This window comes from Lelliottia wanjuensis (assembly GCF_030238365.1).
Taxonomy (GTDB): Bacteria; Pseudomonadota; Gammaproteobacteria; order Enterobacterales; family Enterobacteriaceae; genus Enterobacter; species Enterobacter wanjuensis.
This window is the reverse complement of record NZ_JASSOT010000062.1, coordinates 1-115,343: the sequence shown is the minus strand read 5'-3', so window position 1 is coordinate 115,343 and position 115,343 is coordinate 1. Positions and strand designations below refer to the sequence as shown.

The following is a 115,343-nucleotide window of genomic DNA, read 5'->3' as shown; positions in this document are numbered from 1 at the left end:
AAAACGTACTGGATGCGAGCGTTGTTGTGGTCTCCAGCGCGATCTCTGCCGATAACCCGGAAATTGTTGCCGCGCACGAAGCGCGTATCCCGGTGATCCGCCGCGCGGAGATGCTGGCCGAGCTGATGCGTTTTCGTCACGGTATCGCCGTAGCGGGTACGCACGGCAAAACGACGACCACGGCGATGGTCTCGAGCATTTATGCCGAAGCGGGTCTGGATCCGACCTTCGTCAACGGTGGCCTGGTAAAAGCGGCGGGCGTGCATGCCCGTCTCGGCCATAGCCGTTACCTGATAGCGGAAGCCGATGAGAGCGACGCGTCGTTCCTGCATCTGCAGCCGATGGTGGCGATTGTCACCAACATCGAAGCCGACCACATGGATACCTACCAGGGCGACTTCGAAAATTTAAAGCAGACGTTTATTAATTTCCTGCACAATTTGCCGTTTTATGGTCGTGCGGTGATGTGTGTGGACGATCCGGTGATTCGCGAACTGCTGCCGCGCGTGGGTCGTCAGATTACCACTTACGGTTTCAGCGAAGATGCTGACGTGCGTGTGGAAGACTATACCCAACTGGGTGCGCAGGGGCATTTCACCCTGGTCCGTCAGGATAAAGCCCCGCTGCGTGTGACGCTGAACGCGCCGGGCCGCCACAATGCGCTCAACGCGGCGGCTGCGGTGGCGGTTGCCACTGAAGAAGGCATTGAAGACGACGATATTTTACGCGCGCTGGAAGGTTTCCAGGGCACCGGGCGTCGTTTCGACTTCCTCGGTGAATTCCCGCTCGAGCCAGTCAACGGCAAAGCGGGCACCGCGATGCTGGTGGATGATTACGGTCACCACCCAACTGAAGTGGATGCGACCATCAAAGCGGCACGTGCGGGCTGGCCGGATAAAAATCTGGTGATGGTCTTCCAGCCACACCGCTACACGCGTACCCGCGACCTGTATGACGACTTCGCCAGCGTGCTGTCGCAGGTGGATACGCTGCTGATGCTGGATGTTTATTCAGCGGGTGAAACTCCGATTCCGGGCGCAGACAGTCGATCTTTGTGTCGGACTATCCGTGGACGCGGTAAGGTAGACCCGATTCTGGTCTCCGATCCAGCGCAAGCTGCTGAAATTCTGGCACCTGTCCTGACCGGTAACGATTTGATCCTGATTCAGGGCGCGGGAAATATCGGCAAAATCGCCCGTAACTTAGCGCAAATCAAACTGAAGCCGCAAACCTCAGAGGATGAACGCAATGGCTGATAAGATTGCGGTCCTCTTCGGTGGAACCTCTGCTGAGCGCGATGTTTCCCTGAACTCCGGTGCCGCCGTGCTGGCGGGTCTGCGCGAAGGTGGTGTCGACGCCTACCCGGTGGATCCAAAAGAGACGGACGTCACGCGTCTGAAAGAGATGGGCTTCGATAAAGTCTTTATCGCGCTGCACGGGCGCGGCGGCGAAGATGGCACCCTGCAAGGGCTGTTGGATTTGATCGGTTTGCCTTACACCGGCAGCGGTGTGATGGCCTCCGCGATTTCAATGGACAAACTGCGCAGCAAATTGTTGTGGCAGGGGGCGGGTTTACCCGTTGCGCCGTGGGTTGCGCTGACCCGCCGTGAGTTCGAAATGGGCCTCGACGAGAGCGTCAATGCACGCATTGCAGAGCTGGGTTTACCCGTTATTGTAAAACCGAGCCGTGAAGGTTCAAGTGTTGGTATGTCCAAAGTTGAACAAGCTGGTGATTTAACATCGGCGTTAGCTTTGGCTTTTCAACACGATGAAGAAGTTCTGATTGAAAAATGGCTCAGCGGTCCGGAATTTACCGTGGCGATGCTCGGTGAAGAAATTTTGCCGTCAATTCGCATCCAACCCGCTGGAACCTTCTATGATTATGAAGCGAAGTATCTCTCTGATGAGACGCAATATTTCTGTCCAAGTGGTCTGGAAGCAGAACGTGAATCAGATTTACAGGACCTGGTGCTCAAAGCCTGGACTGTTTTAGGTTGTCGTGGTTGGGGACGTATCGACGTGATGCAGGACAGCGACGGTGAATTTTATCTGCTGGAAGCCAATACCTCTCCGGGTATGACCAGCCACAGCCTGGTGCCGATGGCGGCGCGTCAGGCGGGCATGAGCTTCTCGCAGCTAGTCGTCCGTATTCTGGACCAGGCGAACTGATATGTCTCAGGCTGCACTGAACACGCGCAACCGCGAAGAAGAAGAGGAATATTCTTCTTCGGGTCGGAGTAATGGAACGCGTCTTGCAGGGATTTTGTTCCTGCTGGGTGTGCTGTGTACCGTGTTTATCAGCGGCTGGATGGTGTTGGGCTGGATGGAAGATGCGCAACGGTTGCCGCTGTCAAAACTGGTGGTCACCGGCGAGCGTCACTACACGCGTAACGATGATATTCGCCAGTCGATCCTGGCGCTGGGATCGCCTGGAACCTTCATGACCCAGGACGTCAACATTATCCAGAGCCAGATTGAACGTCTGCCGTGGATAAAACAGGCGAGCGTCAGAAAGCAATGGCCTGATGAATTGAAGATTCATCTGGTTGAATATGTGCCCATTGCGCGTTGGAATGATCAGCATATGGTCGACGTAGACGGAAATTCGTTCAGCGTCCCGGCCGATCGTGTCAGCAAGCAAAGTTTACCGATGTTGTCTGGCCCGGAAGGCAGCGAAAACGAAGTGCTACAAGGTTTTCGCGAAATGGGTCAGGTGCTGGCTAAGGACAGATTTGCGTTAAAAGACGCGGCAATGACAGCGCGCCGTTCATGGCAGCTGACGTTAACGAATGGGATTAAGCTCAATCTCGGCCGCGGCGACACGATGAAGCGTTTGGCGCGTTTTGTAGAACTGTACCCCGTTTTACAGCAGCAGGCGCAGACCGACGGCAAACGGATAAGCTACGTTGATTTGCGCTATGACTCAGGCGCAGCAGTCGGTTGGGTACCGGCTCCGGTTGAGGAACCTAATCAGCAACAGAATCAGGCACAGGTACAGGCAGAACAACAATGATCAAGGCGACGGACAGAAAACTGGTAGTTGGACTGGAGATTGGCACCGCTAAGGTTGCCGCTTTAGTAGGGGAAGTTCTGCCCGACGGTATGGTCAATATCATTGGCGTGGGCAGTTGCCCGTCCCGTGGTATGGATAAAGGTGGGGTAAACGACCTCGAGTCGGTGGTGAAATGCGTACAGCGCGCCATCGATCAGGCAGAATTAATGGCAGATTGCCAGATTTCCTCCGTCTATCTGGCCCTCTCTGGTAAGCACATTAGCTGCCAGAACGAAATCGGGATGGTGCCGATTTCCGAAGAGGAAGTGACGCAGGAAGACGTTGAAAACGTTGTGCACACGGCTAAATCCGTGCGCGTGCGCGATGAACATCGTGTACTGCACGTGATCCCGCAGGAATATGCGATCGACTATCAAGAGGGTATCAAAAACCCGGTCGGCCTTTCCGGCGTGCGTATGCAGGCAAAAGTGCACCTGATCACATGTCACAACGATATGGCGAAAAACATCGTTAAAGCCGTTGAACGTTGTGGCCTGAAAGTTGACCAACTTATTTTTGCAGGACTGGCAGCAAGCTACTCGGTGCTGACCGAAGACGAACGTGAACTGGGCGTCTGTGTGGTTGATATCGGTGGTGGTACAATGGACATGGCCGTGTATACGGGCGGTGCATTGCGTCACACCAAAGTGATCCCATACGCCGGGAATGTGGTGACCAGCGATATCGCTTATGCCTTTGGTACGCCTCCGAGCGATGCAGAGGCCATTAAAGTGCGCCATGGTTGTGCATTAGGCTCCATCGTCGGCAAAGACGAGAGCGTTGAAGTGCCAAGCGTGGGCGGTCGTCCGCCGCGCAGTCTGCAGCGCCAGACGTTGGCCGAGGTGATTGAGCCGCGTTACACCGAGCTGCTTAACCTGGTCAACGAAGAGATTTTACAGTTACAGGAACAGCTTCGTCAGCAGGGTGTGAAACACCATCTTGCGGCGGGGATTGTCTTAACCGGTGGTGCAGCGCAAATTGAAGGTCTCGCTGCCTGTGCCCAGCGCGTGTTCCATACGCAAGTGCGTATTGGTGCGCCGCTGAATATTACCGGTTTAACGGATTACGCTCAGGAGCCGTATTATTCAACGGCCGTGGGCCTGCTGCATTACGGGAAAGAGTCCCACTTGAGTGGTGAAGCAGAAGTCGAAAAACGTACGTCGGTCGGTTCCTGGGTCAAACGACTCAATTCCTGGCTGAGAAAAGAATTTTAATTTTTAAAGAGACCGGAGAGAATTAGCGGTCTCAGGCGACAGGCACATACGCGGAATCATTCACTATGCCCAGGCAGGCAGAATGATGAAGTGTAAAAACGGAGAGAAACCATGTTTGAACCAATGGAATTAACCAACGACGCGGTGATTAAAGTCATCGGCGTCGGTGGCGGCGGCGGTAACGCTGTCGAGCATATGGTGCGTGAGCGCATCGAAGGTGTTGAGTTCTTCGCTGTTAACACCGACGCTCAGGCCCTGCGAAAGACGGCGGTAGGCCAGACCATTCAGATCGGTGGTGGTATCACCAAAGGTCTGGGCGCTGGGGCTAACCCGGAAGTCGGTCGCAATGCGGCTGAAGAAGACCGTGAAGCATTGCGTGCTGCACTCGATGGCGCCGATATGGTGTTTATCGCAGCGGGCATGGGCGGCGGTACCGGTACAGGTGCTGCGCCAGTCGTGGCTGAAGTGGCAAAAGATTTAGGTATTCTGACCGTTGCTGTCGTGACTAAGCCTTTCAACTTTGAAGGCAAGAAGCGTATGGCATTCGCGGAGCAGGGTATCACTGAGCTGTCCAAACACGTGGACTCTCTGATTACTATCCCGAATGACAAACTGCTGAAAGTGCTGGGTCGCGGTATCTCCCTGCTGGACGCGTTTGGCGCAGCGAACGACGTGTTGAAAGGCGCGGTTCAGGGTATCGCTGAGCTGATTACTCGTCCGGGTCTGATGAACGTCGACTTCGCGGACGTCCGCACCGTGATGTCCGAAATGGGCTATGCGATGATGGGCTCTGGCGTGGCGAGCGGTGAAGACCGTGCAGAAGAAGCCGCTGAAATGGCGATCTCTTCTCCACTGCTGGAAGACATCGATCTGTCTGGCGCACGCGGCGTGCTGGTCAACATTACCGCTGGCTTCGATCTGCGTCTGGACGAATTTGAAACAGTAGGTAACACCATTCGCGCATTCGCTTCTGATAATGCTACTGTGGTGATCGGTACTTCCCTTGATCCGGAAATGAACGATGAACTGCGTGTGACTGTTGTGGCGACCGGTATCGGCATGGACAAACGTCCTGAGATCACCCTGGTCACCAACAAACAGACTCAGCAGCCGGTGATGGATCGCTACCAGCAGCACGGCATGGCGCCGCTGACGCAGGAGCAAAAACCGGCCGCGAAAGTGGTTAACGACAATACGCCGCAAACTGCGAAAGAACCAGATTATCTGGATATCCCAGCGTTCCTGCGTAAGCAAGCTGACTAAGAATTGGCTGGAATTTGGGGATTTTCGCTCTTTGTGCTAAACTGGCCCACCGTTAGTGATATACACTCTCGGTTGGATAAGTAATTTGGCGAGATTATACGATGATCAAACAAAGGACTCTTAAACGTATCGTTCAGGCGACTGGCGTCGGTTTACATACCGGCAAAAAAGTCACACTGACGTTACGCCCTGCGCCGGCCAATACCGGGGTCATCTATCGTCGCACCGACTTGAATCCACCGGTAGATTTTCCGGCCGATGCCAAATCTGTGCGTGATACTATGCTCTGTACTTGCCTGGTGAATGAGCATGACGTGCGGATTTCTACCGTAGAGCACCTGAACGCCGCCCTGGCGGGTCTGGGTATCGACAACATTGTGATTGAAGTCGATGCGCCAGAAATCCCAATCATGGACGGTAGTGCTGCTCCGTTCGTTTATCTCCTGCTTGATGCGGGTATTGATGAACTGAACTGCGCGAAGAAATTTGTACGCATTAAAGAGACAGTTCGCGTTCAAGACGGCGACAAGTGGGCTGAATTCAAGCCGTTTAATGGTTTCTCGTTGGACTTTACCATCGACTTTAACCATCCGGCGATTGATGGCAGCAACCAGCGCTATGCGATGAACTTCTCTGCTGATGCGTTTATGCGTCAGATTAGCCGTGCACGTACTTTCGGTTTCATGCGTGATATCGAATATCTGCAGTCCCGTGGCCTGTGCCTGGGCGGCAGCTTCGATTGTGCCATCGTTGTTGACGATTATCGCGTACTGAACGAAGACGGCCTGCGTTTTGAAGATGAATTCGTTCGTCACAAAATGCTGGATGCAATCGGCGACCTGTTCATGTGTGGTCACAACATCATTGGTGCATTTACCGCGTTTAAATCCGGTCATGCACTGAACAACAAATTGTTGCAGGCAGTCCTGGCAAAACAGGAAGCCTGGGAATTTGTGACCTTCCAGGACGAAGCAGAGCTTCCACTGGCGTTCAAAGCACCGAGCACGGTTCTGGCGTAACGGTTCATTCCGTATCGTAAAATCGACTGGTTGACCTGGTACTCTCTCCGGCCAGGAAGACCAGTCGTTTTTGTTTTTGCACTTCTGAATTTCTTCCCCGCATGATAATTGCCCGCTAAGCACAGAATGTGCGCGCGTTCGCTGCATTCTTGACCGTTTTTACCCGTGGCAATCTGTCATTCCTGCTGCTGAATTATCGCTTTAGTGATAATATCTGTGCGCTAAATAGTATCTGAACGCATGCCTGTACGGGCCTGCATACGATGGTGGATTAGGTGAGCGGAATTCTAACGCGCTGGCGACAATTTGGCAGACGTTACTTCTGGCCGCATCTCTTATTAGGGATGGTTGCGGCGAGCTTCGGCTTGCCTGTACTCAGCCATAGCGCAGAAGCGGCAACGCCCGCGAACACCACCACGGCCAAGCACGATCTTTCCACGCGGGTTAATTTCACGAACCTCGCGCTGCTGGAAGCCAGTCGCCGTCCTAACTTTACCGTCGATTACTGGCATCAGCATGCTATCCGCACTGTTATCCGTCACCTCTCTTTCGCCATGGCTCCACAGGCTGTGCCTGTCGTGGAAGAGTCGCTCCCGGTTCAGGCGCAACATCTCGCTCTGCTGGATACGCTCAATGCCCTGCTGACGCAGGAGAGCAAACCGCCGGTCATCGTTCGTCAGATGACGAATATCGCTTTCATTCCACACGCCGCCTTCTCGGTTTCTGCATGGATAAGCCAGGTGCAGGGTATCCGCGCCGGGCCACAACGCCTCAGCTAAATTAACTGTTTTTCGATACCTTAATTTATCTGCCCATGATGGGGCGTGTGAGAATTTATTATGCTAATCAAGTTATTAACCAAAGTTTTCGGTAGTCGTAACGATCGTACCCTGCGCCGCATGCGCAAAGCGGTCACCGTCATCAACGGTATGGAACCGGAGATGGAAAAACTCTCCGATGACGAACTGAAAGCGAAAACCGGTGAATTCCGTGAGCGTCTGGCAAAAGGTGCAACTCTGGAAAGCCTGATCCCGGAAGCCTTCGCCGTGGTTCGCGAAGCGAGTAAACGCGTATTCGGGATGCGTCACTTCGACGTTCAGCTGCTCGGCGGTATGGTTCTGAACGAACGCTGCATCGCAGAAATGCGTACGGGTGAAGGTAAAACCCTGACCGCAACGCTGCCTGCGTACCTCAACGCACTGACCGGTAAAGGCGTTCACGTCGTCACCGTCAACGACTATCTGGCGCAGCGTGACGCCGAAAACAACCGTCCACTGTTCGAATTCCTCGGTATGTCCGTGGGTATCAACATGTCTGGCCTGCCTGCTCCGGCCAAGCGCGAAGCTTACGGCGCGGACATCACCTACGGCACCAACAACGAATACGGTTTTGACTATCTGCGCGACAACATGGCGTTTAGCCCGGAAGAGCGCGTACAGCGCAAACTGCACTACGCGCTGGTGGATGAGGTCGACTCAATCCTCATCGATGAAGCTCGTACCCCGCTTATCATCTCTGGCCCGGCTGAAGACAGCTCCGAGATGTACCGCAAAGTCGACAAAATCATTCCGCACCTGATCCGTCAGGAAAAAGAAGACTCCGATACCTTCCAGGGAGAAGGTCACTTCTCCGTGGACGAAAAAGCGCGTCAGGTTAACCTGACCGAACGCGGTCTGGTGCAGATCGAAGAGCTGCTGGTTGAGCAGGGCATCATGGAAGAGGGCGAGTCACTCTACTCCCCAACCAACATCATGCTGATGCACCACGTAACCGCAGCGCTGCGCGCTCACGTGCTGTTCACCCGCGATGTGGATTACATCGTGAAAGACGGCGAAGTTATCATCGTTGATGAACACACCGGCCGTACCATGCAGGGCCGCCGCTGGTCCGATGGTCTGCACCAGGCTGTGGAAGCCAAAGAAGGCGTGGATATCCAGAACGAAAACCAGACGCTGGCTTCTATCACCTTCCAGAACTACTTCCGTCTGTATGAAAAACTGGCGGGCATGACCGGTACAGCGGATACCGAAGCGTTCGAATTCAGCTCTATCTACAAACTGGATACCGTCGTCGTTCCGACTAACCGTCCAATGATCCGTAAAGACATGCCGGATCTGGTGTACATGACCGAAGCGGAAAAAATCCAGGCAATCATCGAAGATATCCGCGAGCGTACCGCTGCAGGTCAGCCGGTGCTGGTGGGTACAATTTCCATCGAGAAATCCGAAGTGGTTTCTCACGAGCTGGATAAAGCGGGCATCAAGCACAACGTGCTGAACGCCAAATTCCACGCCAAAGAAGCGGATATCGTTGCTCAGGCCGGTTATCCGGCGGCAGTGACCATCGCCACCAACATGGCGGGTCGTGGTACCGATATTATGCTGGGTGGTAGCTGGCAGGCCGAAATCGCCGAGCTGGAAAACCCAACTCCAGAACAAATTGCGCAGATCAAAGCCGACTGGCAGGTACGTCACGACGCGGTTCTGGCGTCTGGCGGTCTGCACATTATCGGTACCGAGCGTCACGAATCTCGTCGTATCGATAACCAGCTTCGTGGTCGTGCGGGTCGTCAGGGTGATGCCGGTTCTTCCCGCTTCTACCTGTCGATGGAAGATGCCCTGATGCGTATCTTCGCCTCTGACCGCGTGTCCGGCATGATGCGCAAACTGGGGATGAAACCAGGCGAAGCGATTGAGCACCCATGGGTGACCAAAGCGATTGCCAACGCCCAGCGTAAAGTGGAAAGCCGCAACTTCGATATCCGTAAGCAACTGCTTGAATATGATGACGTAGCTAACGATCAGCGTCGCGCGATCTACTCCCAGCGTAACGAACTGCTGGACGTGTCCGACGTGAGCGAAACCATCAACAGCATTCGCGAAGATGTGTTCAAAGTGACCATCGATGCGCACATTCCGCCGCAGTCTCTGGAAGAGATGTGGGATGTTGAAGGCCTGCAGGAACGCCTGAAAAACGACTTCGATCTCGAACTGCCGATCAAAGAGTGGCTGGACAAAGAGCCAGAGCTGCACGAAGAGACGCTGCGCGAACGTATTCTGGAAACTGCGGTTGCTGTTTACAAGCAGAAGGAAGAAGTGGTTGGCGTTGAGATGATGCGTCACTTCGAGAAAGGCGTCATGCTGCAGACTCTGGACTCCCTGTGGAAAGAGCACCTGGCAGCGATGGACTACCTGCGTCAGGGTATCCACCTGCGTGGCTATGCGCAGAAAGATCCTAAGCAGGAATACAAACGTGAATCCTTCGCGATGTTCGCGTCTATGCTGGAGTCACTGAAATACGAAGTGATCAGTACCCTGAGCAAAGTTCAGGTGCGTATGCCGGAAGAAGTGGAAGCGATGGAGCAGCAGCGTCGTGAAGAAGCTGAGCGTCTGGCGCAGATGCAACAGCTGAGCCATCAGACCGATGAAGACGAAGCCGCCGCGGCGATCGCAGCCCAGACGGGCGATCGCAAAGTGGGTCGTAACGATCCGTGCCCATGCGGTTCCGGTAAAAAATACAAAGCGTGTCACGGCCGTCTGAGCTAAACACGTATCACCAATCGAAAAGGCGCAGATTTCTGCGCCTTTTTTATGGAAGTCACAATATGAAAGTACTGCAAATCGCTGTCGGGATTATTCGTAACCCGCAAAATCAAATCTTTATTACTCAGCGCGCCGCGGATGCCCACATGGCCAATAAGTGGGAATTTCCTGGCGGTAAAATCGAATCAGGAGAAACGCCGGAACAGGCGCTGGTACGAGAGCTGCAGGAAGAGGTGGGAATTACTGCGCTGGAACCGAGACTGTTCGATAAGCTCGAATATCAATTCCCGGACAGGCACATCACGCTGTGGTTCTGGATGGTTGAACGCTGGGAAGGTGAGCCGTGGGGCAAAGAAGGGCAGCCTGGAAATTGGGTTGAGCTGGAGGCGCTGGACGCCGATAAATTCCCGCCTGCCAATGAACCGGTGATTACAAAATTGACTCAGGAACTGAAGGCCTGCTAAGCACGTTGCCAGCAGGCACAACGGATATCGCGTTACTGTTGCTCTTCGCTCCAGTCATCGCTATCGGACAGATCGCCCGCGCTCGGGATGCGTTTCTCTTCTGCCGCCCACTCTCCCAGATCGATCAGCTGGCAGCGTTTGCAGCAAAACGGGCGAAACGGGCTGATCTCTCCCCAGACAACGGCTTTGCCGCAGGTCGGGCAGTTTACGGTAATAATTTCAGACATCAATACTCCTCAGCAGCAAGCCAGTTCAAAATCGAGACGTTCTGGCACGGTGCCATTCTCACTATCCAGCGGCATAAAGCGAATCGCGAAACGGCTTTTATGCCCGGAAATCTGCGGATAGAGCTGATCGCTGAGCGACAGGTTCAGGCGCAGCAGATCGGCATCGTCGCCATTATCCTGGTAGAAACCGTTAAGGCTGGTTTGCTTACGAAACGGTGATGAGTGGCGCACGAGATCGAGGATCAGCGTCAGCGCCTGGTTCATCGGCTCCAGGCTTTCCATCCAGTTGTTCACCTGCGCATCACGCTGTTCTTGCTGCATGTGCAGCCACATGTGCAGCGTCGGCAGGTCAAAGCTGCAGCAGCCGCCCGGAATACTCAGACGTTGGCGTACCAGGGCAATCAGGCGATCTTCACGCAGAAACTGCCCCACGCGAGGTGCGGCCATCAGAACTGTGCTGCTTTGTTTCAACTGCAGACGCAGGGAGTCAATCCGGCTCTGATCGACGCCCGGGACTTCCGCCCATCCCTGCAATTTACGCTGCTGACGCTCAAGCTCTTTCAATAACTCGGTGCGGACATCACCGCGCTCAATGACATCCAGCAGATCGCCGACGTTGCGAAAAAAATGCAGTGCGGTAGCGTGATCGGCGATAGGACGGTGATGCGACATCTGCTGAACGAGAAATTCGATGCGCAACCAGGTGCGCATTTTTTCATTGAGCGGGTGCTCAAAAAGGATGTGCGTATTCATTATGGTTTTTCCTGTGCTACGGCCTGCGCGGCGTAGGTCAGATATTGGGCGTGCAGGCGGGCGACATCCGAGGCAATGCGGTCGGGTGCGCCATCATTATCAATAACATCATCTGCGACGGCAAGGCGCGCTTCACGCGTTGCCTGCGCAGCAAGAATCTGTTCAGCGTGCTCGCGGGAGACATTATCGCGCAGCATCGTTCGCTGAAGCTGTGTTTCAGGCGACACATCAATCACCAGAATACGATCCGCCTTATGCTGAAGCTGATTTTCAACGAGCAAGGGAACAACCCAGAGAACATAAGGCGATGTGGACCCGGCGATCTGGCGCTGAGTTTCCTGGTGAATCATGGGGTGCAGGAGGGCGTTGAGCCAGGCTTTTTCCGCCGGCTGTGAAAATATACGCTCGCGCAGCAGACGCCTGTTCAGCGTGCCATCGGCGTTGATCACGCTCTGTCCGAAATGCGCGGCGATAGCATGAAGACCGGGTGTATGAGGCTCTACCACCTGACGGGCAATAATATCCGCATCAATAATCGCGATACCTAAGCGAGAAAAAGCGTCAGCCACGGTGCTTTTGCCACTGCCGATACCGCCCGTTAACGCAACGATGTACCCCATTAAACCAAATCCTGGGAATTATTCATTTTTAAAATCAGCTGGTTAGAAAGTAAACTTACACTAGCGAATGGTTAACTCTGTTTACCCGCTTTTGACCAGGTAAATTTATAGGATTGTAGCGTAAAAAAAGAGAAAATCGCAGTCTTGCGGAGCAGGTATTAGTGCGTATGATAGCGTCACTGGAGTTGTGCTTTTAATATATTTGCCTCTAACCCCAGGAATCCGCACATGCGTATCGAAGAAGATCTGAAGTTAGGTTTCAAAGACGTTCTTATCCGCCCTAAACGCTCTACGCTGAAAAGCCGCTCAGACGTTGAACTCGAACGTCAATTCACCTTTAAACACTCCGGTCAGACCTGGTCTGGCGTGCCTGTGATCGCTGCCAATATGGATACCGTGGGTACCTTTGCGATGGCAACGGCGCTGGCGAAATTCGATATTCTGACTGCCGTGCACAAACACTACAGTATCGAAGAGTGGAGCGCATTTGCCGCTTCTGCATCCGATGATGTAAAGAAACACATCATGGTATCGACCGGTACATCCGATGCGGATTTCGAAAAAACCAAACAAATCCTGGTCGCGAACCCTGAGTTCAATTTTGTCTGCATCGACGTGGCGAACGGCTATTCCGAACACTTCGTGCAGTTCGTCAGCAAAGCGCGTGCGGCCTGGCCGACCAAAACCATCATCGCGGGTAACGTTGTGACCGGCGAGATGTGTGAAGAGCTGATTCTGTCCGGCGCGGATATCGTCAAAGTCGGTATCGGCCCAGGTTCAGTTTGCACCACGCGTGTGAAAACGGGTGTCGGTTATCCGCAGCTTTCCGCCGTGATCGAGTGTGCCGATGCGGCGCACGGTCTGGGCGGTCAGATCATCAGCGACGGTGGCTGCACCATGCCGGGCGATGTGGCGAAAGCCTTTGGTGGCGGCGCAGATTTCGTGATGCTGGGCGGTATGCTGGCCGGTCACGAAGAGAGCGGCGGCACGGTGGTTGAAGAAAACGGCGAGAAATTCATGCTGTTCTACGGCATGAGCTCTGAATCCGCTATGAATCGCCATGTTGGCGGCGTGGCGCAGTATCGCGCAGCCGAGGGCAAAACCGTGAAACTGGCGCTGCGCGGCCCGGTTGAGAACACCGCTCGCGATGTTCTGGGTGGCCTGCGTTCTGCATGCACCTACGTCGGCGCATCGCGCCTGAAAGAGCTGACTAAACGTACGACGTTTATCCGCGTTCAGGAACAGGAAAACCGCGTTTTCAATAGCCTGTAATCGCTCTCCCGCTGGCGCACCCGTGCGCCAGCGTTATCCCGCACTCATCGCATCCCCCAAATGGAAAATCGGCAGATACATCGCCACCACCAGCGTTCCGATAATCACACCTGTCACAATTAACAGCAGCGGCTCTAACAGCGACGCCAGATTATCCGCGTGCTGAAATGTCTGCTCATTATGATGACGCGCCAGATTCGCGAGCATCGTGTCCAGCGCACCGGAAACCTCCCCTGTTCGGACCAGTTGAATACACAATGGCGTGAAGATCCTCGCCTCACTCAGAGATGACCAGATGGGGGCACCTTGCACTACGCGCTCCCTGATATCCCGCAGCACCTCTTTCCAGAACAGGCCCTCGACGGATTCCTGTGCACTCTCTAGTCCTTGTAAAAAGGCGATACCCGCCTGCTGCGTCAGGGAGAGGACGGTGTAGATTTGACTCAATTTCTGCCCGCGGACAAGCGCCCCCATGACTGGCAAACTCAATACCCTGCGCTGGCTAAAGCGCTGCCATCCCGCATGTTGCCGCACGCTGCGTAGTGCGATGAATGGAAAGAGCATGACGAAAACCAGCCCAATAATGTGCTGACGAATAAAATCCGCAAACTCCATCACCCAGCGCGTCAGCAGCGGAAGAGGCGTATTAAAGGTTTTATAGATACCCGCAAATTCCGGTAATACGAGTGTGACCATCGTCAGCACCACGACAGCGGCCAGGGTCAGGATGATCGCCGGGTAACGCAGGGCTTTTTTCACCTTCGCACTCAGTTGCTGCTGAGATTTTTGCTGCTGCGCCAGCTGGCGGCAGCACTCTTCCAGTTTTCCGGTCAGCTCTCCGGTTTTCATCATTGAGACATACAGCGGAGAAAAAACCTCTGGCCATTTTTTCAGGGCATCGGAGAACGCGCAGCCTGCGCTGAGATCTTCCGCAAGACTCGACAGTAGCGCCTGCCATTGCTTGACAGGATGTTGCTCGGCCAGCATTTGCAGGCTGTAAGCGAGCGTGAGCCCTGCCTGAAGCAGGGCGGCAAGCTGGCGGAAAAGCTCATAGCAGTGCTGCGGCTGCCATTTCGGGAGCATCAGACTGCGCGAGAGTGCCAGCGGACAGAGTGCTTTACCGGACAACAGACTCAAGGCCGCCTCCCGATCGACTGCCCAAAGGGTGCCCTGCTGGAGCTCTCCCTCTAACGTCAAAGCCCGCCAGCGCCAGAGATGGTTAGCAGCCATCCGGTAGCCCCAGCACGCGAACGATCTCCTCCATGGTGGTATGACCTTGCTCAACGGTCAGGCAGCCGTGTTCAAAGAGCGTGGTCATCCCGGTGCGCCGTGCAGTGTGGTCAATTTGTTCAATCGACGCGCCGCTGGCAATGGCCTGGCGGATGTCGCTGTTCACCGAGAGCACTTCAAACAGGGCGACGCGGCCATAAAAGCCGTGATAACAGCGATCGCATCCTGCCGGCTGCCAGTGAGGAAGCTCACGCGGCCAGACAGTCTCTGGAAGCGTTATCCTTTGGTCAGTCTCTTTTCGGCAGTGCGGGCACAGGCGGCGGACCAACCTCTGGGCAATCACCAGCGTCAGGGCTGAGGAGACCATCCAGCGGGCTACGCCCATCTGCTGTAAGCGGATCAGCGTTTCGGTGGTGGAGTTGGTATGCAACGTTGAGAGCACCAGATGCCCGGTCTGCGCAGCGTTGATGGCGATCTCAGCCGTTTCACCATCGCGGATCTCGCCCACCATGATGATGTCCGGATCCTGGCGCAAAAGTGCCCGAAGCACGCTTTGAAAGGACAGACCGGCGCGCGGGTTGATCTGCGTCTGATTCAGCCCGGCAAGGGGGATTTCAATCGGATCTTCGACGCTGCAAATATTCACGTCCTGATCGTTACGGGCCTGCAGCGCGCTATAGAGCGTGACGGTTTTCCCGCTGCCGGTCGGGCCGGTCACCAGTAAAAGCCCCTGCGGCTGATGAAGCGCATCGGCAAACAGTGCGCGCTGGGCCTCCGTCATGCCTAAGGCATCCAGTTCCAGCGCCTGTTGCACCTGGTGCAGTAAGCGCAGAACGATTTTTTCGCCTCCTCGGCAGGGGAGCGTTGCGATACGAAACGAGACGGAGTTGCCCGCCAGTTCAACGGTAAACTGCCCGTCCTGCGGCAAACGGCGCTCGGCGATATCCAGCTCCCCCAATACCTTCAGGCGGGCGATCAGCGTGGTCGCCACCGCAGCCGTTAAGGGCGGCTGCGGGTACAGCACGCCGTCGATACGCAAACGGATTTGCCAGGTCTCACCCGCGGGTTCGACGTGGATATCTGAGGCGCGCTGGCTGAGGGCCTGCAAAAGCGTCCGGTTGAGAATATCGACCGCTGAACTCGTTACCAGAGTGGTGACCGGTAAAGAGGATTGGGATGACGCCTGCTGATGCTTCTCCATCCGCTCTTTCGACCAGCACTCAATATCAATCCGCTTTTGCGTGGCGAAGCGCAGGGCTTCCATCATCTGTGATGCCGGTGTGTCCACCACGGCAATGTTGATCGTCTCATCGTTGCTGCCTAATAGCAGCGCATGATGGCGCTGGCAAAGCAGAGTCAGTTGCTCTGTATTCATGGTCAGCACCTCTATTTGTTATCGAAGCGGAAAACGTCTTCGCACGCCTGTTTTAACGCGCTGTCATTAGCGATAGTGCAGTCGCGCGTCCAGCCGGTGATGCCGTCCCCGTCGCTCCAGACCGGTGCCAGCACCACTTCCAGACCGTTCAGGCTCTCCTGGCCTGTCAGTGCCACCACACCTTTGGCAACGCTCATCGCAGAGACATAGCGCGTGGTCGTTGGAGAGCGAATGCCGTTGGTTCCACCGTCGCAGGTATCGACACCGCCGTGCTCAAGTGCGCAAAGTTCAATGGCCGTGCGATAGGGGACAAAGGTTTGCAGCATATCCGTCAGCGCGGCTTTGCGCAGATAGTTCTGGTACGCAGGCACGCCGATGGCGCTGAGAATCGCGATAATGCCAATGACGACCATTAGCTCTATGAGGGTAAATCCTTGTTGTCTGTTCATGTCAGCTCCTTGAGTTTCGTGACGCCACTGTGGCAGCGCGAAGAGATAAACACGAGGAGCGAAAAAAGGATCGTGAAGGGTGGTTCAGAGGATTTTAAAGCGGTTGCATTGCTGCATTAACACTTTGCGAGGCGCGTCGTAAACGCGTGCGAAGTTCCTCCTCTCCCGTAGAAGAGGAGGAATAAACCTGTATTATTTGAAGCGCATAGAGAGGTCGAGGGCCTGGACGTGTTTGGTGAGTGCGCCAACGGAGATGAAATCCACGCCAGTTTCAGCGAACTCGCGCAGGGTTTCATGGGTGACGTTACCGGAGACTTCCAGCTGCGCCTGACCGTTGGTGCGTTTAACCGCTTCGCGCATCTGCTCTGTTTCGAAGTTATCGAGCATGATGATATCGGCCCCGGCTTTGAGCGCGGCATCGAGCTCGTCGAGGTTTTCGACTTCCACTTCGACAGGCACATCCGGATGCAGCCAGAAGGCTTTTTCCACCGCCTGACGTACGGAGCCGGAGGCGATAATGTGATTCTCTTTGATCAGGAAGGCGTCGGATAACCCCAGACGGTGGTTGGCGCCGCCGCCGCACAGCACCGCGTATTTCAGGGCGGTGCGCAGGCCTGGCAGTGTTTTACGGGTATCCAGCAGCTGGGTTTTGGTGCCTTCCAGCAGGTTAACATAGCGACGAACGGCACTCGCCACGCCGGACAAGGTCTGGACGAAGTTCAGGGCGGTGCGCTCACCCGTTAACAGTACGCGGGACGGGCCATGAAGTTCAAAAAGAGGCTGACTGGCGCTGATGCTGTCGCCATCCTGAACGTGCCAGGTTATCTGTACGTCATCGCCGGCGAGCTGGGTAAAGACCTCTTCGACCCAGCGTTTTCCGCAGAACACGCCGTCTTCGCGGGTGATGATCACCGCGTGCGAGCGCGTCTCTTTAGGCAATAATTGTGCGGTAATATCGTTGTCCGCATTGACCTCGCCGCCCAGATCTTCACGCAGTGCGTGGGCGACGCTCGCCGGGATATCGAGGTTAATACGTTCCAGAAGCGCTTCACGTCGGTGGTCGGGGTTGTAACGGCGAGTCGGCATGATAAAACTCCAAATTGGTAACGAATCATAAGATTGAAACATGCTACTCTGAACCGAGAATCTGCACCATATATAAGGAGAGCCAGCATGCAGTTACAAGACGGATGGCTGGTGGATGCGCGGCACGTACCGTCGCCGCACCATGATTGCCGCCCGGAGGATGAAACGCCCTCACTGCTGGTGGTCCACAATATTAGCCTGCCACCGGGTGAATTTGGCGGTCCGTGGATCGACGCATTATTCACCGGAACAATCGATCCCAACGCCCATCCCTTTTTTGCGGAAATTGCGCACCTGCGCGTTTCTGCCCATTGTCTGATTCGCCGCGACGGTGAGATCGTCCAGTATGTTCCTTTCGATAAACGCGCGTGGCACGCCGGTGTCTCGGTATATCAGGGGCGTGAACGCTGTAACGATTTTTCGATTGGTATTGAGCTGGAAGGCACAGATACTACGCCGTACACCGACGCGCAGTACCAGGCGCTGGTGGCGGTGACGCGTGAGTTGACCGCGGTGTACCCAAAAATTGCTGACAACATCACCGGGCATAGCGATATTGCGCCAGTGAGAAAAACCGATCCAGGCCCGGCGTTTGACTGGTCCCGGTTTCGCGCCATGCTAACCGCTTCGTCAGATAAGGAGATGACATGACGTTGTTTACCATGCTGCTGGTGATGATCGCTGAACGGTTGTTTAAACTGGGCGAGCACTGGCATTTGGATCACCGGATGGAAGTGGTCTTCCGTCGGATTAAACATTTCTCGATGCTGCGCACTCTCCTGATGACCGCCGTGGTGATGGGCGTGGTGTTCCTGCTGCTGCGTGCGCTGCATGGCCTGTTTTTCAACGTGCCGCTGCTGGTGGTGTGGATCCTGCTGGGGGTGCTGTGCATCGGTGCGGGAAAGGTACGGTTGCACTACCATGCCTATCTGAAAGCCGCATCCCGCGACGATAGCCACGCGCGCGGCGCGATGGCGAGCGAGCTGACGCTGATCCACGGCGTTCCGCCGGACTGCAACGAGCGCGATTATCTGCGCGAGCTGCAAAACGCGCTGCTGTGGATTAACTTCCGCTATTACCTCGCGCCGCTATTCTGGTTTGTGGTGGGCGGCCCACTGGGGCCGGTGTTCCTGATGGGCTACGCTTTCTTACGCGCCTGGCAGACCTGGCTGGCGCGCTATCTGACGCCGCACGAACGTCTGCTGTCAGGCATCGACGCGATTTTACACGTGCTGGACTGGCTGCCGGTGCGCCTGGTTGGCGTGGTGTATGCCCTGATTGGTCACGGCGAGAAGGCGCTACCGGCGTGGTTTGCTTCCCTGGCGGATAGGCACACTTCGCAGTATCAGGTGCTGACGCGTCTGGCGCAGTTCTCACTGGCACGCGAGCCGCATACGGACAAAGTCGAAACCCCGAAAGCGGCGGTGTCGATGGCGAAGAAAACCTCTTTTGTGATTGTAGTTCTGGTAGCGTTGCTGACGATTTACGGCACGCTGGTGTAAGCCAGCGCACCGCATTCCTCAATATGTATCTGCAGGCGGGATGCCAAAATCGGGCATCCCGTTTTCTTTCCAGCGCACGACTTTCAGGCGGGTGTGACGGTTCGGATCGTACAGCGGGTCGCCCTCGATTTCGGTGTAATTGCGCGCGTGATACACCAGCACATCTTCCCCGTCCGGCGTCTGCGTAAAGCTGTTATGCCCCGGCCCATACTGACGATTTTCATAGCTGGTGGTAAACACTGGGCGCGGTGATTTATGCCAGTTGGCCGCGACGCGCGGATCGGCGCTTTTATCAATCCACAGCAGCCCCATACAGTAGTTCTCATCCGTCGCGCTGGCGGAGTAGCTGATAAACAGCCTGTCGCCGTGCTCCAGCACTGCCGGGCCTTCGTTGACCCAGAACCCGCGGCACTCCCAGTCATACTCCGGTTTGCTGAGCATCACTGGCTCGCCTTTAAGCGTCCACGGGTTTTCCATTTCACACAGATAGAGATTCGAGTTGCCTGAGATATCCGGCGCTTTTTGCGCCCACAGATACCAGCGCTTACCCTGATGAACGAAAGTGGTGGCATCGAGCGCAAAAGTATCGAACGGCGTGACGATTTGCCCTTTCTCGACCCATTTCCCGCTTAGCGGATCGCTGTCGGCACACTCCAGGGCGAACATCCGGTGCTGGAACATATTCAGCCCATCGAGCGCTTGAGTGTGCGCGGCGGCAAAGTAAATGATCCATTTGCCGTCGATGTGATGCAGTTCCGGTGCCCAGATCAGTTCGCTCATCGGGCCGGCCTCGGGTTTTCGCCAGACCACCACCTCTTCGGCGCTGCGCAACCCCTCCAGCGAATCGGCGCGGCGGATCGCCAGCCTGTCGTACTCGGGCACTGAGGCGATGAAGTAATACAGCCCTTCGTGATGCAGAATAAACGGGTCGGCACGTTGTTCGATAAAGGGATTGGGCCAGTCACGCATTGGGCTTTCCTTATTTGGTTTCAGCGGCTTTGAGTTCCTGATAGTCATTCAGCTCGCGATAGTTCATGCGGCGTTTCTCCAGGTCTTCCTGAATCTGTTTCATCAGGTCACGGTCTACTTTCAGCAGACGCACCACACCTGCGGTAATCAAATAGCCAACGCCCGGTATGATGGTAAACAGCAGGACGATGCCGTTGATGGCGTCGGCGCTTTGCGCCTTAGCACCCGCGTCGTAGCCGTACCAGGAGAGCAGGAATCCGACCATCGCCCCGGCGATCGCCAGCCCCAGTTTGAGGAAGAAAATGTTGCCGGAGAAGCTGATCCCGGTGATGCGCTTCCCGGTTTTCCACTCGCCGTAGTCGTCCACGTCGGCCATCAGGGACCAGTGCAGCGGGGACGGGATCTGATGCAGGACGTTGAGCAGGAAGTAGAGCACCACGATGGTGGTGGTGGCTTTCGGGTCGAAGAAGTAGAACGCGCTGGAGAAAATGGCCAGCGCGATGTTGGTCCAGAAGAACACTTTCAGCTTGCACCAGCGGTCGGTCAGGGTTTTAGCGAGAATGCTGCCGAGCATCATGCCCACCACGCCGAGGCTGATAAACAGGGTGGCGAAATGGGTGCTTTGCCCCATCACCCAGGTGACGTAGTACATAGTCGCCGCCATGCGGATAAAGCCAGGGCAGACGTTGCACAGGGTCAGCAGCAGGATGCGCACCCACTGATCGTTCTTCCACACGTCTTTCAGATCGTTTTTCAGTTCATCATTGGTTTGTACCGCCGGGCGAATACGTTCCCGTACGGTTGAGAAACTAAACAGGAACATGCAGGTGCCAATCAGCGCCAGCACGGTCATCGCCATCTGGTAGCCTTTGGCTTTGTCGTCGCCACCAAAAAACTCCACCATCGGCAGCAGCGTTAACGAGAGCAGCAGCGTCGCAATCCCGACCATCACAAAGCGATACGACTGACAGGCCACACGCTCTTTTGGATCGTTGGTGATCACACCACCCAGCGAGCAGTAAGGGATGTTGATGGCGGTATAGGTGAGTGACAGCAGGAAGTAGGTGACAAACGCATAGATAACTTTGCTGTTGTAAGTCCACTCCGGCGTGGTGAACATCAGAATACTGAACAGAGCATAGGGGAACGCAATCCACAGCAACCATGGACGAAATCGGCCATATTTACTGCGGGTACGGTCAGCGATCGCGCCCATGATCGGGTCGGTGATGGCGTCAATCACGCGAACTGAGAGTAACAACACCCCGACCAGCGCGGGGGCCAGGCCGAAGATATCCGTATAAAAATAGTTAACAAACAACATAATGGCGCCAAAGATGATGTTGCATCCCGCGTCGCCCATGCCATAGCCGATCTTTTCTTTTACAGACAGTTTATTGTTATCCATCGACAGCTCTCCGAGTTTCGGTATGGAGAGAATTATTCGCTGGCGAAGGAATATATGCGTTGCAGGATAAGGGCGGTGATATGGATGAAATGGCTGTGGGTGAGAATTTGTGAGGCAGGTAACACGCTCTGTGCCGCAGTCGGGCACAGAGCGAGACGGGATTAATGCGCTTTTACGGTTTTGGCATTTTTCTGTTTGAACAGATAGCCCACGCCGAGAATCAAAATCCACACGGGGATCAGATAGACGGAGATCGCCATACCCGGTGTGATCAGCATGATGACCAGCACCGCTGCCATAAAGATCAGGCATACCCAGTTGCCCAGCGGATAGAACAGGGCAGGGAAGCGGGTTTTCACACCTTGCTTCTGCTTGGCGCGACGGAACTTAATGTGCGCCAGGCTGATCATCGCCCAGTTAATCACCAGTGCGGATACCACCAGCGCCATCAGCAGACCAAATGCCGATTCCGGTGCCAGGTAGTTGATCAGTACGCACAGGGCAGTCACCACGGCGGAGACCATAATGGAGTTCACCGGCACGCCGCGTTTATCGACGTTCAGCAGCGCTTTTGGCGCGTTGCCCTGCTGAGCCAGACCGAACAGCATACGGCTGTTGCAGTAGACGCAGCTGTTATAGACAGACAGCGCCGCCGTCAGTACCACGATGTTGAGCGCGTTAGCCACGAAGGTATCGCCCAGCTCATGGAAGATCAGCACGAACGGGCTGGTGTCAGCGGTGACGCGTGTCCACGGCAGCAGGGAGAGCAGGACCGCCAGCGAACCCACATAGAAGATCAGAATACGGTAGATAACCTGGTTGGTGGCTTTCGGGATGCTCTGCTCAGGGTTATCGGCTTCTGCGGCGGTAATCCCGACCAGCTCCAGCCCACCGAACGAGAACATAATGATCGCCATCATCATTACCAGACCGGTCATGCCGTGAGGCAGGAACCCGCCTTGCTCCCACAGGTTGCGCACGGTCGCCTGCGGGCCGCCGTTGCCGCTGAACAGCAGCCAGCCGCCGAAGATGATCATCGCCACAACCGCGATCACTTTGATAATCGCAAACCAGAACTCCATCTCACCGAACACTTTGACGTTGGTGAGGTTGATGGCGTTGATGATCACGAAGAAGGCCGCGGCCGATGCCCAGGTTGGGATCTCCGGATACCAGAACTGAATGTACTTACCGACGGCGGTCAGTTCCGCCATGGCAACCAGAACGTACAGTACCCAGTAGTTCCAGCCTGAGGCGAAACCGGCAAAGCTGCCCCAGTATTTATAGGCAAAGTGGCTGAAGGAGCCCGCTACTGGCTCTTCAACCACCATTTCGCCGAGCTGGCGCATAATAAGGAAGGCAATAAAGCCCGCGATGGCGTAACCCAGAATAATCCCCGGACCTGCCGACTGAATGACGGATGCGCTGCCCAGAAACAGGCCGGTACCGATAGCGCCACCCAACGCGATGAGCTGTATATGGCGGTTTTTAAGGCCGCGCTTTAGCTGATCGCCATGCTGTTGAGCTTCCATTTGAAACCTCGTGTGTGGTTGTTATGTTCACGCTCGGGCGTGTGTAATTATGAAAGTCCATTTTCTGTATTTTTTTCTTTACGGTGAAGTTGACCGAAAAAAGCGGGGGTGACTTCCGTTGACGCCAGAATAGTGGTAAGCGGACCCGAATGCACCTGCTTTATGAAGGGATGTCGATCGCTTGAATAAAAAGAAAGCATTTGTAAATACGTCCGCTTCACTCCCGTAACCCATCTATAGAATAAAAATGCTCCATAAGTGGGCGAATTTTCATTATTTACCTTGTTGAATCGCTTCAGATTGCAAATCCCCTCGTTTCAATAAGGTTAAAACACCCTCTTTAGTGGTAACCAGTTCATTTGTGCAAAGTTACATTTCTGAAACGTTATTTCTGTAAGGTTGTTAAAATGTGCAGGGTTTACTGATTTCAATCAAAACCAATATGGACAGAAGGTGAATACTTTGTTACTTTAGCGATACGAACATGAAATTGGTAAGACCAATTGACTCCGGGCAAAAAGGCGTAAGACAGGGAATATGGCCTACAGCAAAATTCGCCAACCAAAACTATCGGATGTGATAGAGCAGCAGCTGGAGTTTTTAATCCTCGAAGGGACTCTGCGCCCCGGTGAAAAACTCCCGCCTGAACGCGAACTGGCTAAACAGTTCGACGTTTCCCGTCCCTCTCTGCGTGAGGCGATTCAACGTCTCGAAGCGAAGGGCTTGCTGCTTCGTCGTCAGGGCGGCGGAACTTTTGTGCAAAACAGCCTGTGGCAGAGCTTCAGCGATCCGCTGGTAGAGCTTCTTTCTGACCACCCAGAATCCCAGTTTGACCTGCTTGAAACCCGTCACGCGCTTGAAGGTATCGCGGCTTATTACGCGGCCCTGCGCAGCAATGATGAAGATCGTGAACGTATTCGCGAGCTTCATCAGGCCATTGAACGGGCCCAGCAGTCAGGCGATCTCGACGCTGAGTCCGATGCCGTCGTCCAGTATCAAATTGCCGTCACCGAAGCGGCGCACAATGTGGTGCTGCTCCATCTGCTACGCTGCATGGAGCCGATGCTGGCCCAGAATGTTCGACAAAATTTTGAATTGTTGTACGCCCGCCGGGAAATGCTCCCGTTGGTCAGCAACCATCGCACCCGAGTTTTCGAGGCGATAATGGCCGGGGAACCGGAGCAGGCGCGTGAAGCGTCTCACCGTCACCTGGCTTTCATTGAGGAAATCTTGCTGGACCGCAGCCGTGAACAGAGTCGTCGAGAACGTTCACTGCGCCGCATACAGCAACGAAAGGATTAAGCGCCTGGCATTTTTAGAGCGCGGCAACTAAACGCAGAACCTGTCTTATTGTGTTCTTTGTTGAGAGCACAATGGGACAGGTTCCAGACAAATCAACGTATTAGATAGATAAGGAATACCCCCATGTCAGAACGTCTCCAAAATGACGTGGATCCGATCGAAACTCGCGACTGGCTACAGGCGATCGAATCGGTCATCCGTGAAGAAGGTGTTGAGCGCGCTCAGTATCTGATTGATCAGCTGCTTTCAGAAGCCCGTAAAGGTGGCGTGAAAGTAGCCTCAGGTGCAGGGGCTAGCAACTACGTAAACACGATTGCCGTCGAAGACGAACCGGAATACCCGGGCAATCTGGATCTGGAACGTCGTATCCGTTCTGCAATTCGCTGGAACGCGATCATGACCGTTCTGCGCGCATCCAAGAAAGACCTGGAGCTGGGCGGCCACATGGCTTCCTTCCAGTCTTCTGCGACCGTATACGAAGTGTGCTTCAACCACTTCTTCCGCGCACGCACCGAGAAAGACGGCGGCGACCTGGTGTACTTCCAGGGCCACATCTCTCCGGGCGTATACGCACGTGCGTTCCTGGAAGGTCGTCTGACTGAAGAGCAGATGAACAACTTCCGTCAGGAAGTTCACGGTAAAGGTCTCTCCTCTTACCCGCACCCTAAACTGATGCCTGAATTCTGGCAGTTCCCGACCGTATCTATGGGTCTGGGTCCAATCGGTGCTATTTACCAGGCTAAATTCCTGAAATATCTGGAACACCGTGGCCTGAAAGATACCTCCCAGCAGACCGTTTACGCCTTCCTCGGTGACGGCGAGATGGATGAGCCAGAATCTAAAGGTGCGATCACCATCGCCACCCGTGAGAAACTGGACAACCTGTGCTTCATCATCAACTGTAACCTGCAGCGTCTGGATGGTCCGGTAACCGGCAACGGCAAGATCATCAACGAACTGGAAGGCATCTTCAGCGGTGCTGGCTGGAACGTGGTTAAAGTGATGTGGGGCGGTCGTTGGGATGAGCTGCTGCGTAAAGACACCAGCGGTAAACTGATCCAGCTGATGAACGAAACCGTTGACGGCGACTATCAGACCTTCAAATCCAAAAACGGTGCTTACGTTCGTGAACACTTCTTCGGTAAATACCCTGAAACCGCAGCGCTGGTTGCAGACTGGTCTGACGATCAGATCTGGGCTCTGAACCGTGGCGGCCACGATCCGAAGAAAGTCTACGCAGCACTGAAAAACGCACAAGACACCAAAGGCAAAGCAACAGTTATCCTGGCACATACCATCAAAGGTTATGGCATGGGTGACACCGCCGAAGGTAAAAACATTGCTCACCAGGTGAAGAAAATGAACATGGACGGCGTGCGTTATATCCGCGACCGTTTCAACGTTCCTGTCACCGACGAGCAGGTTGAAAACCTCTCTTACATCACCTTCCCGGAAGGCTCTGAAGAACACACGTACCTGCACGCACAGCGTCAGAAACTGAACGGCTACCTGCCGTCCCGTCAGGTGAACTTCACTGAGAAACTGGAACTGCCGGTTCTGGAAGACTTCTCCCAGCTGCTGGAAGAGCAGAACAAAGAGATCTCTACCACTATCGCTTTCGTTCGTGCCCTGAACGTGATGCTGAAAAACAAGTCGATCAAAGATCGTCTGGTTCCAATCATCGCCGATGAAGCGCGTACCTTCGGTATGGAAGGTCTGTTCCGTCAGATCGGTATTTACAGCCCGAACGGCCAGCAGTACACCCCGCAGGACCGTGAGCAGGTTGCTTACTACAAAGAAGACGAGAAAGGCCAGATTCTGCAGGAAGGGATCAACGAGCTGGGCGCAGGCGCATCCTGGCTGGCTGCTGCGACCTCTTACAGCACCAACAACCTGCCGATGATTCCGTTCTACATCTACTACTCGATGTTCGGTTTCCAGCGTATCGGTGACCTGTGCTGGCAGGCTGGCGACCAACAGGCTCGCGGCTTCCTGGTCGGTGGTACTTCCGGTCGTACAACCCTGAACGGTGAAGGTCTGCAGCACGAAGATGGTCACAGCCACATTCAGTCTCTGACTATCCCGAACTGTATCTCTTATGACCCGTCTTACGCGTACGAAGTGGCAGTCATCATGCATGACGGTCTGGTACGTATGTACGGTGAAGCGCAAGAGAACGTTTACTACTACATCACCACTCTGAACGAAAACTACCACATGCCGGCTATGCCAGCAGGTGCCGAGGAAGGTATCCGTAAAGGTATCTACAAACTCGAAACCATCGCGGGTAGCAAAGGTAAAGTTCAGCTGCTGGGCTCCGGTTCTATCCTGCGTCACGTTCGTGAAGCAGCGCAGATCCTGGCGAACGACTACGGCGTTGGCTCCGACGTGTACAGCGTGACCTCCTTCACGGAACTGGCGCGTGATGGCCAGGATTGTGAGCGCTGGAACATGCTGCACCCGATGGAAACTCCACGCGTACCGTACATCGCTCAGGTGATGAACGACGCACCGGCAGTGGCATCGACTGACTATATGAAACTGTTCGCCGAGCAGGTTCGTACTTACGTACCGGCTGATGATTACCGCGTACTGGGTACCGACGGCTTCGGTCGCTCTGACAGCCGCGAAAACCTGCGTCACCACTTCGAAGTTGACTCTTCTTATGTGGTCGTAGCAGCGCTGGGCGAACTGGCTAAACGTGGCGAAATCGATAAGAAAGTGGTTGCGGAAGCAATTACCAAATTCAACATCGATGCAGATAAAGTTAACCCGCGTCTGGCGTAAGAGGTAAAAGAATAATGGCTATCGAAATCAATGTACCGGACATCGGGGCTGATGAAGTTGAAATCACCGAGATCCTGGTCAAAGTAGGCGACAAAGTTGAAGCTGAACAGTCGCTGATCACCGTAGAAGGCGACAAAGCCTCTATGGAAGTCCCGTCTCCTCAGGCTGGCATCGTTAAAGAGATCAAAGTCTCTGTTGGCGACAAAACCGAGACTGGCAAACTGATCATGATTTTCGATTCCGCCGACGGTGCAGCAGCTGCTGCACCTGCGCAGGAAGAGAAGAAAGAAGCAGCGGCTCCGGCAGCTGCACCAGCAGCTGCGGCTGCAAAAGACGTCAACGTGCCAGACATCGGCGGTGACGAAGTCGAAGTGACTGAGATCATGGTGAAAGTGGGCGACACCGTTGCCGCTGAACAATCCCTGATCACCGTAGAAGGCGACAAAGCCTCTATGGAAGTCCCGGCTCCGTTCGCGGGCGTCGTTAAAGAGATCAAAATCAACACCGGCGACAAAGTGTCTACCGGCTCCCTGATTATGGTCTTCGAAGTGGCGGGTGCTGCACCTGCTGCGGCTCCAGCACAGGCAGCTGCTCCGGCGGCCGCGGCTGCACCAGCAGCCTCTGGCGCGAAAGACGTTAACGTTCCGGATATCGGCGGTGACGAAGTTGAAGTGACTGAAGTGATGGTGAAAGTGGGCGACAAAGTTGCCGCTGAGCAGTCACTGATCACCGTAGAAGGCGACAAAGCCTCTATGGAAGTCCCGGCTCCGTTCGCAGGTACCGTGAAAGATATTAAAATCAGCACCGGTGACAAAGTGTCCACCGGCTCTCTGATCATGGTCTTCGAAGTGGAAGGCGCTGCGCCTGCCGCGGCTCCGGCTGCTGCTCCAGCACCTGCTGCTGCCGCTCCGGCCCCTGCTGCAAAAGCAGCGGCACCGGCTGCGAAAGCCGAAGGCAAATCTGAGTTTGCTGAGAACGACGCGTACGTTCACGCCACCCCACTGATTCGTCGCCTGGCGCGCGAATTCGGTGTGAATCTGGCGAAAGTGAAAGGGACAGGCCGTAAGGGTCGTATCCTGCGCGAAGACGTTCAGACTTACGTGAAAGAAGCGGTGAAACGCGCTGAAGCGGCACCAACTGCTGCTACCGGCGGCGGTATCCCGGGCATGCTGCCATGGCCGAAAGTGGACTTCAGCAAGTTTGGTGAAATCGAAGAAGTGGAACTGGGCCGTATCCAGAAAATCTCTGGTGCCAACCTGAGCCGTAACTGGGTGATGATCCCGCACGTTACGCACTTCGACAAAACCGATATCACCGATCTGGAAGCGTTCCGTAAACAGCAGAACGCCGAAGCTGAGAAACGTAAACTGGACGTGAAATTCACCCCAGTGGTCTTCATCATGAAAGCGGTTGCGGCAGCCCTTGAGCAGATGCCACGTTTCAACAGCTCTCTGTCTGAAGATGCACAGCGTCTGACGCTGAAGAAATACATCAACATTGGTGTTGCGGTTGATACGCCAAATGGTCTGGTTGTTCCGGTCTTCAAAGACGTGAACAAGAAGAGCATCACTGAGCTGTCCCGTGAACTGACGGTAATTTCCAAGAAAGCGCGTGATGGTAAGCTGACAGCCGGCGAAATGCAGGGCGGTTGCTTCACTATCTCCAGCATCGGCGGCCTGGGTACCACCCACTTCGCGCCGATTGTTAACGCGCCGGAAGTGGCGATCCTCGGTGTGTCCAAGTCCGCGATGGAACCGGTGTGGAATGGTAAAGAGTTTGTGCCGCGTCTGATGATGCCAATCTCTCTCTCCTTCGACCACCGCGTGATCGACGGTGCTGATGGTGCTCGCTTCATTACCATCATCAACAACACCCTGAGCGATATTCGCCGCCTGGTGATGTAATCGCAAAAGCCGGCCAGTCGGCCGGCTTTTTGTCTTGTAATCTCATGATAATTGTGAGGTTATGGGTAAAGACAAGAATTCATGAGCCGTTTGTTGTTTCAAAATTGTTAACAATTTTGTAAAATACGGGCGGATAGAACGTCCCGGTGGATGAAGGGCGACAAGTACCTGGACCGCCGGAAATCAATAAGAGGTCATGATGAGTACTGAAATCAAAACTCAGGTCGTGGTACTTGGGGCAGGCCCGGCAGGTTACTCTGCTGCCTTCCGTTGCGCTGATTTAGGTCTGGAAACCGTTATCGTAGAACGTTACAACACCCTCGGTGGTGTTTGTCTGAACGTCGGCTGTATCCCTTCTAAAGCACTGCTGCACGTAGCAAAAGTTATCGAAGAAGCCAAAGCACTGGCTGACCACGGTATCGTCTTCGGCGAGCCGAAAACCGATATCGACAAGATTCGTACCTGGAAAGAGAAAGTGATCACTCAGCTGACCGGCGGTCTGGCTGGCATGGCTAAAGGCCGTAAAGTGAAAGTGGTCAACGGTCTGGGTAAATTCACCGGGGCTAACACCCTGGAAGTGGAAGGTGAAAACGGTAAAACCGTGATCAACTTCGACAACGCGATTATCGCGGCGGGCTCCCGTCCGATCGAACTGCCATTCATTCCGCATGAAGATCCACGCGTGTGGGATTCCACCGACGCTCTGGAACTGAAAACCGTTCCAAAACGCCTGCTGGTTATGGGTGGCGGTATCATCGGTCTGGAAATGGGTACCGTTTACCATGCGCTGGGTTCAGAGATTGACGTGGTTGAAATGTTCGACCAGGTTATCCCGGCTGCCGATAAAGACATCGTGAAAGTCTTCACCAAACGCATCAGCAAGAAATTCAACCTGATGCTGGAAACCAAAGTGACTGCCGTTGAAGCGAAAGAAGACGGTATTTACGTTTCCATGGAAGGCAAAAAAGCCCCTGCTGAAGCGCAGCGTTACGACGCGGTGCTGGTCGCTATCGGTCGTGTACCGAACGGCAAAAACCTGGATGCAGGCGCGGCGGGCGTTGAAGTGGACGACCGTGGCTTTATCCGTGTCGACAAACAGCTGCGCACCAACGTGCCGCACATCTTTGCCATCGGCGATATCGTCGGTCAGCCAATGCTGGCACACAAAGGTGTTCACGAAGGCCACGTTGCCGCTGAAGTTATCGCGGGCATGAAGCACTACTTCGACCCGAAAGTGATCCCATCGATCGCTTACACCGAGCCAGAAGTTGCCTGGGTAGGTCTGACCGAGAAAGAAGCGAAAGAGAAAGGCATCAGCTACGAAACCGCCACCTTCCCGTGGGCTGCTTCTGGCCGTGCGATCGCTTCCGACTGCGCCGATGGCGTGACCAAACTGATCTTCGACAAAGAGACTCACCGTGTGATCGGTGGCGCGATTGTCGGCACCAACGGCGGCGAGCTGCTGGGTGAGATCGGTCTGGCTATCGAAATGGGCTGTGACGCTGAAGACATCGCGCTGACCATCCACGCACACCCGACTCTGCACGAGTCCGTGGGCCTGGCGGCAGAAGTGTTTGAAGGTAGCATCACCGACCTGCCGAACGCGAAAGCCAAGAAGAAGTAATCTTCTGAATATGAAAAAGCCGCTCAACTGAGCGGCTTTTTTTATTATGGAGTGACGGGCTGCCACGCTTTATCCGGCTGATAAGCCTTTATCTCCTGCGCCTTCTTCTGCGACTCGCTGCCGAGATCCGTCTGATACACCTTGTCTTCACCGTTCACCATAAAACTCATGACGCCGGTCTGACCATAGCTGACGGGCCAGGCGATCATTGCAAAGCCACTCTCGTTATCCGGCAGGATCCGGAACTGGTAGCCGTGATACCCGGTCCCCGGCACCGGTGGGCTGAACGCCGGACCGAGCGGGCTTGGCGCTTCACCGGGAGCGGCTGGCCAGTACAGGCCGTCTTTTTTCCCTTCTGAGCTAATCACCTTTTTCGCGTATTGATGATTGAGCAAGAAATAGCTTTGCTGCGCATCGACATAGGCATGAAGGGCTTCAATGGCGGCGAGTTCGTTGCGGCCAATCTCGCGCGTCAGGATCTCCTCGGCGGCCTTTTTCATATCAAACTGCCAGCCAGCCTCGCGCTTCACGACGGGGATCGGAAGTTGCCAGTCGCTATCGCCCACGTTCAAATGCGCGATATCGCCATTGATGACCGTGTGATGGCTGACCTGCCAGTCACGCAGAAAACGATCAACTGCGTCAGGGTCGACGCCCTCCGGCGGCAAAAAATCACGCCAGTCATCGCCGAGCAGGTTTTTCATCTCGCCTTCGTTTTGTGTGCTGATGGCCTTCGCCAGGGCGCTGGTTGCTTCGTCCGGTGTAGCGAACTCCTGCTGCGCGAGGGCAAAAGTGGAGACCATAAGCAGCATCATTCCACTGAGTAATTTCTTTTTCATTTTGATGCCCTTAGCGGTGGCGGAATTCACGGTGTTCAGTGCGGCCCGCTGGCATTTGCCGCGGCTGCTGACGGTTCTGGTGTTGCGCGGTGAACTGACGGCTCTGCGCGCCGCGCTGCTGCTGCGCCTGCCAGTTGCCTGACCGGCTATCGTTGCCGCTTAAGGCATTGGCCCGCGGTTGCGTATTTCGCTGGCGAACGGGTTGCGTAGTCGGTCGCTCCTGCCGCTGGGACAGATTCTGATGGTTATCGCGCTGGGCTCTGTTATTCGCGCGCTGCGTGGTCTGTGGCTTGTTGGTGTCGTACCCGCGATAGTTATTGCGCTCGGAAATCTGCTTCAGCTGATTGTTGGCCGCCTGACGCTGAGCGTCTTTCGTTGCCGGACGCTGGGTTTGCGAAAGGTTTTTCCCGGTGGATTGCTGAACCTGAGCCAGTGCCGCCTGGCGCTGACTGTCGCGGTTAACCGGTTTTTGCTGCGTGGCACTCAGGCCCGTCGCGCTGTTCGTCGAGTGGAAACGGTTATTGAGCTGATTATTCGGATACGGAACCCCCTCACGATAGGCAGGATTATGCTGCCAGGTGCGGTTGTTATCCGTCAGGCGCTGCCCGCTGATTTTATTGAAGTTATCCACGTTGATGTTGATGTTGTTATCGCCGTTGCGGTTATAGCCGCCGTTGTGGTGGTCATAATCATCGTGGTCATGGTGGTGATCGTCGTCGTCCCAGTCGATATTACTGAATATCGCGTAGGTGGTGGCGACTCCGAGGCTAAAGCCGAGGCCTTTTACCAGGCTGTCGGTAAACTGCTCGCCCGGGGAAGGGGGAAGGTAGACCGGTGGATAGCTGGTGCTTGGCCAGGTGCCATAGACTGTGTTGGGGTTATAGGTCGGGACGTAAACCACCTGCGGATCGGCAGATTCGATTTTGATAACCGTCGGGCTGGTTGTGGTGGCCGTGGTGGTGGTCGCGGTTGAGCCGGATGTCGTGCTGGCAGCCGGTTCCGCTTTCTTCACACTGGTGACCGTCTGCTGCGGCGTGGACTGCAGCGCGCCTGTCTGCTGAGCCAGTTGACGCAGACGCTGAACGGAATCCATCACATCCTTAGGCTGCGCCAGAAACGCATCGCCGAGACTCTGTATCCACGGCGGGTTTTCACCCATCAGTGACATCAGCTGAGGAAAGGCGACCAGGGATTTGACGCTCGGGTCCCACGGCTGATTGCTCACCGCCTGAATGGCTGCGTCGCCCTGCATTTTAGGATTGTCTTTCGACCACTGCGCGGCCTGAATCACGTTTGCCGGATAGGTGGAGGCCATCAGGATTTGCGAGAGCAGCGCGTCGGGATAGAGCGCGATAGGGGCTGTCCACTGATCGATCTGCGCGGCGGTATAGGTTGGGGTAACAACCGGTGCAGGCGGTGGGGGGACGGGCTGAGGCACCGCCGCGACCGGTGGTGTTGAGACCGTCTCTGGAGCCCGGCTCTTCACAAACATCACGCCGGATGCGGCTAACAGCCCGGCACTGCACAGCAGGACCAGAAGGTGTGGCTTAAAGGGCAACTTCATAGTGTGACTCCAGCGTAAGCAGTGTCGATGGGCGTTCTTGTTGCCGCGAGTATATTCACCCGTGCTGTGCCGTTTTGATTAATGTTGGGAAACGGCGGAAGTGTCCTGATAAAGAGTGTGAGCATTTATTACACAAATTATATCCGATGGGGAAAAAGGCGTGGGAAATTCAAAAGGCCGCTCTTGCGAGCGGCCAGCAGCTAGTTGCCGAGATTGACGACCAACAGCACCGTGATGTCGGAAATATTCCAGCCACCATGCAGCGCCGTCAGCAGTAAACCGGTCACAACGATCAGCGCATAGATATATCGCATCTCCATTGCGTGCGTTCCTTTGCAGGGCTACGCGGGTTCCTTCTTCACCGGAAAAGGCAGAACCAGGCAAGTTGGAATTGCCGCGTAGGTTATGGAACTGCTTCCGGGCCCGGTGACTGGTTGCTACACCAGCGAAGCAGGCCGGAATGGAGATTAGCGTATGAAGTATCGAGGAAGAAGCGCGGAGATAATGTTTCTTTGATTTTCATTTGAAAGCTGAAGGCGCTACGCAAAAAGAAAAACAGGACTTGCACAGCACCAAATGAAAGAGCAAAATTCAAAACGTTGGGATTGCCGCAAAACCTGCCAGCCCGGTGTGCTACCACCGCAAGGCACCAACTAAACCGCTGAAAGGCGGTTTTTTTGTGCCCGAAAAATCCCTCTCTTTGCGCGCTATACCATCCTTAACGATTCAGCAAACTATTTAATGTTGCTTTTTTGTAAACGGATTAACACTGTGCAGAAATCCTGCTATGCTGCCCGACGCGGTATCGGGCATTTACCCTACAAACTGCTGTCTCACAGGAGCGTGAAGAGAACGCCGACCGCATATGACAATGAGAGCGAGGAGAACCGTCGTGCTAGAAGAATACCGTAAGCACGTAGCAGAACGTGCCGCCGAGGGAATTGTACCGAAACCCTTAGATGCAACCCAGATGGCCGGCCTCGTCGAGCTGCTGAAGAACCCGCCTGCGGGCGAAGAAGAATTCCTGTTAGATCTGTTGATCAACCGCGTTCCGCCTGGCGTCGATGAAGCCGCGTATGTAAAAGCCGGATTCCTTGCTGCCGTTGCCAAAGGCGAAGCCACCTCCCCACTGGTCACTCCTGAAAAAGCCATTGAACTGCTCGGCACCATGCAGGGCGGCTACAACATTCATCCGTTAATTGATGCACTGGATAGCGACGCGCTGGCACCGATTGCCGCCAAAGCGCTGTCTCAGACGCTGCTGATGTTTGATAACTTCTACGATGTGGAAGAGAAAGCCAAAGCCGGCAACCGTCACGCAAAACAGGTGATGCAATCCTGGGCTGATGCCGAATGGTTCCTGAACCGTCCACAGCTTGCCGAAAAAATTACCGTCACCGTCTTCAAAGTGACCGGTGAAACCAACACCGATGACCTGTCGCCGGCTCCGGATGCCTGGTCTCGCCCGGATATCCCACTGCACGCTCTGGCGATGCTGAAAAACGCCCGCGAAGGCATCCATCCGGATCAGCCGGGCAGCGTTGGCCCGATCAAACAGATCGAAGAGTTAAATAAGAAAGGCTTCCCGCTGGCCTACGTCGGTGACGTAGTCGGGACCGGCTCTTCGCGTAAATCCGCGACCAACTCGGTGCTGTGGTTCATGGGCGATGATATCCCTCATGTGCCGAACAAGCGCGGCGGCGGCCTGTGTCTTGGCGGTAAAATCGCACCGATCTTCTTCAACACTATGGAAGATGCGGGCGCACTGCCGATCGAAGTGGACGTCAACAACCTGAACATGGGTGACGTGATTGACGTTTATCCGTTCAAAGGCGAAGTCCGCAACCACGAAACCAATGAACTGCTGGCAAGCTTCGAGCTGAAAACCGACGTGCTGATCGACGAAGTGCGCGCCGGTGGCCGTATCCCGCTGATCATCGGTCGCGGCCTGACCACCAAAGCGCGTGAAGCGCTCGGTCTGCCGCACAGCGATGTGTTCCGTCAGGCGAAAGACGTGGCCGAGAGCAATCGCGGCTTCTCCCTGGCACAGAAAATGGTCGGTCGTGCATGCGGCGTGACCGGCGTTCGTCCGGGCGCGTACTGCGAGCCAAAAATGACCTCCGTCGGTTCTCAGGACACCACCGGTCCAATGACCCGTGATGAGCTGAAAGACCTGGCGTGTCTGGGCTTCTCGTCTGACCTGGTGATGCAGTCCTTCTGCCACACGGCGGCCTATCCGAAGCCGGTTGACGTGACCACACACCACACTCTGCCAGACTTCATCATGAACCGTGGCGGCGTCTCCCTGCGTCCGGGCGATGGTGTGATCCACTCCTGGCTGAACCGTATGCTGCTGCCGGATACCGTCGGTACCGGTGGTGACTCCCATACCCGTTTCCCGATCGGCATCTCCTTCCCGGCCGGTTCTGGTCTGGTGGCGTTTGCTGCCGCGACGGGCGTGATGCCGCTGGACATGCCGGAATCCGTTCTGGTGCGCTTCAAAGGCAAAATGCAGCCGGGCATCACTCTGCGCGATCTGGTACATGCGATCCCGCTGTACGCGATCAAACAGGGTCTGCTGACCGTTGAGAAGAAAGGCAAGAAGAACATCTTCTCTGGCCGCATTCTGGAGATCGAAGGTCTGCCGGATCTGAAAGTGGAGCAGGCGTTTGAGCTGACCGATGCGTCCGCCGAGCGTTCTGCGGCAGGCTGCACCATCAAGCTGAACCAGGAGCCGATCGTTGAGTATCTCACCTCTAACATCGTGCTGCTGAAGTGGATGATTGCCGAAGGTTACGGCGATCGTCGTACGCTGGAGCGTCGCGTGCAGGGCATGGAAAAATGGCTGGCCGATCCGCAGCTGCTCGAAGCCGATGCTGACGCAGAATACGCGGCGGTGATCGACATCGATCTGGCGGACATCAAAGAGCCAATCCTGTGTGCACCAAACGATCCTGACGATGCGCGTCTGCTGTCTGATGTGCAGGGCGATAAGATCGACGAAGTGTTCATCGGCTCTTGCATGACCAACATCGGTCACTTCCGTGCGGCCGGTAAGCTGCTGGATACCCATAAAGGCCAGCTGCCAACCCGTCTGTGGGTCGCTCCGCCAACGCGTATGGATGCGGCACAGCTGACGGAAGAAGGCTACTACAGCGTGTTTGGTAAGAGCGGTGCGCGCATCGAAATCCCTGGCTGTTCCCTGTGTATGGGTAACCAGGCGCGCGTGGCTGACGGTGCGACCGTGGTCTCCACCTCAACCCGTAACTTCCCGAACCGTTTAGGAACCGGCGCGAACGTCTACCTGGCCTCTGCGGAGCTGGCGGCGGTTGCGGCGCTGATCGGCAAACTCCCAACGCCGGAAGAGTACCAGACCTATGTTGCTCAGGTTGATAAGACGGCGGTGGATACCTATCGCTATCTGAACTTCGATAAGCTCTCTCAGTACACCGAGAAAGCGGACGGCGTGATCTTCCAGACCGCGGTATAAGTGTCTTCTCCCTCTCCCGTGGGAGAGGGCCGGGGTGAGGACACCAGACCGCACAGCCCCCAAAACCTCGCGTTATTCAACGCGGGGTTTTTTATTTTCCACTCCTGACACCCGTCCCGCTTTTTATCTCCTCTCTATCTGCGATAATTACGCCATGGCTCTGCAGAGGAAAACACCATGGATTACGAATTTCTGCGCGATATCACCGGAGTGGTGAAAGTGCGCATGTCGATGGGCCACGAAGTGGTCGGGCACTGGTTTAACGAAGAAGTGAAAGAAAATCTCGCCCTGCTCGATGAAGTCGAAGACGCTGCGCAGACCGTCAAAGGCAGCGAGCGCTCCTGGCAGCGCGTCGGACACGAGTACACCCTCTGGATGGACGGCGAAGAGGTGATGGTTCGCGCCAATCAGCTCGAGTTTTCCGGCGATGAGATGGAAGAGGGGATGAGCTACTACGACGAAGAGAGCCTGTCGCTGTGCGGCGTAGAGGACTTTTTACAGGTGGTGGCGGCGTACCGAGATTTTATGAAACAGAAGTAAACCAGCGGAGCATCCTTGCTCCCCGCGCGTTTTACACGGCCGGAATATTGCGGCCGTAGTAGATTTCGCGCATCTCTTTCCAGAGCAGGTCGGTGATCGTCTTCCGCTCTTCTTCGCTTAAATCTTCAGGCTTCGTGTGGAACATGTAGTGCTGGAGGTCGAACTCCTTCAGTAACATCTTGGTGTGGAAGATGTTTTCCTGGTACACGTTCACGTCCATCATGTCGTACAGCGCCTTCATATCCTCGGACATAAAGTTCTGAATCGAATTGATCTCATGGTCGATAAAATGTTTCATGCCGTTGATATCACGGGTGAAACCACGCACGCGATAATCGACGGTGACAATATCGGATTCCAGTTGGTGGATAAGATAATTCAGCGCGTTGAGCGGAGAAATCACGCCGCAGGTGGAGACTTCAATATCGGCGCGGAAAGTACACAGCCCGCCTTCCGGGTGACTCTCGGGGTAGGTGTGCACGCAGATGTGGCTCTTATCGAGATGGGCGACCACCGCTTCGGGCAGCGGGCCGGGGTGTTCAGTCGGGTCGATAAGCTTGGGATCAATCGGCTCTTCGCTCACGAGGATCGTGACGCTCGCGCCCTGCGGTTCATAGTCCTGACGCGCAATGTTCAGGATATTGGCCCCGATGATGGAGCAGGTTTCTGACAGGATCTCGGTCAGTCGGTTGGCGTTGTAGAGTTCATCGATATAGGCGATATAACCATCGCGCTCCTCCGCTGTTTTCACGTAGCAGATATCGTAAATACAAAAACTCAGGCTTTTGGTCAGGTTGTTAAAGCCATGCAGTTTCAGCTTTTTCAATTTAGTTCACCCCCTTAGAGGACAGCGCGTCTTGCAGATATTGTGGCAAGGCAAAAGCGGCCGTGTGCACTGCCGGATTGTAGTAGCGGCAGATGAGGTTTGCCTGATGGAAGCGCGCCTGGATAATCTCGGTGGAGAGATGGCGCAGCGCCTCGTTGTCCGTCGCCCAGGCGAAGGTCATGATACCGCCGTAATAGGTCGGGATCGCCGCCTGGTAGAAGCTCACGTCACCAAAATAGCTGCTGAGCTTGCGGTGGCTGTCGAGGGCTTCGTCCTGCTGAAGGAAGCAGACGCCGTTCTGCGCCACGAAGATCCCGCCAGGGTTCAGGCAGCGCTTGCAGCCTTCGTAGAAGGACGAGGTGAAGAGCGTCGCGCCCGGCCCAATGGGATCGGTGCAGTCGGAGATGATCACGTCGAAGGTCTGGCTGGTCTGATTCACGAAGTTGACGCCGTCGTCGATCACCAGCGTAAAGCGCGGATCGTCGTAGCTGCCCGCATTGTGGTTCGGCAGATACTGGCGGCAGAAGGAGACGACACCGGCGTCGATCTCGACCATGGTGATGGTTTCGACGGTTTTATGGCGGGAGACTTCGCGCAGCATCGCGCCGTCGCCGCCGCCGATAATCAGCACGTGTTTCGCGTGCCCGTGCGCCAGCAGCGGCACGTGGGTCATCATTTCGTGATAGATAAACTCATCGCGCTCGGTGGTTTGCACCACGCCGTCCAGCGCCATGACGCGCCCGAACGCGGCGTTTTCGAAAATGATCAGATCCTGATGATCGGTTTTCTCATGATAAAGCACGTTATCAACGGCAAAGTACTGACCAAACTGGTCATGCAGCGTTTCGTGCCATAGGGTTTTCTCGGTCACAGGCTGATACCTCCTTTGTTAACATCCATTACACCCACGCAAAATGGGCGCAACATCATAGCCAACAATGACCGCGCATGCACGGTCATCATTGCAACAAAGGGGCGTCGGGAAGGTTACTTCACGTAGGCGAGCAGGCTCAGCGAATCGCGGGCCAGCGCTTTGCATTTTTTCGCGACAGGAATGCCAATGCCGCTTAAATCGCGGTAGCTGTCTTCACCGAGCGCCTTCATGTCAAAGCTATCGTAGTTGCTGAGATCCCATTGGTTCTGCTGGGCAAAAAAGACCAGTGCGCGACGAATCTGCCCGTTGGGTAAATTCTGGTATCCACAATCGTTTTTCAGGAAAACAAAAACTGCCGTTAAATCGGCCATATCTTCCGCTTCGTTTTCACTCAGCGCATAACTGTTCGCACTCATCGCCACCAGGCTTGTGAACAAAATTGTCCTGAAAAACGTCTTCATTGCTTCTACCACTGCGTCACGGAAATTAAACGTTAGCATACTTGATACCAGCGCGACGACCTTTATTATTGCGGCTTTACTTGACCTTCCGCTTAGGGGAGGGTTTAAGCTCAAAATATCGCCTGCACGGAAAAAAGGAATGAACATGCAACGTCGTGATTTTTTGAAATATTCAGCCGTCATCGGGGCTGCCAGCGCGTTACCTTTGTGGAGCCGCGCGGTATTTGCGGCCGACAGACCGGCGCTCCCGATCCCTAATTTACTGACGGCGGACGCCCGCAGCCGCATTCAGCTTGTCGTACAGTCCGGAAAATCGGCCTTTGGCGCGCATCAGGCGACGACATGGGGATATAACGGCAATTTGCTCGGTCCTGCGCTGCAGCTCTCTCGCGGCAAACAGGTGACGGTGAATATTCACAATACCCTCGCCCAGGAGACGACGCTGCACTGGCACGGCCTGGAAGTTCCCGGTGAAGTGGACGGCGGCCCGCAGGGCGTCATCAAAGCGGGCGGCGAGCGCACGGTGACCTTTACACCGGATCAGCACGCGGCAACCTGTTGGTTCCACCCGCATCAGCACGGTAAAACCGGGCATCAGGTGGCGATGGGGCTGGCGGGTCTGGTGCTGATTGAAGACGACGAGAGCCGAATGCTGCGCTTGCCGAAACAGTGGGGCATTGACGATGTGCCGGTGATCGTGCAGGACAAGAAATTTACCGCTGACGGGCAGATTGACTATCAGCTGGATGTGATGAGCGCGGCGGTCGGCTGGTTTGGCGACACGCTCCTGACCAACGGGGCGATCTACCCGCAGCATTCGGCGCCGAGAGGCTGGCTGCGTCTGCGCCTGCTCAACGGCTGTAACGCGCGATCTCTCAATTTTGCCGCCAGCGACCAGCGCCCGCTGTACGTGGTGGCCAGCGACGGCGGGCTATTGGCTGAGCCGGTAAAAGTCAGTGAGCTGCCGATGCTGATGGGCGAGCGTTTTGAAGTGCTGGTGGATATCAGCGACGGTAAGCCGTTTGACATCGTCACGCTCCCGGTGAGCCAGATGGGGATGGCGGTTGCGCCGTTCGATAAGCCGCACCCGGTGCTGCGCATCCAGCCGCTGGTGGTCACCGCCTCGGGCACGCTGCCGGACACCCTCGTTGCCGTGCCTGCGCTGCCGTCCCTCGACGGGCTCACCCAGCGTAAACTGCAGCTGTCGATGGACCCGATGCTCGACATGATGGGCATGCAGGCGCTGATGAATAAATATGGCGCTCAGGCGATGGCCGGGATGCACCACGGGCAGTCGATGGGTCATATGAACATGGATCACGGTAAGATGGGCAACATGGGCCATATGAATCACGGTGGCGGAAAAGGTTTTGATTTCCACAACGCCAACCGCATCAACGGGCAGGCCTTCGATATGAACACCCCGATGTTTGCGGCGCAAAAAGGGCAGTACGAGCGCTGGGTGATTTCCGGTGAGGGTGACATGATGCTGCACCCGTTCCACATTCACGGTACACAGTTCCGCATTTTGTCCGAGAACGGCCAGGCGCCTGCGGCGCATCGTACGGGCTGGAAAGATACGGTGCGGGTGGAAGGGGGCGTCAGCGAAGTGCTGGTGAAATTCGAGCATGACGCGCCGAAGGAGTTTGCCTATATGGCGCACTGTCATCTGCTGGAACATGAAGATACGGGGATGATGCTCGGGTTTACGGTGTAAAAAAAGCCGGGTGGCGGCTGCGCCTTACCCGGCCTACGGTTCTACAAACGGCAACCTCGGGTTGCCGTTTTGCTGTTACTTCACATCATCCGGCAACGCATACGCGACAATATAATCGCCCATCTTGGTGCCAAACGATCCGTGACCGCCCGCTGAGATGACAACGTACTGCTTGCCATTCACTTCGTAGGTCATCGGTGTGGCCTGTCCGCCTGCAGGCAGACGGCCTTGCCACAGTTTCTCACCGTTGGTCATGTTGTACGCGCGCAGGTAGTTATCTGCGGTTGCGGCGATGAACAGGACGTTACCGGCGGTAGAGATTGGGCCACCGAGCATCGGCATCCCCATATTGAACGGCACCGGAACCGGCATCGGGAACGGCATGCTGTCCTGCGGTGTGCCAATACGTTTTTTCCACACGACCTGATTGGTTTTCAGATCCAGCGCGGAAATATATCCCCACGCAGGCTGTTTACACGGCAGACCAAACGGCGACAGGAACGGGTTCAGCGTCACGCCAAACGGCACGCCATACTGCGGCTGAATACCGGCTTCGGTACCGCTGCCTTTCGCGTCTTTCGGCTGCTCCATCGGGTTGCCCGGACCGCGTGGGATCAGCTTCGAGACAAACGGCAGCGCCATCGGGTTAGCAATCGCCACCTGACGGTTTGGATCGACGGAAATACCGCCCCACTCGAACATCCCCAGGTTACCCGGGAAGACCAGCGTGCCCTGCTCAGACGGCGGGGTGAAGATGCCTTCATAGCGCAGCTGATGGAACATTACGCGGCACACCAGCTGGTCGAACATCGTGGCGCCCCACATGTCCGCGCCTGTCAGATCTTTCTTCGGACGGAAGCTCAGGTCAGAGAATGGCTGCGTTTTAGAAACATAGTCGCCTTTCGCCGCACCCTGTGGGACCGGTTTTTCCGGAGCCGGAACCACCAGTTTGCCGTTAGTACGATCCAGCACGAAGATGTTGCCGGTTTTTGCCGGAGCGTAAATCACCGGAACCGTTTTACCGTCGACGGTAATGTCGGCCAGCGTCGGCTGGGACGGCATATCCATATCCCACAGATCGTGGTGAACGGTTTGATAGCTCCAGGCCAGTTTCCCGGTCGTGGCGTTCAGCGCCACAATCGCGCTGGCGTAACGCTCCTGCTCTGGCGTGCGGTTTCCGCCCCAGATATCTGGCGTGGTCACGCCCATCGGCAGATAGACCAGATCCAGCTTCGCGTCATACGCGGCCGGTGCCCAGGAGTTCGGGGAGTTAAAGGTAAAGGTGTGTTCATCCGACGGGATCGCGTTTGGATCTTTCGCGCCCGGATCGAAGGCCCACAGCAGTTTCCCGGTATTCACGTCGAAACCACGAATCACGCCAGAGGTTTCACGGGTAGAGAAGTTATCCGTGACCGACCCGGCAATAACGATGGTTTTATCGGTAATGATCGGCGGAGACGTCGGCTCATACAGGCCCGGCGTGGTATCCGGCATATTGGTCTGCAGGTTGAGGATACCTTTGTTGGCAAAGGTTTCGCACAGCTTGCCGGTTTCGGCGTTGATCGCAAACAGACGGCCATCGTTCACCGGCAGAATGATACGGCGAGGGCAGTCAGCCACCACTTCCGGGGAGGCCGTTTCCGCGCGCGCTTCGTGGTAAGAGACACCGCGACAGGTCACGTGCTGGAACGAGGTATTGGTGTTCAGCTGCGGATCAAAGTGCCACTTCTCCTTGCCCGTCGCTGCATCCAGCGCGAACAGACGCTGGTGAGCGGTACACAGGTAGAGCATGTCGCCCACTTTGATCGGCGTGACTTCGTTGGTCAGTTCACCCGGATCGTTCGGCTGCTTCAGATCGCCGGTGCGGAAGGTCCAGGCCTCTTTCAGGTTTTTCACGTTGTCGGCGTTGATCTGCTTCAGCGGCGAGTAACGTTGTCCTTCCTGATTGCGGCCATACGCCGGCCAGTCACCGTCCGCCACCTGAGAGATTGCGGCGGCAGGGGTGGAATCGGCGCTCAGGGTGCCTTTCACTTCCTGCGGATCGTTAAATCCGGCCCAGGTCAGAATGCCAGCAGTAATCAGCAGGACAACGACCAGCCCACCGACGGCACCGTTAGAAGGCACCACCAGGCGACGCCAGACGAACGGCAGAATCAGCCAGACACCAAAGAAGACGAGGATGTCGCTACGGGGCGTGAGCGCCCAGAAGTCGAAGCCGACCTCCCAGACACCCCAGACCATCGTCGCGAGCAGTAATGCTGCGTAAAGCCACAGCGCGGAACGTTTACGACGTAACAGCAGGATAGTCACGCCAACCATGACCAGGCCCGCAATTGGGTAGTACCAGGAGCCGCCTAACGCGACCAGCCATACGCCACCGGCTAACAGATACAGCGCGCAGAAAGCGGCAAATGCGGCTGTTAACGTTACCAGTAGACGCGGCTGTGGAGATTTTGTTTCAGCCATAGAAAAGTACTCTGTAGTTTGTTAATTATTTGATAGCAATTAATTATAGGTATTAACAAGTGTGATCGGAATCACAAAATGAGCTTTTTGTAACTCATGCGCCAGGCCAATCCATTTGCTGGTATACTGCTGAACTTGTGAATCATTGCCGGACGTATCAGCATCCGCAGTGATAGATTGGTTTTAAATCATACGGTTAGTAATATGAAACATACTGTTGAAGTGATGATCCCGGAAGCGGAGATCAAAGCGCGTATCGCCGAACTGGGTCGTCAAATCACCGAACGTTATCAGGACAGCGGCAGCGATATGGTGCTGGTGGGTCTGCTGCGTGGCTCATTCATGTTCATGGCAGACCTGTGCCGTGAAGTTCAGGTGTCCCATGAAGTGGATTTCATGACCGCCTCCAGCTACGGCAGCGGGATGTCGACCACCCGTGATGTGAAAATCCTGAAAGACCTGGACGAAGACATTCGCGGCAAGGACGTGTTAATCGTAGAAGACATTATCGATTCCGGTAACACCCTTTCTAAAGTGCGCGAGATCCTGAGCCTACGCGGACCAAAATCTCTGGCGATTTGTACTCTTCTGGATAAACCGACGCGTCGCGAAGTGGACGTTCCGGTTGAATTTGTCGGTTTCTCAATCCCGGATGAGTTCGTGGTGGGTTACGGCATTGATTATGCACAGCGCTATCGCCATCTGCCGTATGTTGGAAAAGTGGTTCTGCTGGACGAGTAGTCTTATGTTTTGCCCGGTGGCGCTGCGCTTACCGGGCCTACAAAAGCGTGAGCGGTGAATCGTAGGCCGGGTAAGGCGAAGCCGCCACCCGGCTTTTTTGCAGCTTATTTGTGGTTAACGTGCTTGAGTTTGAGGTTGGCAATCCCGGAACGATAGCGCTGCTCCAGGGTTTCGCGGTTGGTGGCCGTCACTTCCAGGTTACGCAGCAACCCGTCGTGAATTCCGTACGCCCAGCCGTGAACCGACACTTTCTGCCCGCGCTTCCACGCCGACTGCATGATGGTCGAATGGCCCAGGTTATAAACCTGCTCCATCACGTTCAGCTCGCAAAGGGTATCGAGGCGGCGCTCCTGCGGCATTTCGCCCAGCAGTGAGCTATGTTTGAACCAGATATCGCGAATGTGCAGCAGCCAGTTATCGATCAACCCCAGTTCCGGGTTCTCGACCGCCGCCTGCACGCCACCGCAGCCGTAGTGGCCGCAAATAATAATGTGCTCCACTTCCAGCACGTCCACCGCGTACTGCACGACGGAAAGGCAATTGAGATCGGTGTGAATGACCAGGTTTGCAACGTTACGGTGAACGAACAGCTCACCCGAATCAAGACCTGTCAGGCGTTCCGCCGGGACGCGGCTGTCAGAGCAGCCAATCCACAAAAAGCGTGGGTTCTGCGCTTTAGCCAGCTTCTCAAAAAATCCCGGGTCCTCTTCTATCAGCATTTTTGACCATAGTGCATTGTTGCTGATGAGTGTATCTATGTCATTCATAGAGGTTAACGACCTGTAACCGAGTAATAGCGTTGCGCTAATATAGGGTAACTCGACTTTTATTGAAACCACACAACGTGTGTCAGAACTATAGGTAAGTTTAATTCATGACAATCGCACTTGAGCTCAAGCAGCTTAAAAAAGTCTATTCCGGCGGCGTTCAGGCGCTGCGTGGAATCGATCTGCAGGTCGAAGCGGGGGATTTCTACGCGCTGCTGGGGCCGAATGGCGCAGGGAAATCCACCACCATCGGCATCATCAGTTCACTGGTGAACAAAACGTCCGGCAGCGTCGCGGTGTTTGGTTATGACCTCGAAAAAGACGTGGTGAACGCCAAGCGTCAGCTGGGGCTGGTGCCGCAGGAATTTAACTTCAACCCGTTTGAAACCGTGCAGCAGATTGTGGTTAACCAGGCGGGTTACTACGGCGTGGAGCGTCAGGATGCCATTGCGCGCAGCGAAAAGTACCTCAAACAGCTCGATCTGTGGGAAAAACGTGGCGAACGTGCGCGGATGCTTTCCGGCGGGATGAAGCGTCGTCTGATGATCGCCCGTGCCCTGATGCACGAGCCAAAGCTGCTGATCCTCGATGAGCCGACGGCGGGCGTCGATATCGAACTGCGCCGCTCGATGTGGGGCTTCCTGAAGGATCTCAACGACAAAGGCACGACCATTATTCTGACCACCCACTATCTGGAAGAGGCGGAAATGCTGTGCCGCAATATCGGTATCATTCAGCGCGGCGAGCTGGTGGAAAACACCTCGATGAAAAACCTGCTCTCCAAGCTGAAATCCGAAACCTTTATTCTCGACCTGGCGGCGAAAAGCCCGCTGCCGAAGCTGGAGGGCTATCAGTATCGTCTGGTGGATACCTCAACGCTGGAAGTCGAAGTGCTGCGCGAGCAGGGCATTAACAGCGTCTTTGCGCAGCTGAGCGCGCAGGGCATTCAGGTATTGAGTATGCGTAACAAAGCCAACCGACTGGAAGAACTGTTTGTCTCGCTGGTCCATGATAAACAAGGAGAGCAGGCATGATGCATCTTTACTGGGTGGCGCTAAAAAGTATCTGGGCCAAAGAGATCAACCGTTTTATGCGCATCTGGGTGCAAACCCTGGTGCCGCCGGTGATCACCATGACGCTCTATTTCATCATCTTCGGGAATCTGATTGGCTCCCGCATTGGTGAAATGCATGGCTTTACCTACATGCAGTTTATCGTGCCGGGCCTGATCATGATGGCAGTGATCACCAACGCCTACGCCAACGTGGCGTCGTCGTTCTTCAGCGCTAAATTCCAGCGCAACATCGAAGAGCTGCTGGTGGCCCCGGTGCCGACGCACGTGATTATCGCCGGTTATGTCGGCGGCGGCGTGGCGCGCGGGCTGGCGGTTGGGATTCTGGTGACGGCGATTTCCCTGTTCTTCGTTCCGTTCCAGGTGCACTCGTGGACGTTCGTGGCGGTGACGCTGCTGATGACGGCGATCCTGTTCTCGCTGGCTGGTCTGCTGAATGCGGTCTTCGCGACCACTTTCGATGACATCAGCCTGATCCCGACCTTCGTTTTGACGCCGCTGACCTATCTCGGCGGGGTGTTCTACTCTCTGACGCTGCTGCCGCCATTCTGGCAGGCGCTGTCGCACCTGAACCCGATTGTGTACATGATCAGCGGCTTCCGCTTCGGCTTCCTCGGCATTACCGACGTGCCGCTGTTCACCACCGTTATCGTGCTCGGCGTGTTCATCATTGCCTTCTACATCCTCTGCTGGTATCTGATCCAGCGTGGACGCGGACTGCGCACCTGAGTGTTATCCCCGGCAGTACTCTGTCTGCCGGGGCCTTTTCTTTGATAGTTATCACCCTAAATCAACCTTCACTCCGCTAAACTACTTTCCCCTATAGGAGAGACGCTATGCTGGGTTGGGTGATTACCTGTCATGATGACGATGCCCAGGCAATGATTGATCGCCTGGAAAAGAAGTTTGGTCCGCTGCCGCAGTGTCGGGCGGTGAATTACTGGCGCGGCCTCAGTACTAATATGCTCAGTCGTATGATGTGTGATGCATTGCATCAGACGGATACCGGCGAAGGGGTGATATTTCTCACCGACAAATCGGGCGCTGCGCCGTACCGTGCCGCCGCGTTGTTGAGCCACAAGCATGAAAACTGCGAAGTGATTTCCGGAATAACCTACGCGTTGCTGGAGATGATGTCTCCCCTGCGCGAGACGCTGAGCAGCGCGGAGTTCCGCGACACGCTGGTCGGGCAGGAGATCCCCGGCGTCAGCAGTCTGTGGCATCAGCAGCAGAAAAACCCGCCTTTCGTTCTGCTCCACGATCTGTATAAGAATTAAACATTGGTATTGATGTCGCTTTTGCTACAATGGCGGCTGATTTTTTGTGTCGATAATAATCCCATGTTTATGCGCGTTTTTTTCCTGCTGTTGCTGCTGGTCTCCGGCGGCGCATCTGCCAGTTTATTAAGCCAGCAAGGCTTGCCCGCTCAATACATGCAAACCACTGAAGATGCGGCGATCTGGGCGCAGGTGGGCAACGAGGTCGTGAACGTCGGCAACGTCCGCGCGGGGCAAATTCTTGCGGTGGTTCCTACCGCAGCCGATTACTACGAATTTCGCTTCGGCTTTGGCACCGGTTTTATCGACAAAGGCCACCTGGAAAAGGTGCAGGGTAAGCAGCGCGTTCAGGACAGCCTGGGCGATCTCAACAAGCCGCTCAGCAATCAAAATCTCATCACCTGGAAAGACACCCCGGTTTATAACGCCCCTAACAGCGGCAGCGCGCCCTTTGGCACGCTCAGTTCCAACCTGCGCTATCCGATCCTCAGCAAGCTGAAAGACAGGCTTAACCAGACCTGGTTTCAAATCCGCATGGGGAACCGCCTGGCGTGGATCAGCAGCCTGGATGCTCAGGAAGATAACGGTATTCCGGTGATCACCTATCACCATATCCTGCGTGACGAAGAGAACACCCGTTTCCGCCATACCTCCACGACCACCAGCGTCCGTGCGTTCAACAACCAGATGACCTGGCTGCGCGATCAGGGCTATACCACGCTGACCATGTATCAGCTGGAAGGGTACGTGCGCAATAAAATGAACCTGCCCGCGCGGGCGGTGGTGATCACCTTTGACGATGGTCTGAAGTCGGTCAATCGCTACGCCTGGCCGATTCTGAAGCAGTATGGTTTTAAAGCGACGGCGTTTATTATCTCGTCGCGAATCAAAGGCCACCCGCAGAAGTGGGACCCTAAATCACTGCAGTTTATGAGCGTGTCGGAGCTGAAAGAGATCCAGGATGTGTTTGATATCCAGTCGCATACCCACTTCCTGCACCGCGTCGATGCCAACAAACATCCGATTTTGCTGAGCCGCAGCGCGCATGTGATCCTGTTTGATTTTGAACGTTCGCGCCGCGCGCTGGCGCAGTTCAACCCGCGCGTGCTCTATCTCTCGTATCCGTTCGGCGGGTACGATGACAAAGCGGTGAAAGCGGCGAACGAGGCCGGTTTTCATCTGGCGGTGACGACGGTGAAAGGGAAGGTAAAGCCGGGGGATAATCCGTTCTTACTGAAACGCCTGTATATCTTAAGAACGGATTCGCTGGAGACCATGTCGCGGCTGATCAGCAATCAGCCGCAGGGGTAAATCAGGCAACCTGAACCGGTACGGCTTTCGCGGTACGTTTCATCTCGTTGTCGCCGTCAAAATAGGCCACTTTCGGCTGCCAGCTGCGCGCCTGCTCGTCCGGCATGGTGACGTAGGTGGCGATAATCAGGATATCCCCCACGTCCGCACAGTGTGCCGCCGCGCCGTTCACGGAGATGATTTTCGAGCCGCGCTCACCGGCAATCGCATAGGTCGAGAAGCGCTTGCCGTTGGTGACGTTGTAAATATCAATGGCTTCGTATTCGAGAATACCCGCCGCCTCAAGGAAATCCTGGTCAATCGCGCAGGAACCTTCGTAATGCAGGTCTGCCTGCGTCACTTTGACGCGGTGAAGCTTACCTTGCAGCATTGTGCGAATCATAACGTTACCTTTACTCTTCATGCAGTCCCTCTCCGGCTGGAGAGGGCAGGGTGGGGGGAAACATTCCCCAGGCAAATATCAGCGCAGTATTGCCCGATTTTTAGTCGCTGTCTACTGCGTCAGCTCAACCACTTTATTGTCGATCAGACGCGCCTGACCAAGCCACGCGGCAACCAGAATCACGGCGCGTTTGCTGGTGTCTGAAAGCTCAAGCAGCGTGTCCGCATCGCGGATTTGCACATCGTCGGCACGCAGCCCTTTCTCGTTCAGCTCCTGTTCGCCGATGGCGATAATCTCTTCCGCCGTCAGCTCATTCGCTTTGAGCTTTTCCGCCATCGCGTTCATCACTTTGCTCAGTCCCGGTGCGATTTTGCGCTGGTCAGCGGTCAGATAGCCGTTGCGGGAGCTGAGCGCCAGGCCGTCTTTGGCGCGCACAATCGGCACGCCGACGATGTCGATGTCATACCCCATGTCGGCGACCATTTTGCGGATCAGCGCCAACTGCTGGAAATCTTTCTCGCCGAAACAGGCGACGTCCGGCTGCACCAGGTTGAAGAGCTTGCTGACGATGGTCGAAACACCGCGGAAATGCCCCGGACGGCTGGCCCCTTCGAGCATCGTTGAAATGCCCGGGACGTCGACAAAGGTTGCACCTTCGGTGCCCTGCGGATAGATATCGGCAGGCGCAGGCGAGAAGACGAAATCCACGTGGTGTTTTTTGAGCTTCTCGCAATCTTCCTGCAGCGTGCGCGGGTAGCGCGCCAGATCGTCGGCGCGGTCGAACTGCATCGGGTTCACGAAGATCGATACCACCACCACATCGGCGCGGGCTTTGGCTTCTTCGACCAGTTTCATGTGGCCGTCATGCAGATTTCCCATGGTCGGAACCAGGGCGATACGTTTACCTTCCTGACGCAGGCGGCGAATGTGCTGATGCAGCAGCGGCAGGGTTTCAATGATTAGCACAACGAGACTCCTTAATGGAAACTGTGTTCTTCACCCGGGTAAACACCGGATTCGACGTCGGCAATATACTGCCTGACCGCAGCGCGCATGTCGCCCGCGGTGCTCAGGAAATTCTTCGCAAATTTAGGAATGTGGCCGCCGGTAATGCCGAAGGCGTCGTGCATCACGAGGATCTGCCCGTCGGTGACGTTGCCTGCGCCAATACCGATCACCGGAATGGAGAGCGCTTCGGTGACGCGTTGAGCGAGTTCTACAGGCACGCACTCCAGCACCAGCAGCTGCGCACCGGCGGCTTCCAGGGCCAGGGCATCGTCCAGCAGCGTTTGTCCTGCTTCGCCGCGACCCTGAACTTTATACCCGCCGAAGATGTTCACCGACTGCGGGGTTAACCCAAGGTGGCCGCACACCGGTACGGCGCGCTCGGTCAGTTTTTTCACGGTTTCCACCAGCCAGGCTCCGCCTTCGATTTTCACCATATTGGCACCCGCACGCATCACCGCGGCGGCGTTTTCAAAGGCTTGTTCTGGCGTGGCATAGGCCATGAAAGGCAGATCGGAAAGCAGCAGGCAGTTTGGCGCGCCGCGACGTACGGCGCGGGTGTGATAAGCAATCTCTTCTACCGTCACTGGCAGGGTGGAATCATGTCCTTGTACCGTCATCCCTAACGAGTCGCCGACCAGCATGACGTTTATGCCTTCATCGGCAAACAGCTTCGCAAAGCTGTAGTCATAGGCGGTGATCGTGGCGAAGCGTCTTTTTTCCTGTTTGCATTTCTGCAATAAGGCGATGGTGGTTGGTTTCATAATGTTTCCTGATGGCCCAAAACGAATCTTTGCGCATTCTAACAGTAACATTCAGTGGAACAATGATTTTAGGCAACCGATTAACAGCAAATATTTTGGGGTTAATCAGCGAAAAAGCGGGTTTACCACAGGGCAGGTTTTTCGGCGTTGAGCTGCTGCAAAATCGCCTGGAGCGATTCGCCGGTCGGGAAGGTGAGCTGCGGGGCGACTTCGAACAGCGGCCAGAGCATAAAACCGCGATTTTTCATGTCGTAATGCGGTACCGTCAGGCGTTCTGTATGAATCACTTCATCGCCAAACAGCATGATATCGAGATCCAGCGTGCGCGGTCCCCAGCGTTCTGCTTTGCGCTGACGGCCCTGCTGGAGTTCAATGCGCTGGGTGTTATCCAGCAAGGTTTCGGCATCGAGAGCCGTTTCCAGCACCACGGCGGCGTTCAGGTAATCAGGTTGATCCTGCGGCCCGAGCGGCGGCGTGCGGTAAAACGCAGAAACCGCCACCAGGCGGCTCTGTGGGATCTCGCTTAACGCCTGAACGGCAGCGTTGACCTGCTCCAGCGGAGAGGCCAGATTGCTGCCGATGGCGATATACGCGAGGGTCATGCGCTGCCTTCGCGGCGCGGTGCGCGCTTGCGTGGGCGACGATGACGGCGACGCGGTTCTGGCTCTTCGTCCAGATTGGTGAGCATCCCTTTCTGTTCCGGCGGCGCGGACACCTGGAATTCACCCCACCACTGGGCCAGACTTTGCAACTCTTTGCTGTTTTCGATCTCAGCGCGCAGCGCCAGCAGATCGTAAGCCGCACGGAATTTTGGATGTTCCATCAGCTTCCACGCGCGCTTGCCCTGACGGCGAGACATACGCAGCTGCAGCTGCCAGATATCGCGAACCAGGGTGGTGATGCGCTTAGGAATCGCCAGCGTACGGCAGGCTTCATCCAGCACGTCGTTCGCGGCCAGCGCGAAGGCGTCGTAATAGGCCAGACCGCTTTCCTGGGCAATCTTCTGCGCGGTTTCGAGCAGCGGGTACCAGAACATCGCCGCGAACAGGAACGCCGGGTTCACGCGCATATCGTTATGAATGCGGGTGTCGGTGTTTTTCAGCACCTGGGCGATGATGCGCTCCATCGGGCTGTCACCGCTTTCAGTGAAGTAGCGCACGATGGTCGGGAACAGCGGCTGGAAGAGGCTGTTTTCGCGCAGCAGTTTATAGGTTTCATACCCATAACCCGCCTGCAGCATTTTCAGCGCTTCTTCAAACAGGCGCGCCGGTGGTACGTCGTTGATGAGCGTTGCCAGACGCGGGATCGGCTCGGCCGTTTCCGGACTGATCTGCATATTCAGCTTGGCGGCAAAGCGCACGGCGCGCAGCATGCGCACCGGATCTTCGCGGTAGCGCGTCTCAGGATTACCAATCAGGCGAATCACGCCCTCTTTCAGATCCTGCACGCCACCGACGAAATCACGCACCGTGAAATCGGCCACGCTGTAGTAAAGGCTGTTGATGGTGAAATCGCGACGCTGGGCATCTTCTTCGATGGAACCAAAGATGTTGTCACGCAGCAGCATGCCGTTCTGGCCGCGCTGAGAAGTGGTGCGATCGGTTGGAGCGCCAGCTTCGTGGTGACCGCGGAAGGTGGCCACTTCGATAATTTCCGGCCCAAACATCACGTGAGCAAGACGGAAACGACGGCCTACCAGACGACAGTTGCGGAATAATTTACGCACCTGCTCCGGCGTGGCGCTGGTCGTCACGTCAAAATCTTTTGGTTTTTTGCCAAGCAGTAAATCGCGAACCCCGCCGCCCACGAGATAGGCCTCGTAGCCTGCTTTATTCAGACGATAGAGCACCTTGAGGGCATTTTCACTGATATCTTTGCGGGAAATAGTGTGCTGCTCACGCGGAATAACCGACATATGGGATTGAGCAATAGCGTCATTCGCTACGCTCTCATCGCGGCTTAGCACCTTACGGCAAAAATTAGCGACTCGAGTAAAAATAGTACACCTCGGTAGTGTGTTTCATTTATAGGACAAAAAAATTACACGTCATCCTCCATGCTGCCTCTGCGTTGGCTGCCTTCGCTCACACTGGTCGTTTACACGTGTAAACTCCCAGCGATTCACTCAGTTGCCGCCTTGATGCAGCATGGATGCTTCGTGTAAAAAGCGGCTAATCATAGCTCAGCGAGACGCATTTGAGAATGCTGGATTTTTGGCACTGCGGAGAGCGACCAGCCCTCGACAGCTTTTTTCAGCAATTCCTCAACGGATAAATCCTGCCATTCATTGTTTACATTTTGGTTTAGAAATCGTAATGCGTCGATCAAAACAGGGCGCGGATCGCCGTCAGGCAGCGCCGGCGCGTGATTCTGCTTTGAAAGTTTATTCCCGTGTTCATTCAACGCCAGCGGCAGATGAATATAATCCGGCACCGGCCAGCCAAAGTGCTGATACAGGGAAATTTGTCGCACCGTCGGTTCAATCAAATCCGCGCCGCGCACAATTTCCGTCACGCCCTGGAAATGATCGTCCACCACCACGGCAAGATTATAGGCAAATAAGCCATCGCGACGATGAATAATGAAATCTTCCCGCGCCAGGCGTTCATCGGCGTTAATTTCGCCGAGCAGTAAATCATCAAAGCGGGTCACCGGATGATGCTGAAGCAGACGCACCGCCGCATTGTCCGGCCCATTATTCAGGGTCCGGCAATGGCCGTCATACACGCCACCTGCGCTCTGAATACGCGCACGGGTGCAGGTGCAATAATACGAGAGCCCTTGCTCATACAGCCACGCCAGGCGCTCGCGGTAAGCCTCATGACGTTGTGATTGCCAAAGAACTTCACCGTCCCAGTTCAGGCCGTAATGTTCCAGCTGACGCAGGATAGTTTCTGCCGCACCGGGAACTTCACGAGGGGGATCAATATCTTCGATACGCACGCGCCAGATGCCGTGCTGAGAGCGCGCTTGCAGGTAACTGCCGAGAGCGGCGATGAGCGAGCCAAAGTGCAGCTCACCAGAGGGAGATGGCGCAAAGCGCCCGATATAGTCGGATTGAGGCATATTCACAGCAGACAAAAAGTCACAAGGCGGGAGTGACTCCCGCCTTTATGATCGTTACGACAGGGCAGGGATTAACCGGCCATCTGTTTTTCGCGGATTTCAGCCAGCGTTTTGCAGTCGATGCACAGATCGGCAGTCGGACGCGCTTCCAGGCGACGAATGCCAATTTCCACACCGCAGGACTCGCAGTAACCGAAATCTTCGTCCTCGACCTTCTTCAGCGTTTTCTCAATCTTTTTGATGAGTTTACGTTCGCGGTCACGGTTACGCAGTTCGAGGCTGAACTCTTCTTCCTGAGCGGCACGGTCTACCGGATCCGGGAAGTTTGCTGCTTCGTCTTGCATATGTGTAACAGTGCGATCGACTTCATCCCTAAGTTGATTACGCCATGCTTCAAGAATACGCTTGAAGTGAGACAGCTGGGCTTCGTTCATATACTCTTCGCCCGGTTTCTCTTGGTACGGCTCCACCCCAGCGATGGCGAGAATACTCAGGGACGATGTTTTACGGTTTTGCCCTTCTTGCATGTTGCTTCTCCTTAACACGCACTATCGATCCCCGTGTGGGGGAAAAATCAGGTCGCTATAAATAGCAGATGCTTTTCCGTAAGGCAATTATCTAAACGTAACACTTGACAAGCCTGTGAGGAAAAGCGTATTTGCGCACGCGGCCAGAACACCAAATCGTCATCTTCTAACCCCTTATAACACAACGGGGAGCGTCGACTTCAGAGTCATATTATCGGCAGAAAGTTCCGCTTTATAAGCGAAAACTTCTACCCCCTGCTTTTGTGCCTCATTCAACAATTGTGCGTACTTCGGGTCAATGTGGCGGGCGGGTGAGAATCGTTCAATGGCTGAATGCAACACGGCAAACAGCAATACGGCGCGCTTGCCCGCCGCCGCAACACTCATTAGCTCTCGCAGATGCTTTTGGCCGCGTAGCGTCACCGCATCCGGAAAGTAGCCATTATCCTTGTCTGCTAACGTCACTGATTTGACTTCAATATAGCACTCAGGGCGGTCATCCGCCTGTAGCATAAAGTCAATTCTGCTGCCTTCCTCGCCATATTTCACTTCGCCTTTTATGACGCTGTATCCGGTGAGCTCCGGAATCAGCCCGGCGTCGATGGCCTCTTTCACCAGCGGGTTGGCGCGCTGGGTATTAACGCAGATAAACGCCCCTTGCTGAGTTTCTGTGATTTCCCAGGTGTGGGCATATTTGCGTTTAGGATTCAACGACGTGGAGTACCAAACCCTGTCGCCCGGCGTGGCGCAGCCGGTCATCGCGCCGGTGTTTGGGCAGTGCAGCGTCAGGTGCTCACCTTCGGGCGTCACGACGTCGGCGAGAAAACGCTTATAGCGTTGAATCAGAGTGGCGTGCTGTAGGGCAGGGGTAAACTTCATCGTGGATCCTTGATTAGTCGCTCAACGTCCAGCGTGAGAGCGGCGTATAGCGGGTGCGTCCCTGGTGGAATACCGATTCGTAAAGCGCAAACTCCGTCACCGGAAAGCTCCAGCTAAAACCGGGTGAGGGAATGGCAACGGCGTGACTGGTGTTGCGCAGCAGGGTGAGATGCGGGTGAAATGGTTGCGGGCTTTGATAGCAGCCGCTGCGCGCAGCCTGAGCGCGCAGTAAATTTGCCAGCTGCAACAAACCGCGCGGCGGCTGACGCGTGCCCAGCCATACCACGCGCGAGCGCAGCCACTGCCCGGCATCATCCAGATTGAGGGTAAAGCCCGGCTGGCAGATGCGCCCGGCCATCGCCGACAGCGCCTGCTGCTTCTCCGCGCTCACCTCACCGAGAAACGCCAGCGTCAGATGTAAATTAGCGGCCGCCACCGGGCGGCCCGCTTCTGCCGGGAAATTCGCGGCGCGCCAGCGGACGATCTGTCGCTGAATTTTTGCAGGTGGCTCAATGGCGAAAAACAGGCGTTTCGGCTCAGACATAAGGGGGGCTCGGTAATGATATGCGCCGATGCTACAATGTCCGCCGTCTAATGTTAACCCTCTGGAGCTGTTCGTGTCCTCATTGCCGGTCGCCGCCGTCCTTCCTGAGCTTCTTGCTGCCCTACGACATGCCCCGCAGATCCTGCTCAATGCCCCCACGGGCGCGGGGAAATCGACGTGGCTGCCGCTGCAGATCCTCAAAGAGGGCAACATTCCCGGAAAAATTATTCTGCTCGAGCCGCGCAGGCTGGCGGCGCGCAACGTGGCGCAACGGCTTGCCGAACTGCTGGGCGAAAAGCCGGGTGAAACGATCGGGTATCGTATGCGCGCCGAAACCTGCGTCGGCCCCGCGACGCGCCTCGAAGTGGTGACGGAGGGCATTCTCACCCGGATGCTGCAAAACGATCCGGAGCTAAGCGGAGTAGGCCTGGTGATCCTCGATGAATTCCACGAGCGCAGCCTGCAGGCCGATCTGGCGCTGGCGCTGCTGCTCGACGTGCAGCAAGGGCTGCGCGACGATCTCAAACTGTTAATCATGTCCGCGACGCTGGATAACGCACGTTTGCAGCAGAGGCTGCCGGATGCCCCGACGATCGCCTCCGAAGGGCGGGCGTTCCCCGTCGAGCGCCGCTATCAGTCTCTGTCGGCGAATCAGCGCTTTGATGAGGCGGTGGCTATCGCAACAGCGGAACTGCTGCGTCAGGAACCCGGCTCGCTGCTGCTGTTTTTACCTGGCGTCGGCGAAATTCAGCGCGTGCAGGAGAAACTCGCGTCCCGCGTCGGGAGCGATGTGCTGCTCTGTCCTCTGTACGGCGCGCTGTCCCTCAATGAACAGCGTAAAGCCATTCTTCCGCCACCCGCCGGGCAGCGCAAAGTGGTGCTGGCGACCAACATCGCCGAAACCAGTTTAACCATCGAAGGCATCCGTCTGGTGGTCGATACTGCGCAGGAGCGGGTGGCGAGTTTCGATCCGCGCACCGGCCTGACGCGCCTGCTGACCCAGCGCATCAGCCAGGCGTCGATGACCCAGCGCGCGGGCCGCGCCGGGCGTCTGGAGCCGGGTATCTGTCTGCATCTCACCAGCGCGGAGCAGGCGGAACGGGCGGCGGCCCAAAGTACGCCGGAAATCCTGCAAAGCGATCTCTCCGGGCTGCTGCTGGAGCTGCTGCAGTGGGGCTGTCCGGACCCGAGCCAACTGATCTGGCTGGATCAGCCGCCAGCGGTGAATCTGGCGGCGGCGCGGCGGCTGCTCACTCAGCTCGGCGCGCTGGAGAACGATCGCCTGTCGTCACGCGGTCAAAAGATGGCGACGCTCGGCAACGAACCGCGTCTGGCGGCGATGCTGGTGGCGGCCAAAAACGATGACGAAATCGCGACTGCCGCAAAGCTCGCGGCGATCCTCGAAGAGCCTCCGCGCGGCGGGAGCAGCGATCTGGCGTCGGCATTTTCGCGCAATCAGCCCAACTGGCAGCAGCGCGCCCAGCGGCTTTGTCAGCGCCTGAACAGTCGCGGCGGGGCGCTGGACAGCGATCTGATCGCCCGTCTGCTGGCGCAGGCTTTCCCGGATCGCATCGCACGCCGTCGCGGTCTGGACGGTCGCTATCAGCTGGCGAACGGCATGGGGGCGATGCTCGACAGCGACGATGCACTCACCCGCCACGAATGGCTGATCGCGCCGCTGCTGTTGCAGGGGAGTTCGTCCCCGGATGCGCGGATATTGCAGGCGATTGCCGTGGATATTGAGGCGCTGACGCGCGTCTGCCCGCAGCTGTTGCAGCAGTCGGACACCATCGAGTGGGACGATGCGCAGGGGACGCTGAAAGCCTTTCGTCGCAGCCAGATCGGCAAGCTCACCGTGAGCGTAAAACCGCTGGCGAAACCTTCGGAAGAGGAGTTGCATCAGGCGATGCTCAACGGCATTCGCGACAAAGGGCTGAGCGTACTGAACTGGACGCCGGAGGCGGAACAGTATCGTCTGCGGTTGCACTGCGCAGCGTGCTGGCTGCCGGAAATCGGCTGGCCTGCGGTGGACGACGAGTCGCTTTTGGCCTCGCTGGAAACCTGGCTGCTGCCTGAAATGAGCGGCGTCCACTCCCTGAAGGCCCTGAAATCGCTGGATGTGAAGGCCGCGCTTGAGAATTTACTCGACTGGTCATTACGTCAACGGCTGGTGAGTTCGCTCCCCTCGCATTACACTGTGCCCACCGGAAGTCGGATTGCCATTCGATATCATGAAGATAATCCTCCGGCGCTGGCAGTGCGGATGCAGGAGATGTTTGGCGAGGCCACCACGCCGTCGATTGCCGACGGGCGAGTGCCGCTGGTGCTGGAGCTGCTGTCGCCCGCCCATCGTCCGCTGCAAATCACCCGCGATCTGGGCGCGTTCTGGGCCGGAAGCTATCGTGAAGTGCAGAAAGAGATGAAAGGGCGCTACCCAAAACACGTCTGGCCGGACGATCCGGCGAATACCGCGCCGACGCGGCGGACGAAGAAGTATTCGTAGGTGTGTGCGGTTTGATCCCCTCTCCCTTGAGGGAGAGGGTTAGGGTGAGGGGGAAAGGTGCGCGCTGATGCCCTCACCCCGGCCCTCTCCCACAGGGAGAGGGAGTTAATGTTTTTGAGAGATTTCTTCTTTCACCGCTGGGTGGAAGAAAAGAGAATCGGGCCATTGCGCCTGAATGTTGCGGAGAAAAAGCATGGCGGGGAATGACCGCGAGCCAATAGGACGTAAAGGGAAACCTGCGCGTCCGGCGAAGGAAAAAATCAGCCGTCGTCGCCTCAGAGATGAGGATTATGACGATGACTATGAAGACGATGATGAGGATGAACCGATGCCACGTAAAGGGAAGGGCAAAGGGGGTAAACCTCGCGGCAGACGTGGCTGGTTCTGGCTGCTGCTGAAGCTGTTTATTGTATTTGTCGCGCTGATGGCGATCTACGGCGTCTATCTGGATCAGAAGATCCGCAGCCGTATCGACGGGAAAGTCTGGCAGTTGCCTGCGGCGGTCTATGGCCGCATGGTGAACCTTGAGCCGGACATGTCCATCAGCAAGAACGAAATGGTCAAACTGCTGGAAGCCACGCAGTACCGTCAGGTGTCGAAAATGACCCGTCCTGGCGAGTTTACCGTGCAGGCGAGCAGCATCGAGATGATCCGTCGTCCGTTTGATTTCCCGGACAGCAAAGAGGGCCAGGTGCGTGCGCGTCTGACCTTCGACGGCGATCATCTGGAAACCATCGAGAACCTGGACAGCAACCGTCAGTTTGGTTTCTTCCGTCTCGATCCGCGCCTGATCACCATGCTCTCCTCGCCAAACGGCGAGCAGCGCCTGTTTGTGGCGCGTAATGGCTTCCCGGATCTGCTGGTGGATACCCTGCTGGCGACCGAAGACCGTCACTTCTACGAGCACGACGGCGTGAGCCTCTACTCCATTGGTCGTGCGGTGCTGGCGAACCTGACCGCTGGTCGTACGGTGCAGGGGGCGAGTACCCTGACCCAGCAGCTGGTGAAAAACCTGTTCCTCTCCAGCGAACGCTCCTACTGGCGTAAGGCCAACGAAGCGTACATGGCCGTGCTGATGGACGCCCGCTACAGCAAAGATCGCATTCTTGAGCTGTACATGAACGAGGTGTATCTCGGTCAGAGCGGGGATAACGAGATCCGCGGCTTCCCGCTGGCGAGCCTGTACTACTTCGGTCGTCCGGTGGAAGAGCTGAGCCTCGACCAGCAGGCACTGCTGGTCGGCATGGTGAAAGGGGCGTCAATCTACAACCCGTGGCGTAACCCGAAACTGGCGCTGGAGCGCCGTAACCTGGTTCTGCGCCTGCTGCAACAGCAGCAGGTGATCGATCAGGAGCTGTACGACATGCTGAGCGCACGTCCGCTGGGCGTCCAGCCGCGCGGTGGTGTGATTTCACCACAGCCTGCGTTTATGCAGATGGTGCGTCAGGAGCTGCAAACCAGGCTCGGCGACAAAGTGAAAGATCTCTCCGGCGTGAAGATCTTTACCACCTTTGACTCCGTAGCCCAGGACGCCGCCGAGAAAGCCGCCGTTGACGGCATTCCGGCGCTGAAAAAGCAGCGTAAGCTGAGCGATCTGGAAACCGCGATGGTGGTGGTCGATCGCTACAGCGGCGAAGTGCGCGCGATGGTTGGCGGGGCAGAGCCGCAGTTTGCGGGCTACAACCGTGCGATGCAGGCGCGTCGTTCGATTGGTTCTCTGGCTAAACCGGCGACCTATCTCACCGCGCTGAGCCAGCCGAATCAGTATCGACTGAATACCTGGATTGCCGATGCGCCGATTGCACTGCGTCAGCCGAACGGCCAGGTGTGGTCTCCGCAGAACGACGATAAACAGTTCAGCGGCCAGGTGATGCTGGTGGATGCGTTAACGCGTTCCATGAACGTTCCGACGGTGAACCTCGGTATGGCGCTGGGTCTGCCAGCGATTACCGACACCTGGGAAAAACTGGGTGTGCCGAAAGACCAGCTCCATCCAGTTCCGGCCATGATTCTGGGGGCACTGAACCTGACGCCAATCGAAGTGGCGCAGGCGTTCCAGACGATTGCCAGCGGCGGTAACCGCGCGCAGCTCTCTGCGGTGCGTTCGGTCATTGCCGAAGACGGCACGGTGCTGTATCAGAGCTTCCCGCAGGCGGAACGTGTGGTTCCGGCACAGGCAGCCTACATGACCCTGTGGACCATGCAGCAGGTCGTGCAGCGCGGTACGGGTCGCCAGCTGGGCGCGAAATATCCGGGCCTGCATCTGGCGGGTAAAACCGGGACCACCAACAACAACGTCGATACCTGGTTTGCCGGTATTGATGGCCGTGAAGTGGTGATCACCTGGGTAGGACGCGACAACAACCAGCCGACCAAGCTGTACGGCGCGAGCGGTGCGATGTCGATCTACCAGCGCTACCTGACTAATCAGTCGCCGGTGCCGCTGAACCTGACGCCGCCGGAAGATATCGTCGATATGGGCGTGGATGAGTCCGGTAACTTTGTCTGCGGCGGCGGGATGCGAACGCTTCCGGTGTGGACCGACAAGCCGGAATCCCTGTGCCAGCAAAGCCAGCCTGAACAGCCAACGGGCAACCCGTTTGAGCAGTCTCAGCCTCAACAGCAGCCGCAGCAACAACAGCAGCAGCCGCAGAATGAGAAGAAAGACAGCGACGGCGTGGCGGGCTGGATTAAGGATATGTTCGGCAGTAACTAAGCCAGCGAATTCCCTCTCCTGCGGGAGAGGGAATTTATTCACGCATAAAGAACATATTCCTAACCCTTATTTAATCCTGTTTTAACTCCTCATTTTCCCTCTGGTTATTTCTTAAACCCTCAATTCTTGTAGGGCCGCATATCGCTTGCTATGCCGCCAGCGTTTCGCATATTATTCTGCGGTCATAATAATAATTCTCGTTTACGTTATCATTCACTCTTTCATCAGAGATATACCAATGGCGCTCAAAACTGCTCAGCCAATGAGTCCTTCGCTGCGTAAAATCGCAGTCGTCGTAGCCACAGCGGTAAGCGGCATGTCTGCTTTAGCACATGCGGCTGAAACCCCTAAAAAAGAAGAAACCATCACCGTTACCGCGGCGCCTGCTGCGACGGAAAGTGCATGGGGACCGGCGGCGACCATCGCGGCGCGTCAATCTGCGACCGGGACCAAAACCGATACGCCTATCCAGAAAGTGCCGCAGTCTATTTCTGTGGTGACCGCTGAAGAGATGGCGCTGCACCAGCCACGCTCGGTGAAAGAGGCGTTGAGCTACACCCCAGGCGTTGCCGTTGGCACGCGTGGCGCATCGAACACCTATGACTATCTGGTGATCCGCGGTTTTGCGGCCGATGGTCAGAGCCAGAACAACTACCTCGACGGTATGAAGATGCAGGGTAACTTCTATAACGACGCGGTAATCGACCCTTATATGCTGGAGCGCGCGGAAATCATGCGTGGTCCGGTTTCCGTCCTGTACGGAAAAAGCAGCCCAGGCGGTTTGCTGAACATGGTCAGTAAGCGTCCGATGACGGAGCCGCTGAAAGAGATCCAGTTTAAAGTCGGCACCGACAGCCTGTTCCAGACCGGGTTTGACTTCAGCGATGCTATCGATGATGACGGCGTGTACTCCTACCGTCTGACCGGCCTGGCGCGTTCTAACAATGCGCAGCAGAAAGGTGCCGAAGAGCAGCGTTACACCATCGCGCCATCTTTCAGCTGGCGTCCTGATGACAAAACCAACTTTACCTTCCTCTCTTACTTCCAGAATGAGCCAGAAACCGGCTACTACGGCTGGTTGCCAAAAGAGGGAACGGTGGAGCCACTGCCAAACGGCAGTCGTCTGCCGACCGATTTCAACGAAGGTGCGGAAAACAATACCTATTCCCGTAACCAGAAAATGGTTGGCTACAGCTTTGACCACGAGTTCAACGACACCTTCACGGTTCGTCAGAACCTGCGTTATGCGCAAAACAAAGTGTCGCAGAACAGTGTTTATGGTTACGGCATGTGTTCCGATCCGCTCTATTCAAAAAACCCGGTAACCAGTCCGTGCGCCGGCGTTCCGCAGTCTCAGTGGGGTCACACCCTGACCCGTCAGTACGTTATCGATAAAGAGAAATTAGAGAATTTCACGGTTGATACACAGCTGCAAAGCAAGTTTGCTACCGGTTCTGTCGATCACACGCTGTTGACCGGCGTTGACTTCATGCGCATGCGCAATGACATCGACTCCTGGTTTGGCTATGCCGGTTCTGTAACGCCATCCGATATTTATAATATTGACCGTAGCGATTTCGATTTCGGTTCACACCCCGGACCGTCAGGCCCGTATCAGGTTCTGAACAAACAGAAGCAAACGGGTCTGTACGTTCAGGACCAGGCGCAGTGGGATAAAGTTCTGGTCACCCTGGGTGGGCGCTATGACTGGGCGGATCAGGATTCTTATAACCGCGTAGCTAATACCACTGCCAAGCGTGATGACACGCAGTTCACCTGGCGTGGTGGCGTTAACTACCTGTTTGATAATGGTGTCACGCCGTACTTTAGCTACAGCGAATCCTTCGAGCCGTCTTCTCTGACCGATGCTCAGGGTCAACCGTTCTCGCCTTCTAAAGGTAAGCAGTACGAAGCCGGCGTGAAATATGTGCCGAGCGAACGTCCAATCGTGCTGACCGGTGCTATCTACCAGCTGACCAAATCTAACAATTTGATGGCTGACCCGGATACGAGCTCCTTCTTCTCCGTTGAAGGCGGCGAAATCCGCTCCCGCGGCGTGGAAATCGAAGCCAAAGCGGCGCTGTCTGCGAGTGTTAACGTGGTCGGGTCTTACACCTACACCGATGCGGAATACACCACCGACACCAACTACAAAGGCAACACCCCTGCGCAGGTGCCAAAACACATGGCTTCCCTGTGGGGCGACTACACCTTCTTTGATGGCGCGCTGTCTGGCCTGACACTGGGTACCGGCGGACGTCTGACCGGCTCCAGCTACGGTGACCCGGCGAACTCCTTCAAAGTGGGCAGTTACACCGTTGTCGATGCCCTGGTACGTTACGATCTGGCGCGCTTTGGTATGGCGGGCTCGAACGTCGCGGTTCACGTCAACAACCTGTTGGATCGTGAATACGTCGCGAGCTGCTTCAACACCTACGGCTGCTTCTGGGGTGCTGAACGCCAGGTTGTCGCCACGGCGACCTTCCGCTTCTAATCTCTTTTCGGGCACGGTTCGCCGTGCCCTTTAACAAGTTGGCCACTATGCAGGAAAATAAAACGCACTCCGATACCACGTTTGCGCTTGATAACACCTCCTTTCGCGTCCCTGGACGCACGCTGCTGCATCCGCTCTCTTTGACATTCCCTGTCGGTAAAGTCACGGGCCTTATCGGTCACAACGGTTCTGGTAAATCCACACTGCTCAAAATGCTGGGTCGCCATCAGCCGCCGTCCGAAGGGGAGATCCTGCTCGACGGGCAGCCGCTCGACAGCTGGAAAAGCAAAGCCTTTGCCCGCAAGGTGGCCTATCTGCCGCAGCAACTGCCGCAGGCCGAAGGGATGACCGTGCGCGAGCTGGTAGCGATTGGACGTTATCCGTGGCACGGCGCGCTCGGGCGTTTTGGGGTGGCCGACAGAGAGAAAGTGGAAGAGGCGATCGCACTGGTGGGACTAAAACCGCTGGCGCACCGTCTGGTGGATAGCCTTTCGGGCGGCGAGCGTCAGCGCGCGTGGATTGCGATGCTGGTGGCGCAGGACAGTAACTGCCTGCTGCTCGACGAACCGACCTCGGCGCTGGATATCGCCCATCAGGTGGATGTCCTGGCGCTGATTCATCGCCTCAGCCAGCAAAAAGGGCTGACGGTGATTGCCGTTCTGCATGATATCAACATGGCCGCACGCTACTGCGATTATCTGGTGGCCCTGCGCGGCGGCGAGATGATTGCTCAGGGCACGCCGTCTGAGCTGATGCGCGGCGAAACGCTGGAACTGATCTACGGTATTCCAATGGGTATCCTGCCTCATCCTGCAGGGGCTGCACCGGTGAGCTTTGTGTATTGATGCTGGATCCAACTTTGATAAGTCGCCGTCGGTTACTGACGGCGCTGGCGCTTTCGCCACTGCTGTTAAAAATGAACACCGCGCGCGCGGCCGCCATCGATCCGCACCGCATCGTGGCGCTGGAGTGGCTACCGGTTGAGCTGATGCTGGCCCTGGGTATCGCGCCCTACGGCGTGGCGGATATTCCCAACTACAACATGTGGGTCAACGAGCCGAAAATCCCGGCCTCGGCTATCGACATCGGTCTGCGCACCGAGCCGAATCTCGAGTTGCTGACCCAGATGAAACCTTCCTATCTGGTCTGGTCTGCGGGCTACGGCCCTTCGCCGGAGACGCTGGCGCGCATCGCGCCGGGGCGGGGCTTCACCTTCAGCGACGGGAAAAAACCGCTGACCATGGCGCGTCACTCGATAAACGAAATGGCCCAGCTTCTGGACCGCGAGGCGGCGGCAAAAGAGCATCTCGACCATTTCGACTATTTTATCGACTCCCTCAAACCGCGCTTTGCCGCGCGCGGCGACCGTCCGTTGCTGATGGTCACGCTGCTGGATGCGCGTCACGTGCTGGTGTTTGGCAAAAACTGCCTGTTCCAGGAAGTGCTCGATCGTTTCAATATTCCGAATGCCTGGGAGGGGGAGATGACCTTCTGGGGCAGCACCACCGTCGGCATCGACCGTCTGGCGCAATTCCGCGATGTGGATGTGCTCTGTTTCGATCATGGCAATGACCGCGAAATGCAAAAGCTGATGGCGACGCCGCTCTGGCAGGCGATGCCGTTCGTGCGCGAGCAGCGATTCCAGCGCGTGCCTGCGGTGTGGTTCTACGGGGCGACGCTTTCGGCGATGCACTTTGCCCGTGTGCTTGACGGTGCGCTGGGAGGCAAAGCATGAAGTCACGGATCGCACTTTTCCCGGCGCTGTTACTGAGCGTCGTTTTCGTTGTCGCACTGGTTTTAACCTGGTCGAATCTGTCGATTGCGCTGCCGCGCGCGCAGTGGGGCCAGGCATTTTCCGTTCCGGATATCGATAACATCCAGCAGATGCTGTTCCACTACAGCCTGTTGCCGCGTCTGGCGATTTCCCTGTTGGTGGGCGCAGGACTGGGGCTGGTCGGCGTGCTGTTCCAGCAGGTGCTGCGTAACCCGCTGGCGGAACCGACGACGCTCGGCGTGGCGACTGGCGCACAGCTCGGGATCACCATTACCACGCTCTGGGCGCTGCCCGGCGCGCTCACCAGCCAGTTCGCGGCGCTGGCGGGGGCCTGCGTGGTCGGCGCGCTGGTGTTCGGCGTGGCCTGGGGAAAACGCCTTTCTCCTGTGACGCTGATTCTGGCCGGTCTGGTGGTGAGCCTCTACTGCGGAGCGATCAACCAGCTGCTGGTGCTGTTCCACCATGATCAGCTGCAAAGCATGTTCCTGTGGAGCACCGGGACGCTGACCCAGACCGACTGGAGCATCGTCCAGCGCCTGTGGCCGCAGCTGATCGGCGGCGTCTTACTGACCTTGCTGCTCCTGCGTCCGCTGACCCTGATGGGGCTGGACGACGGCGTGGCGCGCAATCTCGGGCTGGCCCTTTCCCTGGCACGCCTCGCGGCGCTGACGCTGGCGATTGTGCTCAGCGCCCTGCTGGTGAATGCGGTTGGGATCATCGGCTTTATCGGGCTGTTTGCGCCGCTGCTGGCGAAGATGCTCGGCGCGCGCCGACTGCTGTCGCGCCTGATGCTGGCCCCGCTGATTGGGGCGCTGATCCTCTGGCTTTCGGATCAAATCATTCTCTGGCTGGCGCGGGTGTGGATGGAGGTCTCGACCGGCTCCGTGACTGCCCTGATTGGTGCGCCGCTCCTGCTCTGGCTGCTGCCGCGTCTGCGCAGTATGAGCGCCCCGGCGATGGACGCCGGGGATAAAGTCTATGCCGAACGGCAGCACATTCAGTGGTTTGTTCTGACGGGCCTTATTCTGATGTTGATCGTCGCCTGGATCGCGCTGTCGCTGGGACGTGACGCCAGCGGCTGGCACTGGGCGACCGGCCCGATGCTGGATGAACTGATGCAGTGGCGTTGGCCGCGCATCTTCTCGGCGTTGATCGCAGGTGTGATGCTGGCGGTGGCGGGGTGCATTATTCAGCGTCTGACGGGCAACCCGATGGCGAGCCCGGAAGTGTTAGGCATCAGCTCCGGCGCGGCGTTTGGCGTGGTGATGATGCTGTTCTTCGTGCCGGGCGATGCCTTTGGCTGGCTTATGCCTGCAGGCAGTATCGGTGCCGCCGCGACGCTGATGATCATTATGATCGCCGCCGGACGTGGAGGTTTTTCACCGCACCGAATGCTGCTTGCCGGGATGGCGTTGAGCACCGCATTTACTATGCTGCTGATGATGCTGCAGGCCAGCGGCGATCCGCGTATGGCGCAGATCCTGACCTGGATTTCCGGTTCGACCTATAAAGCGACAGGCGCGCAGGTGTTCCATTCCGGGATTGCCATGGTGTTGCTGCTGGCGATTACCCCGCTGTGCCGTCGCTGGATGACCATTCTTCCGCTGGGCGGTGAAACCGCGCGGGCGGTTGGGGTTGCGCTGACGCCGTCGCGGGTTGGATTGTTGCTACTGGCCGCCTGTCTGACCGCCGTCGCGACCATGACCATTGGGCCGCTGAGCTTTGTTGGCCTGATGGCGCCGCACATCGCGCGCATGATGGGGTTCCGTCGCACGATGCCGCATATCGTGATGTCGGCACTGGTCGGTGGGATGATGCTGGTGATTGCCGACTGGCTGGGCAGGATGGTGCTGTTCCCGTATCAGATCCCGGCAGGGCTGCTGTCGACCTTTATCGGGGCGCCGTACTTTATTTATTTGCTGAGGAAGCAGAGTCGGTAAAAAAAGCCGGGTGGCGGCTTCGCCTTACCCGGCCTACAAAATCGTGACGTTCACGTAGGCCGGGTAAGCGTTAGCGCCACCCGGCAAACAAAACCATCAAAGCTTCGCAAACACCTTGCGCGCCGCGTCGATGGTGTTGTTGATATCCTCTTCGCTGTGCGCCACCGACATAAAGCCCGCTTCGAACGCCGACGGTGCCAGATACACACCTTCCTCAAGCATCAGGTGGAAGAAGCGCTTAAAGCGCTCAACGTCGCACTTCACCACGTCCTGATAGCAGGTCACCGTTTTCGCATCGGTGAAGAAGATCCCGAACATCCCGCCGACGAGGTTCACCACCAGCGGAATCCCCGTCTCTTCTGCGGCTTCCAGCAGGCCGTTTGCCAGCTGCGTGGTCAGATCGGTCAGGGTTTCATGAATTCCCGGCTGCGCCACTTCAGTCAGACAGGCGAAACCGGCGGCCATCGCAATCGGGTTCCCGGACAGCGTTCCCGCCTGATAAACCGGGCCGGTTGGTGCCAGGGCTTCCATCACGTCTTTACGTCCGCCGAAGGCACCCACCGGCATACCGCCGCCGATGATTTTGCCCAGACAGGTCAGGTCCGGCACCACGTCGTAGTAAGACTGGGCACCCGCCAGCGCGACGCGGAAGCCGGTCATCACTTCGTCGATGATCAGCAGCGCGCCGAACTCGTCGCACAGGGCGCGCAGGCCCGGCAGGAATTCCGGCTGCGGTGGGATGCAGTTCATGTTACCCGCGACCGGTTCGACGATGATGCAGGCGATCTCCTGCGGATACTGCTCGAAGGCGGCGCGAACGGTGTCCAGATCGTTATAGGTGCAGGTCAGGGTGTGTTTGGCGAAATCCGCCGGCACGCCCGGAGAGTTCGGCTGGCCGAGGGTCAGCGCGCCGGAACCGGCTTTCACCAGCAGGCAGTCGGCGTGACCGTGGTAGCAGCCTTCGAATTTGATGATTTTATCGCGGCCGGTAAAACCACGCGCCAGACGAATCGCGCTCATGGTCGCTTCCGTACCGGAGTTCACCATGCGCACCATGTCCATGGTCGGGACCAGTTCGGTCACCAGCTCCGCCATTTTCACTTCCATCTCGGTCGGTGCGCCGAAGCTCAGACCGCGCTGTGCCGCTTCAATTACCGCGTTGCGGATGGTCGGGTGGTTATGACCCAGCACCATCGGACCCCAGGAGCCGACATAATCGATATAGGCTTTGCCATCCACATCGTACAGATACGCGCCGTCCGCACGTTCGATAAACAGCGGCGTGCCGCCGACGCCGGTAAAGGCGCGAACAGGGGAGTTCACCCCGCCTGGGATGAGATCGCGTGCAGCACTGTAGAGGTTTTCAGACTTACTCATAGCGTCGTTCCTGGTTCGTAGAAAAGGGTTAAGCCAGCTATTCTAAGGGATTCGCCAGACGTTATAAAATTTTTGCCCGCATGATCCTAAACAATTGTTAAGGATTTTTCAGGCGACGGGCGGCGTCAGGGGCTTTAAAATCCCCTGCGTTATTTGTATGACCAATATAAGAACCCCAGATGACAGCAGAAAACTCCTCTTTTGAAGAACAGCAATTTGCGCGCCGTCGCCGTCGCGACAGCGTCCGACGCTTACTGAATCGCGATAAAACGCCGCTGATGATCCTGGTGGCGGCAGCGGTGGTCGGGACCCTCGCCGGGCTGGTGGGCGTGGCGTTTGAGAAAGCCGTGAATGGCGTTCAGAACTGGCGTATTGGCGCCCTCGGCGGCGTGGCCGATAACCCGTGGCTGCTGTGGTCGCTGGCGTTTGGCCTGTCGGCCGTGCTGGCGATGGTCGGCTATTTCCTGGTGCGTAAATTCGCCCCGGAGGCGGGCGGGTCCGGCATTCCTGAAATCGAAGGGGCGCTGGAAGAGTTACGTCCGGTGCGCTGGTGGCGCGTCATTCCGGTCAAATTTATCGGCGGGATGGGGACGCTCGGGGCGGGGATGGTGCTGGGGCGCGAAGGGCCAACGGTGCAGCTCGGCGGGAATATCGGACGCATGGTGGGGGATATTTTCCGCATGCGCAGCGGCGAGGCGCGGCATACGCTGCTGGCAACCGGGGCGGCGGCAGGGCTGTCGGCGGCCTTTAACGCGCCGCTGGCCGGGATCCTGTTTATCATCGAAGAGATGCGCCCGCAGTTTCGCTACAACCTTATTTCGATCAAGGCGGTTTTCACCGGCGTGATCATGTCGAGCATCGTGTTCCGCATTTTTAACGGCGAATCGGCGGTGATTGAGGTGGGTAAACTCACCAATGCGCCGGTGAATACGCTGTGGCTGTATCTGATCCTGGGGATGATTTTCGGCGTGCTGGGGCCGCTGTTTAACTTCCTGGTGCTCAAAACCCAGGATATGTTCCAGCGCATTCATGGCGGGAATATTACGAAGTGGGTGCTGATCGGCGGTGTGCTCGGTGGCCTGTGCGGCGTGCTGGGCGTGATCCAGCCGGGTTCGGCGGGCGGCGGGTTTAGCCTGATCCCTATCGCCATGGCGGGGAATTTTAGCCTCGGCATGCTGCTGTTTCTGTTTATTTTCCGCGTGGTGACAACGCTGCTCTGCTTCTCGTCCGGCGCGCCGGGTGGCATTTTCGCCCCAATGCTGGCGCTGGGCATGTTGCTCGGCACCGCGTTTGGCATGGCCGCTGCCGCAGGATTCCCGGCGTATGAACTGCAGGCCGGAACCTTTGCGATCGCCGGAATGGGAGCGCTGCTGGCGGCCTCTTTGCGCGCGCCGCTGACCGCCATCGTGCTGGTTCTGGAGATGACGGACAATTATCAGCTCATTTTGCCAATGATCATTACCTGTCTCGGCGCGACACTATTAGCCCAATTTCTGGGCGGAAAGCCGTTATACTCCACTATTCTTGCCCGCACCCTGGCGAAGCAGGAGGCGGCACTGGCTGAGAAGCAGAATACTTGAATGAATTACCAGGGTATTAGATAATGAAAAAAAGAATTGGATGTTTTTTAATCCGATTCAGTAGCAGTATTCATGGGAGCAAAAAATGAGTGATGACGTAGCGCTGCCGTTGCAGTTTACCGAAGCAGCAGCCATTAAAGTGAAAAGCCTGATTGCGGATGAAAATAATCCGGAGCTGAAACTGCGTGTGTATATTACCGGCGGCGGTTGCAGCGGCTTCCAGTATGGTTTTACCTTCGACGATCAGATCAACGACGGTGATATGACGATTGAGAAGCAGGGCGTCGCGCTGGTCGTTGACCCGATGAGCCTGCAGTATCTGGTTGGCGGCGCGGTAGATTACACCGAAGGCCTGGAAGGATCGCGCTTTGTGGTGACCAACCCGAACGCGAAAAGCACCTGCGGGTGTGGTTCTTCGTTCAGCATTTAATGCCGGATGCGCTGCGCTTATCCGGCCTACGGGTAAGTGCAGAAGGGTGCGGCCTGATGCCCTCACTCCGGCCCTCTCCCACGGGGAGAGGGAGAAAACACTAAAAACAGCAACCTTGGGTTGCTGTTTTGCTTTTACCTTCCATTCTCATCCAACGCAAACGTCGGCAGTTTCAGATGCCAGCGAATCGCCGCCAGACGAATCACCAGCGTCACCACCATGCCGATCATCGCCGCGGTTTCCAGCTCAACGCCAAAGGTGTAGAACGCTGTCGCGTGAACGATGCCGCCGATGATACAGGCGGTGGCGTAGATTTCGGTGCGCAGAATCATCGGGATTTCGCGGGCCAGAATATCGCGGATGATCCCGCCGCCGACGCCGGTCAGGACGCCCATGCAAATCGCCACCAGCGGACCGGTTCCCGCCATAAAGGCTTTATTGACGCCGATGCCGACAAACACCGCCAGGCCGACGGCATCCAGCACCGGCAGGATCCATTTCGGTAAACGGCGCGGCTGTCGTACCAGCACGATCGTCAACAGACAGGTCACCATCGCCACTACCAGATCCGTAGGATCTCTGACCCAAAACACCGGGCCATGATCGAGGGCCATGTCGCGGATCGTACCCCCGCCGACGGCCGTCACTACGCCGAGCACTAACACGCCAAACGGATCCATGCGCAGCTTGCCCGCAAGCAGAACGCCGGAAATAGCAAAAACGGCTGTGCCAAGGATATCCAGCCAATAAACGAGCATTTTTCAATCCTCAGACGATGAGGGTTAATTACTGGCCCTGCGCGAGGGCAGAGCAGAGTTGTTTTGCGGCGAGGATAATACGCGGGCTTGCGCGTTCAAACCAGTCACTGTGCAGGGCTATAACCGGAATTTTTAGCTGGCTTTGCCAGAATTGTTCAATTTTCGGAATCTCACTCGCATTCCCAATCACCACAATGGCCTGTGGCTGACGCGCCAGCACCTGTTCGCGGCTGACCTGCGGCCAGGGAACGCGGCTGGCGGCAAAGATATTTTCACCGCCGCACACCTCCAGAACCTGGTTCTGGATCGAACCTTTTCCGGTGGTAAACAGCGGCTGGCTGCCAAACTGCAGGAACACGCGCTTTTTATTTGGGGTGTCGTACTTCGCCTTGAGGGCAGCATAGTCGTTCAGCAGCTGCTGTGCGGCCTGTTCGGCCTTTTTCGGCGTTGGGCTCCAGGGGGCTAACTCGCGTAACGCCTGCGCGACTTGCTCAATGCTGATGGCATCGACCCACAGCACTTTGATGCCCAGTGAGGAGAGTTGATTGACCTGTCGCTCGGCATTCCCGCCGCGCCAGGCCAGCACCAGATCAGGCTTGAGCGCCACGATCCGCTCAAGGTTCATCCCCTGCCAGGTCGAGACCTCTTCAATCTTTTTCGCTTCGGGTGGGTAGTCGGAAAAGCTGCTGACGCCCACAGGGGTGATCCCGGCAGCAAAAGCCAGTTCCGTATTGGCGGGGGAGAGGGTAATGACTCGCGGTGCAGCGAAAAGCCACGCCGGGGCCAGCAAAAAGAGGGCGACCAGCGCCCTTGAAAACTTAGCCACGCGCCAGTTTCTGCACCAGGGTTTCAACCATGATGGTGGACTGTTTGGCGGCAACCGCCAGGAACTCGTCGAAGCTCAGGTGGGATTGCTGATCGGCTACGTCGGAGATGGCGCGAACCACCACAAACGGCACGCTGAAGTTATGGCACACGTGTGCAATCGCGGTCGCTTCCATTTCTACGGCAATCGCCTGCGGGAAGTTGTGGCGGATTTTCGCCAGGCCCACGGAGCCGTTGATAAAGGCGTCGCCGCTGACAATCAGGCCGCGTACGGCGTTCAGGTTCAGCTCGGCGATGCAGCTTTCTGCCGCAGCAATCAGCTTATCGTCGGCTTTAAAGCCTGCCGGACAGCCAGGCAGCTGGCCATACTCGTAACCGAATGCCGTCACATCGGCATCGTGATAGCGCGCTTCATCGGAGACCACGATATCGCCCACTTTCAGCGTAGGAGCCAGACCGCCAGCGGAACCGGTGTTGATGATCACATCCGGTTTACAGCGCTCAAGCAGCAGGGTCGCGCCCAGTGCTGCCGCCACTTTACCGATGCCTGATTTCAGCAGAGCGACGTCAGTCCCGTTCAGCTGGCCGGTGTAGATTTCACACCCACCCAGAGAGAGGGTCTGACAGTTCTCAATTTTGTCACGCAGGAGCGTAACTTCTTCTTCCATTGCACCAATAATGCCGATTTTCATAGATTTACTCGCGATGTGCCTTGTTAAGATGCATAGTCTATCATGCGCATCAGGGGAAACGCATTCTCAGGCGGGGGAGCTCATGGCACCAATCGATTTTCGCAATAAAATTAACTGGCATCGTCGTTTCCGTTCTCCGCAGGGAGAAAAGAGCGAGCACGAGATCCTGCGTATCTTCGAAAGCGATCGCGGGCGCATTGTGAACTCGCCGGCGATCCGCCGCCTGCAGCAAAAAACCCAGGTCTTCCCGCTGGAGCGCAATGCCGCCGTCCGCACGCGTCTGACCCATTCCATGGAAGTACAGCAGGTCGGGCGCTACATTGCCAAAGAGATTTTAAGCCGTCTGAAAGAGCAGCGTTTGCTGGAAACCTACGGTCTGGATGAACTCACCGGGCCGTTCGAAAGCATCGTCGAGATGGCCTGCCTGATGCACGACATCGGCAACCCGCCGTTCGGCCATTTCGGCGAGGCGGCGATCAACGACTGGTTCAAACAGAAACTTTTCCCGTCCGATGCGGCAAGTCAGCCCCTGAGCGAAGACCGCTGCATCTTCAGAGCCCTAAAACTGCGCGAAGGCGAAGAGGCCTTAAACGACCTGCGGCGCAAGGTGCGTCAGGATCTCTGCCAGTTCGAAGGCAATGCCCAGGGGATTCGTCTGGTGCACTCCCTGATGCGCATGAACCTGACGTGGGCGCAGGTGGGCTGCATTCTCAAATATACCCGCCCGGCGTGGTGGATGGGTGAACCGCCCGCGTCGCACAGCTATTTGATGAAAAAGCCCGGCTATTATTTGTCGGAAGAACGCTATATTGAAAGGCTGCGTAAAGAACTTTCACTGACCCCGCACGGGCGCTTTCCATTGACGTGGATTATGGAAGCCGCTGACGATATTTCCTATTGCGTGGCCGATCTGGAAGACGCCGTTGAGAAAAGAATATTTAGCGTCGAGGAGCTTTATCAGCATCTTTACGACGCCTGGGGCAAGCATGAAAAAGGCTCGCTCTTTTCTCAGGTGGTCGAAAACGCGTGGGAAAAATCCCGTTCCAATTCATTGAGTCGCAGTACGGAAGATCAGTTCTTTATGTATTTGCGGGTCAATACCTTAAATAAACTGGTGCCCTACGCGGCGTCGCGTTTTATCGACAATTTACCGGCGATTTTTAGCGGTGAGTTTAATCATGCGCTGCTGGAAGATGACAGCGGGTTTAGCCAACTTCTTGAGTTGTATAAAGATGTCGCCATGCGCCACGTCTTCAGTCATCCGGATGTTGAACAGCTGGAATTACAGGGCTATCGGGTGATCAGCGGCCTGCTGGAAATCTATCGACCGCTGCTGCAATTATCTGTCGACGACTTTACCGAGCTGGTGGAAAAAGATCGCATCAAACGTTTGCCGATTGAAACGCGGTTGCTGCATAAACTCTCGACTCGTCATCGACTTGCCTACGTTGAAACGGTCAGTAAAATCGATCGCGAATCCGTGCAGTGGCCGGTTCTGGAATATTATTATCGCTGCCGTCTTATTCAGGACTATATCAGCGGCATGACCGATTTGTATGCCTGGGATGAATACCGCCGCCTGATGGCAGTGGAATAATGAATGAGTTTTGTAAAGACAAACAATAAATTTTTACTTTTTCCAAAAACTTAATCCCGGAACTTCGGGCTATAAAACGAATCTGACGTACACAGCAATTTTGCGTTATCTGTAAATCGAGATTGAGAACATGAAAAAAACCACATTAGCAATGAGTGCACTGGCTCTGAGTTTAGGTTTAGCGTTATCCCCTCTGACTGCAACCGCAGCGGAGACCGCATCGTCGGCCGCTACGGCGCAGCCGATGCCAAGCCTTGCCCCGATGCTCGAAAAAGTGATGCCATCGGTGGTGAGTATTAACGTTGAGGGGAGCACGACCGTTAATACACCGCGCATGCCGCGCAACTTCCAGCAGTTCTTCGGTGATAACTCACCGTTCTGCCAGGACGGTTCTCCGTTCCAGAGCTCCCCATTCTGTCAGGGTGGCGGCGCTGGTGATGACGCCCCAGGCGGCGGTAACGGCGGCGGCCAGCAGCAGAAATTCATGGCCCTGGGTTCAGGCGTGATCATTGATGCGGCGAAAGGCTATGTCGTGACTAACAACCACGTGGTCGACAACGCCAGCACCATCAAAGTGCAGCTGAGCGATGGCCGTAAATTTGATGCCAAAGTGGTGGGTAAAGATCCGCGCTCTGACATCGCCCTGATCCAGATTCAGGATCCGAAAAACCTGACGGCGATTAAACTGGCTGACTCCGATGCCCTGCGCGTTGGTGATTACACCGTCGCTATCGGTAACCCGTTTGGTCTGGGTGAAACCGTGACCTCCGGTATCGTTTCTGCGCTGGGTCGTAGCGGCCTGAACGCGGAAAACTACGAGAACTTTATCCAGACCGATGCGGCGATTAACCGCGGTAACTCCGGCGGCGCGCTGGTGAACCTGAACGGTGAACTGATCGGGATTAACACCGCGATCCTGGCACCGGACGGCGGCAACATCGGTATCGGCTTTGCGATCCCGAGTAACATGGTGAAAAACCTGACCGGTCAGATGGTTGAATTTGGCCAGGTGAAACGCGGCGAGCTGGGCATTCTGGGTACCGAACTGAACTCCGAGCTGGCAAAAGCGATGAAAGTGGACGCTCAGCGTGGCGCATTCGTCAGCCAGGTGATGCCGAACTCCTCTGCGGCGAAAGCCGGTATCAAGGCGGGTGACGTGATCACCACCCTGAACGGCAAGCCAATCAGCAGCTTTGCGGCGCTGCGTGCTGAAGTCGGCTCTATGCCGGTCGGCAGCAAAGTGTCCCTCGGCCTGCTGCGTGACGGCAAACCGGTGAACGTGAGCCTGGAGCTGCAGCAGAGCAGCCAGAATCAGGTCGACTCCAGCACCATCTTTAGCGGCATCGAAGGTGCGGATATGAGCAACAAAGGCGCAGATAAAGGCGTGGTGGTGAATGATGTTAAAGCCAGCTCCCCGGCAGCGCGTATCGGCCTGAAAAAAGGCGATGTGATTATCGGCGCGAACCAGCAGCCGGTGAAAAACATTGCTGAACTGCGCAAAATTCTCGACAGCAAACCAACGGTGCTGGCGCTGAATATCCAGCGTGGTGACACCAGCCTGTACCTGTTAATGCAGTAATCTCTCCAACCCCTGCCTGAGTGCAGGCAGGGGTTTCTTCGTTTCTGTGACCCTTTCCACAAGTCCATACTTCTCTCCCTGACTTTGTGCATCCGCACAATGCCACACCCTTTGAACTCCCCTATGCTTGAGCTCTGCTCACAGGAGGGGTACATGGCTGGCTGGCATCTCGATACCAAAATGGCGCAGGAAATCGTGGCACGAACCATGCGCATCATTGATACCAATATCAACGTGATGGATGCCCGTGGGCGAATCATCGGCAGCGGCGATCGTGAGCGCATTGGGGAATTGCACGAAGGCGCGCTTCTGGTGCTCTCCCAGGGGCGGGTGGTGGATATCGACGACGCAGTGGCACGGCACCTGCACGGCGTGCGTCAGGGGATCAACCTGCCGCTGCGCCTCGAAGGGGAGATCGTCGGCGTCATCGGTTTGACCGGTGAACCGGAATCCCTGCGCAAATACGGTGAACTGGTCTGTATGACCGCCGAGATGATGCTCGAGCAGTCGCGTCTGATGCACCTCCTGGCGCAGGACAGCCGTCTGCGCGAAGAGCTGGTGATGAACCTGATCCAGGCCGAAGAGCATACGCCTGCGCTGACGGAGTGGGCGCAGCGTCTGGGCATCGATCTCAATCAGCCGCGCGTGGTGGCGGTGATTGAAGTGGACAGCGGCCAGCTCGGCGTGGACAGCGCGATGGCGGAGCTGCAGCAGCTGCAAAATGCGCTGGCGACGCCGGAGCGCAATAACCTGGTGGCGATTGTGTCCCTGACCGAGATGGTGGTCCTGAAACCGGCGCTGAATCAGTTTGGCCGCTGGGATGCGGAAGATCATCGTCGTCGCGTTGAGCAGCTTATCGCGCGGATGAAAGAGAACGGCCAACTGCGTTTTCGCGTCGCCCTCGGCAACTATTTCACCGGGCCGGGCAGCATCGCCCGTTCCTGGCGCACGGCGCGCACCACCATGATGGTGGGGAAACAGCGGATGCCCGAAAGTAGGGGTTATTTCTATCAGGATCTAATGCTGCCCGTGCTGCTCGACAGTCTTCGCGGCGGCTGGCAGGCAAATGAGCTGGCGCGGCCATTGGTGCGTCTCAAGGCGATGGATAACAACGGGCTGCTGCGCCGGACGCTGCAGGCCTGGTTTCGCCATAACGTGCAGCCGCTGGCGACCTCGAAAGCGCTGTTTATTCATCGCAATACGCTGGAGTACCGGTTGAACCGGATTTCGGAGCTGACGGGGTTAGATCTGGGCAATTTCGATGACAGGCTGTTGCTGTATGTGGCGTTGCAGCTGGATGAGCAAAGGTGAGTCATTCATGCCTGGTGGCGTTGCGCTTACCGGGCCAACAAGGTCACCGCACCAGTGGCGGGATCGTAGGCCCGGTAAGCGCAGCGCCACCGGGCGTTTAACTGTACGAACCTCACCTTTGTGCCGGGTGGCGGCTTCGCCTTACCCGGCCTACAGGGAGGTCGCACCAGAGCATTTACTTTCCGCGCGTTAACTTCTCAAGATCCGATTCGATTTCGCTGATCTTGTTGGTCACAACACTTTCCAGATGACGCAGGTCATCCAGGATCTTACGTTTAAGATCGACTTCAGTGCGATCGCGCTGGCAGATCTGATCGAGTTCATCAATGACATAGCGGAGATTCGGGCTGATTTCCTGAACCTCTTTATACCCCTGGCCGACGCCATCGGCGACGACGGTTTTACGTTGACGCGGGTATTTGAACTTCACGCTCTTCGCGAAAAACTCTCCTTTGTCCTTGTGAAAATAGATTTTCAGAATATCGTTGTTCGCTTCCTGGCGGAGGCTGTAACGATCAATTTCATCAGGATTGGTAATGCCCAGACTTTTCAGATTATCGTACATAGCGGTACCCTTGAGCTCAACATAACCTATGAATAATTAACGAAAAAATCTATCTTCGCCACCATCAGATGTAAAAAAAGCGGGGTGGCCCCCGCTTTTTGTTATACCCGATTAATCGATGGTACGCAGCAGTTCGTTGATGCCGACTTTGCCGCGCGTTTTCGCATCGACTTTTTTCACGATAACCGCACAGTACAGGCTGTATTTGCCATCTTTCGACGGCAGGTTGCCGGAGACAACAACAGAACCCGCCGGTACGCGGCCATAATGCACTTCACCCGTTTCACGATCGTAAATGCGGGTGCTCTGACCGATGTAAACGCCCATGGAGATCACCGAGCCTTCTTCTACGATCACGCCTTCAACTACTTCTGAACGCGCACCGATGAAGCAGTTATCTTCGATGATGGTTGGGTTGGCCTGCAGTGGCTCAAGCACGCCACCGATGCCGACGCCGCCGGACAGGTGAACGTTTTTACCGATCTGCGCGCAAGAACCGACGGTTGCCCAGGTATCCACCATGGTGCCTTCGTCAACGTAGGCACCGATGTTCACGTATGAAGGCATCAGTACAGTGTTGCGTGCGATGTATGCACCCTGGCGAACGGCCGCAGGTGGAACCACGCGGAAACCTTCTTTCTGGAAACGCGCTTCGTCGTAATCAGCGAATTTCATCGGCACTTTATCGAAGTAGCGGCTTTCAGCTCCGTCGATAACCTGGTTATCGTTAATGCGGAAAGAGAGCAGCACGGCTTTCTTAAGCCACTGATGAGTTACCCACTGGCCGTCAATTTTTTCCGCGACACGCAGCGCGCCGGAATCAAGCAGAGAAATCACCTGATTCACCGCTTCGCGGGTGACGGTATCCACATTTGCCGGGGTAATTTCGGCGCGACGCTCAAAGGCGGACTCAATAACGTTCTGTAACTGCTGCATTGTTTTTACTCTTTCCATTTCACTAAAAAACACGTCACCCTTTATCGTTTGGATTGAGGGCTGCTGTCAACCGTTGTTGCACTTCAAGTTGCAGCTCATTATTAAGGGCACGCCGGTCGGCGGTGGCGATTATGAATAAATCTTCTACTCGCTCGCCAATGGTTGTAATTCTGGCCCCGTGCAGCGAAATTCCCAGATCCGCAAAAACCTGGCCGACCCGCGCCAGCAGGCCCGGCTGGTCCAAAGCAATCAGCTCGAGGAACGATTTGCGGTCCGTGTGCGTCGGCAGGAAATTGACCTCCGTATCGACGGTAAAGTGGCGCAATTTCGCCGGCTGGCGACGCGGCTGCGGCGGCTGCCAGCTGTGCTGGGTAATCGCCTGTTCCAGACCAAAACGAATGCCTTCGTGACGATCGGACGAGAGCGGGCTGCCGTCCGGCTCAAGCACGATAAAGGTATCCATCGCCATGCCGTCGCGGGTGGTAAAGATCTGCGCGTCGTGAACGCTCAGGTTGCGCCGGTCGAGTTCGGCGCAGACGGCGGCAAACAGATAGGCCCGATCCGGGCTCCAGATAAAGATTTCCGTGCCGCCGCGCGTGGCCTGCGGGCTCAGCAGGATCAGCGGTTTTTTCAGATCGTGCTTCAGCAGGTGCCGTGCGTGCCAGGCGAGCTGATTTGGGCTGTGACGCACGAAATAGTTGGCCCGACAGCGCGTCCAGATCTGGTGCAGCGCTTCCTCATCAATGTTATCCATCCGCAGCAGCGCCAGCGCCTGAAGCTGGTGGTGGCGCACGCGCTCGCGCATATCCGGCGTGTTTTGCATCCCGCGGCGCAGCTGTTTTTCGGTGGCGAAATAGAGCTCGCGCAACAGGCTCTGCTTCCAGCTGTTCCACAGGGTTTCGTTGGTGGCGCAGATATCCGCCACCGTCAGGCAGACCAGAAAACGCAGACGGTTTTCGGTTTGTACGATTTCGGCGAATTGCTTGATCACTTCCGGGTCCTGAATATCGCGACGCTGTGCGGTGACGGACATCAGCAGATGATGGCGCACCAGCCAGGCGACGAGTTGGGTTTCGCGGGAGTTCAGGCCGTGGAGTTCGGCGAATTTCAGCACGTCCTGGGCACCGAGCACCGAATGGTCGCCCCCGCGCCCTTTTGCGATATCGTGGAACAGCGCGGCGATCAGAATCAGTTCCGGGTGGCTCAGGCGCGGCCAGAGCTCAACGCACAGCGGGTGCTTTGAACGCGTCTCTTCTTTGGCAAAACTTTCCAGCTTCAGCATCACGCGAATGGTGTGTTCATCCACCGTGTAGGCGTGGAACAGGTCAAACTGCATCTGGCCGACGATGTGCGACCACTGGGGCATGTAGGCCCAGAGCACGCTGTGACGGTGCATCGGCAGCAGACCGCGGCTGACCGCGCCGGGGTGGCGCAACATGCTCAGGAATAGCGAGCGCGCTTCCGGTATATAGCACAGGGGCTGCGTCAGATGGCGACGCGCGTGGCGCAGATGGCGCAACGTGGTGGAGTAGATCCCGGTGATCGTGCTGTTGCGCACCATGGTGTAGAACATCCGCAGGATCGCTTCCGGCTCGCGGATAAACAGCGTTTCGTCGCGCAGATCGATCAGGGTGCCGCGCAGCTGGAATTCGTCATCGATCGGGCGCGGTTTTTCATCAGTGGTCAGCGCCAGGATCGCTTCGTCGAACAGCTGCAACAACATCTGGTTAAGCTCTGAGACACGGCGGGTGACGCGGAAGAAATCCTTCATCATCTGCTCGACCGGCTCGTTGCCTTCGCCGCTGTAGTTCAGGCGCTGGGCGACGCTGAGCTGACGGTCGAACAGCAGGCGGTTGTCGTAGCGGGTCACTTCCAGATGCAGGGCGAAGCGGATGCGCCACAGCAGATGCAGGCATTCGTTGAGCTCGTTGCGCTCGGCCTCGGTCAAAAAGCCAAAACCGACCATCTCATCCAGCGAGGTGGCGCCAAAATGGCGGCGCGCGACCCACTGCAACGTGTGAATATCCCGCAGGCCGCCGGGGCTGCTTTTGATATCGGGTTCGAGGTTGTAGCTGGTGCCGTGATAGCGCTGGTGGCGGATGTTTTGCTCTTCAACCTTGGCGGCGAAGAAACGCTCCGAAGGCCAGAAGCCGTCGCTGAAAATGTGTTTTTGCAGCTCGAGGAACAGGGCGACGTCGCCGATCAGCAGGCGTGTTTCGATCAGGTTGGTGGCGACGGTGAGATCCGACAGCCCTTCCAGCAGGCACTCTTCGAGAGTGCGCACGCTGTGGCCGACTTCAAGCTTCACATCCCACAGAAGCGTCAGCAGCTCACCAATTTTTTGTGCGTGCTCGTCGGGCAGTTTTTTGCGGCTCAGTACCAGCAGATCGATATCGGAGAGCGGGTGCAGTTCGCCGCGTCCGTATCCGCCGACGGCGACCAGCGCGACGTCGCTGATCTGGCCGAAACCGTAATCGATCCACAGACGTTGCAGCAGCTGATCGATAAATTCGGTGCGCGCTTCGATGAGCTCTTCCGCCGAAATGCCTTCGTCAAAGGCTTTCCCCAGCCAGCGCTGAAAAACGTCGATATGCGCTTTGATATCCGCCACCGTGAGATCGCGCTGCGGCCAGACGCCGGGGTTGTCCGGCTGGTCGGGCAGGGTGGGCAGAGCTGTGTTCGGATACTGTTCAGGTAAAAGGTTACTCATCTCGTGCGCCACCCATAAGTAAAAGCTATAGCCATTAAAAAAGCCGGCATTTGCCGGCTTCTTATTATTCGTTGTGCGAGAGTATCGCCGGGATGGTGTCATCCTTTCGCAACGTCATAATTTCGCAGCCGTTGTCTGTTACCACAATAGTATGCTCGTACTGCGCAGACAAGCTTCTGTCTTTGGTTTTTACCGTCCAGCCATCTTTCATGGTGCGGATGCGGTAGTCGCCGGAGTTCACCATCGGTTCGATGGTGAAGGTCATACCTTTCTGCAGCACCACGCCGCCGTCATCCGCATCGTAGTGCAGAACCTGCGGCTCTTCGTGGAAGACGCGACCAATGCCGTGCCCACAGTATTCGCGCACCACGGAGAAACCTTCCGCTTCGACGAATTTCTGGATCGCGGCACCAATGGTACGCAGACGGATGCCCGGCTTCACCATTTTCAGCGCCAGGTAGAGGCTCTCCTGGGTGATGCGGCACAGGCGCTCGCCGAGGATGGTCGGTTTGCCGACGATAAACATTTTGGAGGTATCGCCGTGATACTCGTCTTTGATGACGGTCACGTCGATGTTGACGATATCGCCATCTTTCAGCAGTTTCTCGTCGTCCGGAATACCGTGACACACCACTTCATTAATAGAGATGCAGACGGATTTCGGGAAACCGTGGTAGCCGAGGCAGGCGGAGACCGCGTGCTGCTCGTTGACAATATAGTCGTTACAAATGCGATCCAGCTCGCCGGTGCTGACGCCCGGTTTGATGTACGGCTCGATCATTTCCAGCACTTCAGCGGCCAGACGACCGGCGACGCGCATCTTTTCAATTTCTTCAGGGGTCTTAATAGAGATAGCCATGTAATCTGTCCATCGGTGTCGATTTTTTCGACAATACTAGTCTAAGTGTTGTCAATGGTACCAGTCTGGAGCGTTGCCTGCCAAATTGAGAATCATTAACAGCACACACCGCCAACAACTGTTGGTTTATGGTGGCGTTTTGTGGTATAAAGCGCGCCGGACTTCCGATCCATTTGTCATACACAAGATGGACCAGAAGCGACAACTCTCACATTGTGTAAATAACACACACGTATCGGCACATATTCCGGGGTGCCCTTCGGGGTCGGTAATATGGGATACGTGGAGGCATAACCCCAACATTTAAATAGAGGTTTTAAACATGGCAACTGTTTCCATGCGCGACATGCTCAAGGCTGGTGTTCACTTCGGTCACCAGACCCGTTACTGGAACCCGAAAATGAAGCCTTTCATCTTCGGCGCGCGTAACAAAGTTCACATCATCAACCTTGAGAAAACTGTACCAATGTTCAACGAAGCCCTGGCTGAGCTGAGCAAGATCTCTTCCCGTAAAGGTAAGATTCTGTTTGTTGGTACTAAACGCGCTGCAAGCGAAGCTGTGAAAGAAGCTGCAAACAGCTGCGATCAGTTCTTCGTGAACCATCGCTGGTTGGGCGGCATGCTGACCAACTGGAAAACTGTTCGTCAGTCCATCAAGCGCCTGAAAGATCTGGAAACCCAGTCTCAGGACGGTACTTTCGATAAGCTGACCAAGAAAGAAGCGCTGATGCGTACTCGTGAGCTGGACAAGCTGGAAAACAGCCTGGGCGGCATCAAAGACATGGGCGGTCTGCCAGACGCTCTGTTCGTTATCGACGCTGATCACGAGCACATCGCTATCAAAGAAGCGAACAACCTGGGTATCCCGGTATTCTCTATCGTTGATACCAACTCCGATCCGGACGGTGTTGACTTCGTTATCCCGGGTAACGACGATGCAATCCGTGCAGTTACACTGTACCTGAGCGCTGTTGCAGCTACCGTTCGTGAAGGCCGTTCCCAGGATCTGGCTTCTCAGGCGGAAGAAAGCTTCGTAGAAGCTGAATAATAAGGTCCTCCCTTATTTAGTACCGTGTATAAATAGGGGCCTCTATCTGGCCCCTTTTTCACTTTTAAGACTGTCTGGTTTCTTAAGCCGGGCAGGACATCTCTCCCGAGGATTAAAGAATGGCTGAAATTACCGCATCCCTGGTAAAAGAGCTGCGCGAGCGTACTGGCGCAGGCATGATGGATTGCAAAAAAGCGCTGACTGAAGCGAACGGCGACATCGAGCTGGCAATCGAAAACATGCGTAAATCCGGCGCAATCAAAGCGGCGAAAAAAGCAGGTAACGTTGCAGCTGACGGCGTGATCATCACCAAAATCGACGGCACCTACGGCATCATTCTGGAAGTTAACTGCCAGACTGACTTCGTGGCTAAAGATGGCGGTTTCCAGGCTTTCGCTAACAAAGTACTGGACGCAGCTGTTGCTGGCAAAATCACTGACGTTGACGTTCTGAAAGCACAGTTCGAAGAAGAACGTGTTGCTCTGGTTGCTAAAATCGGTGAGAACATCAACATCCGTCGTGTTGCTGCACTGGAAGGCGAAGTTCTGGGTTCATACCAGCACGGCGCACGTATCGGTGTACTGGTTGCCGCTAAAGGCGCTGACGAAGAGCTGGTTAAACAGCTGGCTATGCACATCGCTGCAAGCAAACCAGAATTCGTTAAACCAGAAGACGTGTCTGCTGAAGTGGTAGAAAAAGAGTACCAGGTTCAGCTGGACATCGCCATGCAGTCTGGCAAGCCGAAAGAAATCGCAGAGAAAATGGTTGAAGGCCGCATGAAGAAATTCACCGGCGAAGTTTCTCTGACTGGCCAGCCTTTCGTTATGGATCCAAGCAAGTCTGTTGCTCAGCTGCTGAAAGAGCACAACGCTGACGTGACTGGCTTCATCCGCTTCGAAGTGGGCGAAGGCATCGAGAAAGTTGAAACTGACTTCGCAGCAGAAGTTGCTGCAATGTCCAAGCAGTCTTAATGATTGCGAAGGAGCCGCCTGAGGGCGGCTTCTTTTTGCCCCTCGTGTGTAAATCAGACAGACTCCGCTAGTTTCTGTGCTGATATGCGACATACAATGTCGCCAGAATTAACCCCCATCTTAATCGTTGACAGTCTCAGGAAAGAAACATGGCTACCAATGCAAAACCCGTGTACAAACGCATTCTGCTTAAGCTGAGTGGCGAAGCACTGCAGGGAACGGAAGGCTTCGGTATTGACGCAAGCATTCTCGACCGCATGGCACAGGAAATCAAAGAACTGGTTGAACTGGGTATCCAGGTTGGCGTAGTTATTGGCGGCGGCAACCTTTTCCGTGGCGCTGGTCTGGCGAAAGCGGGTATGAACCGCGTTGTGGGCGACCACATGGGTATGCTGGCAACCGTGATGAATGGCCTGGCGATGCGTGATGCGCTTCACCGTGCCTATGTGAACGCCCGCCTGATGTCCGCTATTCCCCTGAATGGCGTGTGTGATAACTACAGCTGGGCAGAGGCGATCAGCCTGCTGCGCAATAACCGCGTGGTGATCCTCTCCGCCGGTACCGGTAACCCGTTCTTTACCACCGACTCCGCTGCCTGCCTGCGCGGGATCGAAATCGAAGCTGACGTGGTGCTGAAAGCGACCAAAGTTGACGGCGTGTTTACTGCCGATCCGGCAACCGATCCTACCGCCACGATGTACGATCAGCTGAGCTACAACGAAGTGCTGGATAAAGAGCTGAAAGTGATGGATCTTGCCGCCTTCACGCTGGCTCGTGACCACAAATTACCGATTCGTGTTTTCAACATGAATAAGCCTGGTGCACTGCGTCGCGTAGTGATGGGCGAAAAAGAAGGCACTTTAATCACGGAATAATTTCCGTTGACGACAAATACAGGTAAGATTCCGCATTACTTTTGTAGTGGGTTTGTTACCTGGACGCGCCTTTGGCGTTGTCATGAATTAAACGCGACTATACTTAGCACACCCATAGCGGCTGTGCTGGCGGATAGTCTGCCTGAGACTAGTGTTCAAGGATTCGTAACGTGATTAACGACATCAGAAAAGATGCTGAAACACGCATGGAAAAATGCGTAGAAGCGTTCAAAAACCAAATCAGCAAAGTGCGTACTGGTCGTGCTTCCCCAAGCCTGCTGGATGGCATTGTAGTGGAATACTACGGTACGCCAACTCCGCTGCGTCAGCTGGCGAGCGTAACGGTAGAAGACACCCGTACCCTGAAAATCAACGTTTTCGATCGTTCATTGGGCCCGGCTGTAGAAAAAGCGATCATGGCTTCTGACCTGGGTCTGAACCCAAGCTCTGCGGGCACTGACATCCGCGTTCCACTGCCTCCGCTGACGGAAGAGCGTCGTAAAGAGCTGATCAAAGTGGTGCGTGGTGAAGCTGAAGGCGCTCGCGTTGCTGTGCGTAACGTGCGTCGTGATGCGAACGACAAAGTGAAAGCGCTGCTGAAAGAGAAAGAAATCAGCGAAGACGACGATCGTCGCTCCCAGGACGACGTGCAGAAAATGACTGACGCAGCGATCAAGAAAGTTGACGCGGCGCTGGCAGATAAAGAAGCGGAACTGATGCAGTTCTGATTTCTGACGTCATCTGATAAAACGCCGTTCAGAAAGTCCTGTGACTTTGCTGGCGGCGTTTTGCTTTTATATGGTCTAACTTTCTTCCGGGCATCTCATGAAGCATTTAACTCTCCTCGGCTCGACCGGCTCTATCGGTTGCAGCACTCTCGACGTTGTTCGTCATAACCCTGAACAGTACACGGTGACTGCCCTTGTGGCCGGAAAGAACGTGCAGCGCATGGTTGAGCAATGTCTCGAGTTTACTCCCCGCTATGCGGTGATGGATGACGAGGAAAGTGCTCGCCAGGTCAAAACATTGCTGGCAGAGAATGGCAGCCGTACGAAAGTTCTGAGCGGACAGCAGGCCGCCTGTGACATGGCCGCGTTAAGCGAAGTGGACCTGGTGATGGCGGCTATCGTTGGTGCTGCCGGTCTACTGCCAACCCTTGCGGCCATTGATGCCGGTAAGACCGTACTGCTGGCCAACAAAGAGTCGCTGGTGACCTGCGGACGTCTGTTTATGGACGCGGTGAAAGCGCGAGGTGCGCGCCTTTTGCCGGTAGATAGCGAACATAACGCGATTTTTCAGAGTTTACCGCAACCTTTTCAACAGGACCTGGGGTACGCTTCCCTTGAGCAGAATGGCGTAGTATCGATTCTGCTTACGGGGTCTGGTGGCCCATTCCGTGAAACGCCGCTGTCTGAACTGGCCTCGATGACGCCCGATCAGGCCTGTCGGCATCCGAACTGGTCGATGGGACGTAAAATCTCCGTCGATTCCGCCACTATGATGAACAAAGGTCTGGAATACATTGAAGCTCGCTGGTTATTTAATGCGTCAGCGAAACAGATGGAAGTGCTGATCCACCCGCAGTCGGTGATTCATTCCATGGTGCGATATCAGGACGGCAGCGTGCTGGCGCAACTGGGCGAACCGGATATGCGCACGCCAATCGCCCATTCGATGGCGTGGCCTAACCGTGTGATCTCCGGGGCAAAGCCGCTCGATTTTTGCAAAATCAGCTCACTGACTTTCAGCGAACCTGACTATGATCGTTACCCTTGTCTGAAACTGGCGATGAACGCCTTCGATCAGGGGCAAGCCGCAACGACGGCGCTCAATGCCGCAAACGAAATTACCGTTGAGGCATTTTTGAATCAGCACATCCGCTTTACGGATATCGCGGCACTTAATCTGTCGGTACTTGAAGCGATGGATCTGCGTGAACCGCAGAGCGTGGAAGAAGTGCTGGCAGTTGATGCTGCAGCGCGCATCGTTGCACGCGAACAAGTGACGCGCCTCGCAAGCAGGTGATAATCCACCTGCTACAGGTCGTGCTATTTGTTAGCGTTGGGCTTCAGTGATATAGTCTGCGCCACCTGATTGCGGGTATTAGACGTTGAGCGGTCAGGTAAGCCGTGGTTTACACGGCTTTTTTGTGGAAAGGCTTCAGTATTCCTGAGTACCGTTAAATCCTTTCAGGGACTAAAAACGCGTTATGTTGTCTGCGAATCAACCAATAAGCGAAAACTTGCCAGCTCATGGCTGTCGCCATGTAGCAATCATCATGGATGGCAACGGCCGCTGGGCGAAAAGACAAGGGAAGATACGAGCCTTTGGGCATAAAGCTGGGGCGAAGTCTGTTCGCCGCGCCGTTTCTTTTGCCGCCAATAACGGCATTGATGCGTTAACGCTCTATGCTTTCAGCAGTGAAAACTGGAATCGGCCGCCGCAGGAAGTGACGGCGTTGATGGAATTGTTTGTGTGGGCGCTCGACAGCGAAGTAAAAAGCCTGCACCGCCACAACGTTCGCCTGCGCATTATCGGCGATACCAGTCGTTTCAACTCACGTCTGCAGGAACGCATTCGTAAAGCGGAAGCGGTGACCGAAAATAATACCGGTCTGACGCTCAATATCGCGGCGAATTACGGCGGACGTTGGGACATTATACAGGGTGTTCGGCATTTGGCCGAACAGGTTCAGGAAGGGCTGTTAACACCCGACCAAATTGATGAAGAGGCGCTGGGTCAGCAAATCTGCATGAACGAACTGGCACCTGTGGATTTGGTTATTAGGACAGGGGGAGAACATCGAATCAGTAACTTTTTGCTTTGGCAAATTGCCTATGCCGAACTTTACTTTACGGATGTTCTTTGGCCCGATTTTGATGAACAAGACTTTGAAGGTGCGCTGAATGCCTTTGCCAATCGTGAGCGTCGCTTCGGCGGCACGGAGCCGGGCACCGAAAAAGTCTGATGGGGGTAGCTTTTGCTGAAGTATCGCCTGATTTCCGCTTTTGTATTAATACCCATCGTTATCGCGGCGCTGTTTTTACTGCCGCCGGTGGGATTTGCCATTGTCACGCTGGTGGTGTGTATGCTCGCCGCGTGGGAGTGGGGGCAGCTTAGCGGCTTTACTTCGCGCACTCAGCGGGTATGGCTGGCGGTACTCTGTGGCCTGTTACTGGCGCTGATGCTGTTTATGTTGCCTGAATATCATCACGATATTCATCAACCGCTGATCGAGGGTTCCCTGTGGGCTTCCCTGGGCTGGTGGGTTGCCGCGCTGCTGCTGGTGCTTTTCTATCCCGGTTCGGCAGCGTTCTGGCGCAACTCTAAAACGTGGCGTCTGATTTTCGGCCTGCTCACAATTGTTCCTTTTTTCTGGGGTATGATCGTGCTGCGCGTCTGGCACTACGACGACAACCACTACAGCGGCTCTCTGTGGCTGCTGTATGTGATGATTCTCGTCTGGGGTGCTGACTCCGGGGCCTATATGTTTGGTAAACTGTTTGGCAAACATAAACTGGCGCCGAAAGTGTCGCCTGGCAAAACCTGGCAGGGGTTCATCGGCGGTCTGTTTACAGCTGCAATTATCTCCTGGGGATATGGCGTATGGGCGAATCTTGACGTCGCACCGTCTACGCTGCTGATCTGCTCTATCTTTGCTGCGCTGGCGTCGGTTCTTGGCGATTTGACCGAGAGTATGTTCAAGCGTGAAGCAGGGATCAAAGACAGCGGCCACCTTATCCCAGGACATGGTGGAATACTGGATCGCATCGATAGCCTGACGGCTGCGGTACCGGTCTTTGCATGCCTGCTGCTGCTGGTATTTGGCACGATTTAACGGAAGGTTTTATGCTGAGCATCCTATGGAATCTGGCGGCGTTCATTGTTGCACTTGGTGTGCTTATCACTGTGCACGAATTTGGCCATTTCTGGGTTGCCCGGCGCTGCGGAGTGCGGGTCGAACGTTTCTCGATTGGCTTCGGTAAATCCCTTTGGCGTCGCACTGACCGCCACGGTACCGAGTTTGTCATTGCGCTGATCCCGCTCGGCGGCTACGTCAAAATGCTCGATGAGCGCGTAGAGCCTGTCGCACCCGAAATGCGACACTACGCGTTCAACAACAAAACTGTCGGCCAGCGTGCCGCCATCATAGCTGCCGGTCCGGTGGCGAATTTCATCTTTGCCGTTTTCGCTTACTGGCTGGTGTTTATCATCGGTGTCCCTGGTGTTCGTCCGGTTGTTGGTGAAATAACCGCCAACTCCGTCGCCGCATCTGCGCAAATTGCGCCGGGCATGGAACTTAAAGCGATCGATGGTATCGAAACCCCTGATTGGGATGCCGTTAGGCTGCAACTGGTGTCGAAAATTGGCGATGACCAGACCACCATCACGGTTTCTCCGTTTGGTGCCAGTCAGAGTCAACGTCAGGACAAAGTGCTCGATTTGCGTCACTGGACCTTTGAACCTGACAAAGAAGATCCGGTTGCGGCATTAGGCATTCGCCCACGCGGTGCGCAGATTGAACCGGTGTTAGCGGAAGTCCAGGCAGATTCGGCAGCCAGTAAAGCAGGTTTGCAAGCGGGCGACAGGATCGTTAAAGTCGATGGTCAGCCGTTAACACAATGGATGACCTTTGTTATTCTGGTGCGCGATAATCCGGGCACACCGCTGGCAGTAGAAATCGAACGACAGGGGAGTCCGCTCTCTCTGACGCTCATCCCGGATACTAAACCGGGTGGTGGTAAGGCAGAAGGATTTGCGGGCGTCGTGCCAAAAGTGATCCCGCTGCCAGATGAGTACAAGACAATACGCCAGTATGGGCCGTTCAGCGCCATCCTTGAAGCCACGGATAAAACATGGCAACTGATGAAGCTGACGGTCAACATGTTGGGGAAATTGATAACCGGTGACGTAAAACTGAACAACCTCAGTGGGCCGATTTCTATCGCTCAAGGGGCTGGGATGTCAGCGGAATTCGGGGTGATTTACTATCTCATGTTTCTCGCGCTCATTAGCGTGAACCTCGGGATAATCAACCTGTTCCCGCTTCCCGTTTTAGACGGGGGGCATCTGCTGTTTTTAGCGATTGAAAAGCTAAAAGGTGGACCGGTATCCGAGCGAGTTCAAGACTTTAGTTATCGCATTGGCTCGATACTGCTAGTGCTGTTAATGGGGCTTGCGCTTTTCAATGATTTCTCTCGGTTGTAAGAGAGATAGTTAGGAAGAATGCATAATAACGATGGCGATGAAAAAGTTGCTCATAGCGTCGCTGCTGTTTAGCAGCGCAACCGTATACGGTGCTGAAGGTTTCGTAGTGAAGGATATTCATTTCGAAGGTCTTCAGCGTGTCGCCGTCGGTGCGGCCCTCCTCAGTATGCCAGTTCGCCAGGGCGACACGGTTAATGATGAAGATATCAGTAATACCATTCGTGCACTGTTTGCCACTGGCAACTTTGAGGACGTTCGCGTCCTGCGCGATGGTGATACGCTGCTGGTTCAGGTGAAAGAACGCCCGACGATCGCCAGTATCACTTTCTCCGGAAACAAATCGGTGAAAGACGATATGCTCAAGCAAAACCTTGAAGCATCTGGTGTTCGTGTCGGTGAATCTCTGGACCGCACCACCCTGTCCGACATCGAAAAAGGACTGGAAGATTTCTACTACAGCGTCGGTAAATACAGCGCGAGCGTCAAAGCCGTTGTCACCCCGCTGCCGCGTAACCGCGTCGACCTGAAGCTCGTCTTCCAGGAAGGCGTCTCTGCGAAGATCCAGCAGATCAACATCGTGGGCAACCACGCGTTCAGTACGGACGAGCTGATCTCTACCTTCCAGCTGCGCGATGAAGTGCCATGGTGGAACGTGGTCGGCGATCGTAAATACCAGAAACAGAAACTGGCGGGCGATCTCGAAACCCTGCGTAGCTACTACCTGGATCGCGGTTACGCCCGTTTCAACATTGATTCGACTCAGGTCAGTCTGACTCCGGACAAGAAAGGGATCTACATTACGGTTAACATCACTGAAGGCGATCAGTACAAGCTTTCTGGTGTTGAAGTCAGTGGAAACCTGGCGGGTCACTCCGCTGAGATCGAGAGCCTGACTAAGCTCCAGCCGGGCGAACTGTATAGCGGCGCGAAAGTGACCAAAATGGAAGACGGCATTAAAAAGCTGCTCGGCCGTTATGGTTATGCTTACCCGCGCGTACAGACTCAGCCTGAAATCAATGACACGGATAAAACCGTGAAACTCCACGTGAACGTCGATGCGGGCAACCGTTTCTACGTGCGTAAGATTCGCTTTGAAGGTAACGATACCTCCAAAGATTCCGTACTGCGTCGCGAAATGCGCCAGATGGAAGGCGCATGGCTGGGCAGCGATCTCGTTGACCAGGGTAAAGAGCGTCTGAACCGTCTGGGTTACTTCGAAACGGTTGATACGGATACACAGCGTGTATCAGGCAGTCCGGACCAGGTAGACGTCGTTTACAAGGTGAAAGAACGTAACACCGGTAGCTTTAACTTCGGTGTGGGCTACGGCACAGAAAGTGGCGTGAGCTTCCAGGTCGGCGTTCAGCAGGATAACTGGTTGGGTACGGGTTATTCTGTGGGTATCAACGGTACCAAGAACGACTACCAGACCTATTCCGAGTTCTCTGTTACCAACCCATACTTCACCGTTGACGGTGTGAGTCTGGGCGGTCGTATTTTCTATAACGACTTTAAAGCAGACGATGCGGACCTGTCCTCATACACCAACAAAAGTTATGGTGTTGATGGCACGCTGGGCTTCCCGATTAACGAATACAACACCCTGCGTGCTGGCTTAGGTTACGTGCATAACGACCTGTCCAATATGCAACCGCAGGTGGCGATGTGGCGTTATCTGGACTCCATCGGGCAGAAGGCAAGCACCTCCAGCGATAACAACGGTTTCGCTGCAGATGACTTCACCTTTAACTATGGCTGGACGTATAACCGTCTTGACCGTGGTTTCTTCCCGACAGAAGGTTCTCGCGTCAACCTGAACGGTAAAGTGACCGTTCCGGGTTCTGATAACGAGTTCTATAAGCTGACGCTGGATACCGCGTCTTACTTCCCAATTGATGACGATCACAAGTGGGTCGTTCTGGGTCGTACACGTTGGGGTTACGGCGATGGCTTAGGTGGCAAAGAGCTGCCATTCTATGAGAACTTCTATGCCGGTGGTTCCAGCACCGTCCGTGGCTTCCAGTCCAATAACATTGGTCCGAAAGCGGTGTACTACGGCGGTAACGATACAGATAACTGTGATAAAAAATCCTCGTCAGAAGTGTGTAGTTCTAATGACGCGGTAGGTGGTAACGCCATGGGTGTCGCCAGCCTGGAATTCATCACGCCTACGCCATTCATCAGCGACAAGTATGCGAACTCCGTGCGTACTTCGTTCTTCTGGGATGCGGGTACCGTGTGGGATACCAACTGGGAGAACACCGCTCAGATGAAAGCCGCTGGTGTGCCGGATTATAGCGATCCGAGCAACATTCGCATGTCTGCGGGTATCGCATTACAATGGATGTCACCGTTGGGGCCGTTGGTCTTCTCCTACGCCCAGCCGTTTAAGAAATACGATGGAGACAAAGCGGAGCAGTTCCAGTTTAACATTGGTAAAACCTGGTAATAATCCGCTGCAATGGAATGCGTTGGCAGTGTAGCGCTGACAACCGGCGATCGCACAGACGATCGCCTTGCCACGCAAAGAACGGTACCTTCGGGTACCAATGGGATGGTAAGGAGTTTATTGTGAAAAAGTGGTTATTAGCTGCAGGTCTGGGTTTGGCAATGGTGACTTCTGCTCAGGCAGCGGACAAAATTGCAATCGTCAACATGGGTAATCTTTTCCAGCAGGTAGCCCAGAAAACGGGTGTTTCCGCGACTCTGGAAAACGAATTCAAAGGCCGTGCTGGCGAACTGCAGGGTATGGAAAACGACCTTCAGTCCAAAATGCAGCGTCTGCAGCGTGATGGTTCTACCATGAAAGCTGCCGATCGTAGCAAGCTGGAAAAAGACGTAATGGCACAGCGTCAGACTTTCTCTCAGAAAGCACAGGCTTTCGAGCAGGATCGTCAGCGTCGTTCTAACGAAGAACGTGGCAAACTGGTTACCCGTATCCAGTCTGCTGTGAAAGCAGTTGCAGCCGATCAGAACATCGATCTGGTTGTTGATGCAAATGCCGTTGCTTTCAACAGTGGCGATGTGAAAGACATCACTGCTGATGTACTGAAACAGGTTAAATAAGTAATGCCTTCAATTCGACTGGCTGATCTCGCTCAGCAGTTGGATGCAGAATTACACGGTGATGGCGATATCGTCATCACCGCTGTTGCGTCCATGCAATCTGCTAAAGCAGGCACAATTACGTTCATGGTAAGCCCGAAGTACCGTGAGCACCTGGCTCAATGCCAGGCGTCTGCTGTCGTTCTGACGCAGGACGACCTTCCGTTTGCCACCTCTAGCGCGCTGGTAGTGAAAAATCCCTACCTGACTTACGCGCGTATGGCTCAAATTCTTGATACCACGCCGCAGCCGGCGCAGAACATTGCTGCCAGTGCAGTGATTGATCCTTCGGCTAAGCTGGGTAACAACGTTTCAATCGGCGCGAATGCCGTTATCGAATCCGATGTGGTTCTCGGTGATAACGTGGTGATTGGCGCGGGCTGTTTCGTTGGTAAACACACGAAAATTGGTGCTGGCTCCCGTTTGTGGGCCAATGTCACCGTTTACCATGAGATCGAAATTGGCGAAAACTGCCTGATTCAGTCCAGTACCGTGATCGGTTCGGACGGGTTCGGCTATGCTAACGATCGGGGTAACTGGATTAAGATCCCTCAGCTCGGCCGCGTGAGTATCGGCGATCGCGTTGAGATCGGTGCATGCACAACCATTGACCGCGGTGCGCTCGACGACACCATTATTGGCAATGGTGTTATCATTGATAACCAATGTCAGATTGCGCATAACGTTGTGATTGGCGACAATACGGCAGTTGCAGGTGGCGTAATCATGGCAGGCAGCCTGAAAATTGGTCGTTACTGCATGATCGGTGGTGCCAGCGTAATCAACGGGCATATGGAAATATGCGACAAGGTTACGGTGACAGGCATGGGTATGGTGATGCGTCCTATCACTGAACCGGGTGTCTACTCCTCCGGCATTCCGCTGCAACCGAATAAGATGTGGCGTAAAACCGCAGCTCTGGTGATGAATATTGATGATATGAGCAAGCGCCTCAAAGCTATTGAGCGCAAAATCGATCAACAAGACTAAAGGTTCATCCCTATAACGCTAAATTTCCCGGCCTGTCGGCTTTCTTCTAAACCGGCAGGCCGTGTTATTATTGCTATTCAGTAAATTTTGACAGGAAGAGTATTTTGACTACCGACACTCATACTCTGCATATTGAAGAGATTTTAGAGCTTCTGCCGCACCGCTACCCGTTTTTGCTGGTAGATCGTGTGCTGGATTTTGAAGAAGGTCGTTTTCTGCGCGCAGTGAAAAATGTCTCTGTAAATGAGCCATTCTTCCAGGGACACTTCCCTGGCAAACCTATCTTCCCGGGTGTGTTGATCCTGGAAGCGATGGCTCAGGCTACCGGTATTCTGGCGTTTAAAAGCGTCGGTAAACTGGAGCCAGGTGAGCTGTATTACTTCGCAGGTATCGACGAAGCGCGCTTTAAGCGTCCCGTCGTGCCTGGTGATCAGATGATCATGGAAGTGACTTTTGAGAAAACGCGCCGTGGCCTGACGCGCTTCAAAGGCGTTGCGCTGGTTGACGGCAAAGTTGTTTGCGAAGCGACCATGATGTGTGCGCGTAGCCGGGAGGCCTGATACGTGATTGATAAATCCGCCTTTATTCATCCATCTGCCATTGTGGAAGAAGGTGCCGTTATCGGTGCTAACGCCCACATTGGTCCTTTTTGTATTGTTGGCCCCCACGTCACTATTGGCGAGGGTACCGTACTGAAGTCTCACGTCGTCGTGAATGGTCATACGACCATTGGCCGCGACAACGAGATCTATCAGTTTGCCTCCATTGGCGAAGTGAACCAGGATCTGAAATATGCTGGCGAACCAACCCGTGTGGAAATCGGCGATCGTAATCGCATTCGCGAAAGCGTCACCATTCATCGTGGCACAGTACAGGGTGGTGGATTGACGAAGGTGGGCAGCGACAACCTCTTTATGGTGAATGCGCACATCGCGCACGACTGTACCGTAGGCAGCCGCTGTATCCTCGCCAACAACGCAACGCTGGCGGGACACGTATCGGTTGATGATTTCGCGATCATTGGCGGCATGACCGCAGTCCATCAGTTCTGCATCATTGGTGCACACGTGATGGTCGGCGGCTGCTCCGGTGTGGCACAAGATGTCCCACCGTATGTGATTGCGCAGGGCAACCATGCGACGCCGTTTGGCGTCAACATTGAAGGTCTCAAGCGTCGTGGCTTTAGCCGCGAAGCGATCACCGCGATCCGCAACGCGTACAAACTTCTGTACCGTAGCGGCAAAACGCTGGAAGAGGCCAAGCCAGAAGTTGCAGAGCTGGCAGAACAGCACCCTGAAGTGAAAGCGTTCACCGAGTTCTTTGAACGCTCAACTCGCGGTCTGATTCGTTAATGGTCGACAATCGTCCATTAACGATAGCCCTGGTCGCCGGAGAAACCTCCGGCGATATTCTTGGTGCAGGTCTTATCCGCGCACTCAAGGCTCGCGTACCTAACGCCCGCTTTGTCGGCGTCGCCGGTCCGCTGATGCAGGCCGAAGGCTGCGAAGCCTGGTACGAAATGGAAGAGCTGGCGGTGATGGGCATTGTGGAAGTGCTGGGTCGTTTGCGCCGTCTGCTGCACATCCGCGCCGATCTCACCCGTCGTTTTACCGATCTCAAACCCGATGTCTTTGTCGGTATCGATGCCCCAGATTTCAATATCACCCTTGAAGGGAACCTGAAAAAGCAGGGTATCAAAACGATCCATTACGTCAGTCCGTCCGTCTGGGCGTGGCGACAGAAACGTGTTTTCAAAATAGGCAGATCGACCGATCTGGTGCTTGCTTTTCTGCCTTTCGAAAAAGCGTTTTACGATAGATTCAATGTTCCGTGCCGCTTTATCGGTCATACCATGGCAGACGCCATGCCGCTTGATCCGGATAAAAACGCGGCGCGCGATATTCTCGGCATCCCTCACGACGCCCACTGTCTGGCCTTATTGCCAGGTAGTCGCGGTGCGGAAGTGGAAATGCTCAGCGCCGATTTCCTGAAAACGGCGCAAATCCTGCGTCAGACCTACCCGGATCTGGAAGTGGTCGTCCCGCTGGTGAATGCGAAACGCCGCGAGCAGTTCGAGCGCATCAAAGCCGAAGTGGCGCCGGATCTGCACATCCACCTGCTGGATGGCAAAGGCCGTGAGGCGATGATCGCCAGCGATGCTGCGCTGCTTGCTTCGGGCACGGCGGCGCTGGAGTGCATGCTCGCCAAATGTCCGATGGTGGTGGGTTATCGCATGAAGCCGTTCACCTTCTGGCTGGCGAAACGCCTGGTGAAAACGGATTATGTGTCGCTGCCGAACCTGCTGGCCGGTCGTGAACTGGTGAAAGAGTTATTGCAGGAAGAGTGTCAGCCGCAGGCGTTAGCCGATGCGTTGCTGCCGCTGCTGGCCGACGGTAAAACCAGCCACCAGATGCATGACACATTCCGGGAGTTGCATCAGCAGATCCGCTGTAATGCCGATGAGCAGGCGGCGGATGCGGTGCTGGAGTTAGCAAAATGATGGAATTTGTGTACCCTCACACGCACCTTGTTGCGGGTGTGGACGAAGTCGGACGCGGTCCGCTGGTCGGTGCGGTGGTGACTGCCGCCGTCATCCTCGACCCTAATCGCCCGATTGTTGGGCTCAACGACTCAAAAAAGCTTTCCGAAAAGCGCCGTCTGGCGTTGTTCGATGAGATCAAAGAAAAAGCGCTGGCGTGGAGCTTAGGCCGCGCCGAGCCTGAAGAGATCGACCGACTGAATATTCTGCATGCCACCATGCTGGCGATGCAGCGCGCCGTTGCCGGGCTGAACATCGCCCCGGAATATGTGCTGATCGACGGCAACCGCTGCCCGGTACTGCCGATGCCGTCGCTGGCGGTAGTGAAGGGCGACAGCCGCGTGCCTGAAATCAGCGCGGCATCCATTATTGCTAAAGTCACGCGCGATGCTGAAATGGCCGCGCTGGACGTCACTTTTCCCCAGTATGGCTTTGCCCAGCACAAGGGGTATCCGACCGCTTTCCATCTGGAAAGACTGGCTGAACACGGCGCAACTGAACATCATCGACGCAGTTTTGGTCCGGTGAAACGCGCACTGGGACTGGTGTCCTGAATCAATACGCAAGCAATTAAGTAACGCGGAATCTGAAGATGGCTGAACCACGTTTCGTACACCTGCGGGTGCATAGCGACTACTCCATGATTGATGGGCTGGCGAAGACCGGGCCGCTGGTAAAAAAGGCGGCCTCTCTTGGCATGCCTGCGCTGGCGATCACCGATTTCACTAACCTTTGCGGTCTGGTGAAGTTCTACGGAACGGCGCATGGCTCGGGGCTTAAGCCCATTGTCGGCGCAGATTTTCACGTCCAGAGCGATCTGATCGGCGATGAGTTGACGCAAATTTCCGTGCTCGCGATGAATAACACGGGCTACCAAAACCTGACGCTGCTGATCTCCCGCGCCTACCAGCGCGGCTACGGCGCGGCAGGCCCATGGATCGACCGCGAGTGGCTGGCAGAGCTGAATGAGGGCTTACTGCTCATCTCTGGCGGCCGCATGGGTGATGTCGGTAAAAGCCTGATCCGTGGCAACAGCGTGCTCGTCGATCAGTGCGTTGCATTTTATGAAGAACACTTCCCGGATCGCTTCTATCTGGAGCTGATCCGTACCGGTCGTCCTGATGAGGAGAGCTATCTGCATGCGGCGGTAGCCCTTGCGGAAGAGCGCGGTCTGCCTGTCGTGGCTACCAATGACGTCCGTTTCCTTGAACCGGGTGATTTTGATGCGCACGAGATCCGTGTCGCCATCCACGATGGTTTTACCCTCGACGACCCGAAACGACCGCGTAACTACTCTTCGCAGCAGTACATGCGTAACGAAGACGAGATGTGCGAGCTGTTCGCTGACATCCCGGAAGCGCTGGAAAACAGCGTCGAAATCGCCCGTCGCTGCAACGTCACCGTTCGCCTGGGCGAATACTTCCTGCCGCAGTTCCCGACCGGCGATATGACCACCGAAGATTTCCTCGTGGTGAAATCGAAAGAGGGTCTGGAAGAGCGTCTGGAATTCCTGTTCCCGGATCCGGCCGTACGCGCCGAAAAACGCCCACCGTATGATGAACGTCTGGATATCGAACTCCAGGTGATCAACCAGATGGGATTCCCGGGCTACTTCCTGATCGTAATGGAATTTATCCAGTGGTCGAAGGACAACGGCGTGCCGGTAGGGCCTGGCCGTGGTTCCGGTGCGGGTTCGCTTGTGGCCTATGCGCTAAAAATTACCGACCTCGATCCGCTGGAGTTTGACCTGCTGTTCGAACGTTTCCTTAACCCGGAACGTGTCTCGATGCCCGACTTCGACGTTGACTTCTGCATGGAGAAACGCGACCAGGTAATTGAGCACGTCGCGGATATGTACGGTCGTGACGCGGTATCGCAGATTATTACCTTCGGTACGATGGCGGCGAAAGCGGTTATCCGCGACGTGGGCCGCGTACTGGGCCACCCGTACGGTTTTGTCGATCGCATCTCCAAACTGGTGCCGCCCGATCCGGGCATGACTCTGGCGAAAGCCTTCGAAGCCGAGCCGCAGCTGCCGGAAATCTACGAAGCGGACGAAGAGGTCAAAGCGCTGATCGACATGGCGCGCAAGCTGGAAGGCGTGACGCGTAACGCCGGTAAACACGCCGGTGGTGTGGTGATCGCCCCGACCAAAATTACCGATTTTGCGCCGCTGTATTGCGACGAATCGGGCCAGCACCCGGTTACCCAGTTCGACAAGAACGACGTGGAGTACGCGGGCCTGGTGAAGTTCGACTTCCTCGGTTTGCGAACGCTCACTATCATCGACTGGGCGCTGAAGATGATCAACCCGCGCCGCGCCAAACAGGGCCTGGAGCCGATTGATATCGCCGCCATCCCGCTCGATGACAAGAAAAGCTTCGACATGCTGCAGCGCTCGGAAACCACGGCGGTGTTCCAGCTTGAATCCCGCGGCATGAAAGACCTGATTAAGCGTCTGCAGCCTGACTGCTTCGAAGATATGATCGCGCTGGTGGCCCTGTTCCGTCCGGGCCCGTTGCAGTCCGGGATGGTAGATAACTTTATCGACCGTAAGCACGGTCGCGAAGAGATTTCCTACCCTGACGTTCAGTGGCAGCATGAGTGTCTGAAACCGGTTCTGGAGCCGACCTACGGCATTATCCTGTACCAGGAACAGGTGATGCAGATTGCGCAGGAGCTTTCCGGCTATACCCTTGGCGGCGCGGATATGCTGCGTCGTGCGATGGGTAAGAAAAAGCCGGAAGAGATGGCCAAGCAGCGCGGCACCTTTGAAGAGGGCGCGAAAAGCCGGGGCGTAGACGGCGAGCTGGCGATGAAAATCTTCGACCTGGTGGAGAAATTCGCCGGTTACGGGTTTAACAAATCGCACTCCGCAGCCTACGCGCTGGTCTCGTATCAAACCCTGTGGCTGAAAGCGCACTACCCTGCAGAATTTATGGCGGCCGTGATGACCGCCGATATGGATAACACCGAAAAAGTGGTCGGCCTGGTGGATGAGTGCTGGCGCATGGGGCTGAAAATCCTGCCGCCGGACATTAACGCCGGGATGTACCATTTCCACGTCAATGACGACGGTGAAATTGTTTACGGGATCGGCGCCATCAAAGGCGTGGGCGAAGGCCCGATCGAAGCGATCATCGAAGCGCGTAACAACGGCGGTTACTTCCGCGAGCTGTTCGATCTTTGCGCTCGTACCGACACCAAAAAGCTGAACCGTCGGGTGCTGGAAAAACTGATTATGTCCGGGGCGTTTGACCGCCTCGGCCCGCACCGCGCGGCGCTGATGAATTCCCTCGGCGATGCGCTGAAAGCGGCTGACCAGCACGCGAAAGCGGAAGCGATTGGTCAGGCTGATATGTTTGGCGTGCTGGCGGAAGAGCCTGAGCAGATTGAGCAGTCTTATGCCAACTGCCAGCCGTGGCCAGAACATACGGTACTGGAAGGGGAGCGTGAAACGTTGGGGTTGTACCTGACGGGTCACCCGATCAACCAGTATCTGAAAGAAATTGAGCGCTATGTCGGAGGCTATAGGCTAAAAGACATGCATCCGACGGAACGTGGTAAAATGACCACGGCGGCGGGGCTCGTCATTGCTGCGCGGGTTATGGTCACCAAGCGCGGTAATCGCATCGGCATCTGTACGCTGGATGACCGCTCCGGGCGGCTGGAGGTGATGTTATTCACCGAAGCGCTGGAAAAATACCAGCATTTGCTGGAAAACGACCGCATACTTATCGTCAGCGGACAGGTCAGCTTTGATGACTTCAGCGGCGGGCTTAAAATGATGGCCCGTGAAGTGATGGATATTGACGAAGCCCGGGAAAAATATGCTCGCGGGCTTGCTATCTCGCTGACGGACAGGCAAATTGATGACCAGCTTTTAAACCGACTCCGTCAGTCTCTGGAACCCCATCGTTCGGGGACCATTCCAGTACATCTCTACTATCAGAGGGCGGATGCACGTGCGCGATTGCGCTTTGGTGCAACGTGGCGTGTCTCTCCGAGCGATCGTTTACTCAACGATCTCCGTGGCCTCATTGGTTCGGAGCAGGTGGAACTGGAGTTTGACTAATACAGGAATACTATGAGTCTGAATTTCCTTGATTTCGAACAGCCGATTGCAGAGCTGGAAGCGAAAATCGATTCTTTGACAGCGGTAAGCCGTCAGGATGAAAAACTGGATATTAACATCGACGAAGAAGTGCATCGTCTGCGTGAAAAAAGCGTAGAACTGACGCGCAAAATCTTTGCCGATCTCGGCGCATGGCAGATTGCCCAGCTGGCTCGTCATCCACAGCGCCCGTACACCCTGGATTATGTCCGCCTGGCGTTTGATGAATTTGACGAACTGGCAGGCGATCGCGCTTATGCTGACGACAAAGCCATTGTCGGCGGTATCGCACGTCTGGATGGTCGCCCGGTGATGATCATTGGTCATCAGAAAGGCCGTGAAACCAAAGAGAAGATCCGTCGTAACTTTGGTATGCCAGCGCCGGAAGGTTACCGTAAGGCCCTGCGCCTGATGGAAATGGCCGAGCGCTTTAACATGCCGATCGTGACCTTTATCGACACCCCAGGTGCCTACCCGGGCGTCGGTGCAGAAGAGCGCGGTCAGTCTGAAGCTATCGCACGCAACCTGCGCGAAATGTCTCGTCTGTCCGTTCCGGTGATTTGTACCGTGATCGGTGAAGGCGGTTCCGGTGGCGCACTGGCTATCGGCGTGGGCGATAAAGTGAATATGCTGCAGTACAGCACCTATTCCGTTATCTCTCCGGAAGGCTGTGCGTCCATTCTGTGGAAGAGTGCAGACAAGGCGCCGCTGGCGGCGGAAGCGATGGGTATCATCGCGCCACGTCTGAAAGAGCTGAAGCTGATCGACACCGTGATCCCAGAACCACTGGGTGGCGCGCATCGTAAGCCGGAAGTGATGGCCGCTTCCCTCAAGGCACAGCTGCTGGCTGACCTGGCCGATCTCGATGTGCTGAGCAAAGAAGACCTGCTCAATCGTCGCTATCAGCGCCTGATGAACTACGGTTACGCCTAAGCGACACACATAAATCTTAAAAGCCGCACACAGTTGCGGCTTTTTTTATACCTGCCGTTTACCTCGGCTATGCTTATCTAATGTTTTTCAAGGAGGTAGACCATGAACATCATTGCCATCATGGGTCCACATGGCGTCTTTTATAAAGACGAGCCCATCAAGGAGCTGGAACAATCACTAAAGGATCGCGGATTTCAGCTAATCTGGCCGCACAACAGCGCTGACCTGCTGAAGGTTATCGAGCACAACCCGCGCATCTGCGGCGTCGTTTTTGACTGGGACGAATACGACCTGGAATTGTGCAGCGATATCAATCAGCTCAACGAATATCTGCCGCTGTATGCATTTATCAATACCCATTCGACGATGGACGTCAGCGCCCACGACATGCGTATGGCGCTGTGGTTCTTTGAATATGCACTCGGGGCTGCCGACGATATTGCGACGCGCATTGAACAATACACCCATGAATATCTCGATAACATCACGCCGCCCTTTACCCGCGCGCTGTTCAACTATGTAAAAGAGGGCAAATACACCTTCTGTACGCCGGGACACATGGCGGGCACGGCGTACCAGAAAAGCCCGGTCGGCTGCCTGTTCTACGATTTCTTCGGGGGCAACACGCTGAAAGCGGATGTCTCGATCTCGGTGACGGAACTCGGCTCGCTGCTGGACCACACCGGTCCGCATCTGGAGGCGGAAGAGTATATCGCCCGCACCTTTGGGGCCGAGCAGAGCTATATGGTGACCAACGGCACCTCTACCTCCAATAAGATTGTCGGGATGTACGCGGCGCCTGCCGGAAGCACGCTGCTGATTGACCGCAACTGCCACAAATCATTGGCGCACTTATTAATGATGAGCGATGTCGTCCCGCTCTGGCTGTCGCCGACGCGCAATGCGCTGGGGATTCTGGGCGGCATTCCGCGCCGTGAATTCTCCCATGCGGCAATCGAACAGAAAGTCGCAACGGTGGCTGGCGCGAGCTGGCCGATTCACGCGGTGATCACCAACTCGACCTACGACGGCCTGCTTTACAACACCAACTGGATCAAGCAAACGCTGGATGTGCCGTCGATCCACTTTGATTCCGCCTGGGTGCCCTACACCAACTTCCACCCGATTTATGCGGGCAAAAGTGGAATGAGCGGCGAGCGGGTGCCGGGCAAAGTGTTCTTCGAAACTCAGTCGACGCACAAAATGCTGGCGGCGTTCTCTCAGGCCTCGCTGATCCACATTAAAGGCGAATACGACGAAGAGACCTTCAACGAAGCCTTTATGATGCACACCACGACTTCGCCGAGCTATCCGCTGGTGGCCTCGATTGAAACGGCGGCGGCGATGCTGCGCGGGAATCCGGGCAAACGCCTGATCAATCGTTCGGTTGAGCGCGCGCTGCATTTCCGGAAAGAGGTCCAGCGGCTGAAAGATGAGGCCGACGGCTGGTTCTTTGATATCTGGCAGCCGGAAGAGATTGATGAAGCCGAGTGCTGGTCCGTCGCGCCGGGTGAGAGCTGGCACGGGTTCCGCGACGCTGATGCGGATCATATGTTCCTCGATCCGGTAAAAGTCACCATTCTGACGCCGGGGATGGACGAGCAGGGAACGATGAGCGACGACGGGATCCCCGCCGCGCTGGTGGCGAAATTCCTCGATGAGCGCGGCGTGGTGGTAGAGAAAACTGGGCCGTACAATCTGCTCTTCCTGTTCAGTATCGGGATCGATAAAACCCGTGCGATGGGGCTACTGCGGGGACTGATGGAGTTCAAACGCGCCTACGATCTCAATCTGCGGGTGAAAAACATGCTGCCGGATCTGTACGCCGAAGATCCCGATTTCTATCGCAACATGCGGATCCAGGATCTGGCTCAGGGGATCCACAAGCTGATCCGTCAGCACGATCTGCCGCGGCTGATGCTGCAGGCATTCGACGTTTTGCCGGAGATGAAATTGACGCCGCACAAGGCCTGGCAGCGTCAGGTGAAAGGTGAGGTGGAAACCATCGAACTGGAAAATCTGGTGGGACGCATCTCGGCGAACATGATCCTGCCATATCCGCCGGGCGTGCCGCTGTTGATGCCGGGCGAGATGATCACCGAGCAAAGCCGGGCGGTGCTCGACTTCCTGCTGATGCTCTGTTCGATAGGGCGTCACTATCCCGGTTTTGAAACCGATATCCACGGCGCGAAGCGTGATGAGAACGGTGGTTACTGGGTGCGAGTCTTAAAAAAGGGGTGAGCGCTTGCGTGCTCAGGGTTTTCGGTTGTAACGTTGACTCCTCATAAAAAGGAGAGGCTATGCTGGGTTTAAAACAGGTTCACCATATTGCGATCATTGCGACTGATTACGCCAAAAGTAAGGCGTTTTACTGCGACATTCTCGGGTTCACGCTGATGAGCGAAGCTTATCGCGCCGAGCGAGATTCGTGGAAAGGTGACCTGGCGTTGAACGGGCAATATGTGATTGAGCTGTTCTCCTTTCCTTTCCCGCCAGCGCGCCCATCGCGACCGGAAGCCTGCGGGCTGCGCCATCTCGCTTTCAGCGTGGACAATATCGAACAGGCGGTGAAGCATCTCGAAGGGCATGGCGTGAAGTGCGAAGCGATTCGCATCGATCCGTTTACCGACAAGCGCTTTACCTTCTTCAACGATCCCGATGGTTTGCCGCTGGAGCTTTATCAGCAGTAAAGCTTGCCATCCATGACAATGCTCGGTAATTTTCCGGGCATTGTCTTTCTGTGAAATCCCCTATGACGCAACCTGCGATCGCTCAGTCTGTTTACCCGTACCGCCAGCTGTTGGTGGGCTTTAGCGGTGGCCTGGATTCCACCGTCCTGCTGCACCGGCTGATGCTGTGGCGCGAACACCAGCCTGAGGTGCAGATCCGCGCCATACATATTCATCACGGGCTCAGCGCGCACGCCGACGAGTGGGTCGCCCACTGCGAAGCGCTTTGCCTGGCATGGAAAATCCCTTTAATCGTTGAACGCGTAACGCTTAAAGATGAAGGCCTCGGGACGGAAGCTCAGGCGCGGAAAGCGCGCTACGGCGCCTTTGAGAAATCGCTTCTGCCCGGTGAAGCGATGGTGACGGCGCAGCATCTCGACGATCAGTGTGAAACCTTTTTATTAGCGCTCAAGCGCGGAAGCGGCCCGGCGGGTTTATCCGCGATGGCTGAGCGCAGTGAGTTTGCCGGAACGCACCTGCTGCGTCCTTTACTGAGTGAAACTCGCGCGTCGCTAGAACACTGGGCGCAGGAACACAACTTGCGCTGGATAGAAGACGAAAGTAATCAGGACGACGGCTACGATCGTAACTTCCTGCGTCTGCGTATTTTGCCTGCGCTCTCGCAGCGCTGGCCTCATTTTGCCGAGGCGACGGCAAGAAGTGCGAGACTCTGCGCAGAGCAGGAGAGCCTGCTGGATGAATTGCTGAGTGAAGAACTGACAAGCCTCGTCACGGAAGAGGGGGCTCTGAGGATGGCGCCGCTGCAAGCGATGAGCCCGATGCGTCGCGGTGCGCTGCTCCGGCGCTGGCTGGCGGGTCATCACGCGCAAATGCCCTCGCGCGATATGCTCGACCGAATCTGGGATGAAGTGGTTCAGGCGCGCGAAGATGCCAATCCGTGTCTGCATCTGAATGGCTTTGAGATTCGACGCTTCAAAGAGCAGCTCTGGTGGGTGAAGCATCAGCCGTCGCTGGCAGACAACATCATCCTCTGGCCTGATATTCACGAGTCGCTGAATCTCCCACAAGGGGCGGGTTGGGTTTCTCTTGCGGCGCCCGGAAATGTGCGTCTGCCAGAATTGGGTGAAGAGGTGACGATCCGCTTTAAGGCCAGCGGGAATTTACACATTGTGGGCCGAAACGGAGGACGTAAGCTGAAAAAAATCTGGCAGGAGTGCAACGTTCCGCCGTGGCGGCGCGATACCACGCCTCTGCTTTTTTATGGTGAAAACTTGATGGCGGCGGCGGGGATCTTTGTCACGCAGGAAGGCTGGGCGGAAGAGGGTGTAAGCTTTGAATGGAAGGCGTAACGGGCAGCGCACTGCCCGTTACAGAGAATTACTCTTCGCTCACTACGACGGTGCCGATATCCGGATGACTGAAGCTGGCAATTTTATCGAGGCGAAGTTCACGCGTTGCCCCAGCGTCTTCGACGACCAGATATTCAACGTTCTTGCGTGAGACCAGATCGCTCGCTTTGGCCTTCAATTCCTCGCCGTCTTTTAACGCCAGCGACAGAACCAGGTGGTTCTGACAGGCGAGCTCGAGGTTGTCGTAGTCATCGCAGTTGATGGGTTGATAGGTATCATTCATTGACATAATCGCTCACCAGTAAATTCGCAGCAGCATACGCCGCTTTTTCCCTGACCGATTCTGAAAGGCTGGCGTCCAACGCCACTTCATTCAGCACTTTCAATACACAGCCCAACGCATCGGGGATATACCCCAGATCTCCGCTGGCAATTTCCGCATACCTTTTGCGAATTAACTCACAATAATTTTCCACATCCCCTCCTGCCAGCGCACTGACGTTACTGTGAGATACACTTAAGCCTACGAAGATAAACTCGGTTTAGCAAGGTGACTATACCATACTCATTCAAGCAATATCAGCGCCTTGATATTGCTGCGATTCACCGCGCGGTAACAGCCTTTTGGCCGGAATTTCGCTACAATGAGCGCCTGATTCGATTGGAGTTCTCTCATGGCGCTGAAAGCGACAATTTATAAAGCGGTAGTCAACGTAGCTGACCTTGACCGCAACCAGTTTCTCGATGCGTCGTTAACGCTGGCCCGTCACCCGTCCGAAACGCAGGAGCGCATGATGCTGCGCCTGCTGGCGTGGATCAAATATGCCAATGAACGCCTGCAATTTACCCGCGGATTAAGCGCGGAAGAGGAGCCAGAAGCCTGGCTGCGCAACGATCATATGGGTATCGATCTGTGGATCGAACTCGGCTTGCCGGATGAACGTCGCATCAAAAAGGCCTGCACCCAGTCCGCAGAAGTCGCGATTTTTGCCTATAATCAACGTGCTGCGGAAATCTGGTGGCAGCAGAATCAGCGCAAATGCGCGCAGTATTCACATCTTTCAGTGTGGTATCTGGATGACGAACAGCTGGCGCAACTGACCGCGTTTGCCACGCGGACCATGGCGCTGCAGGCGACGATTCAGGACGGTGCGATCTGGCTGTCTGATGCTCAGAATAATCTGGAAATTCATCTTACTGCGTGGCAGTCACCGTCATGATTGTGGTGTCCCGAACCGTTATGATTCCCGACAATGAGTTTGAGATCACCGCGATCCGGGCTCAGGGCGCGGGTGGGCAGCATGTGAATAAAGCCTCAACGGCGATTCATTTGCGCTTTGACATTCGGGCCTCCAGCCTGCCAGAGTCCTATAAAGAAGCCCTGTTGGCGGCCAGTCATCACCTCATCACCAGCGACGGGGTGATCATCATTAAAGCGCAAGAGTACCGCAGCCAGGATTTAAATCGCGAAGCCGCACTTTCCCGGCTGGTGGCGGTCATACAGGAGCTTACTGCGGTGCAAAAAAGCCGCCGGGCCACGCGACCGACGCGGGCCTCGAAAGAGCGCCGGTTGTCATCAAAAGCGCAGAAATCCACCGTAAAATCACTGCGTGGAAAAGTACGTCGGCCGCAGGAATAACGTACCAGGATTACATTGTTATAAGGAATTCATCGTGAATAAAACGATATTGTCAGTGCTGGCGGCGTCCACACTGTTCGCATTAATAGGGTGTAACAACCGCGCCGAGATGCAGACGCTGCAGCCGACGCACGCCGCAGAGTTAAAGCCGATGCAGCAGAGCTGGCGCGGCGTGCTGCCGTGCGCTGACTGCGAAGGCATTGAAACCACGCTGTTCCTGGAAAAGGACGGTACATGGGTGATGAACCAGCGCTATCAGGGCGCGAAAGAGCCTTCCTCCTTTGCGACCTACGGCAAATGGGCGCGTACGGCTGAGAAGCTGGTGCTGACGGACGCCGAAGGCGAGAAAACCTATTTCCGTGCCAAAGGCGAAGGCATGGAGATGCTCGATCGGGAAGGAAATCCGATCGAATCCCAGTTCAACTACACCTTAGCGCCGGTCAAAGCGGCTCTGCCATCTACCCCAATGGCGATGCGTGGCATGTATTTCTACATGGCCGATGCGGCAGTTTTCACCGACTGTGCAACGGGCAAGAAAGTGAGCGTGGCGAACAACGCGCAGCTGGAACGTGATTATGCCGTGGCGCGTGGAAATGACAGCAAGCCGGTACTGCTGACGGTGGACGGTCACTTTACGCTGGAGCCGAACCCGGACAGCGGTGAGATGGTCAAAACGCTGGTGGCGGATAAGAGCGCGAAGTTTGTGGCGGGTAAAGACTGCGACAGCAAGTAAGACGGAATCAGATGTGAAAAGAAAAACCCCGCCGAAGCGGGGTTTTTTATGTCTTAACCTTTGATGGCTTTCACCAGGTAATCAAGGATGTCGCCCGTCTTGATCATCTGCTTCTCGCCGCTGCGACGGTATTTGTACTCAATCTCGTCGCTGTCGAGGTTACGGTCGCCGATGACGACAGTGTGCGGGATACCGATCAGTTCCATATCCGCAAACATCACGCCTGGACGCTCTTTACGATCGTCCATCAGCACTTCAATGCCCTGCGCGCGCAGTTCGCTGTACAGCTTCTCAGCCAGCTCCTGAACACGGTAGGACTTGTGCATGTTCATCGGCAGAATCGCAACCTGGAATGGAGCGATATTGTCTGGCCAGACGATGCCGCGCTCGTCGTGGTTCTGCTCAATGGCAGCAGCCACCACGCGAGTCACGCCGATACCGTAGCAACCCATGGTCAGGATCTGGTTACGACCGTCTTCACCCTGAACGGCTGCGTTCAGCGCCTGGGAGTACTTGGTCCCAAGCTGGAAGATATGGCCCACTTCGATACCGCGTTTGATCATCAGCGTACCCTGGCCGTCCGGGCTTGGATCGCCAGCTACCACGTTACGGATATCGGCCACTTCTGGCGTCGCGGTGTCGCGATCCCAGTTGATGCCGAAGTAGTGCTTGCCGTCGATGTTCGCGCCAGCAGAGAAATCGCTCATCGCGGCAACGGTACGGTCAATCACAACCGGAATTGGCAGATTAACCGGACCCAGAGAGCCTGGGCCTGCATTGACGACGGCACGGATTTCCGCTTCGGTAGCAAAAGTCAGCGGGCTGGCGACCTGCGGCAGTTTTTCTGCTTTGACTTCGTTCAGCTCGTGATCGCCACGCACCAGCAGGGCAACCAGCGGATACGCGCTGCCTTCAACGGATTTCACCAGCAGGGTTTTCACCGTTTTCTCGATCGGCAGATTGAACTGCTCAACCAGCTCGGCGATGGTTTTGGCGTTCGGGGTGTCGACCAGCTTCATCTCTTCCGTCGCCGCCGCGCGTGGGGTGGCAGGGGCCAGCGCTTCTGCGAATTCAATATTTGCCGCGTAGTCAGAGGTGTCGGAGAAGATCACATCGTCTTCGCCGCTCTGCGCCAGTACCTGGAATTCGTGGGAGGCGCTACCGCCGATAGAACCGGTGTCAGCCTGTACCGCGCGGAAATCCAGACCCATACGGGAGAAGATCTTGCTGTAGGCGCCGTACATCACGTCGTAAGTTTCCTGCAGGGATTCCTGAGAAGTATGGAAAGAGTAGGCATCTTTCATCAGGAATTCGCGGGAACGCATCACGCCGAAGCGTGGGCGAACTTCGTCGCGGAATTTGGTCTGGATCTGGAAGAAGTTCAACGGCAGCTGTTTGTACGAGTTCAGCTCGTTACGGATCAGGTCGGTGATCACTTCTTCATGCGTTGGGCCGAGCACAAACGGGCGCTCGCCACGATCAACAAAGCGCAGCAGCTCCGGGCCGTACTGCTCCCAGCGACCACTTTCCATCCACAGGTCAGCAGGCTGAACCACAGGCATGGACACCTCGATAGCACCGGCGTTGTTCATCTCTTCACGCACGATGTTTTCGACTTTTTTCAGGACGCGCAGGCCGGTCGGCAACCAGGTGTACAACCCGGAGGCCAGCTTGCGGATCATCCCGGCGCGGAGCATCAGCTGATGGCTGATGACTTCGGCGTCGGCAGGTGTCTCCTTCAGTGTGGAGAGCAGATATTGGCTAGTACGCATGTTGTTACGGTTCCATTTCGACGATTGGACCAGGCTGAAACGTCAGACTGACACAAAAAAAGTGGTTTAGTTTACCAGTGTGGCAAAGATGCCAAAAGAGAGGAAAATAAAATTAGCGCACTTCCAGCGCAAAGACTTCAAAACCTGCCGGGGTGACGCGCCAGCGAACGTTAAAATCAAGCAACAGAACGGCGTAGGTTTTGCCTGCCTCTTCCTCTTTTCGGTATGCGGGTCGAGGGTCTTGCGCCAGGACTTCGACGATAAAATCCTTCAGGCGAGGATAGCGCTTTTCCAGGTGCAGAAGCTGCGCGTCGACATCGGGCGTAAAACCGACGGGCATATCGGCGACAGGCGCCTGCTGGGCATAGCTCGCGCGAGCGTCGGGCAGCGCTTCGGCAAAGGGCAGGTAAGGTTTGATATCCACCACCGGCGTGCCGTCGACCAGATCCAGGCTACCTAGCTGCAGAATCACCTGATCTTTCTGGCAGCGAATGTCTTTGAGCTCAACCAGCGACATCCCGACAGGATTAGGACGGAAGGTGGAGCGGGTGGCAAACACCCCCATTCTGGCATTCCCGCCGAGACGCGGAGGGCGCACCGTTGGACGCCAGCCGCCTTCCATCGTTTGATGAAAGATAAACAGCACCCACAGATGGCTGAATGCCTCAAGTCCACGCACGGCGTCGGCCTGATTATAAGGAGGAATTAAGTGAAGTTCGCCGCCACAACTTTTGACCAGGCCAGGCTGGCGCGGTACGGCAAACTTCTCTTTATAAGGCGAGCGGATAACACCTATCTGCTCAAACTGAAATGCACTCATTTCGCCGTGACGTTAAGGGCGTTGCCCATACACACAGCCTGGCGATAGCAGCCTGGCGTGCCGCTGGTCACTTCGCAGCTGTGCAGCAGAACGGCGTTAGCTTTCATTTTGGCGGCGTTGATCTGCAGACGTTTACGCGCGGTTGGGATGTTTGGCGGAGAGTCCTGATTGCTGGCCTGGCAGGATTCGCCGGTGACTTCACCCAGATCGCGGAACGGTTTGCCAATCAGATCTTCAGCTTTGGTATAGATTCTTACCGGCGCAGGGCGAGGCGCTTTCGGTTTGGCTGGCTCCACCTTCGGTGGGGTTGCAGTGCTTTTAACAGGTTCAACAGGAGATCTGCTTAGCATTGAACAGCCGCTCAGCATGAGTGCTAAAAGACAGATCGGTAAAGCACGCATAATATTTCCTCAATGAATAATCAAATCGTCAGTTATTGAATCAGTTGCCCGCATAAATGACAAGACGGGCTTTCGCCCGTCATGAATGATATTACAGAAAGGTCAGATTACCAGCCTTTAACAGCGCCGCCGTTAAACACTTTGTTGGCTTCCTGGTAAACTTCGTCAGACTGGTATGCCTGTACGAATTTTTTCACGTTTTCCGCGTCTTTGTTGTCTTCGCGGCTCACGATCAGGTTCACGTACGGGGAGTCTTTGTCTTCAACGAAGATGCCATCTTTCGCTGGCGTCAGGCCAATCTGGCTGGCGTAAGTGGTGTTGATCACGGCCAGTGCAATCTGCGCATCGTCAAGAGAACGTGGCAGCTGCGGTGCTTCCAGCTCAACCAGCTTCAGGTTTTTCGGGTTTTCAGTCACGTCCAGTACGGTTGGCAGCAAGCCCACGCCGTCTTTCAGTTTGATCAGACCCACTTTCTGCAGCAGCAGCAGGGAGCGACCCAGGTTGGTTGGATCGTTAGGAATCGCGACCTGAGAACCCGGCTGCAGTTCTTCCAGCGATTTGATTTTTTTGGAGTAGCCTGCGATTGGGTAAACGAAGGTATTCGCGACGGCAACCAGCTTGTAGCCACGGTCTTTGATCTGCTGATCCAGATACGGTTTGTGCTGGAAGGCGTTAGCGTCGATGTCGCCTTTGCTCAGCGCTTCGTTCGGCAGAACGTAATCGTTAAAGGTGACCAGCTCAACGTCCAGGCCATATTTCTCTTTTGCCACTTTCTGGGCAACTTCAGCAACCTGCTGCTCAGCGCCAACAATGACGCCCACTTTGATGTGGTTAGGATCTTTTTCGTCCTGACCGCAACCCACCAGAGCCAGAGAGCCAATCAGCGCGCCTACCGCGGCAAAGGTCTTCAATTTAAACGTCATGTCATATCCTTAATTCGTCGAGTTTGCGTTGTGTAATGTTATTTGTGAGTAACAGCCCGGACGATGCGATCGCCAGAGAATTGAATGAGATAAACCAGCACAACCAGCAATACCAGAACCGTGTTCATTACGGTAGCGTTATAACCAATATAACCGTATTGATAGCCAATCTGGCCCAGACCGCCAGCCCCAACGGCACCGCCCATCGCGGAATAACCTACCAGGGTGATCAGCGTAATGGTGGCCGCATTCACCAGGCCCGGCAATGCTTCAGGTAACAGAACTTTGCGCACGATCTGCATCGGCGTCGCGCCCATGGCACGAGAGGCTTCAATCAGACCGGTTGGAATTTCCAGCAGGGCGTTTTCAACCATACGCGCGATAAACGGTGCGGCACCCACGGTCAGCGGCACGATAGCTGCCTGCAGACCAATCGAGGTTCCCACGATGACGCGAGTAAACGGAATCATCCAAACCAGCAGGATAATAAATGGAATCGAACGGAAGATGTTTACCAGCGCAGAGAGCGTGCGGTAAAGCTTCGCGTTTTCGATAATCTGCCCCGGGCGCGTGACGTACAGCAGCACGCCAACCGGCAGGCCAATCACAAAACCAAAGAATCCTGATACGAAGGTCATTGCCAGCGTTTCCCAAACGCCGCGAACCAGCAGCCACATCATCGGCTCAGACATAACCCAGTACCTCTACTTTTACATGGTGTTCCTGCAGCCAGGCGATCGCGGCTTGCGTCTCTTCTTGTGTTCCGTGCATTTCCGTCAGCATGATGCCGAACTTCACGCCACCGGCGTAATCCATCTGCGCGCTAATAATGTTGTTGTTCACATTGAAGCGGCGAGCAGTTTCGGAAAGCAGAGGGGCGTCAACGGACTGGCCGGTGAATTCCATACGCAGCATTGGCACGCTGTCTACGCCAGACTCCGCTTTTAAGCGCGCCAGATAATCTTCCGGGATATCCAGGTGCAGCGTGGACTGAATGAACTGCTGGGCCAGAGGCGTTTTCGGATGCGAGAACACTTCGCTCACGGTGTCCTGCTCAATCAGTTCACCGTTGCTGATCACCGCCACGCAGTCGCAGATGCGCTTCACGACATCCATCTCATGGGTAATAAGAAGAATGGTCAGCCCGAGGCGGCGGTTAATGTCTTTCAATAATTCCAGGATGGAGCGGGTGGTGGCAGGATCCAGTGCGCTGGTGGCTTCGTCGCAGAGCAGCACTTTCGGATTGCTTGCCAGCGCACGGGCAATCGCCACGCGCTGTTTCTGTCCACCGGACAGGTTGGCAGGATAGCTGTCGTGCTTATCAGAAAGCCCAACCAGATCCAGCAGCTCGGTTACCCGGCGTTTCACTTCTTCTTTTGGGGTATTGTCCAGCTCAAGCGGCAGCGCGATGTTACCAAAAACGGTGCGCGAGGCCAGCAGGTTAAAGTGCTGGAAGATCATGCCAATCTGACGACGGGCCTGAGTTAATTCTTTTTCGGAAAGTTTGGTTAGCTCCTGGCCGCCGACCTGGACACTGCCTTCGGTCGGACGCTCGAGCAGGTTAACGCAGCGGATGAGCGTACTTTTACCGGCACCCGATGCGCCAATGACGCCATAAATCTGTCCAGCCGGAACGTGCAGGCTGACATTGTTCAGCGCCTGAATGGTTCGGGTCCCTTGCTGGAACACTTTGGTGATATTGGAAAGTTTAATCATTAGATTATTTTTATCGTATGTAAGTTAGCCGTGGCATTTTGTTCTGCCAGATACGGGGTTCAGCCGTAAACAAAATGGATGTTAAGGCATCCAGACGTCTAAATCAATGTCGCTCTGCGCGATGAGCACTTTCTTGCGCGGTGAAACGTGAGATAATAGCGGGACATGCCTTTTTCAGGAGCAAGCCCGTGGCAAAATCAGTACCCGCAATTTTTCTCGATCGTGACGGCACCATTAATGTCGATCACGGTTACGTTCACGAGATTGATGAGTTCGAATTCATCGACGGCGTTATTGATGCCATGCGCGAACTTAAAGCGATGGGCTATGCGCTGGTGGTGGTCACCAATCAGTCGGGTATCGCCCGGGGTAAATTTACCGAAGCGCAATTCGAAACGTTGACCGAGTGGATGGACTGGTCGCTGGCCGATCGCGACGTCGAGCTGGACGGTATCTACTATTGTCCTCATCACCCACAAGGGACGGTCGAAGAGTATCGCCAGACCTGTGATTGCCGTAAACCGCATCCGGGGATGTTTATCTCTGCGCAGGAGTTCCTGCACATTGATATGGCTTCTTCTTATATGGTGGGCGACAAACTGGAAGATATGCAGGCGGCAACGGCAGCGGGCGTAGGGACTAAAGTGTTGGTTCGCACCGGTAAGCCTGTGACCCCAGAAGCCGAAAGCGCCGCGGATTGGGTACTGAATAGCCTCGCAGAGCTGCCAAAAGCGATCAAAAAGCAGCAAAAATAGACGTTGTGTTGAAAATATGAGCGGTTGAAATAAAATTGTATTTTTCCGCTTGTCATTCCTCGGAAGCCCCCTATAATGCGCCTCCATCGACACGGCAGATGTGAATCACTTCACACTAACCACCGGGTCGGTTGAAGAGAAAAAATCCTGAAATTCAGGGTTGACTCTGAAAGAGGAAAGCGTAATATACGCCACCTCGCAACGGTGAGCGAAAGCCGCGTTGCACTGCTCTTTAACAATTTATCAGACAATCTGTGTGGGCACTCAAAGTGACATGGATTCTAACGTCGCAAGACGCTAAATGAATACCAAAGTCTCTGAGTGAACATACGTAATTCATTACGAAGTTTAATTCACGAGCATCAAACTTAAATTGAAGAGTTTGATCATGGCTCAGATTGAACGCTGGC

101 protein-coding genes (1 of these 101 running past the window's edge) are annotated in these 115,343 nt (G+C 55.7%); 59 read left to right on the top strand and 42 right to left on the bottom strand.

Annotated elements, in window-relative coordinates; genetic code table 11:
• The 9 genes from murC to mutT form a co-directional block, all read left to right on the top strand.
• Nucleotides 1-1,256 carry the 3' portion of a UDP-N-acetylmuramate--L-alanine ligase gene (murC, locus tag QQF33_RS13295; RefSeq protein ID WP_285150657.1) on the top strand. Its footprint begins 220 nt before the window's first position, so the window shows 1,256 of its 1,476 coding nt (coding positions 221-1,476); the start codon falls outside the window, past its left edge; it ends in the stop codon at nucleotides 1,254-1,256.
• Nucleotides 1,249-2,169 (top strand): D-alanine--D-alanine ligase, encoded by a 921-nt coding sequence (locus QQF33_RS13290; RefSeq protein ID WP_285150658.1) that lies wholly within the window; start codon nucleotides 1,249-1,251, stop codon nucleotides 2,167-2,169. Before murC ends, QQF33_RS13290 begins: the two co-directional genes overlap by 8 nt.
• 1 nt (nucleotide 2,170) lies before the next feature.
• The gene (gene ftsQ, locus QQF33_RS13285) at nucleotides 2,171-3,013 is read left to right on the top strand and encodes a cell division protein FtsQ (RefSeq protein ID WP_095280776.1); all 843 of its coding nucleotides are present in this window, start codon (nucleotides 2,171-2,173) and stop codon (nucleotides 3,011-3,013) included.
• Nucleotides 3,010-4,266 carry a cell division protein FtsA gene (gene ftsA / locus QQF33_RS13280; protein ID WP_095280777.1) on the top strand — a complete coding sequence of 419 codons (1,257 nt, stop codon included), beginning with the start codon at nucleotides 3,010-3,012 and terminating at the stop codon, nucleotides 4,264-4,266. Before ftsQ ends, ftsA begins: the two co-directional genes overlap by 4 nt.
• Nucleotides 4,267-4,377: 111 nt before the next feature.
• Complete coding sequence (ftsZ, locus tag QQF33_RS13275; RefSeq protein ID WP_006173842.1) at nucleotides 4,378-5,529, top strand: cell division protein FtsZ; 1,152 nt, start codon at nucleotides 4,378-4,380, stop codon at nucleotides 5,527-5,529.
• Nucleotides 5,530-5,630: 101 nt separating this feature from the next.
• On the top strand, nucleotides 5,631-6,548 hold the full coding sequence (lpxC, locus tag QQF33_RS13270) for a UDP-3-O-acyl-N-acetylglucosamine deacetylase (protein ID WP_282491652.1): 918 nt from the start codon (nucleotides 5,631-5,633) through the stop codon (nucleotides 6,546-6,548).
• Between the two features lie 275 nt (nucleotides 6,549-6,823).
• The gene (gene secM, locus QQF33_RS13265; protein WP_282491653.1) at nucleotides 6,824-7,327 is read left to right on the top strand and encodes a secA translation cis-regulator SecM; all 504 of its coding nucleotides are present in this window, start codon (nucleotides 6,824-6,826) and stop codon (nucleotides 7,325-7,327) included.
• A gap of 60 nt (nucleotides 7,328-7,387) precedes the next feature.
• Nucleotides 7,388-10,093 carry a preprotein translocase subunit SecA gene (secA, locus tag QQF33_RS13260; RefSeq protein ID WP_282491654.1) on the top strand — a complete coding sequence of 902 codons (2,706 nt, stop codon included), beginning with the start codon at nucleotides 7,388-7,390 and terminating at the stop codon, nucleotides 10,091-10,093.
• A 59-nt stretch (nucleotides 10,094-10,152) separates the two neighbouring features.
• On the top strand, nucleotides 10,153-10,554 hold the full coding sequence (gene mutT, locus QQF33_RS13255; protein ID WP_282491655.1) for an 8-oxo-dGTP diphosphatase MutT: 402 nt from the start codon (nucleotides 10,153-10,155) through the stop codon (nucleotides 10,552-10,554).
• Nucleotides 10,555-10,586: 32 nt separating this feature from the next.
• Here the strand turns inward: mutT and yacG are convergent, their stop codons facing one another.
• From yacG to coaE, 3 genes are read right to left on the bottom strand one after another with little or no spacing between them, the layout of a single operon-like run.
• The gene (gene yacG / locus QQF33_RS13250) at nucleotides 10,587-10,781 is read right to left on the bottom strand and encodes a DNA gyrase inhibitor YacG (RefSeq protein ID WP_282491656.1); all 195 of its coding nucleotides are present in this window, start codon (nucleotides 10,779-10,781) and stop codon (nucleotides 10,587-10,589) included.
• Between the two features lie 9 nt (nucleotides 10,782-10,790).
• Nucleotides 10,791-11,534 carry a cell division protein ZapD gene (gene zapD, locus QQF33_RS13245; protein WP_285157955.1) on the bottom strand — a complete coding sequence of 248 codons (744 nt, stop codon included), beginning with the start codon at nucleotides 11,532-11,534 and terminating at the stop codon, nucleotides 10,791-10,793.
• Nucleotides 11,534-12,154, bottom strand: coding sequence for a dephospho-CoA kinase (gene coaE, locus QQF33_RS13240; protein WP_285150659.1), 621 nt, complete (start codon nucleotides 12,152-12,154; stop codon nucleotides 11,534-11,536). The genes zapD and coaE overlap by 1 nt, the downstream gene beginning before the upstream one ends.
• 228 nt (nucleotides 12,155-12,382) lie before the next feature.
• Between coaE and QQF33_RS13235 the strand changes: the two genes are divergently transcribed.
• Nucleotides 12,383-13,426 (top strand): GMP reductase, encoded by a 1,044-nt coding sequence (locus QQF33_RS13235; protein ID WP_282491659.1) that lies wholly within the window; start codon nucleotides 12,383-12,385, stop codon nucleotides 13,424-13,426.
• Between the two features lie 33 nt (nucleotides 13,427-13,459).
• Here the strand turns inward: QQF33_RS13235 and hofC are convergent, their stop codons facing one another.
• From hofC to nadC, 4 genes are all read right to left on the bottom strand, one after another.
• Entirely contained in the window at nucleotides 13,460-14,656 is a 1,197-nt protein-coding gene (gene hofC, locus QQF33_RS13230; protein ID WP_285157954.1) for a protein transport protein HofC, read from the bottom strand.
• A complete protein-coding gene (gene gspE, locus QQF33_RS13225) occupies nucleotides 14,646-16,031 on the bottom strand; it encodes a type II secretion system protein GspE (protein ID WP_285157953.1) in 1,386 nt (461 codons plus the stop codon). Before gspE ends, hofC begins: the two co-directional genes overlap by 11 nt.
• An 11-nt stretch (nucleotides 16,032-16,042) precedes the next feature.
• A complete protein-coding gene (gene ppdD / locus QQF33_RS13220) occupies nucleotides 16,043-16,480 on the bottom strand; it encodes a prepilin peptidase-dependent pilin (protein WP_282491663.1) in 438 nt (145 codons plus the stop codon).
• A 192-nt stretch (nucleotides 16,481-16,672) separates the two neighbouring features.
• Complete coding sequence (gene nadC, locus QQF33_RS13215) at nucleotides 16,673-17,566, bottom strand: carboxylating nicotinate-nucleotide diphosphorylase (RefSeq protein ID WP_282491664.1); 894 nt, start codon at nucleotides 17,564-17,566, stop codon at nucleotides 16,673-16,675.
• An 87-nt stretch (nucleotides 17,567-17,653) separates the two neighbouring features.
• Here nadC and ampD point away from each other — a divergent pair, with 87 nt between their 5' ends.
• Nucleotides 17,654-18,217, top strand: a complete 564-nt coding sequence (ampD, locus tag QQF33_RS13210) for a 1,6-anhydro-N-acetylmuramyl-L-alanine amidase AmpD (RefSeq protein ID WP_285157952.1) — start codon at nucleotides 17,654-17,656, stop codon at nucleotides 18,215-18,217.
• A complete protein-coding gene (ampE, locus tag QQF33_RS13205) occupies nucleotides 18,214-19,068 on the top strand; it encodes a beta-lactamase regulator AmpE (protein WP_282491666.1) in 855 nt (284 codons plus the stop codon). The genes ampD and ampE overlap by 4 nt, the downstream gene beginning before the upstream one ends.
• 18 nt (nucleotides 19,069-19,086) lie before the next feature.
• Here ampE and QQF33_RS13200 read toward each other — a convergent pair whose 3' ends face one another.
• The 3 genes from QQF33_RS13200 to aroP form a co-directional block, all read right to left on the bottom strand.
• Nucleotides 19,087-20,037: a glycoside hydrolase family 43 protein gene (locus QQF33_RS13200; protein WP_285157951.1), complete on the bottom strand. Its 951-nt coding sequence runs from the start codon at nucleotides 20,035-20,037 to the stop codon at nucleotides 19,087-19,089.
• A gap of 10 nt (nucleotides 20,038-20,047) precedes the next feature.
• Nucleotides 20,048-21,445 (bottom strand): glycoside-pentoside-hexuronide (GPH):cation symporter, encoded by a 1,398-nt coding sequence (locus QQF33_RS13195; RefSeq protein WP_285157950.1) that lies wholly within the window; start codon nucleotides 21,443-21,445, stop codon nucleotides 20,048-20,050.
• Nucleotides 21,446-21,606: 161 nt separating this feature from the next.
• Nucleotides 21,607-22,977 (bottom strand): aromatic amino acid transporter AroP, encoded by a 1,371-nt coding sequence (aroP, locus tag QQF33_RS13190; RefSeq protein ID WP_285145989.1) that lies wholly within the window; start codon nucleotides 22,975-22,977, stop codon nucleotides 21,607-21,609.
• A gap of 537 nt (nucleotides 22,978-23,514) precedes the next feature.
• On the opposite strand from aroP, the gene pdhR reads away from it, so the two are divergent.
• The 4 genes from pdhR to lpdA all read left to right on the top strand — a co-directional run bounded on the left by pdhR (nucleotide 23,515) and on the right by lpdA (nucleotide 30,594).
• Entirely contained in the window at nucleotides 23,515-24,279 is a 765-nt protein-coding gene (gene pdhR, locus QQF33_RS13185) for a pyruvate dehydrogenase complex transcriptional repressor PdhR (protein WP_103947083.1), read from the top strand.
• A 123-nt stretch (nucleotides 24,280-24,402) separates the two neighbouring features.
• Nucleotides 24,403-27,066, top strand: a complete 2,664-nt coding sequence (gene aceE / locus QQF33_RS13180) for a pyruvate dehydrogenase (acetyl-transferring), homodimeric type (RefSeq protein WP_095280796.1) — start codon at nucleotides 24,403-24,405, stop codon at nucleotides 27,064-27,066.
• Between the two features lie 14 nt (nucleotides 27,067-27,080).
• On the top strand, nucleotides 27,081-28,970 hold the full coding sequence (aceF, locus tag QQF33_RS13175; protein WP_285157949.1) for a pyruvate dehydrogenase complex dihydrolipoyllysine-residue acetyltransferase: 1,890 nt from the start codon (nucleotides 27,081-27,083) through the stop codon (nucleotides 28,968-28,970).
• Between the two features lie 199 nt (nucleotides 28,971-29,169).
• Nucleotides 29,170-30,594, top strand: a complete 1,425-nt coding sequence (lpdA, locus tag QQF33_RS13170; protein WP_100777599.1) for a dihydrolipoyl dehydrogenase — start codon at nucleotides 29,170-29,172, stop codon at nucleotides 30,592-30,594.
• 44 nt (nucleotides 30,595-30,638) lie between these two features.
• Here the strand turns inward: lpdA and QQF33_RS13165 are convergent, their stop codons facing one another.
• Both QQF33_RS13165 and QQF33_RS13160 read right to left on the bottom strand, forming a co-directional pair.
• Nucleotides 30,639-31,433 (bottom strand): DUF2950 family protein, encoded by a 795-nt coding sequence (locus QQF33_RS13165; protein WP_285157948.1) that lies wholly within the window; start codon nucleotides 31,431-31,433, stop codon nucleotides 30,639-30,641.
• A gap of 10 nt (nucleotides 31,434-31,443) precedes the next feature.
• Nucleotides 31,444-32,997 (bottom strand): DUF3300 domain-containing protein, encoded by a 1,554-nt coding sequence (locus QQF33_RS13160; RefSeq protein WP_285157947.1) that lies wholly within the window; start codon nucleotides 32,995-32,997, stop codon nucleotides 31,444-31,446.
• A gap of 892 nt (nucleotides 32,998-33,889) precedes the next feature.
• On the opposite strand from QQF33_RS13160, the gene acnB reads away from it, so the two are divergent.
• Nucleotides 33,890-36,487 (top strand): bifunctional aconitate hydratase 2/2-methylisocitrate dehydratase, encoded by a 2,598-nt coding sequence (acnB, locus tag QQF33_RS13155; RefSeq protein ID WP_282491674.1) that lies wholly within the window; start codon nucleotides 33,890-33,892, stop codon nucleotides 36,485-36,487.
• Between the two features lie 177 nt (nucleotides 36,488-36,664).
• Nucleotides 36,665-37,027: a protein YacL gene (yacL, locus tag QQF33_RS13150; protein WP_100777595.1), complete on the top strand. Its 363-nt coding sequence runs from the start codon at nucleotides 36,665-36,667 to the stop codon at nucleotides 37,025-37,027.
• A gap of 31 nt (nucleotides 37,028-37,058) precedes the next feature.
• On the opposite strand, the gene speD is transcribed toward yacL, so the two are convergent.
• The 3 genes from speD to QQF33_RS13135 form a co-directional block, all read right to left on the bottom strand.
• Nucleotides 37,059-37,853, bottom strand: a complete 795-nt coding sequence (gene speD / locus QQF33_RS13145) for an adenosylmethionine decarboxylase (protein WP_282491675.1) — start codon at nucleotides 37,851-37,853, stop codon at nucleotides 37,059-37,061.
• 1 nt (nucleotide 37,854) lies between these two features.
• Complete coding sequence (gene speE, locus QQF33_RS13140; RefSeq protein ID WP_285157946.1) at nucleotides 37,855-38,724, bottom strand: polyamine aminopropyltransferase; 870 nt, start codon at nucleotides 38,722-38,724, stop codon at nucleotides 37,855-37,857.
• Nucleotides 38,725-38,840: 116 nt separating this feature from the next.
• Complete coding sequence (locus QQF33_RS13135) at nucleotides 38,841-39,188, bottom strand: YacC family pilotin-like protein (protein ID WP_282491733.1); 348 nt, start codon at nucleotides 39,186-39,188, stop codon at nucleotides 38,841-38,843.
• A 145-nt stretch (nucleotides 39,189-39,333) separates the two neighbouring features.
• Here QQF33_RS13135 and cueO point away from each other — a divergent pair, with 145 nt between their 5' ends.
• Entirely contained in the window at nucleotides 39,334-40,905 is a 1,572-nt protein-coding gene (gene cueO / locus QQF33_RS13130) for a multicopper oxidase CueO (protein WP_285157945.1), read from the top strand.
• 75 nt (nucleotides 40,906-40,980) lie between these two features.
• On the opposite strand, the gene QQF33_RS13125 is transcribed toward cueO, so the two are convergent.
• Entirely contained in the window at nucleotides 40,981-43,371 is a 2,391-nt protein-coding gene (locus tag QQF33_RS13125; protein WP_285150671.1) for a glucose/quinate/shikimate family membrane-bound PQQ-dependent dehydrogenase, read from the bottom strand.
• Nucleotides 43,372-43,575: 204 nt separating this feature from the next.
• Here QQF33_RS13125 and hpt point away from each other — a divergent pair, with 204 nt between their 5' ends.
• Complete coding sequence (gene hpt / locus QQF33_RS13120) at nucleotides 43,576-44,112, top strand: hypoxanthine phosphoribosyltransferase (RefSeq protein ID WP_095280807.1); 537 nt, start codon at nucleotides 43,576-43,578, stop codon at nucleotides 44,110-44,112.
• A gap of 104 nt (nucleotides 44,113-44,216) precedes the next feature.
• On the opposite strand, the gene can is transcribed toward hpt, so the two are convergent.
• On the bottom strand, nucleotides 44,217-44,879 hold the full coding sequence (can, locus tag QQF33_RS13115) for a carbonate dehydratase (RefSeq protein ID WP_282491679.1): 663 nt from the start codon (nucleotides 44,877-44,879) through the stop codon (nucleotides 44,217-44,219).
• A 107-nt stretch (nucleotides 44,880-44,986) separates the two neighbouring features.
• Between can and QQF33_RS13110 the strand changes: the two genes are divergently transcribed.
• The 4 genes from QQF33_RS13110 to QQF33_RS13095 all read left to right on the top strand — a co-directional run bounded on the left by QQF33_RS13110 (nucleotide 44,987) and on the right by QQF33_RS13095 (nucleotide 48,539).
• Nucleotides 44,987-45,913: an ABC transporter ATP-binding protein gene (locus QQF33_RS13110; protein WP_282491680.1), complete on the top strand. Its 927-nt coding sequence runs from the start codon at nucleotides 44,987-44,989 to the stop codon at nucleotides 45,911-45,913.
• Nucleotides 45,910-46,680 carry an ABC transporter permease gene (locus QQF33_RS13105; RefSeq protein WP_282491681.1) on the top strand — a complete coding sequence of 257 codons (771 nt, stop codon included), beginning with the start codon at nucleotides 45,910-45,912 and terminating at the stop codon, nucleotides 46,678-46,680. The genes QQF33_RS13110 and QQF33_RS13105 overlap by 4 nt, the downstream gene beginning before the upstream one ends.
• A 107-nt stretch (nucleotides 46,681-46,787) precedes the next feature.
• A complete protein-coding gene (locus QQF33_RS13100) occupies nucleotides 46,788-47,228 on the top strand; it encodes a PTS sugar transporter subunit IIA (protein WP_285150672.1) in 441 nt (146 codons plus the stop codon).
• 63 nt (nucleotides 47,229-47,291) lie between these two features.
• Entirely contained in the window at nucleotides 47,292-48,539 is a 1,248-nt protein-coding gene (locus QQF33_RS13095) for a polysaccharide deacetylase family protein (protein WP_285150673.1), read from the top strand.
• Nucleotide 48,540: 1 nt separating this feature from the next.
• Here the strand turns inward: QQF33_RS13095 and panD are convergent, their stop codons facing one another.
• The 9 genes from panD to thpR all read right to left on the bottom strand — a co-directional run bounded on the left by panD (nucleotide 48,541) and on the right by thpR (nucleotide 55,706).
• Entirely contained in the window at nucleotides 48,541-48,921 is a 381-nt protein-coding gene (gene panD / locus QQF33_RS13090) for an aspartate 1-decarboxylase (protein WP_095284178.1), read from the bottom strand.
• A 111-nt stretch (nucleotides 48,922-49,032) separates the two neighbouring features.
• Entirely contained in the window at nucleotides 49,033-49,887 is an 855-nt protein-coding gene (gene panC, locus QQF33_RS13085; protein WP_285150674.1) for a pantoate--beta-alanine ligase, read from the bottom strand.
• Between the two features lie 11 nt (nucleotides 49,888-49,898).
• Nucleotides 49,899-50,690: a 3-methyl-2-oxobutanoate hydroxymethyltransferase gene (panB, locus tag QQF33_RS13080; protein ID WP_285150675.1), complete on the bottom strand. Its 792-nt coding sequence runs from the start codon at nucleotides 50,688-50,690 to the stop codon at nucleotides 49,899-49,901.
• A 122-nt stretch (nucleotides 50,691-50,812) separates the two neighbouring features.
• Nucleotides 50,813-51,292, bottom strand: a complete 480-nt coding sequence (gene folK / locus QQF33_RS13075) for a 2-amino-4-hydroxy-6-hydroxymethyldihydropteridine diphosphokinase (protein WP_285150676.1) — start codon at nucleotides 51,290-51,292, stop codon at nucleotides 50,813-50,815.
• On the bottom strand, nucleotides 51,289-52,689 hold the full coding sequence (gene pcnB / locus QQF33_RS13070; protein ID WP_282491734.1) for a polynucleotide adenylyltransferase PcnB: 1,401 nt from the start codon (nucleotides 52,687-52,689) through the stop codon (nucleotides 51,289-51,291). The genes folK and pcnB overlap by 4 nt, the downstream gene beginning before the upstream one ends.
• A gap of 176 nt (nucleotides 52,690-52,865) precedes the next feature.
• Nucleotides 52,866-53,756, bottom strand: coding sequence for a tRNA glutamyl-Q(34) synthetase GluQRS (gluQRS, locus tag QQF33_RS13065; protein WP_285153784.1), 891 nt, complete (start codon nucleotides 53,754-53,756; stop codon nucleotides 52,866-52,868).
• Nucleotides 53,757-53,827: 71 nt separating this feature from the next.
• Complete coding sequence (gene dksA / locus QQF33_RS13060) at nucleotides 53,828-54,283, bottom strand: RNA polymerase-binding protein DksA (protein WP_001155232.1); 456 nt, start codon at nucleotides 54,281-54,283, stop codon at nucleotides 53,828-53,830.
• Nucleotides 54,284-54,457: 174 nt separating this feature from the next.
• Nucleotides 54,458-55,162, bottom strand: a complete 705-nt coding sequence (gene sfsA / locus QQF33_RS13055) for a DNA/RNA nuclease SfsA (RefSeq protein WP_282491689.1) — start codon at nucleotides 55,160-55,162, stop codon at nucleotides 54,458-54,460.
• Nucleotides 55,163-55,175: 13 nt separating this feature from the next.
• Nucleotides 55,176-55,706, bottom strand: coding sequence for an RNA 2',3'-cyclic phosphodiesterase (thpR, locus tag QQF33_RS13050; protein ID WP_285153786.1), 531 nt, complete (start codon nucleotides 55,704-55,706; stop codon nucleotides 55,176-55,178).
• 73 nt (nucleotides 55,707-55,779) lie between these two features.
• Here thpR and hrpB point away from each other — a divergent pair, with 73 nt between their 5' ends.
• The 6 genes from hrpB (at nucleotide 55,780) to fhuB (ending at nucleotide 67,133) form a co-directional block, all read left to right on the top strand.
• Entirely contained in the window at nucleotides 55,780-58,209 is a 2,430-nt protein-coding gene (gene hrpB, locus QQF33_RS13045; protein WP_285157944.1) for an ATP-dependent helicase HrpB, read from the top strand.
• Nucleotides 58,210-58,402: 193 nt separating this feature from the next.
• Nucleotides 58,403-60,925, top strand: a complete 2,523-nt coding sequence (gene mrcB / locus QQF33_RS13040) for a bifunctional glycosyl transferase/transpeptidase (protein ID WP_285150680.1) — start codon at nucleotides 58,403-58,405, stop codon at nucleotides 60,923-60,925.
• Between the two features lie 238 nt (nucleotides 60,926-61,163).
• On the top strand, nucleotides 61,164-63,419 hold the full coding sequence (gene fhuA / locus QQF33_RS13035) for a ferrichrome porin FhuA (protein WP_285157943.1): 2,256 nt from the start codon (nucleotides 61,164-61,166) through the stop codon (nucleotides 63,417-63,419).
• Nucleotides 63,420-63,466: 47 nt separating this feature from the next.
• Complete coding sequence (fhuC, locus tag QQF33_RS13030) at nucleotides 63,467-64,264, top strand: Fe3+-hydroxamate ABC transporter ATP-binding protein FhuC (RefSeq protein ID WP_282491694.1); 798 nt, start codon at nucleotides 63,467-63,469, stop codon at nucleotides 64,262-64,264.
• Nucleotides 64,264-65,154 (top strand): Fe(3+)-hydroxamate ABC transporter substrate-binding protein FhuD, encoded by an 891-nt coding sequence (fhuD, locus tag QQF33_RS13025; RefSeq protein ID WP_285157942.1) that lies wholly within the window; start codon nucleotides 64,264-64,266, stop codon nucleotides 65,152-65,154. Before fhuC ends, fhuD begins: the two co-directional genes overlap by 1 nt.
• Entirely contained in the window at nucleotides 65,151-67,133 is a 1,983-nt protein-coding gene (gene fhuB / locus QQF33_RS13020; RefSeq protein ID WP_285157941.1) for a Fe(3+)-hydroxamate ABC transporter permease FhuB, read from the top strand. Before fhuD ends, fhuB begins: the two co-directional genes overlap by 4 nt.
• Before the next feature lie 96 nt (nucleotides 67,134-67,229).
• On the opposite strand, the gene hemL is transcribed toward fhuB, so the two are convergent.
• A complete protein-coding gene (gene hemL / locus QQF33_RS13015; protein ID WP_285157940.1) occupies nucleotides 67,230-68,510 on the bottom strand; it encodes a glutamate-1-semialdehyde 2,1-aminomutase in 1,281 nt (426 codons plus the stop codon).
• Between the two features lie 179 nt (nucleotides 68,511-68,689).
• Between hemL and clcA the strand changes: the two genes are divergently transcribed.
• Together clcA and erpA are read left to right on the top strand one after the other, a co-directional pair.
• The gene (gene clcA / locus QQF33_RS13010; protein WP_285157939.1) at nucleotides 68,690-70,090 is read left to right on the top strand and encodes a H(+)/Cl(-) exchange transporter ClcA; all 1,401 of its coding nucleotides are present in this window, start codon (nucleotides 68,690-68,692) and stop codon (nucleotides 70,088-70,090) included.
• Between the two features lie 85 nt (nucleotides 70,091-70,175).
• Nucleotides 70,176-70,520 (top strand): iron-sulfur cluster insertion protein ErpA, encoded by a 345-nt coding sequence (gene erpA / locus QQF33_RS13005; RefSeq protein ID WP_100777570.1) that lies wholly within the window; start codon nucleotides 70,176-70,178, stop codon nucleotides 70,518-70,520.
• A 134-nt stretch (nucleotides 70,521-70,654) separates the two neighbouring features.
• On the opposite strand, the gene QQF33_RS13000 is transcribed toward erpA, so the two are convergent.
• Genes QQF33_RS13000 through mtnN form a run of 3 tightly spaced genes read right to left on the bottom strand, consistent with a single transcriptional unit; the run spans nucleotide 70,655 to nucleotide 72,795 of the window.
• Entirely contained in the window at nucleotides 70,655-71,278 is a 624-nt protein-coding gene (locus tag QQF33_RS13000) for a TRIC cation channel family protein (RefSeq protein ID WP_282491699.1), read from the bottom strand.
• Nucleotides 71,279-71,306: 28 nt separating this feature from the next.
• Nucleotides 71,307-72,104: a vitamin B12 ABC transporter substrate-binding protein BtuF gene (gene btuF, locus QQF33_RS12995; RefSeq protein ID WP_282491700.1), complete on the bottom strand. Its 798-nt coding sequence runs from the start codon at nucleotides 72,102-72,104 to the stop codon at nucleotides 71,307-71,309.
• Entirely contained in the window at nucleotides 72,097-72,795 is a 699-nt protein-coding gene (gene mtnN, locus QQF33_RS12990) for a 5'-methylthioadenosine/S-adenosylhomocysteine nucleosidase (protein WP_100777567.1), read from the bottom strand. The genes btuF and mtnN overlap by 8 nt, the downstream gene beginning before the upstream one ends.
• An 82-nt stretch (nucleotides 72,796-72,877) precedes the next feature.
• Here mtnN and dgt point away from each other — a divergent pair, with 82 nt between their 5' ends.
• From dgt to cdaR, 3 genes are all read left to right on the top strand, one after another.
• Nucleotides 72,878-74,392, top strand: a complete 1,515-nt coding sequence (gene dgt, locus QQF33_RS12985) for a dGTPase (protein ID WP_285150685.1) — start codon at nucleotides 72,878-72,880, stop codon at nucleotides 74,390-74,392.
• A gap of 130 nt (nucleotides 74,393-74,522) precedes the next feature.
• On the top strand, nucleotides 74,523-75,971 hold the full coding sequence (gene degP / locus QQF33_RS12980) for a serine endoprotease DegP (RefSeq protein ID WP_285145963.1): 1,449 nt from the start codon (nucleotides 74,523-74,525) through the stop codon (nucleotides 75,969-75,971).
• Between the two features lie 153 nt (nucleotides 75,972-76,124).
• Entirely contained in the window at nucleotides 76,125-77,282 is a 1,158-nt protein-coding gene (gene cdaR / locus QQF33_RS12975) for a DNA-binding transcriptional regulator CdaR (RefSeq protein ID WP_012016110.1), read from the top strand.
• Nucleotides 77,283-77,457: 175 nt separating this feature from the next.
• On the opposite strand, the gene QQF33_RS12970 is transcribed toward cdaR, so the two are convergent.
• The 4 genes from QQF33_RS12970 to map form a co-directional block, all read right to left on the bottom strand.
• Nucleotides 77,458-77,847, bottom strand: a complete 390-nt coding sequence (locus QQF33_RS12970) for a DUF3461 family protein (RefSeq protein ID WP_100777563.1) — start codon at nucleotides 77,845-77,847, stop codon at nucleotides 77,458-77,460.
• 111 nt (nucleotides 77,848-77,958) lie between these two features.
• On the bottom strand, nucleotides 77,959-78,783 hold the full coding sequence (gene dapD / locus QQF33_RS12965) for a 2,3,4,5-tetrahydropyridine-2,6-dicarboxylate N-succinyltransferase (RefSeq protein WP_282491704.1): 825 nt from the start codon (nucleotides 78,781-78,783) through the stop codon (nucleotides 77,959-77,961).
• Nucleotides 78,784-78,817: 34 nt separating this feature from the next.
• The gene (glnD, locus tag QQF33_RS12960; protein WP_282491705.1) at nucleotides 78,818-81,493 is read right to left on the bottom strand and encodes a bifunctional uridylyltransferase/uridylyl-removing protein GlnD; all 2,676 of its coding nucleotides are present in this window, start codon (nucleotides 81,491-81,493) and stop codon (nucleotides 78,818-78,820) included.
• 64 nt (nucleotides 81,494-81,557) lie between these two features.
• Nucleotides 81,558-82,352, bottom strand: coding sequence for a type I methionyl aminopeptidase (gene map / locus QQF33_RS12955; RefSeq protein ID WP_102104629.1), 795 nt, complete (start codon nucleotides 82,350-82,352; stop codon nucleotides 81,558-81,560).
• A gap of 322 nt (nucleotides 82,353-82,674) precedes the next feature.
• Here map and rpsB point away from each other — a divergent pair, with 322 nt between their 5' ends.
• The 20 genes from rpsB to tilS all read left to right on the top strand — a co-directional run bounded on the left by rpsB (nucleotide 82,675) and on the right by tilS (nucleotide 106,174).
• Nucleotides 82,675-83,400 carry a 30S ribosomal protein S2 gene (rpsB, locus tag QQF33_RS12950; RefSeq protein ID WP_282491706.1) on the top strand — a complete coding sequence of 242 codons (726 nt, stop codon included), beginning with the start codon at nucleotides 82,675-82,677 and terminating at the stop codon, nucleotides 83,398-83,400.
• A gap of 119 nt (nucleotides 83,401-83,519) precedes the next feature.
• The gene (gene tsf, locus QQF33_RS12945) at nucleotides 83,520-84,371 is read left to right on the top strand and encodes a translation elongation factor Ts (protein WP_282491707.1); all 852 of its coding nucleotides are present in this window, start codon (nucleotides 83,520-83,522) and stop codon (nucleotides 84,369-84,371) included.
• Nucleotides 84,372-84,520: 149 nt separating this feature from the next.
• Entirely contained in the window at nucleotides 84,521-85,246 is a 726-nt protein-coding gene (gene pyrH, locus QQF33_RS12940) for a UMP kinase (RefSeq protein ID WP_100777558.1), read from the top strand.
• Between the two features lie 170 nt (nucleotides 85,247-85,416).
• Nucleotides 85,417-85,974 carry a ribosome recycling factor gene (gene frr / locus QQF33_RS12935; protein ID WP_095280841.1) on the top strand — a complete coding sequence of 186 codons (558 nt, stop codon included), beginning with the start codon at nucleotides 85,417-85,419 and terminating at the stop codon, nucleotides 85,972-85,974.
• 97 nt (nucleotides 85,975-86,071) lie between these two features.
• Complete coding sequence (ispC, locus tag QQF33_RS12930) at nucleotides 86,072-87,271, top strand: 1-deoxy-D-xylulose-5-phosphate reductoisomerase (protein ID WP_285150686.1); 1,200 nt, start codon at nucleotides 86,072-86,074, stop codon at nucleotides 87,269-87,271.
• A gap of 184 nt (nucleotides 87,272-87,455) precedes the next feature.
• A complete protein-coding gene (gene ispU, locus QQF33_RS12925; RefSeq protein ID WP_282491709.1) occupies nucleotides 87,456-88,214 on the top strand; it encodes a (2E,6E)-farnesyl-diphosphate-specific ditrans,polycis-undecaprenyl-diphosphate synthase in 759 nt (252 codons plus the stop codon).
• Between the two features lie 12 nt (nucleotides 88,215-88,226).
• Nucleotides 88,227-89,084: a phosphatidate cytidylyltransferase gene (gene cdsA, locus QQF33_RS12920; protein ID WP_282491710.1), complete on the top strand. Its 858-nt coding sequence runs from the start codon at nucleotides 88,227-88,229 to the stop codon at nucleotides 89,082-89,084.
• 11 nt (nucleotides 89,085-89,095) lie between these two features.
• Complete coding sequence (rseP, locus tag QQF33_RS12915; RefSeq protein ID WP_282491711.1) at nucleotides 89,096-90,454, top strand: sigma E protease regulator RseP; 1,359 nt, start codon at nucleotides 89,096-89,098, stop codon at nucleotides 90,452-90,454.
• 31 nt (nucleotides 90,455-90,485) lie between these two features.
• A complete protein-coding gene (gene bamA / locus QQF33_RS12910) occupies nucleotides 90,486-92,903 on the top strand; it encodes an outer membrane protein assembly factor BamA (RefSeq protein ID WP_282491712.1) in 2,418 nt (805 codons plus the stop codon).
• Between the two features lie 122 nt (nucleotides 92,904-93,025).
• On the top strand, nucleotides 93,026-93,520 hold the full coding sequence (gene skp, locus QQF33_RS12905; RefSeq protein ID WP_282491713.1) for a molecular chaperone Skp: 495 nt from the start codon (nucleotides 93,026-93,028) through the stop codon (nucleotides 93,518-93,520).
• Between the two features lie 3 nt (nucleotides 93,521-93,523).
• Entirely contained in the window at nucleotides 93,524-94,549 is a 1,026-nt protein-coding gene (gene lpxD / locus QQF33_RS12900; protein WP_285157938.1) for a UDP-3-O-(3-hydroxymyristoyl)glucosamine N-acyltransferase, read from the top strand.
• 104 nt (nucleotides 94,550-94,653) lie between these two features.
• Nucleotides 94,654-95,109, top strand: coding sequence for a 3-hydroxyacyl-ACP dehydratase FabZ (gene fabZ, locus QQF33_RS12895; protein ID WP_007373234.1), 456 nt, complete (start codon nucleotides 94,654-94,656; stop codon nucleotides 95,107-95,109).
• Nucleotides 95,110-95,112: 3 nt separating this feature from the next.
• The gene (gene lpxA, locus QQF33_RS12890; protein ID WP_282491715.1) at nucleotides 95,113-95,901 is read left to right on the top strand and encodes an acyl-ACP--UDP-N-acetylglucosamine O-acyltransferase; all 789 of its coding nucleotides are present in this window, start codon (nucleotides 95,113-95,115) and stop codon (nucleotides 95,899-95,901) included.
• Nucleotides 95,901-97,049: a lipid-A-disaccharide synthase gene (lpxB, locus tag QQF33_RS12885; protein ID WP_285157937.1), complete on the top strand. Its 1,149-nt coding sequence runs from the start codon at nucleotides 95,901-95,903 to the stop codon at nucleotides 97,047-97,049. Before lpxA ends, lpxB begins: the two co-directional genes overlap by 1 nt.
• Nucleotides 97,046-97,642 (top strand): ribonuclease HII, encoded by a 597-nt coding sequence (rnhB, locus tag QQF33_RS12880; RefSeq protein ID WP_285150688.1) that lies wholly within the window; start codon nucleotides 97,046-97,048, stop codon nucleotides 97,640-97,642. Before lpxB ends, rnhB begins: the two co-directional genes overlap by 4 nt.
• 38 nt (nucleotides 97,643-97,680) lie before the next feature.
• The gene (gene dnaE / locus QQF33_RS12875; RefSeq protein ID WP_285145958.1) at nucleotides 97,681-101,163 is read left to right on the top strand and encodes a DNA polymerase III subunit alpha; all 3,483 of its coding nucleotides are present in this window, start codon (nucleotides 97,681-97,683) and stop codon (nucleotides 101,161-101,163) included.
• Between the two features lie 12 nt (nucleotides 101,164-101,175).
• Nucleotides 101,176-102,135 (top strand): acetyl-CoA carboxylase carboxyl transferase subunit alpha, encoded by a 960-nt coding sequence (accA, locus tag QQF33_RS12870; RefSeq protein ID WP_095280853.1) that lies wholly within the window; start codon nucleotides 101,176-101,178, stop codon nucleotides 102,133-102,135.
• 102 nt (nucleotides 102,136-102,237) lie between these two features.
• The gene (locus tag QQF33_RS12865; RefSeq protein ID WP_285150689.1) at nucleotides 102,238-104,376 is read left to right on the top strand and encodes a lysine decarboxylase LdcC; all 2,139 of its coding nucleotides are present in this window, start codon (nucleotides 102,238-102,240) and stop codon (nucleotides 104,374-104,376) included.
• 59 nt (nucleotides 104,377-104,435) lie between these two features.
• The gene (locus tag QQF33_RS12860; RefSeq protein ID WP_285150690.1) at nucleotides 104,436-104,825 is read left to right on the top strand and encodes a VOC family protein; all 390 of its coding nucleotides are present in this window, start codon (nucleotides 104,436-104,438) and stop codon (nucleotides 104,823-104,825) included.
• A gap of 62 nt (nucleotides 104,826-104,887) precedes the next feature.
• Nucleotides 104,888-106,174: a tRNA lysidine(34) synthetase TilS gene (gene tilS / locus QQF33_RS12855; protein ID WP_285150691.1), complete on the top strand. Its 1,287-nt coding sequence runs from the start codon at nucleotides 104,888-104,890 to the stop codon at nucleotides 106,172-106,174.
• Nucleotides 106,175-106,202: 28 nt separating this feature from the next.
• On the opposite strand, the gene rof is transcribed toward tilS, so the two are convergent.
• Nucleotides 106,203-106,463: a Rho-binding antiterminator gene (gene rof / locus QQF33_RS12850; RefSeq protein ID WP_282491723.1), complete on the bottom strand. Its 261-nt coding sequence runs from the start codon at nucleotides 106,461-106,463 to the stop codon at nucleotides 106,203-106,205.
• A complete protein-coding gene (locus QQF33_RS12845; RefSeq protein WP_282491724.1) occupies nucleotides 106,450-106,650 on the bottom strand; it encodes a YaeP family protein in 201 nt (66 codons plus the stop codon). Before QQF33_RS12845 ends, rof begins: the two co-directional genes overlap by 14 nt.
• 198 nt (nucleotides 106,651-106,848) lie before the next feature.
• Here QQF33_RS12845 and QQF33_RS12840 point away from each other — a divergent pair, with 198 nt between their 5' ends.
• Genes QQF33_RS12840 through nlpE form a run of 3 tightly spaced genes read left to right on the top strand, consistent with a single transcriptional unit; the run spans nucleotide 106,849 to nucleotide 108,546 of the window.
• The gene (locus QQF33_RS12840; RefSeq protein ID WP_282491725.1) at nucleotides 106,849-107,394 is read left to right on the top strand and encodes a YaeQ family protein; all 546 of its coding nucleotides are present in this window, start codon (nucleotides 106,849-106,851) and stop codon (nucleotides 107,392-107,394) included.
• Entirely contained in the window at nucleotides 107,391-107,813 is a 423-nt protein-coding gene (gene arfB, locus QQF33_RS12835; protein ID WP_285157978.1) for an alternative ribosome rescue aminoacyl-tRNA hydrolase ArfB, read from the top strand. The genes QQF33_RS12840 and arfB overlap by 4 nt, the downstream gene beginning before the upstream one ends.
• A 34-nt stretch (nucleotides 107,814-107,847) precedes the next feature.
• Nucleotides 107,848-108,546 (top strand): envelope stress response activation lipoprotein NlpE, encoded by a 699-nt coding sequence (gene nlpE / locus QQF33_RS12830; RefSeq protein WP_285157936.1) that lies wholly within the window; start codon nucleotides 107,848-107,850, stop codon nucleotides 108,544-108,546.
• A gap of 53 nt (nucleotides 108,547-108,599) precedes the next feature.
• Here nlpE and proS read toward each other — a convergent pair whose 3' ends face one another.
• The 6 genes from proS to metN form a co-directional block, all read right to left on the bottom strand.
• The gene (gene proS / locus QQF33_RS12825) at nucleotides 108,600-110,318 is read right to left on the bottom strand and encodes a proline--tRNA ligase (protein ID WP_285150693.1); all 1,719 of its coding nucleotides are present in this window, start codon (nucleotides 110,316-110,318) and stop codon (nucleotides 108,600-108,602) included.
• A gap of 112 nt (nucleotides 110,319-110,430) precedes the next feature.
• Complete coding sequence (tsaA, locus tag QQF33_RS12820; RefSeq protein ID WP_285150694.1) at nucleotides 110,431-111,138, bottom strand: tRNA (N6-threonylcarbamoyladenosine(37)-N6)-methyltransferase TrmO; 708 nt, start codon at nucleotides 111,136-111,138, stop codon at nucleotides 110,431-110,433.
• Nucleotides 111,135-111,539 carry an Rcs stress response system protein RcsF gene (gene rcsF, locus QQF33_RS12815; protein WP_095280864.1) on the bottom strand — a complete coding sequence of 135 codons (405 nt, stop codon included), beginning with the start codon at nucleotides 111,537-111,539 and terminating at the stop codon, nucleotides 111,135-111,137. The genes tsaA and rcsF overlap by 4 nt, the downstream gene beginning before the upstream one ends.
• Before the next feature lie 107 nt (nucleotides 111,540-111,646).
• Entirely contained in the window at nucleotides 111,647-112,462 is an 816-nt protein-coding gene (gene metQ, locus QQF33_RS12810; protein WP_095280865.1) for a methionine ABC transporter substrate-binding lipoprotein MetQ, read from the bottom strand.
• A gap of 38 nt (nucleotides 112,463-112,500) precedes the next feature.
• Entirely contained in the window at nucleotides 112,501-113,154 is a 654-nt protein-coding gene (locus QQF33_RS12805; RefSeq protein WP_003856130.1) for a methionine ABC transporter permease MetI, read from the bottom strand.
• Nucleotides 113,147-114,178: a methionine ABC transporter ATP-binding protein MetN gene (metN, locus tag QQF33_RS12800; protein ID WP_285150695.1), complete on the bottom strand. Its 1,032-nt coding sequence runs from the start codon at nucleotides 114,176-114,178 to the stop codon at nucleotides 113,147-113,149. Before metN ends, QQF33_RS12805 begins: the two co-directional genes overlap by 8 nt.
• Nucleotides 114,179-114,366: 188 nt before the next feature.
• Here metN and gmhB point away from each other — a divergent pair, with 188 nt between their 5' ends.
• Nucleotides 114,367-114,933, top strand: coding sequence for a D-glycero-beta-D-manno-heptose 1,7-bisphosphate 7-phosphatase (gene gmhB, locus QQF33_RS12795; protein ID WP_282491730.1), 567 nt, complete (start codon nucleotides 114,367-114,369; stop codon nucleotides 114,931-114,933).
• The last annotated feature ends 410 nt before the right edge of the window (nucleotides 114,934-115,343 follow it).

Excerpts from the sequence above, each read along its gene's own strand:
- QQF33_RS13290 (WP_285150658.1), top strand. The coding sequence starts at position 1,249 with ATGGCTGATAAGATTGCGGTCCTCTTCGGTGGAACCTCTGCTGAGCGC.
- ftsQ (WP_095280776.1), top strand. The coding sequence starts at position 2,171 with ATGTCTCAGGCTGCACTGAACACGCGCAACCGCGAAGAAGAAGAGGAA.
- ftsA (WP_095280777.1), top strand. The coding sequence starts at position 3,010 with ATGATCAAGGCGACGGACAGAAAACTGGTAGTTGGACTGGAGATTGGC.
- ftsZ (WP_006173842.1), top strand. The coding sequence starts at position 4,378 with ATGTTTGAACCAATGGAATTAACCAACGACGCGGTGATTAAAGTCATC.
- lpxC (WP_282491652.1), top strand. The coding sequence starts at position 5,631 with ATGATCAAACAAAGGACTCTTAAACGTATCGTTCAGGCGACTGGCGTC.
- secA (WP_282491654.1), top strand. The coding sequence starts at position 7,388 with ATGCTAATCAAGTTATTAACCAAAGTTTTCGGTAGTCGTAACGATCGT.
- mutT (WP_282491655.1), top strand. The coding sequence starts at position 10,153 with ATGAAAGTACTGCAAATCGCTGTCGGGATTATTCGTAACCCGCAAAAT.
- yacG (WP_282491656.1), bottom strand. The coding sequence starts at position 10,781 with ATGTCTGAAATTATTACCGTAAACTGCCCGACCTGCGGCAAAGCCGTT.
- zapD (WP_285157955.1), bottom strand. The coding sequence starts at position 11,534 with ATGAATACGCACATCCTTTTTGAGCACCCGCTCAATGAAAAAATGCGC.
- coaE (WP_285150659.1), bottom strand. The coding sequence starts at position 12,154 with ATGGGGTACATCGTTGCGTTAACGGGCGGTATCGGCAGTGGCAAAAGC.
- QQF33_RS13235 (WP_282491659.1), top strand. The coding sequence starts at position 12,383 with ATGCGTATCGAAGAAGATCTGAAGTTAGGTTTCAAAGACGTTCTTATC.
- hofC (WP_285157954.1), bottom strand. The coding sequence starts at position 14,656 with ATGGCTGCTAACCATCTCTGGCGCTGGCGGGCTTTGACGTTAGAGGGA.
- gspE (WP_285157953.1), bottom strand. The coding sequence starts at position 16,031 with ATGAATACAGAGCAACTGACTCTGCTTTGCCAGCGCCATCATGCGCTG.
- ppdD (WP_282491663.1), bottom strand. The coding sequence starts at position 16,480 with ATGAACAGACAACAAGGATTTACCCTCATAGAGCTAATGGTCGTCATT.
- nadC (WP_282491664.1), bottom strand. The coding sequence starts at position 17,566 with ATGCCGACTCGCCGTTACAACCCCGACCACCGACGTGAAGCGCTTCTG.
- ampD (WP_285157952.1), top strand. The coding sequence starts at position 17,654 with ATGCAGTTACAAGACGGATGGCTGGTGGATGCGCGGCACGTACCGTCG.
- ampE (WP_282491666.1), top strand. The coding sequence starts at position 18,214 with ATGACGTTGTTTACCATGCTGCTGGTGATGATCGCTGAACGGTTGTTT.
- QQF33_RS13200 (WP_285157951.1), bottom strand. The coding sequence starts at position 20,037 with ATGCGTGACTGGCCCAATCCCTTTATCGAACAACGTGCCGACCCGTTT.
- QQF33_RS13195 (WP_285157950.1), bottom strand. The coding sequence starts at position 21,445 with ATGGATAACAATAAACTGTCTGTAAAAGAAAAGATCGGCTATGGCATG.
- aroP (WP_285145989.1), bottom strand. The coding sequence starts at position 22,977 with ATGGAAGCTCAACAGCATGGCGATCAGCTAAAGCGCGGCCTTAAAAAC.
- pdhR (WP_103947083.1), top strand. The coding sequence starts at position 23,515 with ATGGCCTACAGCAAAATTCGCCAACCAAAACTATCGGATGTGATAGAG.
- aceE (WP_095280796.1), top strand. The coding sequence starts at position 24,403 with ATGTCAGAACGTCTCCAAAATGACGTGGATCCGATCGAAACTCGCGAC.
- aceF (WP_285157949.1), top strand. The coding sequence starts at position 27,081 with ATGGCTATCGAAATCAATGTACCGGACATCGGGGCTGATGAAGTTGAA.
- lpdA (WP_100777599.1), top strand. The coding sequence starts at position 29,170 with ATGAGTACTGAAATCAAAACTCAGGTCGTGGTACTTGGGGCAGGCCCG.
- QQF33_RS13165 (WP_285157948.1), bottom strand. The coding sequence starts at position 31,433 with ATGAAAAAGAAATTACTCAGTGGAATGATGCTGCTTATGGTCTCCACT.
- QQF33_RS13160 (WP_285157947.1), bottom strand. The coding sequence starts at position 32,997 with ATGAAGTTGCCCTTTAAGCCACACCTTCTGGTCCTGCTGTGCAGTGCC.
- yacL (WP_100777595.1), top strand. The coding sequence starts at position 36,665 with ATGGATTACGAATTTCTGCGCGATATCACCGGAGTGGTGAAAGTGCGC.
- QQF33_RS13135 (WP_282491733.1), bottom strand. The coding sequence starts at position 39,188 with ATGAAGACGTTTTTCAGGACAATTTTGTTCACAAGCCTGGTGGCGATG.
- cueO (WP_285157945.1), top strand. The coding sequence starts at position 39,334 with ATGCAACGTCGTGATTTTTTGAAATATTCAGCCGTCATCGGGGCTGCC.
- QQF33_RS13125 (WP_285150671.1), bottom strand. The coding sequence starts at position 43,371 with ATGGCTGAAACAAAATCTCCACAGCCGCGTCTACTGGTAACGTTAACA.
- hpt (WP_095280807.1), top strand. The coding sequence starts at position 43,576 with ATGAAACATACTGTTGAAGTGATGATCCCGGAAGCGGAGATCAAAGCG.
- can (WP_282491679.1), bottom strand. The coding sequence starts at position 44,879 with ATGAATGACATAGATACACTCATCAGCAACAATGCACTATGGTCAAAA.
- QQF33_RS13110 (WP_282491680.1), top strand. The coding sequence starts at position 44,987 with ATGACAATCGCACTTGAGCTCAAGCAGCTTAAAAAAGTCTATTCCGGC.
- QQF33_RS13105 (WP_282491681.1), top strand. The coding sequence starts at position 45,910 with ATGATGCATCTTTACTGGGTGGCGCTAAAAAGTATCTGGGCCAAAGAG.
- QQF33_RS13100 (WP_285150672.1), top strand. The coding sequence starts at position 46,788 with ATGCTGGGTTGGGTGATTACCTGTCATGATGACGATGCCCAGGCAATG.
- QQF33_RS13095 (WP_285150673.1), top strand. The coding sequence starts at position 47,292 with ATGTTTATGCGCGTTTTTTTCCTGCTGTTGCTGCTGGTCTCCGGCGGC.
- panD (WP_095284178.1), bottom strand. The coding sequence starts at position 48,921 with ATGATTCGCACAATGCTGCAAGGTAAGCTTCACCGCGTCAAAGTGACG.
- panB (WP_285150675.1), bottom strand. The coding sequence starts at position 50,690 with ATGAAACCAACCACCATCGCCTTATTGCAGAAATGCAAACAGGAAAAA.
- folK (WP_285150676.1), bottom strand. The coding sequence starts at position 51,292 with ATGACCCTCGCGTATATCGCCATCGGCAGCAATCTGGCCTCTCCGCTG.
- gluQRS (WP_285153784.1), bottom strand. The coding sequence starts at position 53,756 with ATGCCTCAATCCGACTATATCGGGCGCTTTGCGCCATCTCCCTCTGGT.
- dksA (WP_001155232.1), bottom strand. The coding sequence starts at position 54,283 with ATGCAAGAAGGGCAAAACCGTAAAACATCGTCCCTGAGTATTCTCGCC.
- sfsA (WP_282491689.1), bottom strand. The coding sequence starts at position 55,162 with ATGAAGTTTACCCCTGCCCTACAGCACGCCACTCTGATTCAACGCTAT.
- thpR (WP_285153786.1), bottom strand. The coding sequence starts at position 55,706 with ATGTCTGAGCCGAAACGCCTGTTTTTCGCCATTGAGCCACCTGCAAAA.
- mrcB (WP_285150680.1), top strand. The coding sequence starts at position 58,403 with ATGGCGGGGAATGACCGCGAGCCAATAGGACGTAAAGGGAAACCTGCG.
- fhuA (WP_285157943.1), top strand. The coding sequence starts at position 61,164 with ATGGCGCTCAAAACTGCTCAGCCAATGAGTCCTTCGCTGCGTAAAATC.
- fhuC (WP_282491694.1), top strand. The coding sequence starts at position 63,467 with ATGCAGGAAAATAAAACGCACTCCGATACCACGTTTGCGCTTGATAAC.
- fhuD (WP_285157942.1), top strand. The coding sequence starts at position 64,264 with ATGCTGGATCCAACTTTGATAAGTCGCCGTCGGTTACTGACGGCGCTG.
- fhuB (WP_285157941.1), top strand. The coding sequence starts at position 65,151 with ATGAAGTCACGGATCGCACTTTTCCCGGCGCTGTTACTGAGCGTCGTT.
- hemL (WP_285157940.1), bottom strand. The coding sequence starts at position 68,510 with ATGAGTAAGTCTGAAAACCTCTACAGTGCTGCACGCGATCTCATCCCA.
- clcA (WP_285157939.1), top strand. The coding sequence starts at position 68,690 with ATGACAGCAGAAAACTCCTCTTTTGAAGAACAGCAATTTGCGCGCCGT.
- erpA (WP_100777570.1), top strand. The coding sequence starts at position 70,176 with ATGAGTGATGACGTAGCGCTGCCGTTGCAGTTTACCGAAGCAGCAGCC.
- QQF33_RS13000 (WP_282491699.1), bottom strand. The coding sequence starts at position 71,278 with ATGCTCGTTTATTGGCTGGATATCCTTGGCACAGCCGTTTTTGCTATT.
- mtnN (WP_100777567.1), bottom strand. The coding sequence starts at position 72,795 with ATGAAAATCGGCATTATTGGTGCAATGGAAGAAGAAGTTACGCTCCTG.
- dgt (WP_285150685.1), top strand. The coding sequence starts at position 72,878 with ATGGCACCAATCGATTTTCGCAATAAAATTAACTGGCATCGTCGTTTC.
- degP (WP_285145963.1), top strand. The coding sequence starts at position 74,523 with ATGAAAAAAACCACATTAGCAATGAGTGCACTGGCTCTGAGTTTAGGT.
- cdaR (WP_012016110.1), top strand. The coding sequence starts at position 76,125 with ATGGCTGGCTGGCATCTCGATACCAAAATGGCGCAGGAAATCGTGGCA.
- QQF33_RS12970 (WP_100777563.1), bottom strand. The coding sequence starts at position 77,847 with ATGTACGATAATCTGAAAAGTCTGGGCATTACCAATCCTGATGAAATT.
- dapD (WP_282491704.1), bottom strand. The coding sequence starts at position 78,783 with ATGCAGCAGTTACAGAACGTTATTGAGTCCGCCTTTGAGCGTCGCGCC.
- glnD (WP_282491705.1), bottom strand. The coding sequence starts at position 81,493 with ATGAGTAACCTTTTACCTGAACAGTATCCGAACACAGCTCTGCCCACC.
- map (WP_102104629.1), bottom strand. The coding sequence starts at position 82,352 with ATGGCTATCTCTATTAAGACCCCTGAAGAAATTGAAAAGATGCGCGTC.
- rpsB (WP_282491706.1), top strand. The coding sequence starts at position 82,675 with ATGGCAACTGTTTCCATGCGCGACATGCTCAAGGCTGGTGTTCACTTC.
- tsf (WP_282491707.1), top strand. The coding sequence starts at position 83,520 with ATGGCTGAAATTACCGCATCCCTGGTAAAAGAGCTGCGCGAGCGTACT.
- pyrH (WP_100777558.1), top strand. The coding sequence starts at position 84,521 with ATGGCTACCAATGCAAAACCCGTGTACAAACGCATTCTGCTTAAGCTG.
- ispC (WP_285150686.1), top strand. The coding sequence starts at position 86,072 with ATGAAGCATTTAACTCTCCTCGGCTCGACCGGCTCTATCGGTTGCAGC.
- ispU (WP_282491709.1), top strand. The coding sequence starts at position 87,456 with ATGTTGTCTGCGAATCAACCAATAAGCGAAAACTTGCCAGCTCATGGC.
- rseP (WP_282491711.1), top strand. The coding sequence starts at position 89,096 with ATGCTGAGCATCCTATGGAATCTGGCGGCGTTCATTGTTGCACTTGGT.
- bamA (WP_282491712.1), top strand. The coding sequence starts at position 90,486 with ATGGCGATGAAAAAGTTGCTCATAGCGTCGCTGCTGTTTAGCAGCGCA.
- lpxD (WP_285157938.1), top strand. The coding sequence starts at position 93,524 with ATGCCTTCAATTCGACTGGCTGATCTCGCTCAGCAGTTGGATGCAGAA.
- lpxB (WP_285157937.1), top strand. The coding sequence starts at position 95,901 with ATGGTCGACAATCGTCCATTAACGATAGCCCTGGTCGCCGGAGAAACC.
- rnhB (WP_285150688.1), top strand. The coding sequence starts at position 97,046 with ATGATGGAATTTGTGTACCCTCACACGCACCTTGTTGCGGGTGTGGAC.
- dnaE (WP_285145958.1), top strand. The coding sequence starts at position 97,681 with ATGGCTGAACCACGTTTCGTACACCTGCGGGTGCATAGCGACTACTCC.
- accA (WP_095280853.1), top strand. The coding sequence starts at position 101,176 with ATGAGTCTGAATTTCCTTGATTTCGAACAGCCGATTGCAGAGCTGGAA.
- QQF33_RS12865 (WP_285150689.1), top strand. The coding sequence starts at position 102,238 with ATGAACATCATTGCCATCATGGGTCCACATGGCGTCTTTTATAAAGAC.
- QQF33_RS12860 (WP_285150690.1), top strand. The coding sequence starts at position 104,436 with ATGCTGGGTTTAAAACAGGTTCACCATATTGCGATCATTGCGACTGAT.
- tilS (WP_285150691.1), top strand. The coding sequence starts at position 104,888 with ATGACGCAACCTGCGATCGCTCAGTCTGTTTACCCGTACCGCCAGCTG.
- rof (WP_282491723.1), bottom strand. The coding sequence starts at position 106,463 with ATGTCAATGAATGATACCTATCAACCCATCAACTGCGATGACTACGAC.
- QQF33_RS12840 (WP_282491725.1), top strand. The coding sequence starts at position 106,849 with ATGGCGCTGAAAGCGACAATTTATAAAGCGGTAGTCAACGTAGCTGAC.
- arfB (WP_285157978.1), top strand. The coding sequence starts at position 107,391 with ATGATTGTGGTGTCCCGAACCGTTATGATTCCCGACAATGAGTTTGAG.
- proS (WP_285150693.1), bottom strand. The coding sequence starts at position 110,318 with ATGCGTACTAGCCAATATCTGCTCTCCACACTGAAGGAGACACCTGCC.
- tsaA (WP_285150694.1), bottom strand. The coding sequence starts at position 111,138 with ATGAGTGCATTTCAGTTTGAGCAGATAGGTGTTATCCGCTCGCCTTAT.
- rcsF (WP_095280864.1), bottom strand. The coding sequence starts at position 111,539 with ATGCGTGCTTTACCGATCTGTCTTTTAGCACTCATGCTGAGCGGCTGT.
- metQ (WP_095280865.1), bottom strand. The coding sequence starts at position 112,462 with ATGACGTTTAAATTGAAGACCTTTGCCGCGGTAGGCGCGCTGATTGGC.
- QQF33_RS12805 (WP_003856130.1), bottom strand. The coding sequence starts at position 113,154 with ATGTCTGAGCCGATGATGTGGCTGCTGGTTCGCGGCGTTTGGGAAACG.
- metN (WP_285150695.1), bottom strand. The coding sequence starts at position 114,178 with ATGATTAAACTTTCCAATATCACCAAAGTGTTCCAGCAAGGGACCCGA.